Raw genomic sequence first — 115343 nt, 5'->3', positions numbered from 1 at the left:
AAACAAAGCCGATAACGCTGCCGGGAAGTATCAAGTTGTGAAACTTACAACCACGGAACCTTTCCCGCAAGTATTGAACTATCTGGCTCACCAATCTGCTGGCATTGTGTCCAAAAAACAGGTCGAAAGCATCAATACGTATGATGTAGCTTCGTTTGACGTGAATAAAGACATTCCTTACGGCGATCAGAATACCGTGACTGAAGGTGCTGCGTACAACAACACCCTGTATGCCAGCGGCCCATATATCTTGGCATATAAAAATGATTACGAAGGTGTATTCTATCAGAATCCCGGATACCGCAAAGGCTCTGAGTATGCACCCAAAATCTCTCAGGTGAATGTTCGATTCATCTCTGATGCCGACAGTGCGTTGTCTGCTCTTCGCAGCAGTGAAATCCACCTGTACTACGGAGTATCCGAAACAAAGTATGACATCATCAAAAATGACAGCAAGTTGCAATTGCAGAGCATTCCGAGCAATGCGGTTTCCTATCTGCTGTTCAACACAGCCAATCGGGAAGTTGCCAAGAGCAGTGATCTGAGAAAATCCGTGCTCTACTCCATCAATCAGGATGACATTTTGCAGTTCTACAAAAACAATAAACTTAAGGCATACTCTACAGTAAGTCCACTCGTGCAGACCGGGAATGAATTGAAGTCCGATCCGGCAAAAGTAAAAGAATTCTTGAGCGCCTACCAGGCTTCCAAGTAACAATTAAGATAAACGGCTGTCACCCGGATCACTCCAAGATCCGGATGACAGCCGTATTATTTTATAGAAAGAATATATTATGATGAGCAGTCTGCCTGATACCTTCGCTGTACGTCAGGAAGCAGAGTGACGATCTGGATTCCCACTCCCCAGGAAAAATAGACCAGATGGATAACAGATATATGCTGGATCCAGTATACCTGCACCATAATCCAGATGATCAGAGCAAATCCTGTATATAACGAGAACGTCCATCCCCAGTATTGATTCGAGTAGAGATTCAGTTTCTCACCTATTTCCCAGTGAGTGCGACGAAGGAGTGAAATGGCAATGATCATCGGCATAACACCAAGAACCAACAATAGTATAATTCCCGGGATCAGAAAACTGTCAAAAGGGGAATGCTCCAATAATGAATCCGGCATATGGACGAGATTTCCCGAAGGATCGATAATGAGTGCTCCCCCTCCAACCATCGCACCAATGCCCAGTAACCCCTGCATCATAATGAGCGCCCACGATCTTTCAGGTACACATTCACGCTTTATTCCATCATCACTAGTCCTCATCCCTCACCCTCCAGACATTGTTATACAGATATACTGAACGTTCTATTCCATTTTCACATATGGAAAGGGCTGAATCCTGTGCTCTTTCTCACTAAAATCGTCCCCAAAAATTCGATTATGGTAAAACTTGATAAAAGAACGTACGTTCGGTATAATAGAGATATACTTAATGAGCGAGAGGCAGATATGGACGACAAATTTATTAAGGAACTACGCGAGATTAGTCGGGATGACAGACGAAGATCCGAATTTATGATCCAAGGCATGAAGGAAACACTGCAGGGAAGAAAAGAAGAAAGTATATTCAAGCGCTGGGTTCGGCGTAAGAAGACAGAGAAAAAAATTTCACAACGATTCAATCAGGATCCCTCTTCGGATCAAAAGTAACCACATAAAAAGGAGGCGTACTACGCCTCCTTTATTATTTATATGAGCAGTTTGCACACAAATGCCGTTGGTGAATCATTCGGAAAGAACTGTGTGTGAGTCCTTTGCATTATACCTATGTTCAACTTTGTTTTAAGGTAAAATGGCAAACGAGCGTACTGGAAAGCCGGACGCCTTTTCGGCCTTAGGTACGATATTGAAGATCACCGCACCTTTGGCTGGTACCTGATCCAGATTCGTTAACAGCTCTACCTGATATGTATCCTGAGCAAGTACATAATACTCTGCCAGAAGTGCTCCGTTCTTTTGATAGTCTACAGCTGAATCGGTGTCGAAGGTCTCATGGCCAATCGCCTGTATTTTTCTTTCCTCGAATAAAAACATTAGCGCACTGACTGACCATCCGGGTGCATGACTGTTTCCCTCTGCATCCTTGTTGTCGAATGCTTCGTGACTGGGCCAGCGTTTGCTCCAATCAGTACGTAGTGCTACAAAGCTGCCAGCTTCAATAACGCCATGCTCTTTTTCAAACTCAAGAATATGATCGACATCCAGCGTGAAATCCGGATTGCTCTCTACAGCCACAGATTGATCAATGACAACAAGCGGTAGCACAAGCTCCTTCAACCCCAATTCATCGAGATAACGGGTATCACGCACAAAATGGATCGGTGCATCGAGATGCGTACCATATTGACCGGGAAACCTGAAACTTTGGGCAAAGAAACCTTGGTCGTGATTAAACAACGTATCGAATTGTGCCGCATCAAAAGCCGAGAAATGTGGAGATTCCGGTCCAAACGTATGGGTCAGATCCACCCACTTCTTTTCTTTTAATAATTGAATCGCTTGAATGAGCTCATTGGACATCCGAATCACCTCATACATAGAATGGAATAAATTGTTACTATTATATCTTATTCCACTCCATGCGAAAATATCGAAATGTTAGCTATTTGATAGAATTCATTAACTCGAAGAAGTATTTTGGTTCATGAGTCTGATATAGATTGAACCACGAATCTAAAGTCTCCGGTGTAAATACATCTAGTACCTTCAATACAAGCATCGCAAATTCCAAAGGAGCTATGCCCGATGCAGTAACTAAATTGCCATCCGTTACGGCCGGTACCATTTCATAGTATTTTTCTCCAATGTAATGAGGACAAATCATTTTCAAATATTCCAGATCGTTGCTTGTATGCCTTCTGGAGTCTAGCAATCCCACCCTCGCAAGTCCAACGGTTGCACCACATATTGCCGCAACAACATGACCTTTTTCCAAAGATGTCGAAGCTTTTTTTAATATGGGCTCGTGAATGGATTCCATCCAAGTATTTCCGCCTGGAAGAATCAATACATCCGTACTTTCCAACATACACTCATCAACTGAAATGCGAGGTAATATTTCCAATCCCCCCATGGTAGTCACGGGACTTTTATCAACGCCAACAGCAACCACCTCTATCGGCTCCAGCTCTTTCTTAAAATACCTTCCCGAGTTTAGTTCAGCAATTAAATAACCTACCTCCCAGTCTGACATCGTTTCAAATACATAAAGATATGCTTTTTTTGTATGCATAGTGCACTTCCCTTCTAGTAGATAAGCCTAGTATAAAAAAACTTTACTGACATCTTCCGTCAGTAAAGTTTTTAAATTTGAAACCTTCAAAGATAACCCTCATCTATTCTACTCGAATGACCAGTTTTCCGCGTGTATGATAGGTTTCGCTTTTTTCGTGCGCTTCACGCAGTCCTTGTTCACTCAAGGGGTATGTCTCATCAATGATGGGTCTCAGCTTGCCCTCAGCAGCGAGCTCGGCCAACTGATCGAGTTGGTCCCCTTTGGGTTCCATCATGAACACGTTGGCCGTTACACCTGTTTCCTTAGCCATCGTTTCATCCGGTTGTTCCACAAGCGATACCAGATGTCCACCGGCCTTCAATACCTTGAAGCTATCACGCTGAATATCGCCACCCATCGTGTCCAGCACGACATCGTACCCGGAGAGAATCTCTGAGAAGTCTTCTTTTTTATAATTGATAAAATGGTCCACTCCCAGCGAACGAAGCAATTCCTCATTCGATTCACTCGCCGTGGAAGCCACTTCAGCGCCAAGATATTTGGCAATCTGAATAGCAAAGGTTCCTACACCACCTGCTCCGGCGTGAATGAGAACCTTCTGCCCTTTGGCAAGCCGTCCATGGTCAACAAGTGCCTGCCAGGCCGTCATGGCTGCTAGCGGTATGGCAGCTGCTTCCTCGAAGCTTAGATTTTCCGGGATACGGGCAATGATGTCCGCATCCACAGCCACATATTCTGCATAGGTCCCGAAATGACGAGGACGGGCAAATACGCGATCGCCCGCTCTGAACCTAGTGACATTGGAACCCGCTTCAGTCACTGTCCCGGCCACATCCCCGCCCAATATTAGTGGGAAAGAATCTGCTGCCTCTTTCATATGGCCTTGTCTGACTTTAAAATCCACCGGGTTTACAGAAGTAGCATGAATGCGGATTAGCACCTGGTTCACTCCACATGCCGGCTTCGGCATTTCCTTTTCCTTCAATTGTTCCGCTCCACCGAACTTTTCAATCACAATTGCTTTCATTAGAGATCCCAGCCTTTCCATAGCATTATCGTTATGCTCTCCTTCTTCATTACCCTTCCCGAACGTTCACTTGACCTATATTCATGAATTCGCAGCAGGTTTGGGTTCACAATCCCGATTAGGAACCGTGATATAATGAAGAACTGTTGAACTTAAATAACTGAACAAGCGAGGTAGAGATGTGGAAATTGAAGTAAGTACGTTACATGCATTTTCGGATAAGCCTCTAGGCGGAAACCCCGCAGGAGTTGTTTTACAAGCAGGACACTTGTCCGACTCCCAGATGCAGGAGATTGCCAGACAAGTTGGATTCTCAGAGACCGCGTTTGTTATGCCATCGGACCAGGCTGATTTCAAAGTGCGTTACTTCACCCCTAGTGATGAAGTTGATCTATGCGGACATGCAACGATTGCCTTATTTTATTTAATGAAAGCACAGCATATCGTTGATGTAGGTGTATACACGCTGGAGACGTTAGCCGGAATACTTGAAGTAGTTGTCCAGAACAATGGTGAAGTCTATCTGTCTCAGGCGCTTCCGGAGTTTGGAGAGATCGTTGACCGACAAGGCATTGCAGATTCTCTGGGTATTTCCACACATGATTTACACGCTGAATTACCTGTACAGATCGTATCTACCGGATTGCGCGATATCTTGATTACGGTTAACCATGTTGATGTTCTGTCAAAAATCATTCCTGATTTTCAGCTTATCGCTGAAATTAGCAAAGCTAACCATGTCGTAGGTTATCACGTGTTTGCAGTCGAACCAGATAAAGAGAGTACTCTGGCAGAATGCCGGAACTTTGCTCCCCTTTACGATATCCCGGAAGAGAGCGCAACTGGTACTTCTAACGGTGCTTTACTCTGTTATTTACATAAATACAACCAACTTTCAGATCCCCACGATACAATCTATACGATTAGACAAGGGTATACTATGAACCGTCCCTCGGAGATCCAAGCCAGATTAACACTGGGCATGTCCAATGAAATTACAAAGATTCAAGTGGGCGGGGTCGCGGTTCATATAGAGAACATTCGAATTCAACTTTCATAAATGTTGAGCTTCAATCTTATGTAAAAATCGTAACACGGCTTCTTCCAATTGATTCAGCCCTGGCTGTTCTATAGGGAAGTGGCCCGCTCCTTCCAACACTACGCATTCCTTTTCCACCTTTAATCGATCAAAAAAAGATTGGCTGAACCGTAGTGGTGTCATCGGGTCCAGTTCGGGGTGAACCAGCAGTACGGGACATTGGCCAAACTGTTCCGGATTTACCTCCGGCTTCTTATTCAGGAATGTTCTTAACAGTTCTAATGGGACACGTGTCGATGCCGCCTGTGGATCATTCATAATAAGTCGGGTTAACTCCGAATTATTGGTAATCAGCTGCATACGCGATACTTGCTTCACAGAGATACGTATATGATCCAGTAAAGCCGGAAACCGATCCATCATACGTTTGCCCCATCGGCTCACCAAACGGTTTGGTGCAAGCTGGTCACGCATATCCGCATCACTCGTGTCCACAAATGTCGTTACAATCAAGCCTTGTACGTGCTCACTGCGTGCACTCATGTGATAAGCCAGCATACCTCCGATGCTGCTTCCCAATGCCACGATCGGCTTGCCGTCTTTCCTAAATTCGCAATCAGCGAGTGAAACAAGCAGCTTGATCCATAGTTCATAATTGAGACGTGTCCCAGGCAACGGATAGCTCAGTCCATACGGTGGAAGATCTGGCGATACTACCTCATAGCCTCGGAGCTGCAACATTCGAGCATAAGGCGCGAGCAACCTGCCATTGCCTCCAGCTCCGTGAATGAACAGAATTTTGATCGGCGAATCGGGCGCGGGCAGACGATCGATGTGCAGATGAACCCCGTTCGATTCCCACCACTCCTCTTCAGGATTCGCATGGTCCCCTAGCCTGAATTCTTCCGGGAAAAAGGCTTGATACTGTTTCCAATAATGATGTGATGAATGATATGAAGGCAGATTATCCATGCTGTTCATTCTCCTCTTGTCATAGATCAGTCTGATTCAGATTGAATGAGACTGATCCTATATAGCCAAAAAAGGCCGTGCATTGCACGACCTTACATTAAGCCTACTTCCATAAGTATACTTCTTTGTATAACAGCCTTCATACATCTGTCAATAAAGGGATGGTACATTCCCCGATACAATAAACGCCACACCAAGGAGAGAATATACTCCAAGTAGTGTGGCGTGTACGGTTTAGCAGTGGATTAGATTCAAAGCGTGTTTGCATTTGTGTATTAACCTACGCTGTAAAGACGTGGCAAACAGATGCACAATTCATCCCGTCTCTTTCCCCCTCATTCTTTTCCTCAAGCGAGCGTATTGACTGTAGATCCAAGGTGATTCTTTCGTCAGGATCGGGCCAAGCACTGCCAGAATCAACACATATAACACGGCAAAAGACTGAATGGATGCCATCAGGCCTCCTGCCTTGCCGATATTCGCCATAATGATAGAGAACTCTCCACGGGACACCAGCGTGAATCCCACATTAAGAGAAGCGCGTGGAGACATCCCGGAGAGTCTGCCAGCGATCATGCCCGCACCATAGTTGCTGGCAATGGTCAGAATAACGGCAAGCACGGTCATTCCAACGGCTCCGCCAAGGGTCGAAGGTTCAATGGTCAGGCCAAAGCTGAAAAAGAAGATCGCCCCAAAGAAATCTTTGAACGGCATAATCTGATGCTCAATTCGGCTGGCATGTCTGGACTCCCCCAGAACCAGCCCCATCATCAGAGCTCCAATCGCTTCGGCTACATGCAGCGTTTCCGAGAAACCCGCCACCAGAAAGAGCAACGTCATAACGGTAAGCAGAAACAACTCCGATGACTTGATGTTGAGTGCCTTATCAATATACTTGATGCATTTCCTGCCTATGATTAGAAATAGCACAATAAAGAGCAGCGCAGACAAGGATACGAGCAAGACGCTGAGGAATGAGGTAGCCCCACTAAGTACAAGCCCCGTCAGAATCGAGATATGGATGGCAATAAACAGATCATCAAACATGATCATGCCCATAATAATCTCCGTCTCCGGGTTCGCCGTGCGCTTCAGATCCACGAGTACTTTAGCCACAATAGCTGTGGAAGAACTCGTCATAATACCACAGACAACTAACGTTTCTTTGAGTGGCAGTTCCATGAACCATCCTAGCAGCAGACCGGAAGCAAAATTTAGTCCAACGTAGAACATACCTCCGGTCAGAATGGCTTTGCCCGACTTCATCAGGCGGGAGACCGAAAATTCCAATCCCAGATAAAAGAGCAAAAACAGAATACCCAGCCTGCCCATAAATTCAATAAATTCCGAGCTTTCGATAAAACGCAAATCCACAATGCCGATCTGTGGTGCATGCGGTCCAACAGCCATACCAATCAGAATATAGAAAGGAATGACCGAAAATCGTAATTTTGCAGATATTAGCCCCGTAAGTGTAATCAGCGCAACGGCAATTCCCACTTCGAATATGAGCATATCCATAGGCTAGAGCCGTCCATTGGATAACAACTGTTTTAACAGTTTGATCTGATCCCGTTCACCAGCGACAACAACCGTTGCCCCCGCGGTAAAGGTATAGTCAGGACCTGGATTAAACTGTTTCATCCTGTTCTTCTCCACCACAGCAAGAATAACTGCTCCTGTTGCCTGGCGAATATTCAGTTCTCCGATCGATCTTCCTATGCTCTCTGAATGCGGCTCAATACGGAGCCACTCAATTAACAGTCCCTCCAGCATAACTTCACGCTCATCCTGAAAGGTTGGTTTGTACGTCATGCCACCGACAATAGCCGCAACCGCACGTGCCTCATCATCATCCAGTGTGACCAGTGACACCATATCTCCCAATTCTTCAGGCGAATCGCCTGATTCCATGTGAAACAGGTCACGTCGCTCATCATTATGGATAACGATGACCAGATGCTCACCGCTGCGTGTGTGCAACCAATATTTGCGTCCAATTCCCGGCAAATCCGTCTCTTTAAAGTGCATGATCTGCACCCCCAGTGGACATCCGATTCAAGGACTCATTGTTTAACGTAATATCCGTAATGCGTACTCGCATGGAGCCAGCCGGTATATTAATCGACCTCACTTCTCCCTTGAGCCCAAGCAATAATTGCCGCCCCACAGGGGAGAGGAAGGAAATATGCCCCGCATCCGGGTCCGCGTCATCCGGCATAACAATGGTGAATGAATCAGATGTATGGAAGTCAACGTACTCAAAACGGATTAAACTACCGATAAGTACCACCGATTCCAGAGCTTCATCCGAACCAAGGAGCAGCTTCTCCACACACGTGGTATAGTTTGCGAGCAGCCGTTCCATCTGCGAACGTTCCGGATCACGCACGTCAAAATAGGCGTCGAGAAATGTTCTTTTCTCTTCACCGAATATAATGAGCTGGTTCACCAGCATTTCTCTGCAATTTTGAAAGGAGGTCCTATGGTTCATAATAAATCTCACCTCCTATACAAGCCCTGTTCTCCATGTTGATTCGCATGTTTTTCTTCATCATGTTGTTCTCCTCCTTCATATAGATAAAAAAACCACGGATACCGCGGTCTTACTACCATCTTACCAAAACAAATTTTTTAATCCAGCTATTCTGTTAACTTTGCGTTGTATAATGATAAAAAGGGCGTCAATCCGGCTTCCAAACTTAACCTTTACATCATATGACAGATCCATAGAAGATTTTAATAACGTCATAAAAAACATTTTATGGGTTTTCATCTCGTATTTTTATTTTGTTTCCTGTATATTTAACTACAAACTTTTATGCAATTTATACAAATAGCCATCCCAAGACTTTAACACAATAAAGGAGTGCATTGAAAAAGTGTCGACTATAACTAAGGATTCAACTCAAGTAACTGCCGCAGAGTATGTTCATTCCGTTTACGAATCGGTTATCGCCAGAAATCCACAGGAAAGTGAATTCCATCAGGCTGTCAAAGAGATCCTGGACTCGCTTATTCCTGTCATTGCAGCTCACCCGAAATATCGGGAAAATGGCTTGCTTGAACAGCTTGTTGAGCCAGAACGTGTCATTACGTTCCGCGTGCCTTGGGTAGATGATCAAGGCAAGGTACAAGTAAACCGTGGATTCCGTGTTCAGTTCAACAGCGCAATTGGTCCTTACAAAGGTGGACTTCGTTTCCATCCTTCCGTTTACTCGGGAATCGTTAAATTCCTGGGATTTGAACAAATTTTCAAGAATGCCCTGACTGGCCTGCCAATCGGCGGTGGTAAAGGTGGTTCCGACTTCGATCCAAAAGGAAAATCAGATCTGGAAGTCATGCGTTTCACTCAAAGCTTCATGACTGAGCTGTACAAATATATCGGTTCCGATGCGGACGTACCTGCCGGGGACATCGGTGTAGGTGCACGGGAAATCGGTTATATGTTCGGACAGTACAAACGCATCAGCGGTGGACACGAAGCTGGCGTTCTTACAGGTAAAGGGCTCCTATACGGAGGAAGTCTTGCACGTAAGGAAGCTACCGGATTCGGATGCGTGTACTTTGTGAAGGAAATGTTGGCATCTAAAGGACTGAGCTTCAAGGACAGCACCGTGGTTGTCTCCGGTTCGGGTAATGTATCCATCTATGCCATTCAGAAGGCTCAAGAGCTTGGAGCTAATGTTGTCGCGTGTAGTGACTCTGGTGGTTATATCTATGACGCTCAAGGAATCAATCTGGATACCGTAAAAAGATTAAAAGAGGTTGATCGTCTGCGGATCAGCGAATATGTCAAAGAGCATCCACATGCCGTGTATACCGAAGGCTGTGAAGGCATCTGGTCTATCCCTTGTGATATCGCGCTGCCTTGTGCAACGCAAAATGAAATCGACGAACAGGCTGCTGCATTGCTCGTGCAAGGCGGAGTTAAAGCGATCGGTGAAGGAGCAAACATGCCTTCCACTCTGGCTGCGATTGACGTTTTCCATAAAGAAGGCGTTCTGTTTGGACCAGCCAAAGCGGCTAATGCTGGCGGGGTTGCCGTGTCCGCACTTGAAATGTCGCAGAACAGCATGCGGTTGTCCTGGTCATTTGAAGAAGTGGACGCCAAGCTGCATGACATTATGTCTAACATCTACACTAGCTGTGTTCAGGCAGCGGATGAGTACGGCTGTGCAGGTAACCTGCTTGCCGGAGCGAACATCGCTGGCTTCCTGAAGGTTGCAGACGCCATGCTTGCGCAAGGTATCGTCTAATTCTAATTGTGTTATAGTTGCTAACTAACTAAATAAACCGCCTTCCATCACGGGAGGCGGTTATTTTACATTTCTAATGTCATTTATGGAGTTTAATCCGGTATCAGAATCGCCATATGATCCATATCGGAATTGATCGAAATCCAGTGTAATGGTAAAGTTGTACTGACCTTAAAATAGCATTTTTTTTAATTAAAGGAAGTGTATAAATGACTAATCAAGCATTCAGTAGCAATCAGGCTACTCTGCATTTAAGCGCAGACTGTGAGCAATGTTTTGGTCTATGCTGTGTCGCCTTGCCGTATGGCAAATCCTCAGACTTTGCTTTTGATAAATCCAGCGGTACTCCCTGTTCCAATCTTCGTACCGATAACCGCTGTGGCATCCATACACAGCTGCGACAGAAAGGGTTCAAGGGCTGCACAGTCTACGATTGTTTCGGAGCTGGTCAGAAACTATCACAAATTACATATGCGGGCAAGGATTGGCGTAATCATCCGGAATCAGCTGCTGAAATGTTCGATTGCTTGCCTGTCATGAAGCAGCTTCATGAGATGATGAGCTACATCAATGAAATGCTAATGCTGCCGGAAACATCATCCATCCATGCCGCGTTGAAGGACGTATATCGGGAAACGGAACGACTGACCGATCTGGAGCCATCTGCCATATTACGTCTCGATATTCCTGCACATCGGGCGGTGGTGAACGAACTGCTTGTACAGGCCAGCGAGATGGTGCGGGCAAAGGTCCCAGCTTCGGGTAAGGAGCCTTCCAAATCGAAGACCAAAAAGCGTATCGGAAGAGACTTTCTGGGTGCCAATCTAAAAGGAGCTGACCTTCGGGGAGCGAGCTTCAGAGGTGCATTAATGATAGCGGCTGACCTACGAAACGCAGATATGAGAAAGACCGATCTAATTGGGGCTGACTTGCGGGATGCGAATCTGGGTGGAGCGGATCTGAGAGGCAGCATCTTTCTGACGCAATCCCAGCTCAACTCGGCAAAAGGCAGTGCAGATACCAAGTTGCCGGATCATTTAAACATTCCCTCACACTGGCTGTAGGGAAGACTGTCCCAAGATGAAGTATGAATTATGAATGAATATGAATAAACCATGAATATGCACTGATTCGTATGTATAACACAAACAGCTCGTCCCTCTGTTTAGAAGGACGAGCTGTTTGTGTTGTATTACATTTTAGATATGAATTAATCAGGTCTTACAACTGCGGTAATGAATTAACGGACTACAGCAAGTCGCGGCGAAGGTCCTCAGCCGATTTAGGAGACAGGTGACCGAGTGGGATATCAAATACTGTCTTAGCCCCTTTGTGTCCTTCCAGACTCAAACGTTGTGCGGCTCTTGCATAAGCCACCAGTACACTTGCGGTAAATTCAGGATTGCTGTCGAGCTTCAGACCAAACTCAATAATTTGTTTCTGGCCTGCACCTGTAACTCCACTACGAATGACAAATCCACCGTGCGGCATGCCTTCATGCTCAGCCTTCAATTGCTCTTCAGTAATAAACGTTACCGTTGTATCGTAATCCGAGAAATAGTTAGGCATAGATACAATCGTTTCACGAATCTCGTCCTGATTTGCACCAGCTTCTGCAACTACATAGCATTGACGCAGATGCTTCTCACGTGTGGTCAATTCTGGGGTCTCCCCAGCACGAATGCTGTTGATTACTTCTTCAACAGGTACAGTGTATTGCACACCAGCCTTAACGCCAGGAACACGACGGATGGCATCGGAGTGACCTTGGCTTACTCCTTTACCCCAGAACGTGTACTCTTTTCCTTCTGGCAGGATCGATTGAGCAAGCAGTCGGTTCATTGAGAACAAGCCTGGGTCCCAACCTGTGGAAATGACGCTCACGTGGCCACCTTGCTCTGCCGCAGCGTTAACTTCTTTATAGAATTCAGGGATTTTGGCATGTGTATCGAAGCTATCCACCGTATTGAACAATTTTGCAATTGCAGGTGTCTGCTCCGGAAGATCGGTTGCCGAACCTCCACACAGAATCATCACATCAATTTTGCCTATGTATTGCTCAGCAGCAGAGATATGTTCGAAACGAACCTCTGTACCTTCTGCAACCATCTGCTCCGGGTTACGACGTGTAAATACAGCAACAAGCTCCATATCCGGGTTTTGAGTAATAGCTTTCTCTACACCTTTGCCCAGATTTCCGTAACCTACGATACCAACTTTGACCATGTTCAATCCTCTCCTGTCTTCATCTATAGTTGCCTACTTTATCTAGTATAATGATATAACATAACATGTAAATTGTCAGGTTTCCAGTTTGAAATAAAAATACCTTGCATGCAGAGCAGCAAGGCCTGATATATTCCTTTTATTCTAATCACGTCCAACCGAATGGATAAAAGGTATGGCACCCACGGAAGAAGTAGCAAACAAGACGGAAACGGACAATACCGTTAGAGACAACAGACAACTTGCCAGGAGTAAGGAAAGGAATCTTAAAGCGGTTCTGATCTTTTTCATCCATCCTACCTCCTCATCTTGTTTGCTATATTTTGGCTGGATTATGTTCTTCATAGTTCACCGGACCGCCTCACCAACTCCAAAATTTCATTGGCGACAATATCCGGCTGACTGTTATGAATATCGTGTTTGGCGTGTGCCACAGTGACCTGTGTTCCTTGACTGGACCATGAAGCAAAATCGGCTTGATCTGCCTGCCATGCCCGGCTGCCTTCGCTCGGTTTCTCTGAACCGGCCGTCAGAATGGTTAGCGGGAAGGAGAATTCCTTTTTATGCTCCAGGATATGGGCAGCGTTCTTCTTGGAATTGCGCATCTCTCCAATCACGTTGTCATTGTAAGCATGCTTGAGTGTGGATATGGTGGCTGCCTTTCTCATTGACTCCGTAACGAGATCCGGGTTAACGACCAAAGATTCGGTTAACCGATCCGAATGCAGCAATGTCCGCACAATTCCTGTTTTCACCAGAAGACGGGCTGAATCGAAATACCAATCCGATTGCTCCATAGCCACAGTGCTGTAATATTCGGGACTTCCTCCATCAATCATGACCATGCCAGCTACCTCATCGGGGTACATTTGTGCGAATCGCACGGTCTCCAGAGATCCGAGAGAATGACCTACCATGATATACGGCGGACGTTGGCCGGATACTCGCAGCAATTGATGGATTTCCTCTGTAATGGTATCGATATCACGTGGCCGATCCGTATAATCGCTATACCCGTAACCGAACCGATCATACACCGCAATTTTCACCTGGGATTTCAACTTGTTATATAGCGGGCTGAAATCAACATACGGATTGGGCGTACCCCAGCCTGAAGCGAGAACAACTGTCGCATTTCCTCTTCCCGTTGTATAGAGATGCATGTTACATCCGCTCACCTCATACATCTTGCCTGGTGCAGTATAAGATTTCATGTCCTGTGTCGACTGATACGCCTCGTACGCGGTTCCTGCCAGCAGCAGAAGCCCTGTTGCCAGCAGCAGGCCCCCCAGCCCCTTCAAACCTCTCCGTAACCCCTTCTTCATCGTTCTCTACCCCTTACCCGAATCATCTTCTATATGTATTCTTCAATCTTACCCAAGTACGGATGGAAACGGAACGATCCCGGGTCCAGTTCTTTCCCCAACCTAAGTCTAGTTCCACCCCCTACCCGCATACCATTGAGACCTGCACCAAAGGGAAGATAATCATATAGACAACGTAAAATAACCGCAAATTCCCGATAACGGAAACCTGCGGTTTGGATGATATTCATTTTGTAAAAGGTAAATACACCCTCTGCAATCTACAATTGCAACGTGAGACCCACCGGGCAATGATCACTGCCCATGACATGGCAATCAATATGTGCATCCGACACCTTCGGAGCCACCTGATTGGAGACAAGGAAATAATCGATCCGCCATCCAACATTACGCTCTCTTACCTTGGGCATGTACGACCACCAACTGTACACATCCGTGCGATCCGGGTACAAATGGCGGAAGCTATCCACATATCCGGCAGCCAGCAGATCGGTCATCTTGCCTCGCTCTTCCAGCGTGAATCCCGAGTTGCCCAGATTGGGTTTCGGATTCTTCAGGTCGATCTCCTGATGGGCTACATTCAGGTCACCACATACGATAACAGGTTTGGTCTGCTCCAATTGCAGCACGTACCCTCTGAACCGATCCTCCCATTCCAAACGATAAGGAAGTCTGGTCAGATCCCGCTTCGCGTTGGGGGTATATACGTTTATTAAATAAAAATGATCAAACTCCAGCGTAATCATTCGGCCTTCCGGTTCGCTATCTTCCTCGATCCCGTACCAGACAGATAGCGGCTTGATCCGGGTAAATACGGCTGTGCCGGAGTATCCTTTTTTGACAGCATAATTCCAGTATTGATATACGTCTTCTCCCAGATCCATCTCGATCTGTCCTGCCTGCAGCTTGGTCTCCTGCACACAGAAAATATCGGCCTGACTCTCGTTATAATAATCCATGAATCCTTTGGTAACACATGCCCGCAATCCATTCACATTCCAGGACACCAGCTTCATATCCTCATCTCCTCACATCTCCCCAATATAGCATGGGCGAATTCGGAAGGACAAGCTGAGGTGTGACGATATCCAAACAGAATGAGGGCTTCCTAAGCTATATGCTCACTGATACAACCAGGATAATGCTTCGGGCAGATGCTTGGCAAAAAACAAAAGATCATGCGTCCCGCCCTCTTCCTCCACGTAATTCAGCCGCTCGGCAGGATAACCCTGGGCCAAAATCATGCGACACGCAGAACGTGTATTTCCCAACATTTGTGCTTGGGCATTAACCTTGTACACACCTTCCAGACTCCCAACGTACATATACAACTTCAAACCGCGGCGTTCAGCCCAGGAATAGTCACTCATATAATCGAGGAAACCTTCATACCACATTGAGGCTGATAACGTCCCAACCTTTCCAAAGATATGAGGGAATTCCATCGCCGCAAACAGAGAGATCAGCCCACCGAGCGAACAACCAAGTATACCTGTATTCTCTGAATCTGCAAGAGTACGGTAAGACGAGTCCACATACGGTTTCAGCTGCTCAGTGATCGCCTTCAGATATATGCTTCCCTGACCGCCAAAGGCCGAAAAGGATGCATGCAGCGCTGGTACAGGCCATGGCGTGTAGTCATCGTTGCGATTGTGAGGTTCAATACCGACCAAAATCAATTCAGGCAGTTTTCCGGAGCGAAAAGAATGATCCAGCAGATTGCTGCAGGCTTTGGCTACCGCACCTCCATCCTGAATATAAACGACCGGGTAATGACGATCTCCCTCTGTGTAAGATGGCGGAAGCAGCAGATGGAGCGTCCAGCCATTAACCGACTCCTGTACCCATTTACTCATGTATGGAACCCTTCCCTCCTGTTTCAAATCTGGCTTGTTACATCCGGTTCTTGAGCAGTAAAAAGATGAAATAAGGAACGCCAATAATGGAGATGACGATGCCCACAGGCAGTTCTGCCGGGGCAAACACCGTTTTGCCAATCAAATCCCCTACAACAACCATCGCCATGCCAACCAACCCGGATATCGGAATGACCCGTTTATGGTGAAGCCCCACCAGCCGCCGTGCAATATGAGGAGCGATTAACCCAACAAATCCGATACTCCCGGATACGGCAACACAGGCACTGACGAGCCCAACACTGCCCAGCAACAATATTTTTCTCTCCCGATGAACATCCACGCCGAGTCCCATGCTGCTGGCCTCCTGCAGCTGCATGACATCCAGCACACGGGATTTAGCCCAAAGCAATGGAATCAGCAGAACCAGCCATGGAATCATCGCCGATATGTATCGCCAATTGGCATTATAAATGCTGCCTGTCAGCCAGACGGTAGCCATCTCAAAATCGGACGGGTTCATCTTTAGGGAAAGATAAAGCGTAATTGCACTAAAACCTGAACCGATGGCAATCCCGACCAGAATAAGCCTTTGGGAATCCAACTGACCACGCTCCTGTGCAAACCACAAGATGAGAATAACTGCCGTTAATCCACCCACCAGGCCAAACAGTGGCATCGCCATAATGGACAACCATCCTGTACCTGCTATGGACCCATGGAACAGAAGCATAAAGAGCACCATTGCTGTTCCGGCACCTGCGTTAATCCCAAGCATGCCGGGGTCAGCCAGCGGATTGCGGGCGATGCCCTGAATAACAGCTCCGGCAATCCCGAGTCCCAGGCCAAGCAGTAATGCAATGACAATACGCGGCAGCCTGAAATCAAAAATGACCAGATCATGCTCATGGACAGGGTCCAGCCGTAATAACGTTTTGACCACATCCATCACCGATATGTCAAACGCACCATTAGTCAAACTGATATAAACGGCTGCTGCAATGATTATTGAACTTATGAAAATGACGGCCCATAATCTTCCCCGCTGCGGTTCAGGCATGTTTTCCCCCTCCTTTGGTTTTGATCAGATAAAGGAAGAAGGGAACGCCAAATAATGCGGTGACGACTCCAATTGGTGTTTCAAACGGAGAGTTAATGAAACGACTCAAGATGTCACACCAGGCCAAAAAGAATCCGCCCAGCAGAGCGGAACACGGAATAATCCAGCGGTAATCTACCCCGAAGAGAAATCGGGTAATATGCGGAACCAACAAACCGACAAAAGCGATTTTGCCCGCCAAAGCCACAGATATTCCAGTCAGGATAACCACACTCAGTATCGATAAAGCCTTAACCCATCCGGTACGCTGCCCCAGGCTTGTTGCCACATCATCGCCCATCGACAGAATGGTAATAGACTTGGAAAGAATGATGGCTAACGCCAGTCCCACCACAGCAAATGGAATAATCAGCTTGATCATGCCTGGGTCCATCTGATGCAATCTGGCGTTATACCAGAAACTGATCGTTTGAGACACCTGATAATAGGTAGCCACGGCCTGAGATACACCACCGAGGAATGTACCAATAATCGTGCCCAGAATGGCAAGCCGAACAGGCGACATGCCGCCCGGCAGTAACCAGGCTATGAAAAATACCAGTCCTGCTCCAAGTGCCGATCCCGCCAAAGAGTAAAATATCAGACCAAGAGATGACGTGTTCGGCATAAATACCATACATAAGGTGATGACCACTACCGATCCATCGGATACCCCCATAATGGAAGGGGATGCAAGATAGTTTCTTGTCATCCCCTGCATAAGTGCACCTGACACCGCCAGAAAAGCCCCGATCAATAGAGCACCAATAACACGCGGGAGCCGGGATGACACGATGATCTGGTGATCGATGCTGTCTGTATCAAAATGGAAAATGGCTGCCGTTATGGTCGAAACGTCAATGCTCTTGGCTCCGTACATCACGGACGCCAGAATGGTAACTGCAATGAACAGAGGTGCTGCTGCGAACAGCACCACCGGATTCAATCTTCTTTTTTGCATAGGAGTATACACGCCTTGCTCTAATTATTTGGATAACTGCTCAACTGCTGCTTTCAGGAATTCAATACGACTCCAGGCCGGACCACCTTCAGCCAATGGATCAATGACATTGACAAAAGCATGATTTTCCTTCAGCGCGGTTGTCTTCTGGATAATCGGGTTGTTTTGCAGATCTGTCAGGGCATTCGGGGTGTCGGAGTTCTCGGATGTCTCAAATTGTACAAACACATAATCCGGGTTCATCTCTGCAAACTTCTCTACCGAAAGTGCTTCCTGTGCTTTGGCTGCCTGAATCTCGGCCGGAACCTGGAATCCAAGGTCTCCATACAGAATCGGATTCACAAAGACAGACTCAGGATACACATACATTTGTCCGTTACGAATACGTACTGCCAACACCTTTTTGTTTTCCAGTTTGTCCCCAAGTTCAGCCTGGGCAGTAGTCAAAGCAGCCTTATACTGTTCAATTTCCTGTTTGGCCTGTTCCTGTTTGCCTGTCAGCTCAGCCAGTAGATTAAGGTTCGACTCCCAATCCGTAGCAATATGAGACACCTGAATAAATGGCGCAATTTTGCTTAACTGCTCGGCCACTTCAGGTTTAAACTTCGTAGAACCCAGGATAATATCCGGTTTCAGGGACAGAATGGTCTCAAAGTTAGGCTCAATCTTCTGCCCAATGGACTCAGCTTGATCCGTGATAGAAGCATACATCTCCGGGAATTCGCCGCCAAAAGTAATAGCCCCTACCGGATGTACATCAAGAACCAGTGCATCCTCCATGGCTTCCATGGAACCGGTAATTACAATACGGTTAACCTCTGTCGGAACCGTGTACTCCTGATCTAAGTATTTAATAGTTCTTGTGCCTTCAGCTGCCTCAGCTGTATCCGTTTCATTGGTCGTCGCCGTTGTTCCAGTCGAAGCCGAATTCTCCGCAGTCCCTGACGCGTCCTCTTTATTGCCGCACGCTCCCAATACAGCGAGCATACATATCATTACCAAACATAACCCCAATTTCTTTTTCATCTCTGGTGATCCCCCTTCAATTTCGATTATTCTAATTGAGAATAATAATCATTATTGAATGATAAACAAGATTGACCGACAGAACCATGGACTCTGTCCTGAATCTCTATGGATTTTTCACCGATAGCGATCCATCAGATCGTCCAGGATGCGTTCGTTGGCGAGGGGCGAGTTCTCAAGCCAGGGATCAGCCGGGATGATGAACAACCGGTTATTCTGAACAGATTTTATATTTTGCCACAAGGAGGTTTTCTGCACATCCTCCCAGAAGGATAACGTCTTACTCTCTTGACATACCATCAGAAATATCCAATCGGTCTGCATTTCATCCAGCTGTTCCAACGTAATCGGCTCGTTATATATCTCCCCTTCTTCACTGATATGGGCTGGTTTGACTGCCAAATCTCCATATAACACTTCCAACATGGAAGGTGAACAATAACGTGTGAACTGGTGTTTTAACAAACGGACAACGACTACCTTCTCGTTGCCAAGCTTTTGATGCATCATCGTTTTGACCTGGTCCGCCTTATGATCATAAGTTTCCAGCCAACTCTTGGCATCCTGCTGTGCCCCCAGTTGTTCAGCCAGAATCTGAAGCTGTGAACGCCAGTTGTGATCTGAGACCGTGAGGTAATGAACCGGCGCAATACTTTCAAGCTGTGCTTTCTCCTCAGGTCGCAAGTGGTCGTAACTGATAATCAGGTCCGGCTGATGCTCCTGCAGAGCCCGAATTTTGGATTGCCATTCCATGTCAATCCGATAGGCACTCAGATGTACAGGAATGTCCTTGCCATACATTCGATAATAATACGATGTCCATTTCGGGTGCAGCGGTGCCGCATAGGGAATCATGTTCAGGGCCAGCAAATGTCCTGTAATCGCAATGTGATAGGCGGCAATTTTACGGCGGCGGCTGTTCATATATACCGAAGGGGATATTCCCATGGCTTTTTTAAATTTGCGACTGAAGTAAAATTCGTCCTGATATCCAACCTGATGAGCAATATCCCGCAGACGCATTTCAGTACCGGCCATCAATTGTTTTGCCCGGTTAATGCGGAGTGAAGAAATATAATCAGTTGTACTCATTCCATTTCTTCGCTTGAACAGGTCCACATAATATTTCGGACTCAGCCCGGCCATGCCTGCCAGATATTCCACGGTTAGATTCTCATTGGAATGCTCATCGATATAATCTTTGGTACGCTGGATCATCATCTGGGAATCTTCCTTGAGCGGAGGTGATGCTTCCGTAAGGCTTGCAAGCAATTGGAGAAACTGCACATGTGCCTGAAATTGCCCCATGGCCCTGCCACTATGCCACAGATTGTGTATTTCTTCGCACATAAATGAGAGCTGAACAGTGGGTGACACTGCCAGCTCCTTGCCAGATCTGAACATCGGGGTATCTTTAACCACATGCAAGGTGTCAGGATCATCATGCAGCTCTTGATAAAGGTCAAACCGCATGATCGTTACTTCGGCTCCTTCATCTCCGAAAGAAGTCAGTCCAAAAGTGGATTCGGGTACACAGGAATATACGCCTTGTGCATGGATATGGATAGACCCCCGATCCAGTGTCAGTAATGCTTCACCACCTGTGACCATGACAAGCACATATGACGAGGTATGCTGCTGGGGAATGTTCCAGTCCGAAGTGGATTTCATTTTCTCCATGTCACGCAATTTTATAGTCAATCTGTCGAGCAGATACGTGGAATCCACCTCTTGATTAGGGTATAAGTTAGGGGAAATCATCTATTTATAGGCCTCCATTTGATAACCATTCTCAATAACTATCATCAGTATATCAAATTTTCGGAGACCCCCGCATCTACTAGTTCTTTCATGATGGTACTCAACCCGTTCAATCTCTGGATGCAAATCGCAGTGCCCTGTTGATCAACACAGGCAATACCGAGATATGACCTTCATCTTCAAAACAGATAAAATCAGCGCGGACTCCCCTAGCATCGGCATGGTTCAACCATTCGGTAAACACTCGGGAACGTTCAATCACCCCGCTGGGATGACTCCCCTCCAGTTCTCCTACTGCAAGTAAAACGTGAATTTTCATACGATTATCCAGCATACGGGAAGCAAACGTCTCTTGCTGCCGGGCGATCCAGGCCGAGTTCCAATGAAGAGACGGACTACCTGCAATGTAATTTCGGTATGTTCCCGGACGTTCCAGTAACAACTGCAAAACAAATAAGCCGCCCAGCGAGTGCCCCACAACGGATTGTCTGCTCCTATCAATGGCATAGCGTCGTTTAATATCCGGCTTCAATTGTTCCTCGATAAATTGGGTGAATGCTTCAGCGCCGCCATGCTCCGGCCAAGTTGCTCCATCCGGTCTCCGGGGTAATTCCTCTTCGGGAACCAACATCATAAAGTCATAGTGCCTGTCCGGTGGAAAGGCTTCCCGGGCTGTATACCCCACGCCAACAATAACTGCCGGAACAACCCCGGTCTTCTCCGGGCGTAAAGATTGTACACGCATGGCCTCAACCATCGTACCAAACACCGCATTGGCATCCAGTAGATAGATCACGGGATATCCGGAAGCTGGCGGGGCGCTCTCCGGCACCCAAACTCTGATCTCGTACTCTCTTTTGGTCTGTTCTGCACGCATGCGGTAAAAGGTGGTTCCCGGCAAAGTTACCTCCGGTTCTGTTCCGTCATGTCTCATCACTTGTTTCAATGAAGTATTCCTCCTGGTTGCTACGGCTTTAGTCTCCGATTATATCCAAGGTAGGTCCGGCCTTCCATGGACGAATCACCCATTTCCATATGGAAAATGCACCGCTTCATTGCACGCATGGCTTTTCCATTTCCATGAAAGAACAAAGCCGGCCCCCTTGACGGGGTAACCGGCTCTGTTTTGTTTTGCTTTGTATTGTATTGTAGGGTTCTGTTTTTCTATAAAACATGTCCGTCGCTTTAATGCTATTTTAGACCTGTTGTAGCAATACCACGAATGATCTGCTTCTGAAAACACAGAAAGAGAATGATCAATGGCAGAACCGAAAGTGTTGCTCCAGTCATAATCTGCACCCAATTGCTGCTGTCCTTAGCCTCGCTGGAGAAGAAAGCCATCCCGACCGGAATCGTAAACATCTCCTCACTCTGTGTAATAATGAGCGGCCAGATGAACGAATTCCAACTGCCCAGGAATGTCAGAATGCAGAGGGTAGCGAACGCTGGCCTTACCAGCGGAACAGCGATCCGAAGGAAAATGCCCCATTCTCCCATGCCATCAATTCGTGCCGCGTCCAGTAATTCCGAAGGAAGAGATTCCATGAATTGCTTCATTAGAAAAATGCCAAACCCGGATATTAAACCTGGAAACAGAATTCCCCAGTACGTATCCATGCCGTTAAAACTGCTGGATACAAGATACCATGGAATAATCAGCATTTCAGTCGGCACCATCAATGTACTTAGAATGAGTACAAAGATAACCTGTTTCCCCCAAAACGTAAATTTGGCCAGAATGTATCCCGTAATGGAATCAAATACGCAGACGCTCACGGTGGCAATGACGGCTACATATAAACTGTTCAACATCCAGCGGGGAAATGGAGTTCCCTGAAAAATAGCCGCATAATTATCCCATGTGACTCTGGAAGGGATGAGGCTTAGAGAGTAGATTTCATCCAGCGTCTTGAACGACGTCGATATCATCCATAGAAACGGAAACACCATCAACCCAAGTCCAAGCGTAAGTAAACCATAACTGATCAGTGACCCGGAACGTTTCCAGCGGAGTGTTGTTCGGGTATCGGCCCATGCGGCAGATCTGCTCATGCTTATAAAGCACCCTCCTTCCTTTTACTCCTGTTGAAAACGACTGCCAAGCACTTTAAGCTGAACCAGAGTCAGCATGAATATGATGACAAACAGAATGACGGTGGCTGCCGAGGCCAGGCCCATATCAAAACTCTTGAAAGCCAAATTGTATATATGAAGCACGACAGATATGGTGGAGTCCAACGGCCCGCCTCCAGTCATATTCAGCACCTGAGTGAAGGATTGCAGAAACCCAATGCTTGCCATGACGACAGATAGAAGCATGACCGGGTTCAACAGAGGGATCGTAATATGCACAAAGCGCTGCCAACCCGTGGCTCCGTCTATGGCAGCCGCCTCATAATACAATTTGGGGATGTTTTGCAGACCCGCCAGGAAAATGAGCATCTGAAATCCGATATTTTGCCATACCATCACCGCAATAATCCAGAAGATGGCCTGTGTGGGCGAATACAGGAAAGATTGCGGCCCAAGGCCCAACTCTATAAATAGAGCATTTACAATCCCGTTCTTCATCAGCAGCCACCGGAATATCCAGCTTACCGCCACTACACTGGTTACATACGGGATAAAGTAGGCCGTCCTGAACAATCCGCGCAGCTTCACCACTTGCTGGAGAAAAAGAGCCACGATTAATCCGGCAATTAACTGTGCAGGCACTCCAACAACGACGTAGATTCCTGTGTTCACCAGCGACTTGAGGAATAGAGGGTCACTTAGCAATGTCGCATAATTATCAAAACCCACAAAGGGTTTATCCGGTGACAGCATGCCCCATTCGCGAAAGCTTACGTTAAAGGAATACAGAATCGGTAAGATGCGGATGACTACAAAATAGATCAGCGGAATCAACAAACCGCCATAAATGAATAACCGCTGTTTATGTCTGTAATTGAGTCTTCCAATTCCCGATCCGAACCATAAACGCCGTTTCGGCCGCGAAGGGATCACCCCGGTAGTCCTCATAGCTGCGCAGCCTCCTTGAATGAGAACTTATTTTTTCTTATCCTGTTTCGTCCAGTAGTCGTCATAGAGCTTCTGGGTTTTGGTCACCAGATCATTGAAAGCCTGCTCTTCCGGCACATGATTAAGCAGCACCTCATCCACAGCGTTCACAAACAACGTACGCTCCTGCGTCTCATCAATGAAGAAGTGGGCGTTGGCATCGTTCAGTTGGGAGATAAAAGGGCCAAGCAGCGGGTCATTCACATACTTATCCTGAAGAGCAACTTCTTTCTGTGCGGGAAGTTCACCGACCTTCTCCACCCATTGTTCCTGAACGCCCTTGCTGATCAAAAACTGTAAAAAGGCCGTAGCTGCTTCCAACTTCTCTCCGGTAACATTGGCTGGAATCGCATTAGCCCAGAATGAAGCCTGTGTGGATTTTCCTTTATAACCCGGCAACGGTGCGACAGCAAAATTCAAATCGGGAGCGTCTTTTTTGATAGATCCCAATCGATATGAACCATCGACGTTAATTGCGGCATGGCCCGTTTTGAATGCATTGGCATCATCAGTGTAAAAGCCGTTAATTCCTACCTTATGCACGGTTGCAAAATCAACCAGATACTTGAATGCTTCAAGCCCTGCAAAGGTATCATTCCACAGGATTTTCCGACGATCCTCGCTCGTATCTTTGCCTCCCGCTTGATATAACAATCCGTCTCGGAACCAGTGATGAAGCTGGGAACCTGGTTCCCATGCGAAACCCTCTGTCACCAACTGCCCATTTTTGTCCGTTTCCGTTAATGCCTTGGCATCCGAGACAAGCTCTTCCCAAGTCGTAGGCGGTTTGTCCGGATCAAGTCCAGCCTTGGTGAACAAGTCCTTGTTATAAAACAACCCCAGCGTTCTCACGCCTGTAGGCAGAGCATAATAGCTTCCGTTTAATTTGGCTGTATCTACAAAAGGGAAAAATGCCTCGGCGATGCCCGGAAAGCTGCTTTCCGGCAACGGCTGTAAATAACCGGATTGCACATATTTGGGCAACCAGCCGTAATACAGATTGATGACATCCGGTCCTTTTCCAGCGGGAACCAGTGTAGCTACCTTTTGATTGTACTGGTCGTACGGAAAATTGGTTTGTTTGACTTTGATGTTGGGATGTTCCGTCTCGAATTCCTGGATTAAGGTATTGATCAGTTCAACCTTGGCTGGAAATTCATACTGCCAGTACTCAATCGTGATGGGCTCCGTCTGATCACCCGAAGCTGTAACACCTGCTGAACCAGACTCTTCGGATGGCTTGGATGAACAGGCTGTAATGCTCAATAAGAGTAAACCTGCAATCAATAATTGCAGGGTCTTGCTTGGCCTGAATGAAAAATAACCGGATTCCGTCAAGTGAAGCCACTCTCCCCTCTTTTGCAACAAAAGTGTTATAACGTTCTTTATTTCCTTGGCTTACGCGTTGGTGGAACCGACGGCTTTGCCAACAGGCAGCTTCAACAGACGTCTTGCGTTATTTCCGAAGATGAGTTCAATGTCCGCTTCAGGGAAGCGAAGTTCACGACATACCCGGACCTGATCCTGTAAATAACGATAGGGATAACCACGCGGAAATCCGCTCGCATCCGTTCCAAAGATGATTCGCTCTGGACCCAGCAGCTCGTATGTTTTGCGGAATAACGTCTCCAGGTTCAGCTCGTAGGGCATCCAACGTACCCACTGATTGGAACCCGAGGTGTCGATGTATACATTAGGGCAACTCCAACTTAGATGCAGAAGCTCCTGGAAATACCCTGCGCCAAAATGAGGGATGATGAACGGAATATCCGGATAGGCACGGGCCGTATTAAAGATGGCAAGCGGATTGATGTTGGGATGATGAACGATGCCTCCGGCATGACCAAGCATGCCAAAATGAATTAGGACAGGCAGGCGGCGCTCTGCAAGAAATGCCCACACCGGGTCGAGCGAAGGAGAGTCAAAGGCAATCTGGGTGAGGGGACCAAACAACTTATATCCTCGCAATCCGAGCTCATCAACTGCCCTACGCAGCTCAATGGATGCATCTTCATTCTCAATGGGATGATAGGCGAATCCGGTAAACCGATCCGGGTATATGGATATTTGTTCAGCCAAGTTGTCATTATCCAGAGCCGTCAGAAAGTTAAGTCCAGCAATATTGTATTTGTCCAATTCATCTACCCACCGTTCGATTAACGGCCGCGCAGCTTCCTCTCCCTGCTCCTCCACCGCCGGGAAGTCCCAGGTTAGTCTCATTCGCTCACTGCGTTCCTTGCCATATCGCGTCACCAACTCATGGTTTTTATATGAGGAAAGCAAAAGTTTATAAGGCAGATGGGCATGGATGTCAAAAACTCGAAAGTCGGGATTGGAGAACATTGATTTTGCTCCTTCCATTTAGATTCTGTTAAGCCAGCCGTTTAGAATTAAATCCAGTTTTGCATCTACAGAACGGAGTTTATTAGTGGTATCAAGACTCCATTGTTCCTGTGTGTCAAGACGGAGCGCTTGGGCCTCCAATGCTCTTGCCACTTCTTCCGGATTGGGTCCACCACGCACATGCCGAATGTGTACAAAATGCTCGGGAGATATTGCTTCCTCTAATTGCTCATAGGTTAGGGCAAGCGGCTTGGCGGCAATTTCCTGTACCGCTGTGTTCACAACCTCCCAGTTCAATCCCGAAATAGAAATACCAGATTCCGTCAGCTGTGTTACAATCCGGCTTACGATGGAATGAGCTTGTCGAAACGATAATCCTTCTGTGCGGACCAGCGTATCTGCAAGTTCGGTAACCATGGCAAAACTACGCTCTGCCCGTTCACGCAGCAATGACACATTGACCTTAAGGGTATCCATCACTTCGGACAGCAAGCGATATACGGATTCAAGTGTATTCAGACTTCTCCATACATAGGGCTGCATATCATCTTCGGTATCTACAATGTCACCAAAGGGTGTGTTATGCATCATGTTAAGAGCAGTTGCTGCATCCCCTTTGGCACTTGAAAGGAGTGAACGGGCGTGTTCAATCGATACCGGATTCCGTTTTTGCGGCATAATTGAACTAATCTGAACGTAAGGGGCAGCTACAATTAATGCACCATATTCCTGTGTGCACCATAACAGCAGATCCTGAACGAAACGTCCCAGATTGATAGCTGCCAGTTGGGCTACAGAGGCGGCTTCACCTGCATAATCTGCACCGCTGACGGCATCATAGGCATTCTCAATAATGCCATCAAAGCCGAGCAATTCTGCGGTTCGGTCTCGACAGACCGGAAATCCAGAAGTGGTGAGAGCAGCCGCACCAAGACTGCTGCGATTGCAGCCTGTATAGGCGGATTTCAACCGATCGAGATCCCGTTCAAGGGAATCGCTAACGGCACAGATGTAATGGGCAAGTGTGGTCGGCTGGGCTTGTTGGGTGTGCGTGTGAGCAATCATGAGGGTATCGATATGACGTAATGCAAATTCTCTTAGGCTTCGGTGTAATGACAGCCCTGAGGAAATCGCTGAGTTCAGCTTCTCCCTCAGCACCATACGATACATGGCGATTCCCATATCGTTTCGGCTTCTGGCTAAGTGCAGATTCCCGACAGAGGGTCCGCCAAGCTTCTCTAGTTCAACTTCGACTTGGTAGAACAAATCTTCAACGTGGGAGGAATACTCGCTCGTTCGGAGCCCATCCACATCCAGACTCTGTACAGCCGAAGCGATGTGGCACGCTTCTTGCTCCGGAATGATGTGTTGTTCACGGAGCATAATTAGATGTGCTTTGTTTACGGCCATCATGGGGTTCAGCAGATGCTGTGTGGCCTGGTTATAGGCGGGTTCAAGTACAATTTCGGCATAGGTTTGACTGGGAAAACCAGACACTTGTGTTGGATTCGTTGACGTTGACTTCACCTTCCTTGTTCTTCATCTGAATATACAGAGATCTGAAATGCCGACTAATCAGGTCGGAATGTTTAGTTCAAAACTCTACCACTATTTTGGTATACATACAACTTTATCCTTAATCAAAATTTTCTATTGTTGTATCGGCTTTCTCTATAACCTGTTCTATTGACTGCCGTAGATTTGAAGACTAGATTATCCTGTATAAGATTGGTCTCTGAAAAATAAGCGGAAGGAGGGATGGTTATATCACATTCCTATGATGTCATTATCGTTGGAGCCGGATCGATGGGCATGAGTGCAGGTTATTATCTTGCGCGCAGTGGATTAAAAACATTACTGATTGATGCCTTTGATCCTCCGCATACGGAGGGCAGCCATCACGGAGAACCACGGCTTATCCGCCACGTGTACAGCGGGGGACCTGACTATATAGCGATGGCACTTCTGGCGCAGGAACTGTGGGAAGAACTGGAGGATACTACCGGGGCCAAATTGCTTGTACCTTCGGGCGTCTTGAATATGGTTGACCCGGACATCCATTCTTTTCATAATCGTTTAACCCATGCTGACGATGCGGGGATTCGATATGAAACCTTGCGCGCAGCCGAAATCATGAAACGCTGGCCAGGCATTGAAGTCCCTGAACATTACGAGGGAATGTATGAGCCTGATGCAGGTTATTTATTCAGTGAACGCTGCGTGCTCGCCTTCCGTCAGGCAGCCGAAGCATCGGGTGCCACTCTCTTAACGCACTCACGTGTGGAACATATCGAGTGCAGCGCAGATTCTGTTGGAGTCATCACATCTGCTGGCGAGACGTATTATGCGAACCAGGTCATTCTCAGTGCCGGAGCATGGTTTCAGACGCTGAAACCGTTCGTGAACCTTCCCATTCGAGCTGTACGCAAAACCGTGGGATGGTTCGATGCACCGGAGGCATTGTTCGCCGAGGATCACTTTCCCGGTTTCACGCTGGCTGGAAAAGAAGGCGGATATTATGGATTTCCGAGCATTGGCGGGTCGGGTCTGAAGATTGGACGTCACGATACGGGGCAGGAGTGGACACCAGGCGGTACACTGGCTCCATTTGGCTCTGATGAAACGGATGAGGGTGATCTGCGGAGATTGCTTGAACTTCGGATGCCTCTGGCAGCGGGAAAGCTGAAGCGTGGTGCGGTATGCAAATACGAGTTCACACCGGATGAAGATTTTATTATCGACCGTCACCCTGCCCATAACCATGTATGGCTGGCAGGTGGATTTTCCGGTCATGGCTTCAAATTCGCAAGTGCAGTGGGCAAAACATTGTCTGACTTGGTGCAAACAGGGCATACGGATCAGGATATTGGACGATTTGCCCTTTCCCGATTTCAATAGAGCACTAGCCCGGAGAAGGCTGAACTAGTACTGAACGTAAGCTAACTCGATTTGGTGTATCAGGATGAACTCCTTTCTTGAGCCGTGCCGTGTGGCATAGCGCGCCCTACTTCAAGAAAGGAGTATCCTTACCTTAGCAACGTTTAAATCATTCTAAAGCGAGAGCAGTCCGCGCAATGAATACTCTCCTTTTTAATTCACTTTAACCAAACTCCAGTGCTGATTGGCTCCACCATTGTCTGCCCATTGAATGGTCGAGGCACCAGCGGTTGTGGAGCTCTGGTTGATATCAACGGTCAAGCCGCTATTGCGGTTCACGAGCACAAGATATCCTCCGACATCCACCGGTAACCATTGTTGATTGTTGCCCCCGTTATCCTGCCACTGAATCAAGGCTGCTCCTCCTTGAGTAGAGCTCTGATTCACATCCAGCAGCAGACCACTGCCTACGTTACGGATCTTATAATAACTGTTGCCCGCAGACTCCAACTTCCATTGTTGGTTTGCTGCGCCATTGTCGTTCCACTGGATGATCGTTGCACCCCCGGCAGTAGAAGCCCCATTCACATCCAAAGCGAGACCACTGTTCCGATTGATCAGCTTATAGATTGCCCCGGATTCATATCCTGTGCTGCCATTATACGTCGCGCCAGATATGACATAGGTCGTAACCGAGCCCGCTTTGGCGGTCGCTGTAAACTTTTTATTCTGAATGTTGATGTTGGACAACTGCTGCAACTTCTCCGTAGAGGAGGTCCGGTGTACTTGAGCGGATGTTCCCAGGCTTGTAAATCGGCTCAGATCATACGTCACCGTTGTATCGGTGGCTTCCGAGTTGGTGGTAACCAGCACCACTTTGCCAGAAGCCGCATCATAGGCAGCAAGTGTATTGGCATCACTCATGCCAATGATCTTGGTTCCGGGACGAATAAACTTGCTGTAGTTGCCCATGACATAATATTTCTGATTCACGGTGTAGCTGGTCGTTTGCGTGTTATTCAGTACATTTTTGAAAAATCCCCAGCCATCCGCACTATCTACGGCCTGCCAGTACACCCACGCACTCGCCCCCATGTTGCGTATATCCTTAAGGATCGTACGTGACATCGTTAGTCCGCTGGCATCCCCGTCTCCATATTCTGAGGTCCAGAGATGTTTTCCCGCTGAAGTCGCTGTATTCCGCAACGATGCACGGTTGCTTCCCCCATAGGTATGTGTGTTAATCTGACTGATCGCAGACTTCACTTCACTGCTGTAACTGTTGAAGGAAATGGTTGTGTCATCCAGACTGTATTCTTCTGGCGCGCTCAGCTTCGTGGACAATCCCTTTGCTGTAAGTGAAGATTGCACCTGGCTCAGAATCGTGTTCTGATCTGCCCGATCAAAGTGCATACCCTCCTGATTATTGCCCAGCTTCCACCAAGTGGAGATCGGTTCATTAAGCGGGGTAACTGTGTCAAACGTGATGCCCCAGTTATCTCTGAAATGCTTCACGACCTCTGTGAGATAATCAGCAAAATCATCATAATAATCCGGCTTGAGATTATTGCCACCATTCGCGGCCCCGGACACACTTCCGCTAATGGTCATCCAATAGGGTGCCGAGTTCGCAAAGGCTTCAAAGACGTTGACTCCATATGATTTGGCGGCTTGGAGCATATACCTCTGATTGGCATCTGCATTCCAGTCATACACGCCCGGGGAAGGCTGATATCCCGGCACGGCTTTGCGATATTCCAGCACATTTGATGAAGGATTATCGCCACCTCCAATGTTGTAACGCAGAACGTTCATACCTAGTCCGGTTGTTGGGCTAAACATCTTTTCCACATACTCATCCCGGTTGGAGTACTCTCCGACCACTTTGCCCCACCAGGCAAGGGATGTTCCCCAACCTTCGATGGTCTGATATTGCTTCGAGGGATCAGCCGTGGCTGTATAAGAACCCGCGGCGGATGCTTCCGTACCCAAGCTCCCAGTTATAAAACTTCCTGCTATTAGCAGGGTGCCCAACCGTTTCAACCATTTCATTCGATTCACTCCTTCTAAAGTAAAATGAGTTCAATTTCAATGGAAGAATCCAGAAGATTACTGTGCAACCTCTCGGAAGGTCGCGTCTGACTTATCGAGTGCGGTAACGACAGCTTCCAATTTCAGCACATTATTGTAATGCCTCAGATACAGGTTCGGGTTACTAAACGAGGCGTACGATGTCCAAGCGGCATTAGCAAGTCCATTTACACGTTTGAACGTGGCATCATTTCGAAACGTAGCACTGCCGTCATTTTTCACCAGTGTGATGTTGCCATTATTATTGCGCAGGAAATAGCCTGGATAATTCATAGACTCAAATGAAATGCCTGTTGCATTCGCCAGCCCGGGAACGATGCGAAACTGTGCGTCCTCTGCGGGACTGACACTGGCATCGATTCGGGCCTGATAGTTATAATGGCGAATGAAGCTGCCTGGCACATTATAGGACTCCAGCTTGCGGATATCGCCAGGTTGCCCGGTTTCTTTCAACACGGTCATGTGCCGAACCAATCCGGTCAGACCGGCAAGCTCCTGCTTTGCACTCCAGGTCTGAAACCCGTCAGCAGAGTCGCTGTAATAATATTTTTGTGTAGAGTATCCGTCAAAATAGATTCGCCAAGAACCGTTATCCAGCTGGACAAGCGCAGGTCCCTCTACCCAGGAGCCCCAGCCTGCCCAATCCCCTGTCCCTTTGAATGTGTAAGGTCCGGTGAGGGAAGTAGCTGTAGCATATTCGATATACTTGGTGGTCTCATTCTTGGTGAATGCATGGTAGGTTGATCCTGTCTTGACGATGAAGGTATCGATGTAATTGGGTGCAATGCCTGCAAGCTCTGTGGCAGCAGACCATGTTGTGGAAGACAGCGTTGCATTGGTCGCTGTGATAACATAAGGTTTGAAGTTCTCATAATTGCCTGGGGAGATGGACACGATGATGTTCAGACTGCCGTTGCTGTCTTTGAACCATTCCGGTGCCCAGGTATGTGCAATCGTGGTGGGTGCAGATAGGGTAATATTGCGGACAAACGTCCAATTCACCTTATCTGTGCTGGATGCGATGCCTATCGTATTACCTGACCAGTTCGTGGTATAAACGACATAATACAGCCCATCCGTATGCTTCATGATGCTGGGATCACGGATCAGATTGGCCGGGGGTGTATAGGCAGGCCCTTTAAGCAAACCGTAATTAGTCGCATTGTAGGATTCATAGATATACAGATTGGATTCGCTCGTATTGGTAAAAGCCGAAATCGTGTAAACACTTGTTGCTGCTCTGGCTGTATTCGGGAATAACGTGATGAATAAAAGCAATGCTCCAAGCAGCATGATCATGCCGGACTTACAAGTTTTGAATAATCTTGTACTCCATCTTTTCCTTGTGAACATGGGTCATCTCCTTATCGAAAATGTGGGACAGGCATACCATTTGCCAAACATCACCCCCTTCACAGAACACGTAGCCCACAACGCCCTCAATATGTAAACGGTTTCAATAAAAGATACTAGCTATTCTCGTCGTCCATTCACCGTGCAAGAGCTGCCCGGAGATTCAGAATCTATAGATCCAAACATCCGAGCAGTCTCCGCAAAGAGAATAAATACGACGAGCTAGAACAGGACACGACTGATCAGAACAGACCCGATTCCCTTGCACGTACAATGAAAAGAAGATCTATTCGACCACAACCCATGGATACTGGGACAAGTTATCAAACAAGAAACGCACCCGTTCTGGCGTTCGGCCTTCCTCATCAAATAACAGCAATTCATTCTCATCCTGCAGCCAGGATAAAGGAATTTTGTAATCCTCTTGCGGACCGATCTGCCAATAACGTCCCAGATGGTGCCCGTTCAGATGAAGTGTTCCCTTGCTCATCCCGGTAAGACGAAGCATCAGGTTCATTCGGAAATGTTCGGGCACGGCTGATTTGGAGAAACGCCAGCGGTACCAGACAGGTTGACCGTACGAACCATTCTCCACCGACATGGCATTCCAATTGCCACTATGATCCGCATCCTGCCGATAGGTTTCGAGATGACCTGAGACGTTCGGTGGCTCATATAATTCCCATTGTCGTGGAAGCAAGGCATCCGTACCTGCCATGCGCCAATCCTTCAACTCATCTTCACTCCGGTACAGGATCAGTTCCAGCCGATTCAGCGGCGTTCTGCTATAAGGCATCTCCAGCGTATTGACCTCTCCGGGCCGCAAATAAAGGGAAAGATCCAACGTGTTAAACGAAAACCAGTCCTGATACCCTTCCATTGGCACATCCATGCCATTAAGCCGCAATCCTTGGCTCACCGCTCCAACGAGAATCGCACGGTCCATACCATCCAACGTAAAGCTTCTGCTCAGAAGCGGGGCATCCTCAAGATAATTCACTTCATCGAGATGCACCGCCCCATGCTCCGCATGCCAATTCCGGCGGATGTCCTGAGCGGAACCACCGATGTACACCGATCCTGCTAGACCTTTGCTTTCACTCAAATATGGAGAAAAATTTAGCCTGCCCATATGCTGTACCAGCACCTGTAGTGTATTCTTTCCTTTCGTCGTCTGCACCTGAACACCCGCTGCACCAACTTGACGAACCAGTGCCTGCTCTACACGATTGACATATATTCTGGCCGTATCCTGAAGGTCCGGCAGAATAAGGGTGGTGATTCCATCCACCGAACGGTCGAAATCGCACTCGTATAATAGATACCCGAAATCTTGTCCGTACTGGGAAAAATGCTCTGGTTGACCACTCGAAGCACGCTGTTCCGCTGTTAATGACACACGAGACAACTCGGGGGAATCCGACAGTTTCGGTGGCATAGGCAGCGTGGTGAAAAGATCATGCTGAATAGCTGCGGATGACTCCTGAACATGTTCATCCTGCATGCCGCTCTGTGAATCGTTTGCTTCTCCGTATAAGAACTCATGTCCAGTCAACGTCCGTTCACCATCTGCCCAACTGCCGAGAAGCAACATATTCCGATTCGGATCAGAGATCATACCTGTGACCTGCCCGGATAGGGAGACATCTACATCATCGAATCCGATTGCGTAACGCAGCTGATTTGTCTCTCCCCCTCCTTTGATTCTCCACGTGCGATCCATCGTTTCCTTGTCCAGAACCACGAACCGAATGGGGATACCACTTGCCTCCAGATGAATGATGCCTGGCTCACGGAAATGTACCAGTTCGAAGCGATAGGCTCCATTTAACGGATCACGTTCAACCAGTACCTGCATGCTACTGCCCTGTACATTCAAGACGTTCGTCTCCAGTTCCACAACTGAACGCTGTCCCGCCTCCGCAACGATGAACAGGGTCAATTCTCCATTCACCACTTCATTGCCCGTAATCATCGCGCCACCTGTCAGGTATACATTCTTGGCAATCTCTACCCTGTCAAGTATCGGGATAATCTGCCCTGGGTTCAGGGCAACGGGAAGTGTCCGGCCTTCCTCCAGCGTGACGTGAAACGTCTCACGCTCATCCTTGTGACTCTCCAAGAACCATATCTTCTCGCTGCCTTTAGACCTGCCTCGTACAGAAACGCCTTGCGGATGACGTACCTTGATCTGCTCTGCTGGTACTTCCTCCGTCTCTATCAGCAATGCGCCAAACGCATGGACAAAATAGGATAACTTCTTCGCTACAGCATACTTGGCCGTTACCCGCCCGTACTCGTTCAGCGGCGCATCATAATCGTAGGAGGTAATCATGAAAATATCGCTGCTGCCCACGGTTCTGCCACCATATCCGCCAAAGTTGGTGCCGCCGTAGAACATGTAATGACTGATTCCGGTATAGCCGGTGCGAAGAATTTCCATCATGCGTTTCTCAAACAGTGGCGCCGTCTTCTGAATGGCAGAAGGCCCACCCCAATTCTCGAACCATCCCGTCCAAAATTCCGTAACGATCTTCGGTGTATCCGGCTGTTTCTCCCGCAGCTTCGCATAATGACCGTCAGCACCTGACCAGAAGTTGGCCCCTTCAATCGTGCCCTCCGCGCCACCTACACAGGTGATAAGCGGAACGTCAATCCCTCGCTGAAGCAGCCCGTCCCGAAGGTGGTTCATATGATTACTTGCTGCTGCATCATCCATCAGATACCCGTATTCGTTCTCGACCTGTACAAGAATAACAGTGCCTCCAGCAGATAGCTGGCGCTCACGAATGATTGGAATGATTCGGTCAAAATACAGATCTACATAATGCAGATAGGCTTCATTATTTTGTCGGAACTTGATTCCCTGCTTCGTTTCCAGCCAATAGGGGAAGCCGCCGAAATCCCACTCTGCGCAAATAAACGGACCCGGCCTCGTGATTACATACATGCCCAACTCTGCACACAGGTCCAGAAAGGCTCCACAATCATTGTCTCCTTCGAACGACCATTGTCCTTCCTCCGGCTCATGCACGTTCCAGGCAAAATAGGTATCAATGCAGTTCATGCCAGCCAGCTTCGCCTTCATCAGAACCTCCCGCCATTCCTGCCTCGGCATGCGGAAATAATGAATGGTAGCACTGTTCAGAAATACTCGTTCTCCATTCATCATGAAGCTGCGCTGATCATAAGTCAGTTCAGATCGAACGCCGTGCTCAGCCCTCGTCTTTGTATTCTTCTCCTGCTCCTGAAGCAAAAGGGATGTTTTCTCTGTCAAAGATAAGCCCTCCTTCTCTGTGTTTGAGTTCATCACTGCGATGACAGAAAATGATAAATTGCTTAACCTTCAGTTCGCCTGCAACGTTACGCCTTCTAATACAACGGTGGTGATGGAATTGTCCGCAGTCGAGACTTCCAGTCCATTGGTGTACACCGGAACATTTTCAAGCTGCTCCATGTTCCGATCCGGTGACGTCTGATAAACCTGTGCTGTAGAAGTACTGCTGTAGTCAAATGCCCCCAGTTCAAATGCTGTGGTTCCGGCAGATAACTCATTGCGAATCACCAGTACCAATCTCTTCTGCCCTGCATCATAGGCAGCCAGTGTTCGCCCTTCATCTGTTGGAATAATCGTTGCACCTGGACGGATGAATTTCGTAAACTGGGCCATGCCATAATACTGTTTTGTCATCTCGTACTGCTCTTCTCCATTAAAGTTCGCATGAATAAAGCCCCAGTTATTGTTGGCACCTTCATCTTCAACCGCCTGCCAATACACCCAGGCAGAAGGCTGCATGATTTTCAGATCGAACATGATGCGCTCCGCGAGCTCCTGCACGGAAGTCATGTCCTCGTGACTATGGGGTTCACTGCCACCCGTCCCATACTCGGACATCCACAGTTTCTTGCCATGTCGCTCGGTCAACGTGCGAAGCTCTTCCATTTTGCTACCATTATAGGAGTGCGTGTTAATCTGGTCGATCACATCAAGCGTATCCTGATCATAGAGGCTGAAATTGTGCACCGTCTCGTCAATGCTATTATCGTCCGCAGCACTGATGAGCGTACCGTCCAGCCCTTTACTTTTGAGCGATGCCGCAACCCTCTTGATAATTTCGGCTTGTTTCTCATTGGTAAAATGACTGCCTTCCTGCATGTTGCCTTTCTTCCACCAATCAGAGGAAGGTTCATTGAGGGGGTCAAGTGTACGGAACGTAATGTCCCACTCATCGCGATAATGCTTCACTACTTCGGTCAGATAATCGGCAAACGCGTCGTACTGATCCTCTCGTAGATTGTTGCTGCCATCCACGGCACCCGTAACCGAGCCGCTAATCGTCATCCAGTAAGGGGGTGAATTGGAGAACGCTTCAGCGATGTTGACCCCACGTTCCAAAGAACCTTGTAATACGGCACGTTGTCCTGCATCTGCCTCCCAATTCCACACGCCGGGTTCAGGCTGGAAGCCGGGAATATCTCCCCCGGGCCGAAGCGCCTTCATGTCGGGATTCTCCTCGCCGCCAATGTTGTAGCGAACAATGTTCAGACCTAGCCCTTTCTCTGCATCAAACACCAGATCCATGACTTCACTGACCTTTGCTTGATCTTTCCATCCTCCAAGATCGTTGGCCCACCACGCAAGCGACGTACCCCAGCCTTCAAAATGATCATAGGATTGCTCCAGCTTCAGACGTATCGGCTCACCTTGGAATGCAAGTGTTTTGGATGATTCATTGGCAAAATGATTGATGATAATCCCTCCTCCTGCAAGGAGCGCGATCAGGGCCACACCCATCAGGATGTAACTCCGGCTACGCCACCTGCGCTGCTTGTGATGATTATGGTTGTCATTGTTGAAAGGGTCCTTGTTGTTATTCATGATTCATGCAGCCCTTTATCCATGTGCGATGTAGACGGTTCTTGCTTTTCAACATTGGCTTCAACACTGCGTTCACCTCCCGTTACTTGATCCCGCTGCTGCCACCACTGATATTCGCTTCGTAGACATAACGCTGTCCTAATAGATACACCAGCACCATCGGAATGGTCAGAAACAGGGAAGCAATCATAACGAGGTTCCATGGCGGCATCTGTCCTCCACCGACCGTGGTCAGAAGCTGAACACCGAGCGCCAGTGGCATTTTCTCCGGATCATTGATGTAAATGAGCGGCCCCATGAAGTTCCCCCAGTTATAGGAAAACGAGAAAATGGCGATGGCGGCAAGTATCGGATAGGTGAGTGGCATAATGATTTTCCAGTAGATTCCTGGATGTCCCATGCCGTCGATCATGGCAGCTTCATCAAGCGACTTCGGAATGCTCATGACGAACTGCCGAATGAGAAATACGTTGAATGCTCCGGCGAAAAAACTAGGCACAATCAGTGGATAGAATGTATTGATCCAATCCAGATGACGGAAGATGATGAACTGCGGCACCATCGTCACCTCGCCCGGAATCATCATCGTGCTAAGCAGTACAATGAAGAGGAACCGACTGCCTCTCGCCTTGATCCGAGCGAAGCCGTAAGATACGACCGATGCTGACAACACCGATCCGATAATGGTAATGACGGTAATAATGACTGAATTTTTCAGATAAGTACCCAGATTGTTATTCGTGAAGATCGTATAGAAATTGGACCATTGGAATTCGAGCGGTATGAAGGTAAAGGCTGATTTTACGGTTGTAGCGTCACTCGCCAGTGCGATGGAGATCATGTACAGGAAAGGGGAAGCAAGCAGCACCCCGACCAGAATCAGAAAAATGTAAGATATCGTTTTCTCTACAGTGGATGGATTACTCATTTGCTTTGCCCTCCTCGTAATGCACCCATAGCGCCGACGAACGGAACACAACCAGGGTCAACGCCATGATGATGATGAACAGCACCCAGGCAATGGCCGATGCATATCCCATTTTGTAGAACTGGAACGCATTCTGGAACAGGTAAGGAACAACCATCTGACTGGCATTATCCGGTCCACCTGCTGTAACGATGAATACCTGTGCGAACGTCTGGAGCGCCCCGATCATCCCGGTGACGAGATTGAAGAAGATGACGGGAGTCAGCATTGGAAATGTAATGTGGAAGAACGATTGCGAGCTCTTCGCCCCATCAATGGCGGCGGCCTCGTACAGCTCCTGAGGAATACCTTTCATACCCGCCAGCAGCAGTACCACGCCGCCCCCGACGCCCCATAGCGACATGAGGATCAAAGCTGGTTTAACCCAGTTTGGATCAAGCAGCCAAGCAGGGCCTTGAATGCCGAAGATGGCAAGTGCCTGGTTGATCAACCCTTCCGTTGGAGCGAGCAAATGGATGAAGAGTAGTGAGCTTGCAACCACCGGAACGACAGATGGCAGATAGAACAGGATGCGGAAGAAGGTAATACCTTTGATTTTTTTGTTGAGGTAATACGCGATCCAGAGCGAGATGGACATGCCTAGCGGAATCGATATTAATGCGTAGAAGAAGGTATTGCCTACGGATTTCCAAAAGATCGGGTCATCGGTCAACAGGTTTTTGTAATTGTCTATACCGATGAATTCAGGAGACTGGAACAGATCCCAATTGGTGAAGCTCATGTAGATGGAAAACAGGATCGGACCCAGGGTTAGTCCAAGGAATCCAATCAGCCAAGGCGAGATGAATATATAAAACCATTTCCCGTCCTTTTTTCTCACGTTAAGCCCTCCCATAACGAAGCGAGCAGACGAAACCCGGATTCATTCATGCCGAATTCCGTCTGTCCCCTGTCGATGCTATTTGTAGATTCTTTCCAGTCCGCTCTGAATTTCAGTCACGGTATCATCCAGTGAGGCTTTATTGTTGAAGTAGACACCCAGCTTGTCGTTAATGAGCTTCATCATTTCATTCCATTGCGGATTGAACGGCTCGGCGTAAATGGTGGACTCGCTGAAAGCAGCCATGTTGATTTTCTTGCCGCCATATTCGGCATTCAGGAACTCATCGCTGGATAGGCCTGCCTTCGTTGCCGGAGCATCCTGGCCCGCTTTGATCATTGGTAATTGAGCTTCTGGTGTAGTCAGCGCCTCTATGATTTTGAATGCCTCTTCCTTATGTTTGGACGCGTTCGTAATCGTAAAGCCATTGAAGAAAGCGTTGGTCTCTCCCCATATCGGAGAAATGTCCCAATTGATGCCTTCCACCTTGGCAAGTGAACCGATATTCCAGAATCCCGTCGTCTCCATAGCAATCTTGCCTTGGGCGAACAATGGGTCAGCACCGATATTTCCCATGTCGGCAATCTCCGTTGGCGTTGGTCCCACACCATGGGTGAAGGTCAGATCATTCATGAATTGCAGTGCTTTACGTACAGGTTCGGTATTGAAGGTAGGTTTGCCGCTCTCATCGAACAGGGAGCCACCGTTTTGGTAGATCAATTGCATCCATTGCGGCCACCAGCTGCCTGGGTAGTACCCCCATTGAACCGTTTTGCCATTCTCCTTCACTGTCAGCTTCTGAGCAGCGGCGAGCAGGTCTTCCTGCGTCCATTCCTTGGTCGGGTATTCCACCCCGGCCTTGTCGAACAGGTCTTTGTTGTAAAAGAGTACCATCGCGCCTGCGCGGTCCGGCATTCCGAACTGTTTACCATCGAATTTCATCAGGTTGGCGATGTCGTCAGAATAACGCTCTGACATGTTCACATTGTTGGCCTGGATCATATCATCCAGCGAAACAATTTGGTTTTTGGAGGCGTACGCCTGATAGTTCTCGGCAATCATCATGATGTCTGGTGCGGTTCCTCCGGCGATCATCGTCTGAACCTTTTGATCATAGTCCCCGGCAACGACGTTCAGTTTCACATTAATATCGGGATAGGTCTGCTTCACAATGTCGAGTCTCTCCTGATAAATCTTCTTCTCGTCCTCCGAGCCCCAGATCGTCATGCTCAGATCGACCTTTCCCCCAGCTGCACCGCTGTCACCCTTGCTACAGGCTGTCAGACCCATTACCATGACCAACATCAATAACGAAATGACCTTTAAACTTTTTCTCATACCGTGCGCCCCCTTGAAATATGAATGGAAGATCAGACAACTGAAACCCGTTTCATGAAATGGGTTTCATAAAGTTTAAAATTAAAACCCGTTCCAGTTTATGAAAGGGGTTTCATTCACGACCTCATTATATTTCACCCTCCGAAGAAATGTCAACGCTTTCTTTTCCAAACATTTCCCATTTATCGTGGTGCGGGTCCAGTACTTTGGCGGACAACAAGCTCTGGTTGCAGAATGGTCTGTTTCTTCGGATTACCCTGATTAATCAGTTCATGCAGCTTGTCCACGGCCAGCTTGCCCAGCTGATACGTATTCTGAGAAACAGTCGTCAGTTCCGGTATAACCGCACTTGCGAGCGGCGTATCATCAAAACCGACAATGGAAATATCCTTCGGAATCGATAAGCCATGCTCAATGGTCGCCTTAATCGCACCAATCGCCGTGTAGTCGTTCACACAGATCACCGCTGTTGGAGGGTTTCCACGGTCCAGCAGCTTAGACATCTCCCGTTTGCCATCTTCAATGGAGAAGCTTCCAAGCAGTTGACGATCTTTCGGTATTTCGAGTCCATGCTCACGCAGTTTTTTCTGAATGGCCTTGACCTTAACCATCGTGGTGGACAACTCCTTCAAACCGCCCACAAAAGCAATATCCCGATGTCCCAGTTCGAGCAAATGTTCTGCAGCCAAAACAGCTCCTGCTCCTTCATCCGTGTACACCCGATGGAATCCGCCTTTGGCAATGTTGCCATTGACCAGCACGATCGGCATACGTTTGCCCATATCAATCAATTCCTGAGCCATCTCATCCGGACAGACCTGCATGTTGATTCGTCCACCGAGAAAAATAATGCCATCTACCCGCTTCTCGCGCAAAATAGACAGATACTCGGACTCCCGGCTGTAATCCCCGGCCGTATTGCACAGGAAGAATGTATATCCCAATCCACGTGCCTCGTTCTCAGCCCCCCAGAACACTTCTGGGAAGAACGGATTCGTAATGTCCGGCAGGATGATCGCAATGGTTCCCGTCTCTTTCTTGATCAGACTGCGCGCCTGCGCGTTGGGTTGGAACTGGTGTTTTTCAATGATAGACATGATCTTCTCCCTTGTGCTAGCACGCACAGGTGCCGTATCATTCAGCACACGGGAGACCGTGGATACGGATACGTTCGCTTCTTTGGCGATGTCATATATGGTAATCGGTGTCATATGTGGAACCATCCTTTTTCTCTAATATTCCTGCTTATCATACCAGATAAGGAATCGGGATGAAATGGGTTTCATTCCGAGGCTCCATCACAGCATCTCCACCGATGATATTCAAGTAATTGAACCATTCGATTGGATGATCCACCAAAGTTGTAATTTTCATCGGATTCAGCCTGCTTTCCCTTCTATTTCACACCATTGTTCCATATATTAGATTGTAAGCGAATTCATAAGGTGATTAGAGGAGTGTGAACGACGTTATGATCATTCAGGTCAGTCCGCTGGCAGAATCAAGACTTAACGCGATGCTGGGAGATCGGCCGGGCTATTTCAAGCTGTTTTATGACACCGATGGATGCGGATGTGATGGTACTGCTGTGCTTCTGATCGTTAACGAGCCAGACAGTGATGACATTCGGATTGAATCCGATTCGCTTCCTTTCCTTATCAACAAACAGCAACAGATCTATTTCGAACCTTGCCTTCGCCTGCAATCAGAGAACAGTTTCCCTTCCTACCGATTGAGCAGTGATTCCATGATCTACGGTAATCATGTCAAAGCCCATGATCTTCGGGATACCGCAGACACTTCGCAGCAGCCGCTCAGTTGGTTCGTACGATAAAAGTTGGAAAATATGGACCTACGAAAACACCTCCCAACCCTTGAAAATTAACGGGCTGGGAGGTTTCTTCTTTGTTTGTTTTTGTATGACCTGCATCAGTTGTGTGACTGGAAAGTTATCTCTTGGACCAATCGCAGCATACCTGATCTTGTCAAATGACATCATGCGCTTATTTACTTTGTTTTGAACCGGGATGATGCTTCGGCAAGCTGTTTGGTCAATCCATCGATGGTCTGTACCATCTCTGACAGATGCTCGGTCATGCCTGACTGTTCCTCCATCGTCGCGGTCACTTCCTCCACGGATGCAGACACTTCTTCACCTGAAGCAGACAAGTTCTGTGCAGCTCCAATGACGTCATCCTTATCGCGTTCAATGGATTCAATCTCGGAGGCAATCGCCTGAACCTGGTCCATCATTTCATTCATATTTTGGGTGACAAAATTGAACGTTTCCTTGGTCTGGCCTACACTGCTCTTATGCTGTTCAGCAATCGCCTCAATGGCTTGTACGCTCCGGTTATTCTGCTCGACATGATCAATCGTCTGCATCACAATCCGGCTGATATCCTCCGATTGGGCTGTGGTCTGCTCCGCCAATTTGCGGATCTCCGATGCAACGACGGCGAAGCCACGCCCATGCTCGCCTGCCCTAGCGGCTTCAATGGAGGCATTGAGTGCAAGCAGCTTCGTCTGATTCGCAATCTCGGTTATCGTACCTGTAATTTGGTGAATGCCAGAGGAGCTTTCAGCGAGCTGCACTGTAATCTTGGAAATATTGTTCACTTCGGCCTCGTTCTGTTCGTTCACCGCAATCAACACATCAATGACCTTATGGTTGTTTTTGAATGCATCCGTAATCTCGTCTGCCTTGAGCTTCACTGACTGCGACATCTCATTAACGTTCTCAATTTTATTGCCCACGTTCATGAACTTATCCACGATCGCTTCCGTATCATTGGCCTGAGATTCCATCGCTCGTGAAATTTCAAACGCCGTTGTCGTTGTTTCGGCAATGGAGGTCGAAGTCTGCTGGGTGGACAGATCCAGTTCGGTTGTACTTGTTTTCAGTACGCTGATGGAATGATTCATGCTGGAAATCAGCTGTTGGTTGCCCGCCGCCATCGTGTTAAAGCTGTCCACCAGTTGTTTGAATTCTCCGCTATATTTGCCCTTAGCCTGCACCGTCAGATCCCCGTCTGCAAGTTGTCTGAACAATGCTGTTAGCCTTGTAATGGGTTTGGTAACCAGTAAGGAGATCAGTATTCCTGCGATGATAGACACCGCAATTGCGCTGAACAGGACGATATACATCTGTTTCGCCATTTTCCCTAATGGCTTCTGCACATCACTTAGTTTATCTTCAACAATGATGGTCCAATCCGATCTTGGAATTTTGGAATAAAAGATTACTTTGTCCTTTGTGCTAACATCGCCTTGTTGCAACTGCTCGTTAGAAGGCAGATCAATCAGTGACTGATATTCACCAGACTCAAGCTTCTGCCCCGCCATCTTTTCATCCGCCGAATTGAACATTACTGTACCTACGCGGTCCAGAATAATGACTTTTCCCTCTTCATTAATGTTGATGTTCTGAAGCTGGTCAACGAAGAACGAGGTTGATGCGGTAGATACAAGTACGCCCTCCACTTGTTTGTTTTCATCGTAGATCGGCATTGCAAAAGCAGTACCCAGCGTACCCAGTGACTTGGAGATAACCCCTTCACTAATTACATTCTGGCCTTGAACCGCCTGTTGAAAATACGCACGATCTGCACGTTCTCCCCCGAGGGCTTCAGGATCGTTCGCTGCAACAACGATGCCTTTCCGGTCCAGCAATATGATATTGCTGTTGCCTTCCATCCCCGCGAGGCTGTCTGCCAATATACCATTGGACTTATCCACGAGTTCACTATTTTCCGAGAAAAAGACATCATCATTCTGTCCTTCGCTATTTCGAATCTCCAGCAATTCCTGAAATGTGCCATGTGTTGTAATCAGGAACGTGGATTGTTCTTCCAACGTTAGTGAAGTGAACAAGCCCGCACCAATCCGGTCAGAGGTTGCTTTAATCTCATCCTTGCTTTTGTCGAGGGTAATCACTGCTGCTACAGTGTAAGATAAAACCGCAGTTACCGCCAATACGAGGGTTACCAGTAAACCGATCATTAGCGGCAATTTGACTCTGAACGACATGTTGATTACGCGTTCTCTCGCCTTCGCGAATACCAAATGAATCCACCTTCCATTTCATCCTTGATTGTGTCCAATATTGTATGGGTTAACTTTATATCGGTAGATATCAATCAATTGTTCAGCAGGAAAAACGTTTGACACTGAAAATGTTTTTTTAAAACTCATATTCATCTATATAAAAATAGAACTATATGTAACTAGTCTAATTTTTTTTCATTTACTCCATTTGTAAAATAAAGGTATAATTCACTTTGAATTCATCAATCGTTTCTTTTAGTGAAAAGGGTGTAAAGATAATGAAAAGAACGATCTTACCCAACCAATTTATTGCAGTCGTAATAACTTTACTTCTCTTCATTGCAGGGTGTGGTCCAGAAGAAGAAGCACATGAATATCTCTCAATTACAAACACGGAATATGTTAATGGAACTGATACCGATGATGGTATGATCATGAGAGTATACACATACGACATCCAAACGAAGGCTCTAACTAAACTATCTGATTTACCTTATACCTCACAATATCCCTTAACTGTAGCTTCCTTAGCAAATGACACCATCTATTATTCAGGAGTTGGAAAAGATAAGGGTGACGAGTTGTTTTCCTATGATATTCAGGCACAAAAGACTCAACAATTAAGCACAGGCTTATTTGCAATTAATTCAATTATTCCAGATACCGTTGATCATACTTTGGTTATGGCTGCTGTTAAAAAGGGAGAGCGTCCTGTCAAAGTCATTTTCTTTGATCAGAAAACACAAGAGATGAACATCTTGAATGACTATGATTCGGATACAACTACATGGGATATTTCGTATAACCCGGAAACGAGAAAAACCTATGCCATCCAATATTCCGAAGAAGAGCAATACATTCATATGGAGCAGTCCAATAAGGCGCAAACACCGTTGGTTCCTCCAAACCATACCATCATTGAAATAGATCCTATTTCCATGCAGACCCGTAAGGTCATTGAACTGCATGAGGAACAAATCTTAACTCTGTCCGCACGTGCAGATCAGATCATGATTGCCACAGCAAAACACATCAATAAATATCCTATTGAATACAGTATGGTGAATATCAGAACAGGCGAAAGAACGAAAATGTCCTTTCCTATCAAGGCCAGCAGCGAATTGCGCTTATCCAAAGATGGACGAGGTTTTTATTTCCTTGGGGAATATGTAGATGCAAACATCAAACATGAACGGGGAATCTATTACTATGATTTGAAAACGCAAGAATTCGAAGAGGTATTTCTTCAAAAAGAGGGATTCATTAATAATTTCACAAAAACAATAGCAAAATAGGGACGTTGCTGAGAAACACAGGAATGCTCTTGTAGAGTGGGCTCACCAATAAGGTGCTTGTTTCACTTGTAACTACAGCGAAGCTTGGTAAGCTACTTAACTAATAAGCAGGAAGGAGCAATCAGATGAGTAAGGAATCTATCACAGTACAAGCATTAATAGAACAAACCATCCATCAGTATGTATCCTCGGATGCTCACATCCTAAGCATGGAAAGTAACCCTATCCAATTGGGACTTCAGGCCGTGGAATTGCTTCGACATCATATTGAATTCCTAGTCAATGGAGTGCAAAAGGACATTTCTGTCATTACGAAGAAAGCCACGTTCATAGAACGCTCTGCATTGACCAGATTATTTTCACAAGGCGCGAATGTGCCATTTAGTCTAACAAGTGAGCCTCATACTGAAGATCGCTGCTTGATCTGCATTCAGGATGTGGACTACCAAACCGATTATAGCCATCTGGATATGGATCTGCTTCAGAATAAAGAATTACGAGCGCTGGCTTACATACATGGAACGAATATGGGGTTACAAAAAGAAATGCCCTGGATACCCACTGTGGATCGGAATCATATCATCGGCATGATGGAAAATCGTTGGAAACCTTCGTGGAACGCCGCCATAGAAAACCCAGCATTCATTGCGGAATTTGGATTACCAATCATATCGGAAATTGAAGCTCTAGCCAGTACCATCGTAGATGATCTTGAAGTTCTGATCAGAGATGAACATATGCATACGATGATCCATAATGATCTGAATCCCGGAAACGTACTGGTACATAACAATGAGGATGTCTATTTTATTGATTGGGAGGAAGCAAGGTACGGCTCCTTGTTCTTCGATATTCCTCTACGCTGTAGCCATATGAGACAAGTAGACATCTATCGGGAGGCCCTAAGTTCCCACGGATACGATATTCCACAAGATCAATTCGAAAAATATTTCTCCCTGGCATCCCGATACCTTGGCATCCGCTATATGAGTTGGAACCTTGGGGTATGGGAACAACACTCATATGCAAAAGACGACTTAAAAAAGTATATGAAGATGGTAACTCAACCTTTGTTCTCCTAATCCCCTCCTTATTCCAGGTTAAGCATAAGATGAATTCACTGTTTTGCCGAAAAAAAAGCTCCTGCCACCAGAGGTGACAGGAGCTTACATGATATAGATTCAGCATGAACATCGTATGCTTCCACGACCTACATGGCTTACATTTTTCACAAACAATTATGAACTGGTGCTTAACCCAAATCTGCAATTCGCTGTTTAATGCGCGGAAATAAACCAAAAGCATTCTCATAGAATACCTTCTCATGATGCTGCTCCGGCACAAGTCGGCGGACGAATTCTGCATACAGATCGATCGGCGCAAGCGGCCAGTCGGTTCCGAACAGCATTTTCTCGTAATGATCCGAATACACCAGCGCCCGGCGGAAATGATCCATGAATAAGGGCTCGTTCATAAATCGTTCAAAATGGGGCCGATCACCGACAACGAGGCCGGACAGATCTGCGTAAACGTTAGGGTTCTTCGCCACAACTTCAGCGGCATCCATCACCCAAGGATCACCCAAATGACAGATCATAAAATTCACGCCGCGCTGTTGAAAGGCTAATTCGTCCACGGTCAGCGGATGTGCATACTTGAGCAATCCATTCATGGAGTATGTATCCCCCGTATGAATGACCACCGGCACGTTATACTTTGCTGCGAGTTCATAGACTGGTGTGTAGATTTTGTCATACACGTAGTGATGATAGTACCCCGCATATAGTTTAATTCCGGCTACCTCAGGAGCTTGCAATCGTGCTTCAATCCGGTCCAGCTCGTCCTGAGCGTTTTCACCACCTAGGTGGTTTGGATTAATGCCGACGCATTCCATCAGGAATGAAGGAACCGTTTCTTCCAAATCAAGTCCCATCGGGTTGGGAGAACTGGAATCCGGGAATGCTCCCTTTGTCTGCTCCGTAACCCCCATTCCGATGCCAAGAATAACGTCGTTCTTATCAAACTCCGCCTTGAGGCCAGCGGCAGAGTAATCCACTTTCGATAAATCTATTGCCGTTCGATGAAAGCTGTCGATATCCGACAGATGAATGTGAATGTCAATAATCGGCATGTTAAGCCTCCTTTTCACCTTTTGAAGTTGCAAAGTCTAGCTGCAGAAGGCCACGTACATCCTCTGGATTCAGAGGAATTTGCCCCAAGATCAGATAGGTCGGCTCTGTCCAGACCGTTTCCCCGTTCAGCAGTGGCAGATTGTGATACACATTGTGACCAAGCACCACATTGTTCACAAACCCCGCAGCATTCTGATTAGGGTAACGATTCACTGCATGCAGCATGTCTTTACGCGAAACTGAACCCATTCGCAAGAAACCTTTGGACTGAAGATATCCATCTAGCTTTCCAAGAGGGTACCGCCCTTGCTCGGGGTGTTCCAGCCAACCATCAGCAAAGACAGGCGAGGGTTTGAAGAAATGTTCCTCGGCTAGCGAGTAATCCAGCGCCAATCCGCTTTCGTTCGTAACCGAGTGCAACTCACAGAGAATAGGAACGCCGGGCAGCATGAGGTAATGCTGCTGTACCGTGATTCCCCGATTCGCTTCATGCTTCTCGATGCGGGTTGTGATCTGAATTCCTTTCCAGACGTTACCGAATTCATCCTTCTGCTCCGTCCAAGCTGCGCTTCTTTGTTCCAACTGACGGCTGAAACCGTTCATACCAGGGATACCTACACCAAGTCCACCGTACCATGGATTCCACCAGGAACGTGGTGCTGCTTCCGGATACGTGCTGTCCAGCCATTCTTCACCCTGGTACTTCAAGGAATGCACGACACTTCCGAAACCAGGGGCAGCTGCCATCGAAAGAACTCCGTTGCTCACCGTGTACACAGGACCTGCTGGACCTTCCTCAATCACGCAATCAACGGCTGTTCCTGTCTGCGGATACCAGAGGGCGGTACGTTCATGAATCCGATCCTCGCCTCGATATACGGCCCGAGCCTTCCAGCCAAATTCACGTTCTTCTGTCGCATCCTTTTCCTCAGGGGAGAACTGCAATTTAGCAGAGCGCAGATCCTGCTCTCGATTTAATTCCATATCAGCAGCTAAATGCTCTGGTGTGCCACCATTCTGCACGTACAGTTCCAGGTTTCCAGCGAGCGGAACCATCTTCCGTTCGATCAGCTCTGCAGTCAGCACATCCTGGGCAAACGGATTGCCACCACCCAATGCCAGCTCAAGATGGTTGTCCAGCTTCGGTACAACCGGGTTATGCCGTTTTTGAGCGAAAGACCGGAAATCCTGCCATTTGGCAAAGGTATTCAGAGCAAATACGGTCGCCTTTGTTTGCACAACGGCTCCTGCTGGAATCCGGCCTAGCTCATGCTGTAACCCCAGTGTGTGTTCCGGACGAAGCAGCTTCAGCGAAGGGTCCCAATAGATACCGCAAGCACCATACTCCTCCTTGCAGAACAGCCAGTTCTCTGTAATTTGGGCGCTGTCCCAGTGGCTCGGATCGCCAGAGTACGCATCGCCCATATCTACATAACGGCCTTGGTACGGGAGAATAAGCCGGTTGCCGAAGAAACCAAAGTTCGTCATCAAGAACATATTCTCTTCCAGCTCTGCGCTGCGCGTATTCCCAATTTCGTGGTAAAACTCCGCAATTCCGTTGGCAGACAGCTTGACCACGGACTTGATCTCTATACCAGGGAAATCTTCCGATTCATACAGTGCTTCGAGAACCTGGTTTTCTCCCTCCGGATAGATGTTCACTTCCTTGGCTTGTTTCTTGGAGAACTCTTCTGCAAATGGCTTACCGAGCTTCGGATAGGTCCACCAGAACGTGTGAACCGAGCCAGGATATTCAATCCACATGTTGTTCTCTTGCTTGCTCATATGGAGGGAGAATGCACCGTTCACGGCCACCCACTGTTCCCCATTTTCCCCACCGTAACGTCCTTGTGTTCCCTTCATTAGAACAGACAGCTTGGTTGTAAAAGATACCTCTTGTCTATCCGTCGGAACAGCTGTTACCTCTACTTCTCGCGAATAGAGACCATACGAACGCAAGGTGAACGCTACGGGAACAGATGCTTTGCCTTTTGCAGGGACCGTGAGGCGCACCGAGCGTTCTGCCCACTCCAGGAATTCTTCTTCTGGCAAGTCAAAAGTGAACACTGCTTCGGAATCAAAATTATTCTCCACGTTCAGGTATAGCTCAGCAGGAACGCTTGTATAGAGCTCTTTCACGGGCAACGCCGTGTTGATCTTGGCCGGGAATTTCGGGGCAACGCCCATACGAAACTCGGCTTTCCTGCCACCGATCAGCCATGTGCTCGTCACAACGGGATGGGTCTTATTCTGACTTTGCTCCTCTTGAACCGAATCAAGGTGGAATTCGCCCTCCACGATTACCGTTTCTCCCGGAGCAACTGCTCTTGCAACGTCCAGCGCAAAACGAATATTTTTGTTGTCTTGGCCCTTGATCTCAAACTTCAGCTCGGATGCTGAGCGGTTCGTGATCCGGTAGCGAACCTTGTATGTGGAACCAAATACGAGATCATGATCGTCGATCTCTGTGGTAATTTCGTAATCCGGTGTTTCAAGAGCTGTCAGCCCGCGACCCGATTTCTCGAATTCGGCTCGTAAAGAGATATCTCCCTTTTTCCAGGAATAATCAAAGAAATCGAAACCACGCTCCCGTCGGCCATCCGGCTCGATGACGAGTTCGCGGGTGCTGTCTGCGTACCAATCCAGCTCCTCAAAATAAGGAGCAAGTGCTTCCGTCTGCAAAATGGTCGGGATGAAGTTCATCAGATGCACATTTTCATCCTTTTTTTCCCAGAAGAACCCGCATTTCTTATACATCGGTACAGCCTTGGTGTTACCTGCCCAAGTGAACAGATCCAGGCGAGGCCATCCCGCTTCCACAGTCTTGCGAACGGCGTTCAGGATCAGATTACGTCCGACCTTGTAGCCGTGATAATCGGGGCGCACATTCAACAGCGGTACATACAGGGCATTCTCGTCATAGCGGTAGTGGGCGAAACTGCAGAAGCCAACAACCTCTTTCTCATGAACGGCGAGAAATACATGAAGATTGGACGAAGTCTCCATCTCCCGGCGAACGGTATCCTCCGTTCTCTGGTTGGTGCCACCTCCCCAACTTTCATTGCTGCGGTTCCACATATCAGCGATTGCAGCGGCGTAGGAGGGATCGTATTCGATAATGCGGATTTGTTCCATGATCGAAGTTACTGTCATATTTGGATCTCCTTATCTTTATCTATAGGATGGTCTTCGTGATCATTCGATATGGCCTTTGCCCGATAGCCGCAGAGATAATACAGGCCATGTTTGAAGAAGCTAGCGATAGTCTTATCATACTATAAATGGAAGCTTTTTCAGAGGATTAAAAATCTTTCTTTCCAACTTATAAGTGCCTTTCGGCTCTTGTTCGAAGCGTCAGTGATGGACGAATCTATTTAGGTATGAAAGAAAAAATCCACGTCTCTGAGTTAGACGTGGATTTAGGTATACGAACAGCTAATAATCTTCAATTATGCCAATATAGAACGGACATTGCGTAGAACTGATTTCATTGGGATTGTCTCATTAAGCGACATACAACAGCAAAACCCGTTACTTCATTAAATTCATGTTAGTACAGTTGTCTGGTCGTATGGCTGGGAATGATCAAAGTAGCTCGTTCCCTTCTGTGCCAAAGTCTATTTCTTCATGTCTTGTATCCTGTTTCACTTTAGAGAGCAACGTCTTTAGATGGTTACGTAGTTCCTCATTGGACTCTACAGGCTTGGTTTTTGGACGCAACAACAATTCATTATCTTCTGTCACCAAAATCTCAATTTCCGAGCCTTCTTCCAGATTAAGACGCTTAAGCAATTGGTTAGGAATGCGAATTGCACTGCTATTTCCCCATTTGCTAAGTGTGGCTGTAGTCATGGCAATCCCACGCCTTTCGTTTGATTGATGCTCCAGGGTTTTCCACTTCATCCCTACCGGGGTACTATGCCATCAACTCGCCTTCGCGAGTTTCGCGCCGCGAATCGATGCTGTAGCGTATACCACGAGCGCTGTCCAGATGAGAGCAAAGCCAACGAGCAAAACCGGCGAGACCGATTCCTTGAATACGAATATACTCAGTAACAGCATGATCGTCGGCCCGATGTATTGAACGAAGCCGAGCGTTGACAGCGACATCCGGGCGGCTGCTCGCGCAAAAAAGAGCAGCGGTAGCGCCGTGACCACGCCGGAAAGAAGCAATTCAATGAACGTCGGTGCAGGCAGCGTCCATGCCGTCGTTTTCCCCACAACGGCCAAATAGATCCAGTAGCCGAGCGCGACAGGCAGGACTACAGCCGTCTCCGAGAATAAGCCTATAGAAGCGTCTTGCTTGATCTTCTTCTTCGCCAGGCCGTACAAGCCAAATGACGCGGCCAGCGAGATCGCGACCCACGGAAACCGTCCATAGTCAATCGCGATGATAAGCACCGCTGCTCCAGCGATGGCAATCGCGAGCCATTGGCCGCGGTTTGGCTTCTCACGAAGGAAGAGAACCGCTAACAAGACGTTCAGCAACGGATTCAAATAATAGCCAAGGCTTGTCTCGACGACATGGCCGTTGTTGACCGCCCAGATGAAGATAAGCCAATTAACTGCAATCAGCATTCCGCTGGCGGTGAGGGACAGAAGAAGCGAGCGGTTAGTTGCAATCCGCTTTATGTCACCCCAGCGACGCTGGGCGGCGACCAGAATACCCATAAAAACGAAAGACCAAACAACCCGATGCGACAGAATCTCGCCTGCCGGAACTTCGCTAAACAACTTCCAATAAAGCGGGAGAACCCCCCACATGATATACGCAATAATAGCGTTGACTAACCCGTTATTCATAATCATTTTTCCCCTCTTCTTGCTCTGATGTCTGAACGGATTATACGTCTCAATCCCCTCTCAAGTAAAGGAAATAATTGATGAATTTGATTTAATTATTATTAATTAGTCAAGGTTAATAATCTTATCAAAGCAGTATGAATCTTTGTCATAGCCATTATGCTCATAGAAAGCATGGGCATCAGTTCGCTTGAATCCGCTACATAAAATAATACTAGATATTCCGAGTTCTTTAGCATAATTTTCAGTATGTCTTAATAGTTGTGTACCTACCCCACGATGCTGGAATTCTTTTTTAACGGCAAGAGCTTGTATATGTAAATAACCAATCGAAGCCCCTATGGACAATGCCTGAACTATAGTTACAAAACCAACCACATCATTTTCAAATAATGCAACAAATGTTTTGTAATTCCCGTCCTCATTCATTTTTTCTGTAGTATCTCGAAAATTTTCATCATTAACATTGCGAATCTCAAGCACATCGTTCCATAAAAAAACAACTTCAGTATAATCATTCGCTGCAATTTCTCGTATCTTAATTTCCATGCCTATTCTCCCTTTTCATACAACTGGATTTTAAAGGAAACATTTTCCTGTCTTGTAGCGTTTATGTTACGTGAATAACAATACTTAAGGAGGAATCAAGATGAAGCGATTAGTTTCTCTATTTTTGATGTCAACTTTAGTTGTGGGTGTAGTGTCGGTTGCATCTGCTACGGACCAACCTTTAAAGGATCTACCTTTTAAGGAACGTGCAGCGTATACATATAATCCTTCATTAAAAAAGATAGAACTAAATATCACAAAGGACCACAAGTTGACTACAACGACGTATAACTCCACTTATGTTCCAGTGAAGGATGTCTTTAAAGCATCCGGAGCAACAATTAAATGGGATGGAAAGAACAAAGTGACTACGATTAAAAATCAAGGACAGGAATTGATTCTTAATTTCTCTGGTAAGAGCATCGAAGTGGGTAAGAACCAAGTAGTTCTTCCGCAAGAGTGGGTACAATTGAAAAACGGAGTCTCCAGTATCGATGCATTTGTTCTAGCATATATTTTTGAAGTAGCTGATGATGAGTCCGACCAAGAAAGAGTGGACTGGGAAGAAAAACTTAAATTTTTGGATATCAAAGAAACGACTGGTCTTCCAGGATTAGATAAGTATATGCATGTGTTTGTTGAGTTTAATGATTAATTAAAACCTATATTTTCTAATTCTCTTTCGGTTATCCCCAGGATAGGTTTCTTTTCCTCTTATTAAGAAACCTATCTATGAATATCCAGTCCTCTATATGCCACGCTATCTTGCCCGTTAGAGCCTCGCGAACGTGATGTAATCGACTTGGGCAGGCTCTGCCGATTCGATCCGAAGTGCCCGATTGATCTGTCCTCGGTGATATTGCCCATGTAAGAGAGCCTGCAAGAGGATGTCCCGGACGGATGTTTGGAATGGAACCCCACTCTGATTCGCGTAGTCGATCATTTCATCCAACTCAGATTCCTCAAGCCCTTCGATATAGACGCGATATTGCTCAGCGTTTTCTTCGAATATCGTCCGGATCGCCGTCAGGTCTTCCGATTCCTCCCACAACGAATATTGCGCACTGCCCTTGCCCTGCAAACGAGACAGCCAGACTCGTTCCGCGACCGCGACATGCCGAACGAGTTTCAGAAGGTCCTTGTTCTTCGTCCCACTCTCTTCGAGCGCTTCCAAGATACGTCGGTCCGCCCAGTACAGGTGGTCCATCATACACTTGATCGTCTTCATTTCGATTTCCCCCTCTTCATCTCATTGATTAATTTAACCTGCTACCATCCGATAGTTTCATCAAAGAAGCTTTTCATTTGATTTAACTGATATCTGAACAAATTCCGTAGTGTCTTGGTTGAACGCCAACGTTTAACGTAAATCCGTAAGAACTTGTTTTGCATAAGCATCCCAGTCTGCTTCATCTGTGTTAATCACTAAAGTTGGAATCACTGATTGTTTCGTAGCCATTCGAAGATTTTCTTGATTATCTAAAAACGTTTCACATACTTGGGGAGTAGTAGAATTTCCCATCACATATGACTTCCACGCTTCACCGCGACTTTCAATAAACCTAGACTCAACAGCATCCGGGGTCAAGGTTAAGAGTACACAATGTGCATTCATCCTGGATAGACGTTTCTCAAGCAGCTCAATCTCAGGAGAGGCTTTAAATGCAGCTCTATGATTTACATGAAACCTCTCTAAAAGAAAAAATATACCTTTGGATGGTTTGGAATGACCAAGAGAGCTAATCCAATCGTATTGTTGTTCAAGATAATCAACATGTCGACTTAGAAGTGAAATATGCTCATCCTTATCCATGGATCTTAAAACACCTTGGTATGAATGCAATACTTGTGAATAGTGTTCACTTATTGAAATTATAGTTTTTTCACTATTCGGTGTTTGACTATGTAATCTCTTTATAGCAGAAAATAATGATGTTTTTCCTACAGTAGACATCCCTTCAATAATTACACCCCGTATCATCTTCCTGTTCCCTCCTAAGCTTCTTGGTATTCTGCCCTTTAGTATATTTGTACCGTGAACTAGCCTGCTCGTTCCTGCTCGTTAGTTGATAATTTAGTTAGTTCATCAATGGGAATTGAACCATCATGATAACGATAAGAGAAGAAATACAGCTTAGTATTGCAATCAAAATATGAAGACAACTGAATGAAATTTTTTCTATAAAAATTCTTTCTTTTCTTTGAATGAAACACGAGTAAATTAACACAGTGATCACAATGGGCAGATAATGATAAAAATCCGGTCCATCCTTACTGGGTAATACTTTATTAATATAGCCACCTATAGTTTCATCAATGATCATAAAAGTATATATAACTCCGATTAACGCTGAAATAAAAAACTGAAATGCTAACTGAACTAGATTTTTCTTTAAAAATAAGAGACCAATTTTTCGGTATAGGTCATTGACCATTATGTATTTGTTGCCTCCTCACTTTTTGAATAGTACTCCTCCTATATTTTACCACATAGATCGTTCTATTGATTCCATGCAGCGATACCTCAAATTAAAACTAACCTGCCCGTTAGTTCAATAAGATAGAGGAGCAGTATCGTCCGGGTCTGAAACAGCTGCTCCCCATACTTCCCCATCAACGTTATAACCGCCACCGCTCCATTGAAGCAAGTAGCCTCCAGTACGTATGCCTTGCGTGAAACCTTGATTAATATTTATCCAATCCAGAGATTCCCCAGCAGCAATCGTTCTAGCGAAATACACTTCACTAGTATCTAAGTGTGTTAAACTAACATTGACTTCATGGCTACTATTGTTCTTCATTAGAAGTTTTATATGTACAAATTCCGGATTTATTGAAAAGGGTTGCTGTATCGTTGCGCCCCCAGAAGCAATATAGTGCGAGGGTTTATCCTCTTCTTCACTTAAAGAATTAGTAAGGGTTGTACTTGTTGACTTGCTTGATAATACACCAGACTTTGGAGTAGTGGTATTCTCTTGCGTTGAACTTGTTGAATCACAGGCAGTTACGGTCACTGTTGTTAAAGATAATAATAAAACAGCAACAACTTTATCCCTCGTATTCTTTTATTAGTTATTCTAAAATCTATAAGTCGTTCCTCGTTATTAATAACGCTATCAATTCAATGAAAGTTACATCTGTAATTCACAAAATGGCATTGAGTTAACCTGCCCGTTAGTTGAATTCAACTAAGATTATTTAACAAGAATTTCAATTGGATTCATTGTTAATGAGATATCCCCATCAATATTTACAAGAAGATTTTGTTTCCCTTTTTTTGTTACTATAAATTCATCTTCAACCTCGACTAGTTGACCTGACTTAAACTCAGTTAAATATGCCATATCCTTATAATTACGCTCCTCGTTACTACCCGAAAAGTAAAAACGAATGATTGGTTCTCCATGGGAAACTTCAACAGGTTTAATACCCGTATATTTAAGAGTCCCTTTTACTTTTATTGCTTCACCAGTAACTATAATAGTTGGCGTTGTTACTTCGAGAACAAAATCAGATGCTACTACACTTTGAGTCACAGTTTCTTCATTTTTTTCTGTTGAAGAACACCCAGCAAATATCGTGGATACCACTAATACCAACATTAAGATCCAACTACTCATTTTTGTCACATCATATCACCTCTCTCATACTACAACGGATTTATATCGAATTCGTTGCTTAATTTCAAGGATAAAAGCCATTCCGCTTTCGTAGTTTACTTAAAGTCAAATAAAATAGGCTCCCATGTAAGCTGGCAGCCTTAATTACTTTCGTTTTCCGTTAGTTTGAATTACTGAATCATCTCATTGATTTTGCTAACGCGATCATTTCCTCTTTAGTTAATTCTCCGCTGTCCATTTCAATGAAAGTATCATTTTGTACCCATCGTAGATATCCTCCTGGTATATGGTTAGCCCATGGTTCAAATCGCCCTTCGATTCCATTAATGTTCATTTTCTCTCCATGTTCATTAAATTTAAAATCCTCGACTATAGTTATTGTTGTACTTGATCGTTTACGAACATCGACGTTAGTGACAACTCGGTTTACTTTATATCCACCCGCCTTATGTTCTTCAATTCCAAACAAATATTTCTGTCCTGATTCATCAAAAAAATGAAGTCTAACTTTTGAAACGGGTGGACTAATAACAAACGGGTATGGCTCCTTAATTTCTAATTTATAGTTTTCAACCAAGTAAGACGGCGTAAAGAGTTTGAAATCCGCAACAGTTTGCAGCTTGTCCAAATCCATATTTGAAAAAGCTTGCGTAGGTTTAGCTGATGCGATGAGTAGGTCATTGTTGATTCCAACAGAAAGCATAAAGATAAAAACTAATAAAACAATCCGTTTAGACAAGGGCATTTCCTCCATTTTTTTAGTAATATTATGCCATTGTTTAATTCAACTATTCTTCCCTTTAGTTTAAACACAAAAAATCCCAGAGTCGGTTACTCTGAGATTTCCGCCATTATTCAAGTGGTCTAACTCTCTCCTGCGTCATCATCTACTCTGAGGTATACTGATCCAAACATAGGAATCATCAATTGTTTAGTCTTATCGTTAATTTGATTTAATTGGCGGGCTATTTCAGATTCGTTAAAAACCGTCTGTTTCTCTGCCCATGCAAAAGTTCCGTGTTCTGTAGATATCTGACCTATAAATCTGAATTTATCCGGATCTAAGTGTATATAAGAATTCAGAATTCAGTAAGGTAGAGTTGTCCATATCGGGCTTCACAACCTATGTCCTTTACAGAACATGATAGATTATTGTAATTCGATTCCATATAAATGGTAAATTGTACAAATAGATCTATTCCCTTTTTTTGTGGTAGTATCGCTAATGTTGTGTACATAACAAAAATATTATAGAGGTATACTAAATTGCAGAAAATACCACACGTTGAATTAATGATGAAGAAAAAATATTCTAAAATCATCATCGTTGTTGTCGTTCTCTTGATCATTGCTTCAACTTTTATTTTAATTGAAAGCTTATACACTAAGAAAGAAGTTGAGGTTAATTCGAATTATTATACTGGTTTTGTTGCGAGAGTACAGAAATTGGATGATACACTTTCTAAAACCAGTGAGATAGAGACTGATAATGAAGTTGAGCAAATGTTTGATGTCTATACTTCCATTATTTTAGTGAATGACCAATTAACTCTCTTAAAAGAAAATACTAAAACTTTTCCTGAACTAAATGTTCTCATCAATGACTTTTTAATATTTAGGGGGGAATATGGTTATCTTGTAAGAGATCAATTAAAAGGTAATCGTGCAGATTCTGAAGTACGCATGAAAGTGATCAAACAGGTCAAATTATTCCTGAATAACTTGCCAAAAGAATACGAAAATTCGAAGGAATTTGCGGATAAGTTTAATGCGGCAGCTGAGCATATTAAACCGTTACTACATCTTAATTTCTAACTATATTAAATTACGGTGTAATTTTATCGATTACTTATTTGAGCTGCAGTTGCGGCTCTTTTTCTGTATTTCAAGAAATAACTAACCTGCACTTAGCTTAATAAAAAGAGCAGGATACCGAAGTATCTGCTCATTAATGTGTATTATTCCACTATCGTTCCCATAGTTTAAAGAAGCATCGTTAATTCACACTTTATTCGCTTTCTACATAAAGCATCGATTTCTGTTTTAAAATCAATAAATGATAGCTAAATCAGTTCCTGCTTCCGCTTCAAATACCCGTACAACACTATTCCAGATGCCGCACAGATTACAGCGCATAGGCCGATGAATCCGTACCCTGCTTGAAGTCCGCGCAATAACCCCAGCTGAGTGGTTGGGCCATATGCATTCTTCACGCCTTCAATTACCCAACCAATTACATAGTTACCGATGACACTACCAATCCCCATCAAGGTAACTGTGAACGTAATCGCAGTGTCACTGCCGTTCGGATATCTGCGTGCGATAAATGCCATGACTGTTGGATAGATCATCGCAATACCCGCTCCCGATACGGCAAAGAAGAATGCCAGCCCCTCTCCGCCTGCAATGGCGACAAACGTACATACCGCCGAGAAAGCAGAGAACAGAATCAACGACAATACGAATCCGATCCGGTCCGTAAGCGGCCCTAGCAGCAGGCGTCCCAACGAGAAGCTGAGGAAGAACGCAGATAGCAGCCCAGATGCTTTTACCGTGTCCCACGTGTAGGCTTTCTCCAGAAAGTTAACAAGCCAACCCCCAACCGCCAGTTCAGATACCACGCCAAAAGAAAGAATGAGCACCATCAGCCAGATGGCTGGATCACGTGTTAACGTCTTCAGTGAAGTCCGATCTTCATGAGGAAGATCATCCCCCGGAAATTTGCTGCGCAGCGCCGCAATAATCGGCAGCAGACAGAGCGACAACATCACCAGATACATACCGCGCCAGTCTAGTTCGTGACCAAACACGTGCAACGACATCACACCTGTCGCCAGCAAAGGTGCTACCGTTGAACTCAACCCATAGAAGAAATGGGAAAGGTTCATCATCGTCCCTGTGTTTTTCACAAAAATCCGCGCCCCCAGAATCGCCAGCGCAATCTCCAGCATGCCGTTTCCGATGTACATGAAGAAGTATGATGAAGCAAAGAGTGGATATGTATGAGATACGTAAATGAACACACCCGAGAGTATCATTGATGCAAACGAAATGATGCTAACTGCCTTAATGCCCCATTTGCGAACTAGGATGGCGGTGAAGGAGCAGGCGATCAGGTACCCCAGTGCATTCAGGGACAATAACGTCCCGAGCTGTTTCTCATCCAGATTGAAGTCGAATTGAATTCGCGGAATGGCTGGTCCCTTAATATTTTCAGATATACCAAATACGATAAATCCCAGAAAAATCGTTGCCAGTTGCATGGCGTAAAGCTTGTTGAACTTTTTCTTGTTTCCTTCTGTACCTGCTTGCTGATTCAAAATAAGTTCCTCCATTGTGTCTATATAAGTTGAACCTAAAGGTGATTAACACGGACACTACGATGACAGAGCAACCTTCCAACCGCTGTTATCCCCAGATTTTTTCGATTTCTTTTTCTCAAAGTGAAAATCCGGGGATAAGCGTATGCTTCCGATGTAGCTTTCCTTCAGAAAGCCTTTAGGCGACCGCTTCGCTTTTTCAGGTTTTTTCTGTCCTCTCCGTTACCTGTTTAATGAAATAGTCCATTTTATATAAAAGGGTTACTACAATTTATTCGATCAGATGAGAGATCATCCTTCGATCAATGTTCAGTTCCTCTACCACTGCTTCTCAATGACCTGAATGCGGTAGGTCAGGCTCTCCAGCGTCACCGCGACCAGCCCCGTAACATATTCGCGCCGTGTGTCTCTTTGGATGATTAACTCCGGCATATGCTCCAATGGAATCATTCGATCCAGACAACCTTTCGTCAGTCCATCCCTCATAGCCGGGTCCATCGTATCGCCTGTAACCACAATCGTAGCCGGGTTAATGATCGCGATGATGGATACAAGCGTTTGTACGACGAGTTCCTGCAAACCCTCTGTCGTTTTCAACATTCGCAATTGCTCTTCCCGTGACACGCCAAACGGTAGAAAAGATACCTCGCCCCCAAATTGCGTGTTCCCGGTAAGCGGACGACCGTCAATGATAAAACCTGCACCCGGAAAATGATTCTCCGGAAACGTAACTACCGCGAAATTCTTCTCTTCTTCAAATTGTTGCTGGTTGTACAGTCCGTACACCGTGAGATTCATGTCGTTGCCAATGACCACTTCCACATCATCATACTGCTCTTTGAGCCTTGGCCCAAGCGGTTGACCCGCCAGCTCCGGTACATCGCAAATCCCAATCACGCCGTTGTGTGCCACCCCAGGTATGCCGATACCAATCGCCTGCACATTGTGATGTTGTTCAATCAGGTTTGCAATTAGATCCTCTACCACCGTTACATTAATCTCTTCCAAAATGAGCGTCTGTTCGTCCGCCATCTCTCCGTTCAGATTGGCATATGTATGTGTGATTGAGTGAATGCCGCCCTCTGTTCGAATAATCAGGCAAAGTACGCTGGCGTAGTCCGCATTGAATTGATACCGACTGGCAGGTCTCCCCCCACTCGATTCATCCACACCAAGATCGATAATCTCACCAGTTTGGAGTAATTCGTTCAGAATTGTGCCGCATGTCGCTACGCTGAGCTTGGTTAGGTTCGCAATCGAAGCCTTCGTGCCTACGCCCATTGATCGCAGTGTATTCTTCACCAGTTCAACGTTAATGCGCTTCACCTGCTGGGTGTTGTGTGATGTGGGTAACATGGTAAGTTATATGCCTCCTTTCGTTCATTTCGAACCATTCAATGAATGTTTTTAAAAGTATTTTAATAATTGAAGTGTAGGGGGATTTGGGAGGAAAGTCAATGCTTAATTGGGAACGAAAAACGTTTGGATGGAAAGACAAAAAGACAGTTCAAGATCATCTTATATGATCCTGCGCTGTCCTTTTAGTTAAGGTGACTTTATGTAGACTGGCTCATTTGATTTGCCAAGATGCTCTTCTCCAGTCGGACTTTAAATAACTTTCGATTCAAATCCTGTTCCATGGAATGAAGGTGATACGCAGCCTGTTTCACGGTATCCATCTCAAGCACACCTGCTTGCTTTGCGATGATGTCCATGGCGTCTAGGATGAGTTTGTTGCATGTGACCAGTTGGTTAACGTAATCGTCTTCCTGTTCGATGAGTTGTGCGTACTGCGAAGCGAGATTTTCACTGTCGGTACTTGTCATGTCACCACTCCTTTGTTAAGGAGAGGGTAACATAAAAATGAACTTGAGTCGGTACGCTAAGACGTACCATTCACAAATCAAGTTAAGAGCAGCTTTAGAGAGTCGTAATCGAGGAGTTAAACAGTACTAACGCAATTGTGTATTGCAGTATCTGAACTTTAATCCTTGCATCTTCTAGTTCCTTTACTGCTATCTCATTTTGAAAATTCGCTCCATGTGCGATAGAATGTCGTTTTCTTAATAACTCATCTATAAATACTATCCACAATGAATCATCTCTTAAAAGTTGTCCATTTTTAATCAAGATTTGATAATCCAATAAATTAATTTTATATGGATAGCTTACAACTGCTTGCTTTATATAATCTTTTAAATCTGTTAAAAGCTCTTTCGTTTCAGAAATATTGTTTTCAAACACAACATCTAATTTTGAATTATGCAGTAACTTAAAAAAATCCTTGATACCAAAATTATTAAGAATAAGTTCAATTACACTCGGTGATGGATTTTTATTTCTGTCAAATAGAAAAGGTTCGACAGTAAGACGAGCATTTAATTTGGAAAACTCCTCAAGTAACTTACCCTGAATCCTATTATCGATGCCTCCACTATCATTTATAGTCGACAAGAACAAACTGCAGTAGGTTTTTTGAATTCGTTTTGGAAAGTCCGAGAAAGTACAATACTGGTTTAAGTCTCTTATTAATGTTGATGCCGCTTCTTTCATAAAACCTTCAAGATGAGCAACTAACAGAACTACCGCCGATCTACAAAGAACATTTTTTACATCAACATTACTTTGTAATTTAATTTGTTCTATTAATATATCTATTTCAGACCATCGTTCCTCTAATTCTTCAATAAAAAGGGAAGCGAAAGTACTAACCTCCGCTCCATCATTAATTGTGGTATGTTCCGCGGAAGTCATTTTAGTAACTCCTTAACTGCAGAGCGATTTAATCAACTAAATAGCATGTTGTATCTTAATATAAATAAGATCTACCTTCGTATAATAACAAAAAAACGACAAAATAATACATTTTTTAGACTTTTTGACCTATTTAAGTTTTTACGTATCAAGGTTAAGATTAACATCGGCAAATGCGCATTTGCAATTATTGTAAATATAGGAGGGAATATGTTGAAGAAAATAATATCTATACTTTTAGGATGTTCTTTACTTATGTCAGTAGCTCCTGTTACTAACGCTACAGAATTAAATTCCACCAGTACAAAGCTCAATGAATTAATTACCGAGGGTTTAACTGAGTCTGAGGCCTCTAAAGTATTACAATATGAAAAAATTAAAAGTCAACTTGCTGAAACTGGACAAGTCCTGGATCTGAATGGAAATGATCAAATTATTGTTACAACAGATCCTAGTATCAGAAGCCTGACTTCAACTAAAGCAGAAGCAGTTGGACTTCAAGAAGAAGATATTTCTTTCTTACAAGAAGATTACGAAGAAAAGAAAGAATTAAACGTTCTGACTCATGAAGAACGTATGAAAGAGTTTGAAGAGTATAGAGAAAAGAATCCAACAGTTACCAATGATAGACTGGAATTTGAAGATGGCTCTTGGATTGAATTCACAGTAACTCAAGAGAGAATTGACGAGATTACTGAGGATAATGTAAACGTATATACTTTGCCTAACCAAAAAGAGATGACAAGTAAAAACTGGCCTTCGGATGGTAATTTCAGTGCCACAGCTGAATTGAAGCAATTTGATGGTACAACTTTTTCAAAGATCTATGTTACTCAGATCACTAAAGTCAGTAACGGACAAAAACACGTTGAATTCACTGGAGAAGCATGCGGAAGAGCAGCAGTTGGTATTTCTGAAGTAGGTGATTGCACTTTACAGGGACAAATTACTGAAACCGATTACTATAAAAAACCAGAGATTTGGACCCAAAATGAGGCTAAAGCTTCCTTTAAGCTGACAGCTTCGCATAGTGTATCTTTGGCTGGAGTATACTCCTTCACAGTCAATCAGAACAGTACTTGGGAACAATATGCAAGCATTCGTTGTTCTTTGATTGGTTCGCACTATTATGCTGGTATTTATGGAGTAGGTATTTAAATAATCAATAATAAGTTATACGACAACGAATATTGTCGTATAACTTATTACTTTGTAAGTGGGGTTACTTATGATCAAATCTAAACATATTTTTTACAGTTGTATTATCCTATCTATTATTATATGTTTTGCTATTCTAATTTTGAAACCTCATAATAAAATAGAGGTAATTTTGGCGACAGATAGTATTAAAGAGTGGCCATACAGTAACCTAAATTACTATCCAGTAAAAGATGAAATTGCAATGAAACCTTTATCCATTGCAATTATTGACACTGGTACTGATAAAACGAGTCCTTGTTTGAAGAATATGGATATAGAAGAAATTAAAATAACTGGATCAGAAGATAATGATAGTAAACATGGTACGTTGATTACCTCAGCATTTTGCACAAGTAAATTTTTAGACACCCCATCATTAGATGGAAAATTGCTAAGAGACCATTTGAAAATGTATTCAATTGATGTTGGAACAGACAAAAAAATAGAAATTGAATCTTTAAATAAGGGAATATCCGTTGCACTAGAAAACAACGTTGATATCATTAATCTGAGTATAGGTACCTATAAGAACAATGCAAAACTAAATAATTTAATTAATGAAGCCCTTAATAGAGGCATATTGGTTATCACATCCGCAGGTAACGATATGACACGCCAAAAATTATATCCATCGGCATATGAAGGAGTTATCACAGTTGCGGCGATTGACCAAAAAAATAACTATGTACAAACAAATAATTTTAATAGTGACATAACTTTGAGTGCCCCAGGGATTGATATTCCCACATCTTTAATGGACGAACATGGTAAAAATCAGATTATATCTGGTACATCCGCCTCAAGTATTTTAGTATCAAGCTTGGTAGTACTCCTGAAAACAATTGATCCTAAAATAGATGAAAAAAAGCTTAACGAAATTTTCAAACAAACTTCAATCGATTTAGGCACAAAAGGAAGAGATGATCACTATGGATTTGGACTCATCGATTTTCAAAGTATAATTAAATATGTCAATCAAGCCAACTAACTGTTATATTTTTTAAAATAATAAATAAAATAAAAATGCTTCTTAACATTAAAGTCTAGGGAGGATGAAGAATGACCAAGTTACGTTTTACTATAATCATAAGCCTAATAGCTCTGGTCTCTGTATTGCTTATTTCGTGTAATGAGAAAAAAGAAGTATCTCTCGATGACTTGATTGAGACTATGAAAGAATCAAGCCTAAACATTGAAACAGATGAAACTGAAGTCGCTTCAACCCACTATGCATACAATCCGGAAAAAAAGATGTTTTATTTAGGCTTAGAATTCAACAATAACGAAATTCCTTCCAATGAGCAACAAAAGGCTATTTATGAAAAATTTCTTTCTAAAGCTTCTGAGGTTACAAATACAGGCGATTGGAAAAAAGCCTTAGAACTATATAACGTAACATTTGAGCAACTATTACCGAACAATGAGAAAAAAACACTCGCCATAAAGAAAGAAAATTCTGACATAATTGAACTTTTAAATTCGAAATAAGACTATCTAATTTTAAAACAAGGAGCACATGTTTAAGTGCTCCTTGTTCATTACCTCTATATCTTCCCATATACAACATAATTCATCACGCCACTCTCGCATAGAGCTTCAAATTCCTTCACTAATTATTGATTGAATCTAATAATGTCACTTTTGCCCAAATGAATAGTATGTATTTCAATGTCTTCATCCATATTGATCCTGTCCTAGTGGATTATTTTAAATAAACATACGAAATAAGCACTAGATCTTCTATAAGCCGAGATCTAGTTTACCCTCTCCTCATTTGACACACCACTCAAAAAGGCTTATCCTAATAACGAACCGCCCATTCACTATTAAGGAGTCGTTCCCGATGGTGCAAGCCAAGAAAGACGAAGTCAGGAAAGAGATTGAATACGCGGCGCTCAAGGTCTTTTTTGAAAAAGGCTATGTGGATGCCAAGATGAGCGATATCGCGGATGAAATTAATATTTCCGTGGGCAATATCTATACTTATTTTAAGAATAAGAAAGAACTATTCTACGCCGTCGTGCCACCGGATCTGGTGGATTATCTGAAGAATGTGCTGGTGGAGACGATTCACTTTGATAACCAGACTCTTTTCGAGGAAACGGATAGCGAGCGAAAGTCGGCACTGTTACAGGAACAGGTTGATGTGTTACGGAAATATCGGAATCAAATCGTGATCATCTTTGAAAAGAATAAAGGCACCATCTACACCAACGCCAAGAATGAACTTGTTGAGCTAATGATCGAAACCAAGAAGGCCTATCTCAAGAATCAATATAAACGGTATGAGATTGGCACCGAGGAGAATTTGATCTTACTGAACATCCTCGCGCACAACGTGATCGACATGAACCTGGATCTATTGAAGCGGGATATGAGTGAGGACAGCCGGAAGCAAATATTCGAAGCCTTGTATGTATACAGACTGTACGGTATGAAAAGTCTCAACGAATAACGCTATATCTCATCACTTATGTCAGATAGACAAAGCGTGCAGATCAGATCAACTTCACTTGGTTTGCACGCAAAAAAACTTCATCATATATCAGCCAATTTTTTTAACCTAAAAATGAATTATTTATTCATTATTGAAACAGGTATCTTCGTTACCCTAACTACTCGCTTCACCTACATCCAAAGGAGGAACACATATGAACACCGCTTACGCATTGAAAAACGTCAATCTGATCCACGGCGACTCAAGCCGCAATCTGCAAAGAAACATGACCATTCTTGTCAATGAACAAGGACTTATTCAGAATATAAGCCAAGATAACGAACTGCTTATCCCTAGTCACTACACAACAATCGACCTCTCAGGAAAATACGTAATGCCTGGACTGATCAACGCCCACGTGCACCTCTTTGCAGACGGTAAACCGTTCAGTCTCTCGGTTAGTGAAGGCATGTTGCAGTTTGCCTATGATCGAATATTGAACACCAAGTTTGGCAGAAACGTTTTGAAAAAACGCATGAAACGCAACGCGCTGACCGCACTCCATGCGGGTGTGACGACGATGCGCAGTGTGGGGGAATTCTTTTACACGGACGTCCAGCTGCGGGATGAGATTAACAACGGTGACTTTGTCGGCCCCAATCTGCTAGTCTCCGGGTTTTTCCTAAGTGTAACGGGCGGACACGGTGCTCCATTCCTGGCTCTGGTTGGCGACTCCCCGTGGGAAGCACGAAGAAATGTACGGATCAATGTGAAACACGGTGTGGATCTGATCAAAATCTGTGTGACTGGTGGCGTGACGGATGCGAAGATGGTGGGCGAAGCTGGACGTTTACAGATGACGGTGGACGAAGTTGCGGCGATCTGCGATGAAGCGCATAAGATTGGCTTGCGGGTGGCAGCGCATGTGGAAAGCACCGAAGGCGTACGGGTTGCGTTACAAGGTGGGGTCGATACCATTGAGCACGGTTCGGAGATGGACGACGAAATCATTCGTTTGTACAAAAATAATCCCAATGCCCTGAATGGCTGCACCGCACTCATCCCCACCCTGCAAGCCGCTTATCCCTCCGCTTCACTTGATACCAGCGTAACGAAGGTAAGTGCAACGGTAAAAGAGAACTCCAGACTCGTCTATGATTCCATGCTCAAAGGTGTAAAACAAGCGATCGAAAACGACATCACCATCGGGATAGGCACCGATGCCGCCATGCCTTACGTGACTCACTATGATATGTGGAGAGAGTTGGACCATTACATGAGACAGGCCAACCTGAACATCAAACAGGTCATCGACATGGTGACTCGAACCAATGCGAAGATCCTCGGTGTTGACGATATTACAGGGACGATGGATATCGGAAAACATGCCGATCTGATTATTATGGAGCAAAATCCCCTGGAACATATCGAGGCCTTGTCAGACATCTCTATTGTCATGGTTAAAGGAAATCTAATTCAAACACCATCTGTCACAAGAATCAAAGAAGTCGACGATGTTCTAAACTCAGTTTGGTGAATTCAGGAGTGAAATCTTGCTTGATAAATTGATTAATTGTTTATCCATCTTCATGACGTTGAATATCATGAACGAAATTGCTCTGATTGGCGGTATTCTGACGCTTTATACGGGGTTAAACATCTTGTAGATTACGAAGATCAAAGTGTTGAACCTGCTCCCTGCCTTATTTATCCCGATCTTTTTACTGTAGCTTCAGGATACTGAGATCTTTCCGTAAACATAACAAACAGGCTGCTCCATCCTTTAGAGGAATTGTGGGACAGCCTGTTCAATAACTTGCGTATGACAGAAAGCTTCTATCGATTTTAAATCGACGATACCAAGTACAACCTAGGTTGCTGCAGATTCGGACTCTCTCTTTTTGGTAAAGGAAAGAAACAATACTGCGGAGACCACAATCCATATCCCAAAAAAGATATAAATGGAACCGAATACTTGAGTGCTTGCCCCTTTTGCATCCAATGTGGTTCCAAGAATCGACGTTCCAATCGCACCAGCGATAAAGCTGCACATCATATAGACACCCATACCAACACCCGCCTCATGCCTCGGCAAAGTTCTGGATACGGTATTCGCAAGAGCAATCTGGGCAAATGTCAGCCCTGTATTCGCAGCGATAAGAACAAACAGCACTACACCATACGAACCACCTGTAAAAAGGTACAATAGCGTATAGGCAATGAATTGCAGTCCAAAAGCCCACGAAAACAGATAACGATTCCCTTTTTTATCCGTAATGCGCCCGCCCAAGAGTCCAAATAATGCGGCAAACAAGGCTCCAGGCGACATCACCAACCCGATCTGTAATGCAGACAACTGATTGAGACTGGTTAACATCTGGGGGATCAGATAAGGCACACACAAATTCAAAGTCAACACCATGGATCCAATGAGAAGTCCGCGAGAGTAGCGTTTGTTTTTAAACAAATCAAGAGATATAAACGGTGCTGACGATCTTCTCATCCTTATCCAGAACAGTACGAGCGTCACTAACATCAGCAGCAACAAGAGCAAGCTTTGTCTTGTAATCGCAAGCATTAACAGTGTAATAACGCCAGCCAGCAATAGCCCCCCTGGAAGATCTGCCTGTCCTCTTACACCCTTGTCATTACCCAGATATTTTCGAAAGAACGGTAATGTAACAAGTACCAAAATGGAAATCGCGAAGAGAAAACGCCAGCTTGCCATACTAAGAACGAACCCGGCAATGATTGGACCAATCGCTGTCCCAAGAGCCATACCAGCCGAAGTAATCCCCAATGCTCTGCCACGATTCTCTTCAGCCACATAACGAATTGGAATCAACATGGAAGAGGCCGGGATAACGGACGCTCCTATCGATTGTAGAATTCGAGCCACAATGATGAACAAATAACTGTCCGCCAGTACTCCGATTAATGACCCCATTGCAAAGCAGCATAATCCAAATGTAATCAAATTTTTCAGCTTGAACATATCAGCCAGCTTGCCATACGTTACCGACCCTATGGCGTATATAATGATATATGCGGTTACCACCCAGCTAACCTGGGAAGAGGTCAATCCGAATTCTGTTCTAAGATCAGGCAGTGCCACATTAAACATCGTGGAATTCATCACGGAAATAACCATCGCAAAGGCTAAAATCCAAATTAATTTATACGATTGTGATTGTTGTGTAAGGTTTGTTTTTTTATCCATCATGTACTTAATTGCGATGCAACGGTGATTGGGCAACCACTTTCAGATCCAGTGTATTCATATTAGCCATAACACGGTCCATCCGTAGCGGGCCAGGTTCATTCGGGAAAATAAAATGTTCATAAGGCTCTCCCAATATGCGGAAGAATGGCTCAAACAAACCGCACTCCAGCATTCCAACAAAGCGGGTATACGGTGCATCGAGACGATAGGCATGGGTAGTACCTTCCGGCACGTGGAGGAAGTCTCCTTCATGAAGCTGAATTTCTTCTCCATTCGCCCACATGGTCATCTGGCCTTGTACACAATAAAAAGTTTCCACATGATTCTCGTGATAATGCTCTACAATAGGTTCACCCTTCGGTCCTTCTGTAGATACAAAAATGTAGGCGCCATCTGTATTTTTCTGAGACGCAAGAATGCGATGCAATTGATCTCCCGTTAAGAGACGATCCCCTTCCCCACTCTCCAATACATAAGGAACGACTCCGCCGTGCACTACTCCTGTCTCAACAAGCTGGGAAGCACCCCACTGTAACTCTCCATCCTCAAAACAAATATCAGCTACCTCGGAGGCTCGGATCAAATCCTCTTGCGTCCATTCGTGTAGGGGCTGCGGTGGGTAATCCTTGAAAGAATAGGCCAAACCGATGACAGGAAAGATAGACGTGATATTCCCAGGTAATGAATAGGAAACCATACGATTTCGATGACCTGCAAACCGATAGGCATGCCTTGTCCCTGGCGGTATATGTGCATAGTCTCCAGAAGTTAGAAGATGATATTGCCCGTCGATTACCAACTCAACTCTTCCCTCCAGAACCATTAAAGATTCGTAGCTACTGTTATGAAAATGGAGGGGAAACACCTCTCCCTTACTCCCGGCGATGGTGAACATTTCGAACTGTCCTCCTGTACTGTCAGCATCTGCCATGACCGTAACTACCTGTTTACCGAACGTATAACTCGTGCCCTCTCCTTTACGAAGTAAATAAGGCTTTCTTGTCTGAGGCAATGTACTCAATAATGTTGATGTCACTTGATTCTCTCCTCCATTCCTTTATTCATGTTCATTTTAAGGACTTCACCCTATATAAAAAATGGTCTAGGGCGACCAGCCTATGGGCAAATGCGACATCTGATTGATTGAAGTCACTCGCTTAATCCATTAAAATTAAATAATAAAAAATTGAAGAGGGAGGGGCCTCCTGTTTATGAATTTTAACGATTCAACCTATTACATGGAGCACCCTTTCCATGACACTCCCATTTCCATGCATCCGGTAGAAATACGAAATAACCAATGTCAGAAGCATGCGCATTCATTTTATGAATTGTCTTATGTGACGTCAGGTCAAGGAACACTCTCGATCGATGACAGCTGTATCCCAATCACTCGTGGAGACCTGTTGTTCATTCCTACAGATACGAGACATGTGTTCCAGACCACATTGAATCAGTCTGTCACGCTCATGAATTGCCTTGTGGAGAAGCACATATTATCGGGGCCTCAAGCCATCGGTGACCGCATGATCTATGATGATATTGATGAGCTCACTCAACCATTTCGTACTCTGGGGAACGGCTTCAAAGTAACGGAGAACAAGAAAGAATTCGGGAAGATCATGTACTCTTTACACCTTGAACTTCAATGTAAGGAATCCGGTTATCGTTACCGACTGTATCTTCATCTGATGGACTTGCTAACTCGCATACGGCATGCCGAGCCAAGTGATCTTCAGTCTGCACAAGGAGATCTGATCGACCACATTCAACTTGCAGTGAACTATATATCCAGTCATTATAATGAATCCGCCATTCTTACTCGTTTGTGTGAACGATTTGCCATAAGCCCTCGCCATTTCCAAAGAACATTCAAGCAGGTTACCGGGCTCACCCTGACACAGATGATACAAAATAAACGTATACAACGAAGTTGTGAACTGTTATCCGAAACCGATTGGAGTGTGCAAACCATTGCCAGAGAGGTTGGAATACAGGATATGAAGTACTTTTATCGGATATTTAAAGAAAAATGCGGAATGACCCCTAAAGAGTTCAGGCAGCCTCAAGGGTCGTGATTCACATGCGATGTGTGATAGTGTGCATATATTTTCTATTCAAATAAGAAGGCCACAAAAACCGTTACAGAAATGATGTACGGGTTTTGTGGTTATTTTTATTTTATCAAGCGATGAAGAAACGACTTTATATAAAGCTGTACATGCCCAACCTGAGACTGAGAACAAATTCAATCTGGCGTTCGATTTGAATCAATAACGAGTCAAGTAAGATAGAGTTATGAGTTCATGAACAATAATCACTTCAAAACATTGAACCAGAGGGGACATATCCTATGAACAAAATCAAAAAAACAGGTTTGTGGCTCGGCATTACGACTCTAACGCTATCACTCGTAGTTCTTTATTTTCCAACATGGACACCAAAAATAAAAGGTTTAAACCCTATTCATGTATTGGAACAGGTTAAAATCAATGGTACGAGACATGAAATCATGATCAGAGGGGAGGATCTGGAAAACCCAGTTATCCTTTATTTACATGGTGGACCGGGTGCATCTGAACTTCCGTACGCCAAAAAGTACCAGGATTTATTAGAATCTCAGTTTACGATTGTGAACTATGATCAGAGAGCAAGCGGAAAATCCTATCATTTTTTCGAGGACTATTCCAATCTCTCAACTGACTTGTTGGTAGAGGATGCATTGGCCGTCACGGATTATATTACTCAACGCCTGGGGAAGAAAGTGATATTAATTGGCCATTCATACGGAACCTACATAGGAACACTTGCTGCACAGCGAGCACCCGAAAAATATGAAGCTTACATTGGGATCGGGCAGATGGCAGATACACAACAGAGCGAGATGGACGGATGGAATTACGTTATGGAGCAAGCCCAGTTGGCTGGTAATCATGAAGACGTAGACCAGTTGGAGCAGGTCTATGAACCGATCAAACAAGGACAGGCGTTTACACCGCGAGATATTGTTGAACGGTACGGAGGCGCTTCAAGGTTGATGGACAGCCCTGACACCAGCTTCCTGGGAATGACGTTCAGCAATGAATACAATATGCTTGATACCATTCGCTATAATAAAGGAATCATGTATTCGCAAGAAATATTAATAAGTGAGGCTATGAGCCGTCCTTTGCCATCATTGATTACAAAGCTTGATCTACCCTTTTATTTTGTCATGGGAGATTACGACTTTATGACTTCATCCCATGCCGCCAAGGTGTTTTTTGACCAGATTGAAGGAAATCAAAAGGAATTCATTGCCTATAAGAACTCGGCTCACTACCCACATTATGAAGAGAAGCAAAGATTCTTTGATTGGATGGTAGATACCTTTATCAAGCAGATGCAAAATTACTAAAATGCGAATCGAGGCTGACTTCAACGAAGTTAATATAGGTGATAAAATTGAAAGTTGGACGAGACAAGTACATAATCATTTATTTGAAATATATGAGTTAACTATAAAATAAACAAAGGCCATCCCTTTCAGGATGACCTTTGCTTTATTTCATTAAATATTGTGTTTTTACACGTGAAGCGCCAACAGCAGCTTATAGATCATTGCTGCGGCTTCCGCACGGGTCGTCATATTCCCTGCACGAACCGTATTGTCCGTATATCCGTTCACAATTTTGGCCTGAACGGCTGTATTGAGTGCATCTTGTGCCCAAGCCGGAGTTTGCAACTCGTCAGTGAAGCTTGGTTTTACAGCATCATTGCTCGTTCCCGACTGTGCATCTGCACTTAACTTCAATGCATTCGCCATCATCACAGCCATCTCGGCACGAGTGATCGTCTGATTAGGTTTGAACGTATTGTCTCCATAGCCCTTCACGATTCCGGCTTGCACGGCTGCGGCAATATCGCTCTTCGCCCAGTCTGGCAGACTGCCTTGATCTGCAAACGTCGTATCCGACTGCACGGACTTCAAAGCCAGTGCCTTACTGATTAACGTAACAAACTCTGCCCGTGTAATCTTCTTGGATGGTTGGAATGTACCATCTGTGTAACCCTGGATAACGTCCATGCCAATCAAACGATCTGCATAGTCGGATGCCCAGTGTCCGTTCAGATCGGACAGATTAGCAGCTGTGTAACTGGACACAACAAAGGTACCCAGATGATTCACATTAGCCGATATTGTTCCTGCTGCATTCGTCTTACCACCGATGAATACCCAGCTCTGACGGGCTTCATTATAATAGTAGATCGCTGGCTGTGTTCCTTGTGGCAGCTTGGAAGCATCATATTGCAGACTCAATGCTGCCTGATCGTTCAATGTCCGTCCTCCACTGCGAGTAATCTGTACTGCTTGGCCCAGTACGTTCAGCGAAGCTGCATTTTGCAATTGGTCCTGGGATACAACGGACAGCTGCAACGTATCTTTTTCCCCAATGGCTCCAGCCGGAGCGTTGAATTGCACGATGTCTTTCAGACCCGTTTGTACTGGCTGATTCGCTTCGACCTCTACCTTCACTTCAGTAGTAGAATCTGATCCCGTATCCGGGTTGGTTGGTGTGGTTGGAACTGTAGGCGTTGTTGGCACGCTTGGTGTGCTTCCACCGGAATTCCCTCCAGCGTTGCCTCCATCACTACCTGAACCCCCGCCGCCATTACCCGAACGGGCTTGTACGATAACCGTACGTGTGACTTCCTGTGCAGCATTGCCGGCAATATCTTTCACGTTATAACGAAGGGTATAGATCCCCGCCGCTTGTGTGTTCACTGTGCCGTCAATCTGCACGGAACCATTGATGCCCACATTATCGGTAGCCTGTGCTCCAGGCTCGTTATACATATCTCCCACGGTTAATGACATTTGGCTGTTGCCTTGCAGGGTGATGACAGGAATTTCGCGATCTATTTTGACCACCAATGGTAAAGTATAGGTTTCGTTCAAATCGTCTGTCGCTCTGAATAGCAGCTTATTTTCTCCCGACTCCGTTATCTCCAAAGGCGTATTCTCTGTATACGGTTCGTACGTCTGCCCTCCATCACGAGACAACTCAATGATTGCGGAAGTAGCAGGGGCGTATACTGCGCTGGTTACACTCACCGTTACGGACTGGTTTGTCCATGTATCCGTATGATACGGCTGGCCGTCAGCGGTGGTCATGTTACCTTTTAACACCAATGCCTGATTATTTGTTCCCTCCACAATGACAGTGAACGTTCTAGTATCCATTTCGCTGCCACGTTGTACCGTTGCCGTCAATTCCAGTCGCTCATTGTTCTCAGGCTGTGTAATAAGTTTCCCCTGTGCATCCATCAATTCCGGGTTGGAGCTGGACCAGCTAATCGTTGCTCCATGTTTTCCTTCAACAGGAAGGGTAAGGTCGGAAGTGACCGCGTTCAGATCGCCCAGATCAATCGCTTGAAGCGTATCCGTTACCGCCTGTGCATCACTGTAAGGTGTGGCATTCACGAAGATCGGGTTAGAGTAGAACCACAGGTCGCGATAGTTCTGATCATTGATCTCGTTGAACCGAGTCTCTGCATCCGCTGTTGTGATCTTCGGGTCAAGTTGCGGTTCACCATTTACGGTCTCACCAGAAACGTTCATGCCCAGATTTGTACCGCGCAGGCGATAATATTTATCCTGGTCCGTTGCTTTGATCTTGTACGTGATGACATTGTAACCTTCCGAATCTGTTGTCCAATCGTTGGACGTAAAGGTTGCCAGTACTTTGGTGGAGTCGTTCGTGTCTTTGGAATATGCGGGTGTGCCCTTCTCAGCCTTGCCCATCACATCTCCAGCGATGAGATCTACGTGATCTACCACCGGTACTTGTCCAGCGGACGTGCCGCTGTTGATTGGTTTTTCATAGTTGTTGCTCGTGGTTGGACTCTTGAAACGGATTTTCAGTTCCACTTCGTCACCTTGGGTCACACCCAGGTCTCCGCCCATTTCAGCCTGAGTACCCGCGCCGGAAGCCGTGAAGTCCAGTGCGTTGATCAGATCACCGAATACGGAAAATGATTTCCCCGAACGCAGTCCTTCCAGCACGGCTTGCATCCCAGTACCATCAACCCACGAATAGGTCTTGGCATATTCGCCCGGAAAATAACCGCTGGAATTCGTGCCAATTGTCTTGAAATGGTAATCCGAATTACCATAGTTCCAGAAGTGACGCCCTTCTCCCAACAATGCATCCCACAAACCGCCCACCTTGGCGACCATATAGTCCACACCGCCGTATGTACGGTATTTGTATCCATCATCTGCGGTCGGATTGGCTACGTTGTAGCTCGTGTTATACCCGCCGCGATCCGGTTCCATCTGGTTGCCCAGCATACCTTCGATACCAAAAACAATTTGTGGAGCCAGATCGTTGAACTCACGGAAGTCCGCGATGGTATATTTGTTTTTGCCCCGTGAAGGGTGATTGATCATCGCATAACTCGTCGTTGGATACTTGGTTGCCAGCCAATTGATAGCAGCTAGTGCATCCTGATGGGTCGTATAGGCACGTCCTCCCGTCTGATTCCAATCCGCTACGTCAGCCGCATCAAATAGACTCGCATCCCGATTGGTAAAACGATACTCAAATTCGTTTGCAGCTTCCAGCGCTTCGGTCGAATTCGGCTCATCTGTGAGAATACCTACACCAACGTGTTCATGTGTCGGCATGTCCCATTCGAAACCGGAGAAGATCGTTTTGCCTGCATATTTGCCTGCTTCCTGAAATGCTTTGATCTGTGGCACCTGGTATTCATTCATCCCTTTGGACATCGGAATCGATCCACCTGGAATGTCTACTCCGTTCTGATCCCGCTTGGATAACCGCAAATGATCCGTAAGTGCGATCCAGTCCAGACCATACTTCGTCAGTCCTGCGTCGAGTACATTTTCTAGCGAAATTTTGCGCATCATCGGACTCAAACGTATGTACGTGCAAATCCCCCGTTTGCCATGAACCTGTTGCCGAGCTGTTGGTTGGTGTGTTATCTCCCGCATCCGCATAGGTTACCGCAGCAGGGAAAGCTCCCATGACAAGGCCCGTAGCCAGTGGTATAAGCGTAAGCATAGCGAGCATTTTCTTTCCTTTATTGTTGAACAAAATCATCCCACCACCGTTCTGAGTTGTTGTGTCGGGAGTAAATATAAGAAACTTTGAGGGCAGGGTCAACGCAATGAAAGCGCCTATTAAAAATTTGACATATCCCTGCATCACTTTATATTTCGTTAACGATTTCTTTTGCTGTATCTACGAAGATTATGCTCTATCATCCTCCATATTGAGGTGCTGGAATGGACTAGAGAGAGGTTGCAAGAGGGTGAAGAAAAATTCAGATTTTGTTCACCATTCAGGAAAGTTCCACCACAGCTAGTGGAGCATTAGGAAGAGAATTAGCAGAACAGAGGTGCTGAAGAGGTATAAATGAAGGACTTTGTAAATATTTGAGGACGGAGCATCTGCCTAATATAAAAAAAGAACCCACGAATGCACAGACGCAATGCGCCCTGAATCCGTAGGTACTCTGGGTTTGACTGGGTTTTGATTTAGCTTTTACATGTTTACTTTTGTGAAGGGTAAGTTAACGGGTTGTGAAATGTGGTCACGAGTCGGCTGGCCCTTACTCTATTAGATCATTTTACATTTTTTTCGTACCCACAGTTGCATAACGAGCACTTGCTATCTAATTCTTATCATCTCGGCTTGTTATATGTTTTGCTGCCTCCGGCCTCCAGAGACCAACTCACCTCGAACCGCTTGCTTTTGATAACTGCTCTCATACTCTTGCGAGAAGCCTCTGACATTCCCCTCTCAGAGATTTTTACGTCCTCCAGTTTTGGGAACTGAGTCAGCAAAAAGCTCCAATCCTCTGTATGTACCCCTTCGATTATTAAACTTCGAAGCTCCGGCAACTCCAATAAGTGAATATTCCTAATTGGGTTATGGTCCAATATAAGCTTCCTCAACTCCCTGATTTGATTGAGGGGAAGAATGTCTTCGATCTGGTTATGATCTGCCCTGATCCACTGTAAATGTTGGAAGATTTTTAACGGAGATAAATCAACCAGTTTGTTATTTTCTATGTGAATGGAATCCAATTTTGATAGATGCTTAAGTTCATTCAATTTAGAAATGCTAGTCAATCCATTATCGTTGATACATAATGTTTCTACATTCTCTGGAAGGTACTTCAGCTCGTCTAGATCAAAATCCGGAGTATCACGAATGCTAAAGCTTTTCAGATTTTTGGCATACTGGATTCCGTCCAGATAGTAAACGCTTCCTTTTTCATGATAACGAAATATATTCCTTAATTGAAGAAGATTAATATCCGTCAGATCCTCCTTGAAAATTTGAAGCTCTGCCCGAATACTGCGTTCCAGAATTTCATCCTCGAAGAGAACTTTCGTTCCTTTTAGCCCGTTTACTTTGTGGGATACCTCTGCGAAATACTCTTGTCTAGCACTCTCACGTTCGGAATACTCATACATGTACCATTGCCATTCAAAATATATGGGTGGGATATAAGTGGGCCTTATCCATTGAATAGTCTCGTTATCAAGTATTTTCCCAATCAGAAATTGGTCATCTTCCTGAAGTAATATGTGATCATCATGACGAAAAACATTTCCTAATTCGACCATGCTTCTTGCGCTTTCATATGGAACCTGCTGTCGGTCCGCAAGGGCAGCATAGTATTGATCATATGCTTTCAGACGTTCTTTTCTCATCTCCTCTGTGTTTTCCGTATCCCATACCTCAATGAATTGAAAGGTCTTCAACTTATTCTCTTCCACCACTTTTTTAAATGTGTCTGTCGCAAAAAATCTTAGATGGTGGTGTTGGGGTAAACAGAACAAATGCGCATCCACTTCAATTCTCTCTGGTAGGATGTGTATGTATTCCGAGAAAAAACCATAACCCATTCTTCGTTCAACTGGATTGGTCATATCGATGAAATCCTGTATCCGATTCACCTTTACGGCGAACATGTCGTGCTCCTCATGAATCAGAGGCAGGAACTCGACGTCCTTGCCGATCAAAGGAGTCAACACTTCTTTTGCTTTTTTCGAAAACACTAAAAAAGTAATAGAATATTTAATACAATCACTCTTGTTACCTTTTCGTTTAGTCACGAATACCGGTGGCTCCCAATGTTTGCTATTTCCCTCAAAATAAGCATCCATTCGTTCATCATCTTGCTCAAACGACTCCAGTTCAATACGCATAGACTTTTCTGCTGGAACAAGCATCCAAATTTTAATAATCATCCACTCCGAAAGTAAATTGTAGTATTCCCATCTTCTATATCGGTCCCTCCTCGTTTAATCCATAGCTCGATCACTTTACTTACAACAACTCAAGTCCATTGAACTGACGAAGCATAGTGGTGAAACGTTCCAGTTCCTCTTCATTCCATCCCGATATGCGTTCATAAAAAGTTGACTCCTTCTCCTTGAGCGCACTCACCGTCGATTGTTGACCAAGCTCCGTCAAAGACAACAAAACGCCGCGTCGATCTTCGGGGTCCGGCTCCTTGCTTACATACCCTGCCTTCTCAAGTTGTTTAATCAAACGACTTACCGAACTGCGGTCCATAGCCGTCGCTTCTGCCAAAGCTGCGGCGCTTGTAGGACCGTAAGAGTACAACCACCGCACCAGATGAAAAGCAGCAGGCTGCAAGGTCGCATCGAAACGCTCGGCAGATCGAACATTGAGCGCATGCGAAGCACTAATTAGCGCATGGATCTGCTCACCTAGTGCCAGTTCCAGAGTTTCTCTATCTTTGGTTTTAACCGGATTTTTACTCATTATTGTTGTTTCCCTCTCCTCGATACATCAAAGTAGGCTTATGAATATATAGTTGACAAATATCAATTAAATTATATAGTTGATTTATGTCCATTATATAATTCGATCCTATTCGTGTCAAAAGGAGACCTCATTATGAGAACAACACAACCCATTATTGTAATTACCGGAGCAACAAGTGGACTGGGGCAGCTTGCCGCCATTGAACTTGCCAAACGCGGTGCACATCTTGTACTCACAGCCAGAAGCGAAGAACGCGCCGAGACCACCAGAAACAAAATCAGGGAAATTGAGCCATCCGCCAAGATCAATTTTTTCTTTGGAGATTTGTCCTTACTGAGCGATGTAAAACGTATAGGGCTTGAAATCGCAGCCGCTTATCCGCGTATCGATGTACTTTTGAATAATGCGGGTCTTCATGCTTTTGAACAAAGAGTCACTTCCGAAGGGTTTGCCGAGATGATCGCCGTGAACTATTTGGCACCTTGGCTGCTAACGCACACATTGCATTCTTCCCTGATTCGGGCAGGCCACGCTCGAGTCGTCAATGTTGCATCTGAAGCCTCGCGGAATCATGGCACACTGGTGCTGCCCGATGACTTAACGGATACCGATCCCTTTACTGCACGCGGCTCCTCCGCCATCTATGGCAAAACCAAACTGCTGAATATTATGTTTACTAGCGAACTTGCCCGTCACTGGGATGGAACTGGAATCCGAGTGAATGCTTTGAATCCAGGTTTTAATGTTACGGGTCTCGGACGAGAGTTGTGGTTTGCGAGTGTGCTTGAGCACATTCTAACGTTTTTGCATATCGGCGACCCACGGCGGGGTGCGAACATCATGACTCGTTTGGCAGTGGAATCGGAATATAGTGAGGTTTCGGGAGGATATTTCAATGTTGGAAGCGGGGCATCCATTACTCCTGTGTATCCGGGCGGAGATGCTGGAATGCAAAACAAGCTGTGGAAGGTTACGACACAATTACTGGAGCAACGTGGTCTGTTGAACTAATCAAAAACAGAAAAAAGCCTTCCAGATAACTATCTGAAAGACTTCCACCTCTTGCCGATTCAAAATCAACCAAACCGACCACTAATATAGTCCTGTGTACGCGAATCAACGGGCTCGGCGAACATATCTTGGGTCGCAGAGTATTCCACGACCTCGCCATTCAGGAAGAACACCGTCTGCTGGGAGACCCGAGCTGCTTGCTGCATATTGTGTGTGACCATCACGATGGTATAACGTTCCTTCAACTCATGAGCCAACTCCTCGATCTTGAAGGTCGAGACGGGATCAAGCGATGCCGTAGCCTCATCCATAAGAAGAATGTCCGGCTCCACTGCCAATGCACGTGCGATGCAGAGGCGCTGCTGTTGTCCTCCGGATAAACTTAACGCGGAACGCTTCAAGTTGTCCTTTACTTCATCCCACAGGACAGCAGAGCGCAGGCTCTGTTCCACGATTTCGTCCAGCTTCTTTTTGCTGTGAATGCCGTGTTGTCGTGGACCGAAGGCCACATTATCGTAGATGGATTTCGGAAAGGGATTCGGTTGCTGAAAAACCATACCGATCTTCTTTCGAATAGTTTCCACATGAACTTCACCACTGTAGATGTCGGTTCCCCCTACGGCCACTTTACCTTCAATCCGTGTGCCAGGTATCCGGTCATTCATGCGGTTGAGGGTTCGCAGCAGCGTCGATTTGCCACAACCGGACGGTCCGATAAAAGCGGTAATGGCCCGTTCCGGAATTTCAATGGAAACATCCTTTAGCGCCTGAAACTGACCGTAATATAAATTCAATTTGTTGATCTCAATGATTGACCGCACAATAGTTCCTCCCGGTGTTGAATTTGAATGTATTGCTGGAAGTTGAACTAAACATATTTACACTTGCCACTCCGATGACAGAACAACCTTCCGATCGCTGTTATCCCCAGATTTTTTTCATTCCCTTTTAATTAGGTGAAAATCCGGGTATAAAGGCGAACGCTCCGCTTCTCCAGCTTATTTCTTTCCTCTACGTTCTCGTGTAAATGCATAGTTCAACTAATTGCCATCATTCTGATCTATCAGGCTTGATTTTTGCGTGCATTCAGCCAAATTGGCACACGGAACAGAATATTAATGAGCAAGGCCACAAAGATCAGTACGGCCGTTGTCTTTTGCGCAATTTCCTCGGCATCGGGCACAATCGCTTCGGATTGAATGTACCACAGATGTACAGCAAGGGTTCCTCCTGGCGATAGCAAATTGAAGTCCCACATTTCCCCGGATGTAGATACCCCTGCGGTCAGAATAATGACGGCACTCTCACCGAATGCCCGACCTGCCGTGAGGCAAATGCCTGTCATGATTCCGTTTATAGCCACCGGCAGCAATACATTACGGATCGTCTGCAAATGGGTAGAGCCAAGTGCAAAGGACGCATTACGAAGTTCAACCGGAACTGCTCGGACCGATTCCTCGGTTACCCTGGTGAGCACAGGCAGATTCAGAAAGGCAAGGCTGACGGCGGCGCCCAGAATGGTAAGACCAATTTCGAAGAACTCCACAAACAGGGCAATACCAAACAATCCAAAGATGATGGATGGAACAGAAGACAGTCCCTCCACGCAAATCCGCACGATCTCCATAAGTTTGTTGTTTGGAGCAAATTCCGCCAGGTAAATCCCGGCCGCCATGCCGATGGGAATCGAGATCAGGAGGGATAGAATCAGCACATAGAACGAGTTGAACAGCGCCGGCCCAATCCCTCCTCCTTCTTCAATCTCGCTTGGAACACCGTATAGAAAGTCCCAGCTCAGCAAAGGCAGCCCTTTTTCCAGAAGAAGAAATAACAGTCCAACAATGAATAAAATGGCGATAATCCCTACACCCCATACCATGCCCGTAAAAATCCGGTCCATCAGCGTGGATGCACCTCTGCGTTTGCCGAACGAATAGGCGGGGACAGCGTTCGCCTGTTTCTTCATACTCATGAGTAGCGTCCCCCTTTCTTCTGAAGCATTCTTACGGCTACAATCATCAAGATGGAAATGGCAAGCAGGATAAAGCCCATCATATACAGCCCGTGATTCCAGGTGGAATCGAATTCGACGCTTGAGATTTGCATGACAATATTACTTGTCAGCACCGCTGTTGGTGTAAACAGACTGTTAGCGAGCTGCGCCGTATTGCCGATGACCATCACCACCGCCATCGTTTCTCCAATGGCACGAGTCATCCCGAGAATGACGGCGTACATGATTCCGCCTCTTGCAGCAGGCAAGACCACACGAGTTATGGTTTGGAATCGGTTCGTACCAAGTGCATAAGCTGCATCCCGGTATTTGTTCGGTACAGCAGATATGGCATCATCACTGATCCGGCTAATGGTAGGCAGCACCATAATCGTCAGAACGATGGACGCTGCGAGCAAACCGTCCGCCAGATCATGTCCACTGATATCCCTAAGCCAGGGGATGAGAATCGTCAGTCCCAAGAAACCGTATACCACAGAAGGAATACCCACCAACAGATCCAATACGGGTCGCAGAATATGGCGAAGCCATTTTGGCGTCATTTCCGCGAGAAACACGGCAATGATGACGGAGATTGGAATGGCAAACAGCATCGTGAGCCCCGTCAGTGCCAGCGTTCCCAGAATAAAGGTCAGCGCACCGTAATGCTCATTTTCCGGGTCCCAGTTGGTAGAGAAAAAGAATTCGCTGAGCGAAACATCCGCAAAGGTCAGAACGCCCGTACGAAGCATAAGGACCAGAATGCATAACAGAACCAGACAAACGAACAATGTACTGCCAATACAGACCATGCGAAACAGTTTATTGGACCATCTTAAACGCGCCTTACGGTCAAACCGGGTTCCCGATCCGGGAGCCTTGCCGATGCTTGAACCAAGCTCACTCGGAGCAGGGCTGTTCGTGGATGGATTTAAATCGATCATGAAGGGCTCTTCCTTTCACATAGAGAAGCCAGCTTGGCGACCGTGCGCAGAAGCTGGCTATCCCTTTCCTTATGAAATGCGAGAATGATGGACGTTCGCAGCTTTCGTTATTTAACGGCAGCAAGCGGAATGAATTTCAGTTTTTTCAGGGAACCGTTCTGGAACTTGCTGCTTTGGATATACTCGATGAACGCTTTGGTTGCTCCCGTAGGTTGACCTTTGGTCATGTAATATCCAATACCCCATACTTTGTATGTTTTGTTCAGGACGTTTTTCTCTGTTGGTGCCACGCCATTGATGGATACAGCCTTCATTTTGCTAGTCACATACGGAAGGTCAATATAACCGATTGCATTTGGTGTCGTTTCAATTGTTGTTTTCATATCGCCGCTGGAGCCAACCTCTTTGTAGTTGTCCCCTTTGCTCATGAAGTCCTTGCCATCCAAAGCTTTTTGTTGGAAGTTAACCCGTGTACCGGAACCAAATTTACGGTTAACTACAACGATGTTGGCATCCGATCCGCCGACTTCCTTCCAGTTTGTCACTTTGCCGGAGAAGATGTCCTGCAGTTGTTTTGTTGTCAGATTGCTTACACCCACATTGGTATTAACGACAGCCGTGAACACTGTTACAGCTACCGGATTGGCTACCAAGCCATCAAATTTCTTGAAGCCAGGTACATCTTTGGATGCATCCCAGTCTACAGCGCCAATATCCGCGATCCCTTTACGAACGGATTGAGGACCTGTGATGGAACCTGCTGCGGAAGCCGAGATTTTAACTTTTGGATTATCTTTTTTGAATTCGCTGGCAGCTTGAAGTGTCAGCGGAAGCAATGCGGAGGAACCGTTAATGACTATTTTACCTTTCTCTGTGCTCTTGGCAGCTGATGCTGTCGTTGCGCCACCCAGTCCACCAATCAGAGATACAGCCATAAGCATTGCTGTGAAGGGTTTGATCCATTTTTTCATGTTAATTAAACTCCTCTCGAATTAAAAAGCTTGTGATCATATTTGATATAAAACATTACTTCGTAACGGCTCTCCAGCTTCCGCCAGCTTGTACCAGAACTCGGCCGTTCTCAACCACAGAGATTTGTGTTCCGGCAACCGCGATGGAGGATACATCGGAAGATACGGTGTACAGCTTGGTTTGTTTTCCAGTTACCGGGTCGATCGAAAGGATCACGCTGTTGCTGTCATCCTGGGCCGCAAGTACATACAAGATGCCACCCGACAGAATAGCTTGTTCTACATCGTACTCGGAATACACCGGCGTAGACTTTTGAGATGAATCCACAGACAGCAATGATGCTTTACCGTCTTCGGAAGGCACACTCACATAGTAGGCTTTTTGTCCGTCAGCAGACCATACAAATACCTTGTCGTCAGTTGATGTTGTGAGCTTCACAGCCTCCGGTTTTGAATCTGCTGTGTTATACGAAAATATTTGCTGTTGATTGGATGAGAAATCAATGGAGACATTGTCTTCATCCACATTGGTTGTATCCGAAGTTACGGTACCAAGTGTTGTTACGGTATAGATGAATTTCTTGCCGTCAGCAGATACATTCAGGTTTTCCTTATAGTCCACCTTGTCTTCGACCACTTTCGTAATCGCCCCATCCGCCAGATTCACCTTGGCAATCACGGACCCTTTATCCCCTTGCAGGAAGTAGATTGCATTCCCGTCAGCAGACCATACCAACTCAGGCTTGATGCTGTTGTCGCTGGTGATTAGTTTGGAAGCCTTGGTCTTCAGATCAATAACATAAACGGCTCCTTCGGCATTCGTATACGCCGCTTGATCACCACTTGGCGAAATAACGAGATCCGATCCACCGTCTGTCGTTAACAACAGATCATATTTGCCGCTTGTTGTATTGACGAGATAATCGTTTCTGCCATTGTTATCGCTCTTGGAAACAATCAGCTTATCTGCTCCGGCAAAACGAGGATTCTCGACTTCATCGATCAAGGATACTGTACTGATCTCAAGCAGTCCGTTTCGCTTGACAATCGTACCGCCAACGCCCGACACCAGTGGACGAAGAGCGATGTAACTTGTACCACCGATGATAGTAACGGGTTGATTCAGATTCACTTTGACGTCATCTACCACGATTTGTTTGCTATTGTTTTGGAGCGTCACGCTGTGATCATTCAGCTTGATCACCGTCGTTCCGCTATGTACTTCGGCTTGTGCGCCGATGGCTTTGATCACATCACGAAGTGACACAAGTGTCTCCCCATTTTTAACGATGGAACGAACGACGACGCTGTTACCGTTTATTGTAAGCGTGGAATTTTGCACCTGAGCTGCATTAGCCACAGGTTTCACTGCAGGAGCAGCCGATACTGCACTAACCACAGAAGTACCTAACACTGTTGCTACCATGGACACCACTAACACCTTTTTCATTGACATTGGCTCTTGTCACCCTTCTCTATTCCATTTAATTTGCCTTGTTTTGTCATGCCCTGCTGTCTGGTATTCTGCATGTATCGTCTTTATGAGAGCTTGTCCGGCTCATCCCCCCAACTTCCACGTTCATAGTAAAAATGACCTATCACGATTGTAATTATAGGAGAGATTTGTAAACGGGAAATCCTGGAATTGTTAACGAATTGTCAATGTTTTCATAAATACAAAAAAAGAGTCGATGGAATATGACCCACGACCCGTTTTTTGTCTTATTTTCCTAGATAAATAGTTTCATCAATGTATTAAAAATCGGATTCACGATATAACCTGTCGGATGGATCGAATACCTCTTACCCGAGTTTAGACGGTTGATCTTTTCCATTTCCTCAGCGGACAGCTCAAAATCAAAGATTTCACTATTTTCTCTGATCCGCTTTGGATTGGATGATTTGGGAATCAGGATGACGCCCCGTTCCAGATGCCAACGCAAAATCACTTGAGCCACCGTCTTATGGTGATGATCAGCGATTTCCTTCAATACCGGATGCTGTAATAACACTTTATTCCCCTGTCCCAGTGGACCCCATGCCTCATGTAAAATTTGATGTTTGTCCATATAGGCACGCAGTTCGTTCTGTGGAAATTCCGGGTGCGTCTCGATCTGGTTGATCATCGGCAAGATTTTCGTGTGCTTCCTTAATTCTTCCAGATGCTGAATCTCAAAGTTCGCGACCCCAATGACCCTGATCTTGCCTTCCTCGTATAATTCCTCCATGGCTTTCCACGTTTCGATATACTTTGGCGAGGCAAAATGGATTAAATACATGTCAAGGTAATCGACACCCAGCTTGTTTATCGTTTCCTGGAAAGCTTTCTTGGTCGCTTCATAGCCATGATCCGTATTCCAGACTTTCGACGTGATGAAGAATTGCTCGCGCGGAATTGGACTATGCCGGATCTCTGCTCCCAGCGCTTTCTCATTCCCATAGATCCGGGCAGTATCAAAATGTCGGTACCCGACCTGAATGGCCTCGCGAGTCGCTGTTGTAAATTCTGCTTCTTTCGTTATTTTGTAAACCCCAAAACCCAGTTGGGGAATAGGAACCCCGTTTCTGGCTTCAACCACTTTTGTATGCAAATTCATTTTAGCTGCTCCTCTCAAAACGTAATATACTTGATATATATTATATCTAGTTAAAGCCAAAAAAAGAGGTTAACCCTTTTTTTCTTCATGAAACAGATCGGTTAACCGTATGTCTTTTAAATAATTCTGCATTGCGATCTCCGCACCTTCAAGATGATGAATGACCTTTTCTTTCACGTCATCCACGTCTTGTCCCTGGAGTGTTACATCGGTATGAATTTTAAACAAATCTTTGCCGGGTTCAACCGCCAGGAATACATCCAACATCGTGATTTCCGATAAAGGCTGAGCAAGCAATATGCCGCCCTTGGCACCTTCTTTTGCCACTGTCAGTTTGGCGTTATTCAGGTTGCGAATGACTTTTACCGTCGTAGGAACCGGAATATTTAGCTGCTCCGATATCACTTTGGTCGATAGATAGTTAAGACAGTTCTTCTCGGTGTACGCGTGAACGTAGAGCAGAATGGAGATTCCCTGTGATAAGGCTGTAGAGTATGCCATTGCATTCATCCTAACTATTTCTTTTCTAAATATACTATATATCTTTTATGTTTAGTTAGCAACTATCAGCCTATTCCCACTCCACCCTCGATTTCATCGCTGCATATTTACTGGGAGTGATACCTACAGCAGCCTTGAAAGACCGACTGAACAGATGAATACTCGAAAAGCCAACTTCCTCGGCAATCCGGGTTAAATTATGTGTGCCTTCAATAATTCTTTTCTGGGACTGCTCTATTCGGATATGTGTCACATATTTATGAAGGGTAATCCCCAGCTTGCTTTTGAACAAATGCGATAAATGGTTCGTCGATACACCGACATGTCTACTGATAGCAACATTATTTAATTGAGGGTCGGCGTAGCATTCATGAATATAACGAATCGACTTTTCAATGAATGCCCACCCCTTGGTCATGTTCCCCTCTTGGTCCTGATCTTCGGATTGATTTTTGAAAAACAGATGCAGCAACTCCAAACATATGGATTTCGTGATTAACGAAGATCCTCCCCGCTGCTCCTGAAACTCCTTATGCATGAGCGCAAATCTCTTTTTCCATTCAATTCGATCGGCTAGCTGCAAATGAGAGATTGGCCGTATGGAAGCCAGCTTCATTTCCCTATCCGCCAGATCAGGTCGTTCACTATGAGCTGCACTCGTATTCTTCAATAAACTACGCTCTTCCTCATAGTACAGATCAAAATGAAAAATATACTGAATCAATGGCTGCGTGGAGGTGGACCGAATGATATGAGACATGAATGGATGCATCAGCACAATGTCGCCTTCTTTGACCAGGTATTTCACACCACTCAAGAAGAACTCCGCTTCCCCTTGTTCGATGTATGTATACACATGATCGTGGTCTATCCATTCCCCTGCCAAAGAAAATGATTCCGTCATTCTTGCCGCTCTTACGAATGGCGAAATGCTATTCATCCATGGCTCATACACATGTATTCCTCCCAACTGCCTTCTCACTGATCCGGTTATATTTTCGCAAACACTTTATCGAAGCCTGCTTTGGACTTGGCAAACAATTCACTTGAATCGACGGTTGGCGTTGGTGCCAGTACCTCTTGAGATACGACGCCAGTGTATCCAATCGCTTTTAGATTCTTCAAGAATCCCTGCAGATCAATTACTCCCTCACCAGGGTATAAACGCTCATGATCCAGCAATTCTTCAATGGGCAGATCATAAGCATCATTGATATGAACATGGACAATCTGTTCCTTCTTAAGATCCAACACCTCTTCAATCTTTAATCCATTCGTATGCCAATGATAGGAATCCACCAATAAACCTACATTGGGAGCATGAATTGTTTCGATCCAGTCAAGCGTATCCTCCACACTCCAAATAAATGGATTCTTCCATTGAGTACGCAGATGATGGCAACCCACAAACTCCAGGCCCAGTCGAATTCCATATGCGTCCAGGATATCTGCACACAATCTCAATCGTTTGGTAGCTGCCGCCATAAATGATGCTGCTGGCTGATCTATGGAAGGTAAAATATAGGTGCAACAGCTGTAACAGTTCAACGAAGCGGAGGCTTCTGCCAATTGAACCAGCGATTGAAGTCCTTCACGAAACTGTTCATCTGTGGTTCTCCAGTCCACGGTCAGATCGGATGAACCGATGATCACCTGATTGCTTTCCAACAGGTGTTTGGCCTGTTCTTTGCCAACCTCTTCAATTAATGAGAGCGGATTCAAATCTACAGACTGAAATCCGTATTTTGCAGCATTCGTAATATATTGTTCATTGGACTCGATGTTCCCTAAGCCTGCTCTTGTTAACCCTCTAATCATCCCAATCTCCTCCTAGGACCAGTCAAACAGTACACCGTTATACTGGTCTTTATTCAATCTCAGTCCCTCATATGCTTCTTGCGCTTGATCCGGCTTCATCACATGACTGATCAATGGTTCGATATGCAGCTTGTTCTTTAACATCAGTTCAAACACAATGTTCGAATTTCTCACCAGGGAATGCTTAACGAATTCGTTCGGCTCAACTGGGAAGCGCCATTCATGTGCCCCCTTAAACGTAATACAGCCTCGTCCATACAGGTGGCAGTAGTTCAATATATCGGTGACATCCGTGTTATATTCGCCTCGTGGACTGCCCAGGAAAATAATCTCTCCCAGCTTCCCGATCCACTCCAGACTTTGAACACCTACACTGGGTACACCCGTCGCCTCAATATGAGTGGATACACCTGCTCCATTCGTTAGGGCATGTATCTTTTCTTTTACTTTATCTTCTCCGCCATGAAGCGTATAGTCAACCCCACATGTCTGGGCAGTTCGAATTCGTTCTGGTGACAGGTCCACGCCAATCACAGTTGCACCTTGAAGGCGAGCCAATTGAGCCGCCAAATTCCCTACCAATCCAAGCCCCGTCACGCCAACAACGTCCCCAAGTTCAATATTGGATACACGAACGGAGGTGAATGCCACGGTTGCCATACGGGTGAAGGGAACCCACTTCAAATCCAAGTGCTCAGGTACCTTGATGAAAACATGATCTGTGGATACCACTTGATATTCAGCATGTTGACCATAATGGAACACAACGTCCCCAGGCTGAACATGGTGTACACCCTGTCCCACCTCGATCACTTCACTTACACTTGCATACCCCGGACATACGGGAAGCTTGGCCCACTCTTCTTTTCCCGATAACATGGCCAGCTCCGTTCCCGGACTGATGAGGGAATAGATCAATTTTACCAATACTTCCTTCTCCCCTAGAGCTGGCAAAATAAAATCCTCTTCTACCGTTTCCACTTGCAGCGGACGAGCAAACATGATCTTTCTATTCTTCATCACCTTCACTCCTTTCTTATCTTTTTAACTACAATATAAGACTTTTCATTCGCATTGTCTTTGATTGCAAAACCGATTTTTTATCTAAAACAACGATTTTAAAACCTTTGTAAGCGAATACAGCATAAACGTAAAAAGACTCACAAGATCCAATGATCTGTGAGCCTCAAATTCATTCTTATTCAGTCGTAGTCTGATACAATGCGGTCCCCCCATTAGAAGACGGGATATTTCAGGGATATCCAGCCGTCATTGAAACCGGATTGGCCGCATGGTTCCTTTTTTGCTAATTTCACAGCTACACTTGTCACTTCTCAACCGCAAACTACGGCTGCAACCCCCGAACCTCAAACTCATAGATTCGTACTGCCGTATCGCCACCCTGCGTAGGTTTCAGCACATTCAGCTTCACATAACGAGCCTTGACCAGTGCAATTGCATCCGAGGTTTCGGCTGCGGTATTCCCCTGTACATGAACTACATCTGACCAATTCACGCCATCAGCACTGACCTGAATCGAATAGTCGCTCGTATTAAAACCAGACCACTCCCCACCACTCTCCGCATGTTTGATGACAAAACCACTGATTTGATGTTCTTTGCCAAGATCAATTTGCAGCCAATGCGGTTGGTTACCCAGTGCGCACCACTTGCTGTTGCCCGTCACCTTGCCGTCAATTGCCTTTCCTGCACCCTCAGCAGGTCCGCAGGCATGGTCGGCAGAGGCCGTTTTGCCAAGTGCGACATTTTTGATCCCGGAAGCACCCTTACTTACGGTGATCAAAGCTTGCTTCGTTACTGTATCCTGCCCCGAACTGTTGGTAGCTGTAAGCGTCACATTGTACGTGCCTTCCTTGTCATACGTTACCATTGGATTTTGCTCCGTGCTGACAGCCGGACTGCCATTATCAAAAGTCCACGACCAGCCTTCCGTCACCTCGGAAGAGAGATCAGTGAAATGCACCTGCTGACCTGGTGTGATAAGTGTTGTATCCGCCTTGAATTTTGCTTCCGGCTTCGGATACGCTGGCCACTGAATGGTCACGCTGGCAGCCTGGCCGCGCTCATATTTTGCATTCACTGCCACGACTTTCAGTATAGTCGCCTGTTCCGCGTTGATTCTCTTCATCTCAGGCACATAGAACACGTTATTGGCGGTCGCACCCACCCAAGTCTCTTTGCCGTCGGGCAGTACACGGTAAATCTCATATTGTTGAACTTCCTCGTTCAACGCGTTCCATTGCAACCTTGCATCACCGTAAATACCGCCGCGGAAATCGGATTGGGTGACATTCAATGCTTGAACGGCCTCAAGAGGGTTCGATGGATTACTGTTCTTGTTCTTGTGGATAGATAGCTGCCCAATATGGATGTTATAATCCGATACGGTTTCCGTACTGTCAAAATACAAAGACAATGCCGCAATCTGCTTTCCTTGGTAAGGCGTCAGATTGATCGTGTCCGTCGCCCAGTCGGTTGCCTTCTCGTTCTTCACATCCAGAAAGACGAACTGGTCCGGTTGGTTTGCAAAAGCGAGGCCAACCTTCATGCCCGGCTTGCTCTGCGTCTTGTACGTAATTGATAGCTCAGTACCCGACTCGATCTTGAGATCTGTTTTATACAGCTTCAGATGGGTAGCATTCGTTGGACTTAATGCACCGGCTACCTTCAGGGAACTGCCACCATAATAGGCATCCGACCAATCGAGAGAAGGTTTCAGCGCCGTGCCTTTACTTTCTGCTAACCAGCGCCATGTCGGAAGTACGTCCTGCAAACTGCGATTATTCCATCCAGTCTCCCGCACTTGTGTGCCATCAACATAGAATTTCTCGCCACTGCCCGTGTTGAAATTGGTCGTGAAGGGCAGCTGGTCCACCGGCGATGATTCAACCACATTGTTCGCAATCCCTTTCCAGGCCTGGCTTGTCGACGTATTGGCCGGGTTGCCGTTCTGCCCTACCCAGAACTTATTTTCACGGGCAAAGAAATCGGTCATGCTGTCCGCGCTGTTGTACGACCAATCCGGCCGATAAATGCCGAGGGAAGTCACAGCCGATTTCCCTTCAGGAAACAGCAAATTCCATTTCAGACTGGTATCGAATCCTTTAGCTTCCACATCGATACCTGCGAACAGTTCAAATGGTGATCTGCCCAGACTTTTGGCTTTGGCCGCAGAACTGCCAAGATCATTCCACCAGAAATTCAGGAACATGCTGTCTGATACCTTGTTCCCGTTATCCTGAAGGAACATTGCATTCCGGTCCGTCAGCGCATTTTGCCATGAAATATTGCCTTCCTTCGTCATGGAATCATACCAGATGATCTCCATACCCGCAGGCTTATGATCCTGAAGATAACGGAGGAATGTCTTCATTAACTGTGCGTCAGTGGCTGTTCCACCTTCAGTCTCCTGGTTGATAAACCAGCCGTCAAAACCGTAGTACTCTGCTACCTCAATTAATTTATCCGCGGCGGGGAAGGAGCCGTCGCTGTTCTGCTGAAGCATTTGCTTCACCCACTCATATTTGCCACCGTAAACCGATGGCGGGAAGAACACTGTGCCCATGATTGGCACTCCGTTCCGGTGTGCCGCATCAATCGTGTCGGCGCTTGGTGGCACAATAATGCCTTCTCCCGCCGAGCCACCCCAATATACGAGCTTGTCGACATACTGCCAGTAAGAGAACGTATTTGCAGAGAATTTATCCGATCCCTGCGATGGAACGCCACTGGTTCCCTGATTCAGCGCAGACAAGGCCATTACTTTGGGATCATTCGTTGCGTTCGGGTTAACTGCCTCGCCTGTGAATCGGCTCTGGAGCGGAATGGTGCTCCGGTTGAAGGCCGCATCCGGGTCGGAAGCTGGATTCCAGTTAAGCAATTGTTCAGGCAGCCAATAGGATGAATAAGGTTGCTTCGCCAAGGCCGCTGAGGAAAGAACAGCGCATACCAATATTACAAATAGGAGACTCGAACCAAGCTTTTTCATGCCATATCCTCCAATCCAATTTTGGCAATCCACTCAGGGTAAAAAAAGAAACGCCCGTCAAACCGGACAGACGTTTCCATGTCTACTTTATCATTCAGGCTTATTTTGGATTTGCAGCTTTCCATTCGTCGTATTGCTTTTGTGCTTCTGCAATCACTTTATCCAGACCTGCCGCTTTCAACTTCTCGATCGCTTTCGGCAGATGCTCATCCGGGTCAACAGCTCCCGTCATGATGGATGGGTAGAATTCCTTCACGATGGCGGAGATGGAAGCCACTTCCGTCTTCACCGGGTCAGGATTGAAGTTGAAGCCAAAGCTCGGAGCAACTTTCGCGGAATTGTTGAATTCCTTGAACGCTTCCCACTTATCTGCTGGATCTTCCTTGTGCATGTAGGTCAGGAACAAGTTACCCAGGGCAAAGCCAGGCATCTGGAATCCGTCCTTCATCGCTGGCAGATCCTCAATGACATTATCCGAAATCTTTTTGTAATGTGTTCCTTCAATGCCGTAGTTGATCAGGTTACGCAGATATGGATCGGTATTCAGCAAGTTCAGGAACATCATAGCCCGTTCAGGGTTCTTGGAGTTCGCCGAGATTGCATGCATAGCGCCTGTTGCCGAACCAGTGAAAATAACCGGATCCTGCATCGGTGTAGTCACGATATCATAGCCCGCACTTCTGGACCATCCCAGTTCGGCGTACGGCTGTGTCTGTTCACGGTCAACAAACCATTTGCCTGTTTTGATGTTGTCGATGCCTTCCAGTGTCGCTACATCCTTGCGCAGATAACCTGCCTGATAGTATTTACGGATGGTTTTCAACGAGCTTTTCAGCTCTTCGGATTCCAACACATTAACGTATTTACCAGTGTCACCATTCATGTTGATACCAACCGGGAATTCGTCACCCAACAGGAAGTCGAACGCCAGATAAGGCTTAAAGCCCTTCGGAACAGCCAGCGGAGTAATGTCGGCTGGTTCATTATCCTTAATTTGCTGCAGGTAAGGCTCCAGATCCTCTAATGTGCGAATCTTGGTGATGTCCATGTTGTATTTATCAACGTACTGCTTGTTGAAGCGCCATACCCATTGCGAAGCCAACTCTTTGTTCACTGGCACGGCATAGTTTTGGCCACCGATCTGCGATCCCGTAAGGAACCGTGGATCAAGTTGCTCTTTAATGCCCTGACCATACTTATCCAACAGATCATTGATTGGCAGGAATGCTCCTCTGGTGGCATTTGGCAGATAATCATAAGCCCAGGAAGAAGTGAAAGCGATATCATAATTTTCGCCCGAAGCGGTAATGACTGGCATACGTTTGGAATAATCACCCCAGTCAATCATCGTGATGTCGACGGTTGTATTTATTTTCTCCATTAAGTATTTGTTCATTTCTTCCTGTACCATTGGCAGATCGCGCTGTGGACCACCAATCAGATATACCTTGAGCTTCACCGTGTCCTTATCGCCGGATTCTCCCCCGGATGCCGCATTCCCGCTTGTATCATTGGTATTACTGCCACCGCAGCCTGCTAGAACAGTAGAAAATGCAAGCAGTAAAGTAACCATGAGCAGAACCATTTTTTTGGTCTTTTTGTTCTTCATGTGTATCCCCCTTATCAATGTTATTGTTACTGCCCTTTGAGGGCAGGCACAACCAGACTTATTCTTTGACCGAACCGATGGTCAGACCTTGTATAAAATATTTTTGGAAAAACGGATACGCCAGCGCAACCGGCAGTGTAGCCAAGACAACCATCGCCATGCGGACGGTCTCCGTTGGCAGTGTCGAGGCAATGTCATAAGACACGACCCGGCTGCTGTTTTGCACAACAAAATCCATATTGTTCTGTATTCGAATCAGCAATGTCTGGAGTGGAATCAAATTCGCATTGTCGATATAGAGCAACGCATTGAACCAGTCATTCCAGAATCCTAACGTACTGAACAATCCAATAGTCGCAATGCCCGGCAACGAAATCGGCAGCACGATGCGCGTATAGATACCGAATTCAGAAGCTCCGTCGATTTTGGCCGACTCAATAACCGCATCCGGCACGGTGGTCGTGAAAAATGTACGCATAACGATAATGTAAAAAGCGTTCATGATTGACGGCAGGATCAGCGCCCAGATCGAATCCCGCAAGTGCAGCACCTGCGTAACCACAATGTAACTGGGAACGAGACCGCCGGAAAATAGCATGGTGAAGAAGGCCAAAAAGCTGAAAAACCGACGCTGTGCAAAATTTTTGCGCGAGATGGCATATGCATACGTGGTGACCAAATACAGTGTGAGCGCGGTTCCGACAACCGTCACCGTTAAGGTAACCCCAAACGATTGGGCCATCTGCTGCCCGGATTCCATAAGGAATCGGTAGGCATCCAGCGTCCAGACTTCAGGGAATAACTTAAATCCATTGATCGCCAGCGTCTTCTCATCGGTAAATGAGATGATAACGATGAACAGAAACGGAAAGATACAAGATAAGGCAAACAGACCGATAGCTATATTAAAAATCACATTGGATAAAGGCGAAATGGCATTCAAATCTTTCGATTTCTTTCCGGTCCTCCTCGTATGGGCAGATGCCCGCTTTACCGGTTCGCTTAAATTACTCATGGAAGCACCCCCTTGCCGCAGCCTAGAATACGGCATAATCCTTTTCAATTTTACGCACAGCATAGTTTGCCAGCAGGACAAGAATCAAACCGACAACCGATTGATACAATCCTGTAGCTGTACTCATTCCTGTATCACCCATAATGGTCAAGCCGCGGTATACAAACGTGTCGATGACATTGGTGACGGGATACAGCGCACCAGAGTCCCGCGGAACCTGATAGAACAGTCCAAAGTCGGAACGGAAGATCCCGCCGATCGCCAGAATGGTGAGGATGATCATTAGCGGTCTGAGCAGCGGTAGCGTTATGTACCTGATCTGTTTCCACTTCGTAGCGCCGTCGATCATCGCTGCCTCATAATAAGAACGATCGATACCTGCGATTGCTGCCAGATACACTACACTGCCATAACCTGCACCTTTCCACAGGCCGAGCAGAATGAGAAAATACGGCCAATACCCTGTCTCACTGTACCAACTAACCGGATCTCCACCAAAATAGGTAATGATCTGGTTGAACACACCCTTTTCCACACTCAGAAACGAGAAGACGAAATAACTGATAATAACCCAAGACAGGAAATAAGGCATAAACATCGCGGTCTGGTAAATCTTCGCCAGCCGTTTGTTCAACAGTTCGTTCATGATGATCGCAAGCGTCACCGCGAGCACCAACCCGAGAAAGATCAGCCCCAGGTTATACAGAATCGTATTACGTGTGATGATATAGGCGTCACTGGTGGAGAACAGAAACTCAAAGTTCTTGAACCCAACCCATTCGCTTTTTAGAACGCTTTCAAGAAATCCGCCCGGATGTATCCGGAAGTCCTTAAAAGCAATAATCGTTCCGAACATTGGCAAATAGGCAAAAATGATAAACCAAGCTGCTCCCGGCAGTACCAGCAGAAGAAACGCCTTGTTCTTCATCAGACTTTTGAAGATGCCCTGCACGGCTGTCCCTCCTTATAATCTCGTTCATTATCGCTTTAGCTGCATCCAGCATTAATCCCCTATAATCAACACTGGATCTAAGCTCTTTTGGTGCTTTGGATTTCCTCGTTCACTCCTACCTCCATTATGCAAGCGCTACCAATTTTGAGATAGTTGAAAAACCCAATAAATTGATGGATTAATTAAAGATCGTACATTCATTCCATAACAAAAAAGACACCCCCACATGGGGAGTATCTTCATTCAGCTTACTTTTTCATGTAGATTGAGCGCAGCTCCGTAGGAGAAACGCCAGCATATTTCTTAAACTGTCTGTAAAAGTATGTGGAGTCCCAATAACCCACCTCGCCCGCTATTTCTGCCGTCTTTTTGTCCGAATATAACAGCAAATGAGTGGCACGCTCGATTCGGTACTGGTTCACATAATCAGAAAAGGTGGTACCGACCTCTTGCTGGAACAATTGGCCGAGGTAGTTAGGATGAAGCTCCAGCCTCTGACTGAGCGTCTTAAGTGAAAGCTCATCCTGATAGTGATTTTTCACCACCTCCAGCACAGACATGATATGCGGGCTGTACGTTTTCTCGGCGGTATGATATGTATCTAGCGTGCGATGAACAACCTTTCTGACCAATTGTTTCAGTTTGCTGAGCGTATGAATTCTGGACAGGGGCCCGAAGATGTCCCCATAGTCAGGCGTTTTCTCCAGTTCCTTGGCGGCCAGCATAAGCTGGATTGCAGAATTGAAGAACGGTGTTCTCGGGAGGCAGGGTTCCTTACCTTCAGCAATGAAGAATTCGTCGATGAACCGGTCCACCTCAGTACCTTCACCATCCCGCAGCAGCTTGTGAAACTGCTCCATCGCAGGCCCTGGCTTCTCTTGATGCTGATTGGTAGCTTCTTCGTCCTCCACTTGCATGATGAAGGTATTACAATCCATAAACAAATGATTCTGAAGCCACAGCTTTACGGACTTGCAACTCTTTGGAAAACCCAGATAGGTCGACTCGGATTGACCGATGATCCCCCATACACGTGCACCTGTGTCCTCAGCAACCGCTTGCTTCATTTTGGTGAGTGCCTGAAGCTGCCATTCATCACTACCTTCCGTACCGGCTGAAACGAACAGCAGCATGATGTCTCCGTCCTGATCAGGAAAACAGATGATACCGCAGCCATCCGGGAGGCCTTTGTTCCCGATCTGCTCACACTGCTCAGCAATTCCCGGCAGATACATCTGGGGATCATCCCCCTTGTCATCTCCTACAATCCTTAGAGAAGCCGCACAATATGTGGATTTGTTCATGGGAATCTCAAGCATCTGCGCACGCTCACGGAATTCTTTGGCGTCAATGGTCTCGTTCGCCCACCGCTGCAAAATATTGTTGCGCAGAATCCTCCAGCTCTGATCCATTTGAATCTGGCGCATCTCTTCGTGCTCCCAATCCCGCTGCATATGCTTGATGGTCGCTTCCAGTTCATCCATATTGACTGGCTTGAGCAGGTAGTTCTCAACCCCCAGTGAGATGCCCTCCCGCACATATTTGAATTCTTCGTAACCACTTAAAATAATGAATTTGGTATATGGATTGCGCGCTTTAGTCTCCCGGATTAGTTCAAGTCCGGTCATTTGCGGCATCATGATATCCGTAATAATCAGATCGACAGGAACCTCGTCCATCATTGCTAGCGCTTCCAACCCATTGTATGCCGTTCCGGCAATCTGCATGTTATTCTGATCCCAATCAATGATCGCTTGCATTCCTTTGACAATAAGCGGCTCATCATCGACCAACATTACACTTCTCATCCCGTTTCCTCCCTTGTAACTGGAATGCTGATGGTCACCTCACATCCTTCGCCTTCCGCACTGTTCAGGTGCAGACCATAATCACTGCCATAATTCAGACGTATGCGGTCGTGCACGTTCTTAAGACCCAAAGATCGGTCAGATGTCTCAGCAGCTTCATCGCCCTTATGCAACCCATGTTGCAGTTCAAGCAGTCTCTCCGCGGAAATCCCCTTTCCGTTATCCTTTACACGGATGTGAATCACGCCGTTCTCTTCTTCGGCTGTGATGGAGATCCTGTTATCATCATCATTCGTACGAAAACCATGCACAATGTAATTCTCAATAATCGGCTGGACCAGCAACTTGACGACCATGCTTCCCGCCGCTGCATTCTCGATATGGGTCTCCACGTGCAGCTTGTCCTCATACCGATATTGGACCAAAGCCAGGTACATGCCGCACAGCTCTATTTCCTCCGCCAAGGTTACATGGGTCTGCTTTTTGATCAAATGACGGAACATCGTGGCGAGAATATAAATCATCTGCCCAACATCCCTGGCTCCCAAACTGATGGCTTTCATGCGGATGCTTTCCAACGTATTGTACAGAAAATGGGGATTAATCTGGGCTTGCAAAGCCACAAGCTGCGCGTTCTTTTGTTTGATCTCCGACACATATACCGTTTCTATGTAAGACTCCAGCCGATCACACATATGATTAAATCTCTGCGAAATCTGCTGCAACTCATCTTCCCCCTCCATCTCGATACGTTTACTCAGATCACCCTCCTGCCAGCGCCGCATGTAAAGCACGAGTCTGTGAATTTTTTTGGAATAACGGCGGATGATGGTGAACGTCACCGCAATGCTAATCATGATGCACAGAATCACAATCCCAATGAGGCTGAAACGAATCGCCTGAAGGCTCTGTTTGATGTGCGACTCCGGAATAATAGAAGCCACGACCATTCCCGTATTCCCGATATTCAGCAGCTGCACCTTGGAGCGCTCCTCCAGATCCACCCAATCCTCCGGTAAATTCATCTTCCCCCAGTACGGGTAGACGGTGTTGTCATACTTGCCCTTTGAATCGAAAATCACCTGACCTTCCCCTGTCATCAACATGATCCGACTGTTCTTGCCGCCCGGTCTGTCTCGAAGCAGCCCTTTGATGCGGTCTGTATTCAGCTCAAACATAATTGCACCGTACTGCTTCAATGTCACAGAGTCTTTGAGCACATTCGCGTAGCTGTACGGGGTAGGCTCATCAGCCATTTTCCCTTCGAAAAGCGGTTCGCTGCCCATGTACTGCCAAGGTGCACTCCTCAGCCGCTGGAACCAGTCCTGATGCCCTGCAGACAGCTTGGGATGATAGTAAAAGTGCTGGGTCTCCCGATTAAGAACATAGAAAAAATCCTGATCCGTGCTGTATAACACGACATTTGCAATCGAGGCCTCATCCTTTAACAGCAGACGTAATTGATAATCGAAGTTCCCTCGCTCTGTACGGTAGCTGTAAGCATATTGATTCAGACGCCAATTGAGAAAATCCTCGTATTCATGAGTCAAAAAATATTTCAGATCATCGCCGATCATGGCGTCGGTATAAATCTGCTGCACGGCATTATACAGCCGTTCGTACTGCTGATTCAGGTTGATACTGACAATATCCAGCTCCTGCAAACTGGCATCCATTTGTTCCTGTACCACTCGCTGTTCATAGTAGCGGTAGGCCAACACCGAGATGCTGATGAACAACAGGACCATAACCATGGAATAAAACAGTAGGATTTTGTTGAACATTTTTTTCTTCAAGTAGTTCTTATACATGGTTCGTATCCTGGACATTCGCGCCTGAACACCTCCTCCAGACCAATTTCCAACTCAGTGTATCACCGTTTGGTTAAATTCGACAATCACCAGCGCTCAGAATCAGTAATCCATATTTTGATTTGTCAAAAGCGAATGGAAGCGCTATAATGGGCGCATTCCCCTATAATAGTTATGTAATACATAATCGCTTTGGATGCTCTCTATATATGAATCACTCCCCGATAAAATGAACTGGGGGTTTTTAACGATGTTTCTTACTGAAAACAAACTACAAGTACGTATTCATGAATTATCCGAGCTGCGTTACCGGGATCGTTTGCCTTTAAATCATTTTCTTGCCTGCGAAGACCGCAGGGAAGAAATTAACCCTGCCCTGCCGGGAGACGATAGCCATTGGAAGCCTATGCATACAGGAGAAAGTTGGTCCGGTCGAGATCTCTATTTGTGGCTGCGTACAAAAGTCGAGTTCCCTGCCTCCTGGGAAGATAAACGGATTGTCGGACTGTTTGATTTCGGCGATACCGGGGGTGGTAACAATTCCGGCTTTGAATCACTGTTCTACTGGGATGGAAAGCCGTTTCAAGGCGTAGATTCCAACCACAAGGAAGTGTTCTTTCCAGCCTCTGCCGCAGGCAGCACCAACGAGTTGGTCTTCCGCTTATGGTCCGGTCTGGAAGGTGGCGGTCAGCCCCGCAACCAGACGCATACGTTCAGACAAGCAGAACTGTGTTGGCTGGATGAAGCTGTTGATGATCTTGTATTTACAGGGTCAGCAATTCTGGAAACGGTCAACATTCTGGATGCCCATGCACCTGAACGCACAAAGCTGCTTCATGCACTCCAGCAGTCCTTCCGCCTGATTGATTGGTCGCAGCCTAAGTCCGATGTCTTCTATACCTCTGTGCATGAGGCAAGGGATGACCTGAGCGCCCGATTGAGTGCGATGGACAAAGCCTCTGATGTGACCGTCACTTGTATCGGCCATACTCATATTGACGTTGCCTGGCTGTGGCGGTTGAAGCATACGCGCGAGAAATGCGCCCGTTCCTTCTCTACGGTCATGCGCCTGATGGAGATGTTCCCGGAGTATGTTTTCCTTCAGACACAGCCCCAATTGTACGAATATGTGAAAGAGGACTACCCGGAACTGTACGAATCCATCAAGGAGCGTGTCGCTGAAGGACGCTGGGAAGCGGGCGGCGGCATGTGGCTGGAGGCTGACTGTAACCTGACCTCGGGCGAATCCCTGGTCCGACAATTGCTGATTGGCACTCGTTTTCTCAAAGAAGAATTCGGGACGGATTGCCGATATCTATGGTTGCCCGATGTATTCGGCTACAGCTGGTCTCTGCCGCAAATTCTGAAAAAATCCGGCATTCATACGTTCATGACGACCAAAATCAGCTGGAACCAATACAACCGCATGCCATTCGATACATTTCACTGGCGCGGAATTGACGGCTCAGAAGTACTGACCCACTTCATTACCACACCCGAGCCGTGGTCCGAACCAGGTTCCTGGTTCTATACCTATAACGGAAAAATCATTCCGAAGACGGTCAAGGGCATCTGGGATGCCTACCGCGATAAGGAGATGAACCAGGATCTACTGCTGTCATACGGATATGGCGATGGCGGAGGCGGAGTTAACCGCGAAATGCTGGAGATGAGACGGCGGCTGGATCAACTGCCCGGATTGCCCAAGGTCAAGACAGGACGCGCAGATGATTATTTTGAAAAGCTGCAGGAGACGGTGGAGAAGACCGATTCGTACATCCATACATGGGATGGCGAGCTGTATCTGGAATATCACCGCGGAACGTATACCAGCCAGGCGTACAACAAACGGATGAACCGCAAGCTTGAGCTGGCTTACCGTGAAGCGGAATGGCTGAATTCATTGCAAAGTATTGTGCACAATGACTGGGATCTGTATCAAGCGAAGTCCTTGACCGAGGGATGGAAAATCATTTTGCGCAACCAGTTCCATGACATCATTCCCGGTTCCTCCATCACAGAGGTGTATGAGGATAGTAGAATTGAATATGCAGAAGCCGAACAGATTGGCCGTCACGTGGACACGCAGGCTCGGACCGCTATCGCTGGCAGCGGAGAATCTCCTTATACGTACACCATCTGGAATGCTTCCCCATGGGTCGTTACAGAGATCGTGAGCATTCCTGCGGCTTCAGGCGAATTGGCAACGGGGACCTGGCTGAGCGATTCCGGCGTAATCCTGAACGCTCAATACCAGGATGGAGATTGGTCCGTTGAGGTGAAGGATATCCCTTCGCTGGGGTATACCACAATTCACTTCCAGAGCAGTACGGTAAACGACAGCCTCGTGCATTCTTCATTCACCCATACAACGAATGGAATCGAGACACCGTTCTATCAGCTCGAGTGGAACGAGGATGGACAGTTGACCCGCCTTTACGATAAAGAGTCACAACGTGAGGTGCTTGCCAAAGGGGCAAGAGGCAATGTGCTTCAGGTGTTCGAGGATAAACCGCTGGCCCATGAGGCCTGGGATATTGATATCTTCTATCAGGAAGATATGCGAGAGATTACGAAATGCACCAGCATTGAAGTCATAGAGACCGGGCCGCTTCAGGCCGTGATCCGTTTCGCTTGGGAATACCTTGGCTCTACCATTACGCAGAACATGACTTTATATGCCGGGCATCGCCGGATCGATTATGACACTGAGGTGGATTGGCATGAACAACAGCAACTGCTGAAGGTTGCCTTCCCTGTCGGTATCCGCTCTACCGAAGCCACCTATGACATTCAGTTCGGCAACGTTAAACGGCCGACGCACTGGAACACAAGTTGGGACTGGGCACGTTTCGAATCCGTTGGCCATCAATGGGCCGATCTGTCCGACAGAGGTTATGGCGTCAGCTTGCTGAATGATTCCAAATACGGTTATGACATTAAAGATAACGTGATGCGGTTAACCCTGATCAAGAGCGCGACTCATCCTGATCCACATGCCGATCAAGGACTGCACCACTTCACCTATGCTCTTCTTCCGCACCAAGGGGATTGGCTGGTGGGTGGAACTGTGCAGCAGGCCTGGCTTCTGAATGCTCCACTTCGATATACACAAGGTCAAGCAGAGCAGCCAAGTCGCTCCATGTTCACCTTGTCCGGCAGCACAGCTATGATCTCGGCGGTCAAGAAGGCTGAGAATTCCAATTGTGTCATCGTACGCGTGCATGATTATTCCGGCAGCATGAATACGCTGGAATTGACAAGTGATCTGCGGATTCATGCGTGGAGAGAATGCAATCTAATGGAAGTGCCGGATGGTGAACTCCTGCATGATACGCCGGTAACTTTTACACTTGAGCCGTATGAAATCAAGACGTTTGAGATTGATCTGAGAGTATAATCGTATAACTGCAACAGCTTAACGAAAGAAACCAGCAAGTCCCCGATGATGGGCGACTTGCTGGTTTCTTCGTGCTGTCGTTATTCGGCCGTTATTCAGGCAGTAACGGAGATCGCAACCTGTGCTTCTTAATGACGTATTATAGAACTAAATGGAAAGGATGGCGTTTATATGGGAGAGTCACTCAAAAAAATGAAGTCCCCCACCTTCATTTTCTTTTCATGCGTTCTGGTCCTGTCCGTAATCATCGCGATCCTGTCCAGACCTTATTTCACAGAGCCGATTTTCCATGTTGAGAACAACAAGTACACATTGGATATTGATCAAGGTAATCTAATGACTTATCGCAGCGGAACGGCAGATCCTATTCAAGTACGCCTTGATCATCAGGAACGGACTGTTTACATCAATCATCAGCAATATATCATCACGAAAATTGATTCTGCGTTTAGTACAACGTATAAGTTGATATATCCTAACGGGAACAAGTATGAAGTCCAAGATCATTCCGGACAATTAATAAGTTTTGATGCAAAAGGCAATAGCGTTTCCGAGGTCTTCTTGTACGTTGGCAGCCAAAGAGTACTTCAGGATGGGGAAGAACAATTCTCTCCTGCAACGCTTGTAACAGCCGCTTACCCAGAATATCATTACACTCGTGGTGCTCCAGGTTATCTGTTTCTCGCATTAGCCGCAGTGATTTTCGAATGGTGCAGCTTCCGTTATCAAAAATTTCAAGACTTCCTTTTCTACCTCTCACTTCGTTCGTTCTGGGCGAACGATGTCGAGCCTAGCGACTTTGATTACTTTTTGAGCAAGGTATGTGGGATTGTCGTTATGATAGGGGCTGTTTGGATCGCTTTTAAAGCATTCTGAACTGGAAACAAGTTCGATGTGCGATAATTGATTTATTTTACCGTCTCCAATGTATATCGATTGCGTGGAATCTCAAGCCCCAGATTACCGCGCAGTGTCTCATGCTCATACTCGGTACGGAACAGGCCGCGCTCTTGTAAGACAGGTACGACCAGGTCCACGAAGTCCGCGAGTCCGTTCGGCACAACTGTGCGAATATTGAAACCGTCCGCAGCTTCGCCTTCGAACCACTCCTGAATCTGGTCAGCGATCTGATCCGGTGTACCGATGAAAGATGTGCGAGGCGTCGATGCAAGCAATGCCACTTGGCGGAGGGTCAGTCCCTGTTCTCGTGCCTGCTGCTTGATCTTGTCTGTTGTACTGCGGAAGCTATTACTTCCCAAATCACCAATCTCGGGGAAGGGCTCATCCAATGGGAATTGGGCGAAGTCATAATGATCGAAGTATCGGCCCAAATAGTTCAGTGCCTGGTCAATACTAACCAACTCCGCAATCTCCTGATACTTGCGCTCGGCTTCTTCCTCCGTTCTGCCCACAATGGGACCAATGCCAGGGAAGATCAGAATATCTTCTGCCTTACGACCATAAGCCACCGCTCTTGCCTTCACATCCGAATAGAACTCCTGAGCTTCCTCTAACGTCTCATGCCCCGTGTATACAGCATCGGCCGATCGGGCCGCCAGATCCTTGCCGGATTCGGAAGAACCTGCCTGGAAAACGACCGGATGTCCCTGCTCCGAGCGCGCCACATTGAGTGGACCCTGAACGGAGAAGTGATCTCCCTTGTGGTTCAGCGTATGCAGTTTGGATGGGTCGAAGAAAACACCGTTCTCTTTATCCCCGATAAACGCGTCATCCTCCCATGAATCCCACAGCCCTTTGACCACATTCAGATGTTCTTCTGCAATTTCGTAGCGCAGCGCGTGGTTCGGATGTTCACCTTTGCCAAAATTCAGCGCCGAGCCTTCCAGTGGCGAAGTGACTACATTCCATCCGGCTCGTCCTCCACTAATATGGTCCAGGGAGGCAAATTGTCTTGCCACTGTGAATGGTTCACTATATGAGGTGGACAACGTCGCAACCAGCCCGATGTGTGAGGTCGCTCCCGCGAGAACAGAGAGCAGGGTTAACGGTTCAAAACGATTCAGGAAATGCGGGTTGGATTTCTCGTTAATAAAGAGGCCGTCGGCAATAAAGAGAAGATCGAATTTCCCTTCCTCCGCCTTAATCGCCTGTTTCTTGTAGAAATCCAGATTTACGCTGGCATTGATCGGAATATCCGGGTGTCGCCAAAAAGAGATGCTATTTCCCACTCCATTCAAGTTTGCTCCCAATCTCAATCGTCGTTGTGACATATTGATTCCTCCCTATGTTGTAGTGATGACCATTTAATTCAGTCCAAGTACCTTTTTTTCTCTGAGGATCATTTCATCATTTCTTTATGCTGTTTCCGCCTGCTTCTGCTGCTGCCATGCCCAATCCCGGTTTATTCGCCTCGTTCCTTTCGCTTACCCGGACTGTCCAGGCTGCTCCCAGAAGGACAATGCCCGTTAGGAGAAAAATAAAAGGAATCCCCGTCCATCCGCCCAGAAAACCGCCGAGTAACGGGCCGAGTACAATACCGAATTGATTTGCAGTCTGACTCAGACTGACAGCCCTTCCCCGGAAATCACGGTCAGCATATTTGATGATTAACGCATTCAAGGCCGGATACACGGCAGCAAAGAACAGACCGTAAACAAATCGCAGACTTCCAAAATAAATGAGGTTATACGCCGTCAGTTGCAGTAAACTACCAATGCCGCCGCCCAGCAGGCCGATAAACAGCGTTTTCTCGTATCCGATTTTCCCACCAATCCGTCCCCAGCGCGGCCCCATTATTACCGTTGCCACGCCGATGGCTGAGAAGACGATTCCTGCACTAAGTGTTGCACTACTAACGTCTCCACCAATCTGGACCACATAAAGCGTCAATACAGGTTCAATAATGAGCACGGAAGTTGAAACGAGTAAAATCAAACCATAGATCCGCATTAATCCCGGAGTGGAGGCAGCTTTTTTCAGATCACCCAGAATACTTGTGCGAACCACAGTGCGGGGGCCGCGGGCTTCTTTTACCCATATCACCATCACAGCCGAGAGCAGCGTAATGATTCCCGAGGCGATAAAGCATCCGCGCAGCCCGATCCAATGGCTTAGTACTCCACCCACAAGCGGTCCCAGAATTCCTCCGGCAGCCGTGGATGTAGAGATGACACCAAGCGCATAACCTACATGCTTCTCTGGTGTATTGGTGCCGACCAACGTAATAGATGCAGGATTGAAGCCGGCCATGAGTCCTTGAAATATCCGCACAGCGATAAACGTGTAAGGATCATAAACGAAATAGTTAGCCAGATGAGCAATGGCGAGGCCAACGCCCGAACGAATCAGCATCAGTTTGCTTCCATATCTGTCAGCCAGCGAGCCCCAGAAAGGAGCACATAGTCCGCTGATCAGAAAGCTGATCGAGATCGAAATGCCGGACCAGACTTCCAATCCGCTCTGAATACCGAGATCATTTTGCAGAAACAGCGGAAAGAACGGCACAGACAAGGTGTAAGCCATATGATTAAAAAATAGGCCAAACCACAGAATATACAGATTTCGCTTCCAATGCGGCATCTTGGTATTCTCCATACTATATAATTCCTATATAAAAAGTAGGTTATTATCCATATTAGGATACCGTCACTGGAAAGTATAATAGAAAAGTTCAATAGACCCATTCAAGAATTAAATGAATGGGTCTGTTAGATGCTGCTATTTTGACCGTAACAATTAGTGCACTTGAACGGACATGAACACATCCACCTCATCTTCACTGTCCAAAACAAACCCAAAGCGCTCATACAAACGCCGAGCCGGACTGCCCTGCAATACATTTAAAGTAACACGTTTGCCCCGGACCTCATCCCGTTTCAGCAGCATATTCAGCACTTGAGTTCCTATTTGTTGACCCTGATAATCGGGATGAATATAGAAATGCTCAAGTAGCATCTCCTCTGACTTGGGCTTCATCGCTACACACCCCACCAGTGCACCCTCGACCTCAATAATCCACGAGTGGACAGGGTCAAATGTACTACGGAAACGTTCACGAACCTTCACATCGTCATACCTTCCCAGCCTGTTTAGATCATCATATAGAACCAAAGCTCGCAACTCAGCAAGGTGCTCCTGATCTGCCTGCTTGGATTGACGCATGGTGATTTGGATCATTGGAAAGACTCCTTTTTCTTCGATTATTTTATTCTGTATTCTAGCTATTCAGATTGTCTATATTGGATTCGGTGGATCATTGGTCTATGGGGATTTAATAAATTCATTCGACCCCAATTATACAGGAAAAAGCAAGCTATTTTTATGTTCTGAGCGTTTTCCAAGGCGAAAAACCTGACAACCTATGTTGACAATATATGCAAACCACTTTAATATACCTAGTATTCTTATCAGCTTTTAATAGTTTCTCGCATTCTACATCGAATGTGTGCATTTCTGTGCGATTATTAATTGAACAGTAGTAGATTAAATGGGAAGAGTGCTTAGAGAAACAGAACAGGAGATTTGCATCATGTATATTGTTAAACGCTTTTTCACCATGCTTTTGACGCTCTGGATCATTGTGACGCTGACCTTTCTAATCATGCACATGATCCCTGGAGACCCTTTTTCTAACGATTCCAAAACGATACCTGAAGCTGTCCTGCAAAATATGCGTGCAAGATACCATCTGGATGAACCGCTTGCTGTCCAGTATGCACTGTATTTGAAAAATTTGCTGGTGCTGGATCTGGGACCCTCCATCCAGTCCAAAACGACCGATGTCAACACATTGATCGCACGAGGGTTTCCGCCCTCCGCCCTTCTTGGCATCCAGTCCATTGTCATTGCACTGATTGCAGGCATTGCACTGGGCACGGTTGCCGCCCTGTTCCACAAAAGGCCGCTGGACTACATATCCATGTTCATTGCCATCATCGGGATATCCGTCCCGAGCTTCATTCTTGCACCGCTGCTCATTAAATATGCGGCTGTCCAATGGAGGCTCTTCCCCGTTGCATCCTGGGGAACCTGGCAGCATACGATACTGCCCTCGCTGGCTTTGTCGGTAACACCACTGGCTGTCATCGCTCGCTTCATGCGGACCAGCATGCTGGATGTGCTGCAGCAGGAATACATAAGAACAGCAGAAGCCAAAGGATTATCTACCTGGTCAGTCGTCATCCGGCACGGAATGCGAAACGCGCTCATTCCGGTATTATCTTTTATCGGGCCGCTCTTCGCCTCCGTAATCACCGGCACCTTCGTAATTGAGAAGATATTTGCCATTCCGGGAATCGGCAAATATTTTGTGGACAGCATCTTCAACCGTGATTACCCGGTCATCATGGGAACGACGATCTTTTACAGTGTCATTCTGGTCGTAACCCTCTTCCTGATCGACCTTTCGTACCGGATCGTCGATCCGAGAATCAAGCTTTCCAGCAAAGGAGATTAGCATGAAAGCTACAACTACAGACCCCATTACATCGGACCCTCGCTTCACACCGGCAGATCGAAGCCGATTGAGTGCGAACCGCATATCCAGCCCGGGTCTTCCCTTATGGAAGCAACGTACATACAGTATTTTTCGTCATCGATTATCCTTGCTTGGTTTGTTGTTGCTCGTTGTCATTATTGCGCTGGCTCTGGTAGGTCCGTTACTGGTTCCCTACTCGCCAAGCTCACAGTCCCTGCTCAAGACCAATTTGCCACCCTCCGCTGATCACTGGTTTGGCACGGATGATCTCGGACGGGATATGTGGGCCCGTACCTGGTCAGGAGCTCGTATATCCCTGCTGATTGGCTTTACTGCCGCAGCCATAGACCTCGTGCTTGGCGTCCTAATTGGCGGAATCGCCGGTTACTGCGCCGGACAGGGACGGACAGGAGATCGAATCGACAGCCTTTTGATGCGAATCATTGAAATTTTGTACAGTATCCCGTATTTGCTGGTTATCATTCTACTTCTTGTCGTTATGAAACCGGGATTATTAACGATGATTATTGCCCTGTCCATTACTGGTTGGGTTGGGATGGCCCGCGTCGTCCGAGGTCAGATCCTGCAATTGAAACAACAGGAATACGTGCTTGCAGCGCAGAAGCTCGGCACATCCCATGCCAAGATCATTTTCAGGCACCTGCTGCCCAACGCGGCTGGAATCATTATCGTCAACCTGACCTTCACGATTCCATCGGCTATTTTCTCCGAATCCTTTCTGAGCTTTTTAGGACTCGGTATCCAGTCACCCATCGCTAGCTTGGGGACGATGGCCAACGATTCGCTTGGGGTCATTCTGAGTGGACAATGGTGGAGACTGTTATTTCCCGGTCTAATGATCTCGCTCACCATGTTTGCATTTAACGCTTTCGGTGATGGGCTGCAGGATGCTTTTGATCCGCGCTCCAACCGTTAAGGAGGTTCACACCATGAGTCATTTACTGGAGGTCAATCATTTGAAGGTCTCCTTTGCCACACGTGATAAAGAACTTGAAGCTGTAAGAGATGTTTCTTTTCACGTCGATGAAGGAGAGACACTTGCCATCGTCGGTGAAAGTGGGAGTGGAAAAAGCGTAACCGCCCGTTCCCTGATGGGGATGTTCTCGTCACCAAACGGCCGTATTCGCAGCGGCGTAATCCGCTTTGAGGGGCGGGTTATCAGCGGATTATCCGCTAAAGCCATGCGCCGAATCCGAGGCTCCGAGATCAGCATGGTGTTCCAGGACCCCATGTCTTCTCTGAATCCAACGATGAAGGTCGGTATTCAGATCGGCGAGGGACTTCGCAAGCACCGCAAACTATCGCCAAAAGATGCCCGGGCCAGATCTGTAGAACTGCTAAACCTCGTGGGTATTCCTGATGCACCAAGCCGCTATCATCAATATCCTCATGAATTTAGCGGCGGAATGCGTCAGCGGGTTGCCATTGCGATGGCACTTGCCTGTGATCCCAAGCTTCTGATCGCCGATGAGCCAACGACCGCTCTCGACGTTACCATTCAGGCGCAGATTCTGGATATTCTAAGCAGCCTACAGCAGCAAACGGGCAGTTCAATTTTGCTGATTACCCATGACCTGGGCGTTGTCGCCGAAGTGGCTCACCGCGTTGCTGTCATGTATGCAGGCACCATTGTGGAGACCGGCACGGTGGAGGATATCTTTGATCGGCCACGCCATCCATATACGTGGGGACTGCTCCAGTCCACCCCGCGACTGGATGATACAGAACATGACAGGCTAATTCCTATTGAGGGCTCGCCCCCGGATATTGCTGCGCTCCCGCCTGGCTGTCCGTTCGCAGACCGATGTCCGCACACGATGGATATCTGTTTGACGGAAATGCCTGATGCAACCATATTTTCATCAAAACACAGTGCCAGATGCTGGCTAAACGATCCTCGAGCTCCTCGAGTGGATGACCGTATCCCGGCAGAAAGGAATGAGCATGACCGAATCTATAATTGAAATTCGCAATGTGAAGAAGCATTTTCACGGCCCGTCCAATCTGACCGTCAAATCGGTTGACGGCATCAGCCTGAACATCCGTCGGGGAGAGACACTCGGGCTTGTCGGCGAGAGCGGCAGCGGCAAATCTACACTAGGTCGAACCATCGTGGGGCTGCTGAAAGCTACGGAAGGACAGATTTTGTTTAACGGACAAGATACCGGACAGGCCAAACCGCGTGAGAAGCGGGAGTTGAACCGCCATCTGCAGATGATCTTTCAGGACCCGCACGCTTCGCTTAACCCGCGGCTTCGCATCGGAGATATTATCGCTGAGGGGCTGGATGCTTACAAGCTGGCTCGAGGAAAAGCGCGAAAAGACATCATCGCAGACTTGTTGCTGCGCGTCGGGCTTCACCCGGATCATGCCCACCGCTTCCCCCATGAATTCAGTGGAGGACAGCGCCAGCGCATCGGGATTGCCCGGGCACTTGCCGTCAAGCCACGTTTCATCGTAGCCGATGAACCCATTTCCGCGCTGGATGTGTCCATTCAGGCACAGATCGTCAATTTGCTGAAGGACCTGCAGCGCGAAGAGGAACTGACGTATCTATTTATCGCGCATGATCTGGCTATGGTGAAGCATATCAGCGACCGGATCGGAGTCATGTACCTGGGTAAAATGATGGAACTGTCCGGACGGGACGATCTGTTTGCTAATCCGCTCCACCCCTACACTCAGGCGCTGCTGTCGGCCATTCCCGCCGCACATCCCCGTTTAAAAGGGCAAAGGGAGCGTATTCGGCTTCAAGGGAATCCGCCCAGTCCCATTCATCCCCCGGCGGGCTGTCCGTTTCATCAACGATGTTTTGCCGCGATGGATGTTTGCGCAAACCGCATGCCTGCCGGAAGGGAGGTCGAAAAAGGACACTGGGTAGCATGTCATCTTTACGAATAACACGAATTAATCATTAATGGAGGAATGAACAAATGAACAAAACAAAAACGAACTGGACCGTCTCTCTCTTGCTCGCAGCATCCGTTGCCTTGAGCGCATGCTCCAGTTCGACAACTGACAATGGTGCCACTGCTTCAAAACCGGACAATCAGGCAGCAGCGGCAAACGTTGAGCAAGTACTGAACACAAATCTGGCCGGTGGAGAACCATACACACTGGACCCTGCACTGGCATCTGACACAACATCCTACTGGGTGATTGATAATCTGTATGAGGGACTGTATACATACGACAAATCAGGCAAAATCGTTGAAGGGGCAGCAAGCAAAGTCGATGTATCACCGGACGGTAAAACTTACACGTTCACTATCCGCGACGATGCAAAATGGTCGAATAACGAACCTGTAACTGCCAAGGATTTTGAATACTCTTGGAAACGTGTATTGAACCCTGCCACTGCCGCTTACGACCCCTCTTCTCTGTATTACATTAAGGGTGCAGAAGCTTATAACACGGGAAAAGGAAAAGCTGAGGATGTCGGTGTGACAGCCAAAGATGACCATACACTGGTGGTTGAGCTGAAATCTCCGCTGGCCTTCTTCCCAACCATTGTCGTTGGCCATGCTTATCTGCCGGTTCAAGCTTCCGTTGTGGACAACAATGAGAAGTGGGCAGCAGAAGCCGATACGATTGTAGGTAACGGTCCTTACATTGCTAAGGAATGGAAACACAATGAACAAATTACACTGGCCAAAAATGATCAATACTGGGATAAATCCAACATCACAATGGATACCATCCATTTCAAAATGGTTCAGGACTCCAACACGTACTATCAACTGTTCAAAACGGGTGAGCTTGACCTGATCCTCTCCCTACCAGTGGATACGCTTGATCAGGAGCGGAACAATGCCGAGTTCCTGTCCCATCCTTCGTTCAGCGTATATACCTACTCCTTCAATGTGGAGGAAAAACCTTTCACGAACAAAAAGATCAGACAGGCCCTAGCTTATGCACTTGATCGTGAAGCGTTGACGACAAGTGTAACCAAGGGCGGTGAAACACCAGCTTTCGGATATGTCCCTTACGGCGTAACAGCACCATCCGGCAAAGATTTCCGGGAAGAGGCGCCAACCCAATATTATGCGTACGATCCGGCAAAAGCCAAAGAATTGCTGGCGGAAGGATTGAAGGAAGAAGGCTTGTCTGCACTCCCGACAGTTACCTTCAAATACAATACGTCCGACAAACATAAAAAAGTAGCCGAAGCCATTCAGGAAATGCTCAAAACTAATCTGGGTATTGAAGTCAACTTGGAGAATCAAGAATGGAAAACTTACATCGATACCTTCAAGCAAAAGAATTTCCAAGTCGCACGTATGGGCTGGGAAGGAAACTTCCTCGATCCGCTGGGTGTGCTGGAACACTACACATCGAAGAACTCCAACAACTTCACCAACTGGAGCAATCCTGAATACGACAAGCTGATCAGTGAATCCACGTTTGAGCTTGATCCAGTTAAACGGTTTGAAGAGCTGCATCAAGCCGAGGCCATTCTAATGGACGAACTGCCAATTATACCGATCCTCTTCTCTGCCGACACTGCATTGATTAGTCCTAGTATTGAGGGCGTTATCTTTGACACTCGTTCCAACCCGGATCTCCGCTTCACCAAGCGGGTAGCCGAGTAATGTTTATCCGTTACGCTCTGGCCGGTCTGATAACGGCTCTGGCCGCCTATCTGCTGGACTTCTGCGGAATACTAGGCGGCTCCGGTGGCCTACATGAAGGTTCAGACCAGCTGTTTGTCGCCGGTCTGATATGTCTCTTGGCCGGAACAGCAATCCATGTGCTGCAGACTGGGTTCATGAACCCCTTTCTGCAAGGATTCGGTGATCTCAAGCGCATGTTTGTCAGAGAATCGAACGCCCTGCAACGGGAAAATGAACGGATTCGCACCCAGACAGCTCTGCCGTTCTGGAAAAAGTCCTTACTCCGCCAGCTCACGGTCTATACCTTGGGCGGCGGTTCAGGTCTGATTCTATGTTCACTGCTGTTGCTCTGGCCCGTATCCTACTAAATCCAACATAAAAGAATCGCTCTCTGGTGCGGCTTGATGCCTGCACTCCAGGGAGCGATTTATTTTTCTGCGCCACTATTTTGCACGGAAATTTCTTTCTTCTGCCTAATGATTAAGCGGAATCGTTCGATTCGTCCTCTGCTATACATTTCCGAATAAAATCAAATAATCCCTTAGCCTCAACCGACCGATGTCCCCAATCATGCCAAAAGTACAATACCTGTCCCACGGTTCCAGAACTTGATGGGTCTGTGTCCAGACATAGATAATCCCCACCGCCATTTTCTGCAATCGGAATCCATTTGCAGTTCCACAGTACTGGCTTAATGGCATCATCCTCAATCTCGGGCTCCATCTCGTCCGAATCGAATTCTTCCTGCAAAAAGGCCCAGTTCTCCTTCACCTGATCCAGAGGTGACAATGTCAGGGTACGAACAAAGGAATCTACGCCAACATTCCAGGCTTGTCCGTTATGCACACGATACAGAGCCTTCATCTCTTCAGGCAAGGTCACGCCAAGTTCGTTTTCTACGGATCGAAAATCTTCATCGCTCGCACCAGGTTGAAGATTCAGTGCTACCTCAAAATCTGCATTTGCTACCGTCCCTTTTGCAATAATACGTTGCCACAGCAGTTCTGCTTGCTTGATCATTCTACATCCTCCTTCTTGTGCGCTTTATAGATTGTCTAGTCTAATGATATAGAAAATCTAACTGT

At 46.2% G+C, this 115343-nt stretch carries 100 protein-coding genes (1 of these 100 cut by a window edge); 27 read left to right on the top strand and 73 right to left on the bottom strand.

From position 1 onward, the window contains the following. Nucleotides 1–715 carry the final stretch of an ABC transporter substrate-binding protein gene (locus BLV50_RS20510; protein ID WP_090809719.1) on the top strand. It extends 1112 nt beyond the left edge of the window, so the window shows 715 of its 1827 coding nt (coding positions 1113–1827); the start codon falls outside the window, past its left edge; its stop codon occupies nucleotides 713–715. A 77-nt stretch (nucleotides 716–792) separates the two neighbouring features. Here BLV50_RS20510 and BLV50_RS20505 read toward each other — a convergent pair whose 3' ends face one another. Further along, a complete protein-coding gene (locus tag BLV50_RS20505) occupies nucleotides 793–1284 on the bottom strand; it encodes a hypothetical protein (protein WP_090809717.1) in 492 nt (163 codons plus the stop codon). Nucleotides 1285–1470: 186 nt separating this feature from the next. Between BLV50_RS20505 and BLV50_RS20500 the strand changes: the two genes are divergently transcribed. Then, complete coding sequence (locus BLV50_RS20500; RefSeq protein WP_063565515.1) at nucleotides 1471–1671, top strand: hypothetical protein; 201 nt, start codon at nucleotides 1471–1473, stop codon at nucleotides 1669–1671. 132 nt (nucleotides 1672–1803) lie between these two features. On the opposite strand, the gene BLV50_RS20495 is transcribed toward BLV50_RS20500, so the two are convergent. From BLV50_RS20495 to BLV50_RS20485, 3 genes are all read right to left on the bottom strand, one after another. Then, entirely contained in the window at nucleotides 1804–2541 is a 738-nt protein-coding gene (locus BLV50_RS20495) for a cyclase family protein (protein ID WP_079696317.1), read from the bottom strand. An 82-nt stretch (nucleotides 2542–2623) separates the two neighbouring features. After that, nucleotides 2624–3253, bottom strand: a complete 630-nt coding sequence (locus BLV50_RS20490; RefSeq protein WP_090809715.1) for a type 1 glutamine amidotransferase family protein — start codon at nucleotides 3251–3253, stop codon at nucleotides 2624–2626. Between the two features lie 103 nt (nucleotides 3254–3356). Then, nucleotides 3357–4283 carry an NADP-dependent oxidoreductase gene (locus BLV50_RS20485; RefSeq protein ID WP_090810019.1) on the bottom strand — a complete coding sequence of 309 codons (927 nt, stop codon included), beginning with the start codon at nucleotides 4281–4283 and terminating at the stop codon, nucleotides 3357–3359. Between the two features lie 181 nt (nucleotides 4284–4464). Between BLV50_RS20485 and BLV50_RS20480 the strand changes: the two genes are divergently transcribed. Next, entirely contained in the window at nucleotides 4465–5343 is an 879-nt protein-coding gene (locus BLV50_RS20480; RefSeq protein ID WP_090809713.1) for a PhzF family phenazine biosynthesis protein, read from the top strand. Here BLV50_RS20480 and BLV50_RS20475 read toward each other — a convergent pair. The 4 genes from BLV50_RS20475 to BLV50_RS20460 all read right to left on the bottom strand — a co-directional run bounded on the left by BLV50_RS20475 (nucleotide 5338) and on the right by BLV50_RS20460 (nucleotide 8788). Beyond that, on the bottom strand, nucleotides 5338–6294 hold the full coding sequence (locus BLV50_RS20475; RefSeq protein ID WP_090809711.1) for an alpha/beta hydrolase: 957 nt from the start codon (nucleotides 6292–6294) through the stop codon (nucleotides 5338–5340). The two genes, BLV50_RS20480 and BLV50_RS20475, sit on opposite strands and share 6 nt — an antisense overlap. Nucleotides 6295–6609: 315 nt before the next feature. Next, on the bottom strand, nucleotides 6610–7815 hold the full coding sequence (locus BLV50_RS20470) for a cation:proton antiporter (RefSeq protein WP_090809709.1): 1206 nt from the start codon (nucleotides 7813–7815) through the stop codon (nucleotides 6610–6612). A 3-nt stretch (nucleotides 7816–7818) separates the two neighbouring features. Next, a complete protein-coding gene (locus tag BLV50_RS20465) occupies nucleotides 7819–8325 on the bottom strand; it encodes a cation:proton antiporter regulatory subunit (RefSeq protein ID WP_063565368.1) in 507 nt (168 codons plus the stop codon). After that, nucleotides 8315–8788 (bottom strand): GreA/GreB family elongation factor, encoded by a 474-nt coding sequence (locus BLV50_RS20460; RefSeq protein ID WP_063565367.1) that lies wholly within the window; start codon nucleotides 8786–8788, stop codon nucleotides 8315–8317. The genes BLV50_RS20465 and BLV50_RS20460 overlap by 11 nt, the downstream gene beginning before the upstream one ends. A 388-nt stretch (nucleotides 8789–9176) precedes the next feature. Between BLV50_RS20460 and gdhA the strand changes: the two genes are divergently transcribed. Together gdhA and BLV50_RS20450 are read left to right on the top strand one after the other, a co-directional pair. Then, complete coding sequence (gdhA, locus tag BLV50_RS20455; RefSeq protein WP_063565366.1) at nucleotides 9177–10553, top strand: NADP-specific glutamate dehydrogenase; 1377 nt, start codon at nucleotides 9177–9179, stop codon at nucleotides 10551–10553. Between the two features lie 209 nt (nucleotides 10554–10762). After that, complete coding sequence (locus BLV50_RS20450) at nucleotides 10763–11617, top strand: pentapeptide repeat-containing protein (protein WP_090809707.1); 855 nt, start codon at nucleotides 10763–10765, stop codon at nucleotides 11615–11617. Between the two features lie 184 nt (nucleotides 11618–11801). On the opposite strand, the gene BLV50_RS20445 is transcribed toward BLV50_RS20450, so the two are convergent. The 16 genes from BLV50_RS20445 to argH form a co-directional block, all read right to left on the bottom strand. Further along, complete coding sequence (locus BLV50_RS20445; protein WP_371121655.1) at nucleotides 11802–12779, bottom strand: diaminopimelate dehydrogenase; 978 nt, start codon at nucleotides 12777–12779, stop codon at nucleotides 11802–11804. 144 nt (nucleotides 12780–12923) lie between these two features. Further along, complete coding sequence (locus BLV50_RS32850) at nucleotides 12924–13070, bottom strand: hypothetical protein (protein WP_177031231.1); 147 nt, start codon at nucleotides 13068–13070, stop codon at nucleotides 12924–12926. Nucleotides 13071–13120: 50 nt separating this feature from the next. Then, nucleotides 13121–14104, bottom strand: coding sequence for an alpha/beta fold hydrolase (locus tag BLV50_RS20435; protein ID WP_090809703.1), 984 nt, complete (start codon nucleotides 14102–14104; stop codon nucleotides 13121–13123). Nucleotides 14105–14133: 29 nt separating this feature from the next. Then, complete coding sequence (locus BLV50_RS33135; protein WP_218135418.1) at nucleotides 14134–14334, bottom strand: hypothetical protein; 201 nt, start codon at nucleotides 14332–14334, stop codon at nucleotides 14134–14136. 30 nt (nucleotides 14335–14364) lie between these two features. After that, complete coding sequence (locus BLV50_RS20430) at nucleotides 14365–15120, bottom strand: exodeoxyribonuclease III (RefSeq protein ID WP_090809701.1); 756 nt, start codon at nucleotides 15118–15120, stop codon at nucleotides 14365–14367. Nucleotides 15121–15225: 105 nt separating this feature from the next. Further along, nucleotides 15226–15960: an alpha/beta hydrolase gene (locus BLV50_RS20425; protein ID WP_090809699.1), complete on the bottom strand. Its 735-nt coding sequence runs from the start codon at nucleotides 15958–15960 to the stop codon at nucleotides 15226–15228. A gap of 37 nt (nucleotides 15961–15997) precedes the next feature. Beyond that, nucleotides 15998–17020, bottom strand: a complete 1023-nt coding sequence (locus tag BLV50_RS20420; RefSeq protein ID WP_090809697.1) for a FecCD family ABC transporter permease — start codon at nucleotides 17018–17020, stop codon at nucleotides 15998–16000. Beyond that, nucleotides 17013–18020, bottom strand: coding sequence for a FecCD family ABC transporter permease (locus BLV50_RS20415; protein ID WP_064636053.1), 1008 nt, complete (start codon nucleotides 18018–18020; stop codon nucleotides 17013–17015). Before BLV50_RS20415 ends, BLV50_RS20420 begins: the two co-directional genes overlap by 8 nt. Before the next feature lie 24 nt (nucleotides 18021–18044). Continuing rightward, the gene (locus tag BLV50_RS20410; RefSeq protein ID WP_090809695.1) at nucleotides 18045–19046 is read right to left on the bottom strand and encodes an ABC transporter substrate-binding protein; all 1002 of its coding nucleotides are present in this window, start codon (nucleotides 19044–19046) and stop codon (nucleotides 18045–18047) included. Nucleotides 19047–19163: 117 nt separating this feature from the next. Then, nucleotides 19164–20807 (bottom strand): AraC family transcriptional regulator, encoded by a 1644-nt coding sequence (locus BLV50_RS20405; RefSeq protein ID WP_090809693.1) that lies wholly within the window; start codon nucleotides 20805–20807, stop codon nucleotides 19164–19166. Between the two features lie 109 nt (nucleotides 20808–20916). Next, nucleotides 20917–21741 carry an alpha/beta hydrolase gene (locus BLV50_RS20400; protein ID WP_090810017.1) on the bottom strand — a complete coding sequence of 275 codons (825 nt, stop codon included), beginning with the start codon at nucleotides 21739–21741 and terminating at the stop codon, nucleotides 20917–20919. A gap of 257 nt (nucleotides 21742–21998) precedes the next feature. After that, nucleotides 21999–22859: a carbohydrate ABC transporter permease gene (locus BLV50_RS20395; RefSeq protein ID WP_064636047.1), complete on the bottom strand. Its 861-nt coding sequence runs from the start codon at nucleotides 22857–22859 to the stop codon at nucleotides 21999–22001. A 24-nt stretch (nucleotides 22860–22883) separates the two neighbouring features. Next, the gene (locus BLV50_RS20390; protein WP_090809691.1) at nucleotides 22884–23828 is read right to left on the bottom strand and encodes a carbohydrate ABC transporter permease; all 945 of its coding nucleotides are present in this window, start codon (nucleotides 23826–23828) and stop codon (nucleotides 22884–22886) included. Between the two features lie 27 nt (nucleotides 23829–23855). Beyond that, complete coding sequence (locus BLV50_RS20385) at nucleotides 23856–25232, bottom strand: extracellular solute-binding protein (RefSeq protein ID WP_256338004.1); 1377 nt, start codon at nucleotides 25230–25232, stop codon at nucleotides 23856–23858. Nucleotides 25233–25265: 33 nt separating this feature from the next. Beyond that, nucleotides 25266–26210 (bottom strand): amidohydrolase family protein, encoded by a 945-nt coding sequence (locus tag BLV50_RS20380; RefSeq protein WP_090809687.1) that lies wholly within the window; start codon nucleotides 26208–26210, stop codon nucleotides 25266–25268. 18 nt (nucleotides 26211–26228) lie between these two features. Beyond that, nucleotides 26229–27737, bottom strand: a complete 1509-nt coding sequence (gene argH, locus BLV50_RS20375; protein WP_256338003.1) for an argininosuccinate lyase — start codon at nucleotides 27735–27737, stop codon at nucleotides 26229–26231. A 231-nt stretch (nucleotides 27738–27968) separates the two neighbouring features. Between argH and solA the strand changes: the two genes are divergently transcribed. Next, complete coding sequence (gene solA / locus BLV50_RS20370) at nucleotides 27969–29108, top strand: N-methyl-L-tryptophan oxidase (protein WP_090809685.1); 1140 nt, start codon at nucleotides 27969–27971, stop codon at nucleotides 29106–29108. Between the two features lie 192 nt (nucleotides 29109–29300). On the opposite strand, the gene BLV50_RS20365 is transcribed toward solA, so the two are convergent. The 9 genes from BLV50_RS20365 to BLV50_RS33560 all read right to left on the bottom strand — a co-directional run bounded on the left by BLV50_RS20365 (nucleotide 29301) and on the right by BLV50_RS33560 (nucleotide 41930). Beyond that, nucleotides 29301–31139: an RICIN domain-containing protein gene (locus tag BLV50_RS20365; RefSeq protein ID WP_090809683.1), complete on the bottom strand. Its 1839-nt coding sequence runs from the start codon at nucleotides 31137–31139 to the stop codon at nucleotides 29301–29303. 57 nt (nucleotides 31140–31196) lie between these two features. Next, nucleotides 31197–32531: a glycoside hydrolase family 43 protein gene (locus BLV50_RS20360; protein WP_090809680.1), complete on the bottom strand. Its 1335-nt coding sequence runs from the start codon at nucleotides 32529–32531 to the stop codon at nucleotides 31197–31199. 286 nt (nucleotides 32532–32817) lie between these two features. Further along, on the bottom strand, nucleotides 32818–35808 hold the full coding sequence (locus BLV50_RS20355; RefSeq protein ID WP_090809678.1) for a beta-galactosidase: 2991 nt from the start codon (nucleotides 35806–35808) through the stop codon (nucleotides 32818–32820). A gap of 69 nt (nucleotides 35809–35877) precedes the next feature. After that, nucleotides 35878–37410, bottom strand: a complete 1533-nt coding sequence (locus tag BLV50_RS20350; protein WP_256338002.1) for a glycoside hydrolase family 30 protein — start codon at nucleotides 37408–37410, stop codon at nucleotides 35878–35880. Between the two features lie 82 nt (nucleotides 37411–37492). Then, a complete protein-coding gene (locus BLV50_RS20345; RefSeq protein WP_063565349.1) occupies nucleotides 37493–38338 on the bottom strand; it encodes a carbohydrate ABC transporter permease in 846 nt (281 codons plus the stop codon). Beyond that, a complete protein-coding gene (locus tag BLV50_RS20340; RefSeq protein ID WP_063565348.1) occupies nucleotides 38331–39218 on the bottom strand; it encodes a carbohydrate ABC transporter permease in 888 nt (295 codons plus the stop codon). Before BLV50_RS20340 ends, BLV50_RS20345 begins: the two co-directional genes overlap by 8 nt. A gap of 78 nt (nucleotides 39219–39296) precedes the next feature. Next, nucleotides 39297–40556, bottom strand: coding sequence for an ABC transporter substrate-binding protein (locus BLV50_RS20335; RefSeq protein ID WP_063565347.1), 1260 nt, complete (start codon nucleotides 40554–40556; stop codon nucleotides 39297–39299). Nucleotides 40557–40738: 182 nt separating this feature from the next. Continuing rightward, nucleotides 40739–41767, bottom strand: coding sequence for a LacI family DNA-binding transcriptional regulator (locus BLV50_RS20330; protein WP_064636034.1), 1029 nt, complete (start codon nucleotides 41765–41767; stop codon nucleotides 40739–40741). A 37-nt stretch (nucleotides 41768–41804) separates the two neighbouring features. Continuing rightward, nucleotides 41805–41930 (bottom strand): hypothetical protein, encoded by a 126-nt coding sequence (locus BLV50_RS33560; RefSeq protein WP_256336611.1) that lies wholly within the window; start codon nucleotides 41928–41930, stop codon nucleotides 41805–41807. Nucleotides 41931–42015: 85 nt separating this feature from the next. Between BLV50_RS33560 and BLV50_RS20325 the strand changes: the two genes are divergently transcribed. Further along, a complete protein-coding gene (locus BLV50_RS20325) occupies nucleotides 42016–42390 on the top strand; it encodes an iron-sulfur cluster biosynthesis family protein (RefSeq protein WP_231952416.1) in 375 nt (124 codons plus the stop codon). Nucleotides 42391–42563: 173 nt separating this feature from the next. Here BLV50_RS20325 and BLV50_RS20320 read toward each other — a convergent pair whose 3' ends face one another. Then, nucleotides 42564–44621 (bottom strand): methyl-accepting chemotaxis protein, encoded by a 2058-nt coding sequence (locus BLV50_RS20320; protein WP_090809676.1) that lies wholly within the window; start codon nucleotides 44619–44621, stop codon nucleotides 42564–42566. Nucleotides 44622–44881: 260 nt separating this feature from the next. Here BLV50_RS20320 and BLV50_RS20315 point away from each other — a divergent pair, with 260 nt between their 5' ends. Beyond that, a complete protein-coding gene (locus tag BLV50_RS20315; RefSeq protein ID WP_090809674.1) occupies nucleotides 44882–45898 on the top strand; it encodes a hypothetical protein in 1017 nt (338 codons plus the stop codon). 125 nt (nucleotides 45899–46023) lie between these two features. After that, the gene (locus BLV50_RS20310; RefSeq protein WP_072734637.1) at nucleotides 46024–46980 is read left to right on the top strand and encodes a phosphotransferase family protein; all 957 of its coding nucleotides are present in this window, start codon (nucleotides 46024–46026) and stop codon (nucleotides 46978–46980) included. 170 nt (nucleotides 46981–47150) lie between these two features. Here BLV50_RS20310 and BLV50_RS20305 read toward each other — a convergent pair whose 3' ends face one another. From BLV50_RS20305 to BLV50_RS20285, 5 genes are all read right to left on the bottom strand, one after another. Further along, nucleotides 47151–48029 carry an amidohydrolase family protein gene (locus BLV50_RS20305; RefSeq protein ID WP_064636030.1) on the bottom strand — a complete coding sequence of 293 codons (879 nt, stop codon included), beginning with the start codon at nucleotides 48027–48029 and terminating at the stop codon, nucleotides 47151–47153. A 1-nt stretch (nucleotide 48030) separates the two neighbouring features. Continuing rightward, the gene (locus BLV50_RS20300; RefSeq protein ID WP_090809672.1) at nucleotides 48031–51183 is read right to left on the bottom strand and encodes a GNAT family N-acetyltransferase; all 3153 of its coding nucleotides are present in this window, start codon (nucleotides 51181–51183) and stop codon (nucleotides 48031–48033) included. Between the two features lie 432 nt (nucleotides 51184–51615). Then, nucleotides 51616–51933 (bottom strand): AbrB/MazE/SpoVT family DNA-binding domain-containing protein, encoded by a 318-nt coding sequence (locus BLV50_RS20295; protein ID WP_063565341.1) that lies wholly within the window; start codon nucleotides 51931–51933, stop codon nucleotides 51616–51618. Nucleotides 51934–51954: 21 nt separating this feature from the next. Further along, nucleotides 51955–52833, bottom strand: a complete 879-nt coding sequence (gene rarD, locus BLV50_RS20290) for an EamA family transporter RarD (RefSeq protein ID WP_072734803.1) — start codon at nucleotides 52831–52833, stop codon at nucleotides 51955–51957. 105 nt (nucleotides 52834–52938) lie between these two features. Then, a complete protein-coding gene (locus tag BLV50_RS20285; protein ID WP_072734640.1) occupies nucleotides 52939–53382 on the bottom strand; it encodes a GNAT family N-acetyltransferase in 444 nt (147 codons plus the stop codon). Between the two features lie 100 nt (nucleotides 53383–53482). Here BLV50_RS20285 and BLV50_RS20280 point away from each other — a divergent pair, with 100 nt between their 5' ends. Further along, nucleotides 53483–54037, top strand: coding sequence for a stalk domain-containing protein (locus BLV50_RS20280; RefSeq protein WP_072734641.1), 555 nt, complete (start codon nucleotides 53483–53485; stop codon nucleotides 54035–54037). A gap of 117 nt (nucleotides 54038–54154) precedes the next feature. Here BLV50_RS20280 and BLV50_RS20275 read toward each other — a convergent pair whose 3' ends face one another. From BLV50_RS20275 to BLV50_RS20255, 5 genes are all read right to left on the bottom strand, one after another. Continuing rightward, nucleotides 54155–54610, bottom strand: a complete 456-nt coding sequence (locus BLV50_RS20275) for a DinB family protein (RefSeq protein WP_090809670.1) — start codon at nucleotides 54608–54610, stop codon at nucleotides 54155–54157. Between the two features lie 132 nt (nucleotides 54611–54742). Next, nucleotides 54743–55336, bottom strand: a complete 594-nt coding sequence (locus BLV50_RS20270) for a hypothetical protein (RefSeq protein WP_218135417.1) — start codon at nucleotides 55334–55336, stop codon at nucleotides 54743–54745. A gap of 598 nt (nucleotides 55337–55934) precedes the next feature. Beyond that, nucleotides 55935–56396, bottom strand: a complete 462-nt coding sequence (locus BLV50_RS33130; RefSeq protein WP_218135416.1) for a pilus assembly protein — start codon at nucleotides 56394–56396, stop codon at nucleotides 55935–55937. Nucleotides 56397–56576: 180 nt separating this feature from the next. Further along, the gene (locus BLV50_RS20260; RefSeq protein ID WP_090809664.1) at nucleotides 56577–57011 is read right to left on the bottom strand and encodes a hypothetical protein; all 435 of its coding nucleotides are present in this window, start codon (nucleotides 57009–57011) and stop codon (nucleotides 56577–56579) included. Between the two features lie 169 nt (nucleotides 57012–57180). After that, entirely contained in the window at nucleotides 57181–57741 is a 561-nt protein-coding gene (locus BLV50_RS20255) for a DUF4367 domain-containing protein (protein WP_177031229.1), read from the bottom strand. A gap of 557 nt (nucleotides 57742–58298) precedes the next feature. Between BLV50_RS20255 and BLV50_RS20250 the strand changes: the two genes are divergently transcribed. Then, nucleotides 58299–58817, top strand: a complete 519-nt coding sequence (locus tag BLV50_RS20250) for a hypothetical protein (RefSeq protein WP_218135415.1) — start codon at nucleotides 58299–58301, stop codon at nucleotides 58815–58817. 248 nt (nucleotides 58818–59065) lie between these two features. Here BLV50_RS20250 and BLV50_RS20245 read toward each other — a convergent pair whose 3' ends face one another. From BLV50_RS20245 to BLV50_RS20230, 4 genes are all read right to left on the bottom strand, one after another. Beyond that, a complete protein-coding gene (locus tag BLV50_RS20245) occupies nucleotides 59066–60265 on the bottom strand; it encodes an MFS transporter (RefSeq protein ID WP_090810011.1) in 1200 nt (399 codons plus the stop codon). 375 nt (nucleotides 60266–60640) lie between these two features. Next, the gene (locus tag BLV50_RS20240; protein WP_090809659.1) at nucleotides 60641–61678 is read right to left on the bottom strand and encodes an ROK family protein; all 1038 of its coding nucleotides are present in this window, start codon (nucleotides 61676–61678) and stop codon (nucleotides 60641–60643) included. A 200-nt stretch (nucleotides 61679–61878) separates the two neighbouring features. Next, nucleotides 61879–62148, bottom strand: coding sequence for a hypothetical protein (locus BLV50_RS20235; RefSeq protein ID WP_090809657.1), 270 nt, complete (start codon nucleotides 62146–62148; stop codon nucleotides 61879–61881). 94 nt (nucleotides 62149–62242) lie between these two features. Continuing rightward, the gene (locus BLV50_RS20230; protein WP_090809655.1) at nucleotides 62243–63076 is read right to left on the bottom strand and encodes an MAE_28990/MAE_18760 family HEPN-like nuclease; all 834 of its coding nucleotides are present in this window, start codon (nucleotides 63074–63076) and stop codon (nucleotides 62243–62245) included. A 213-nt stretch (nucleotides 63077–63289) separates the two neighbouring features. On the opposite strand from BLV50_RS20230, the gene BLV50_RS20225 reads away from it, so the two are divergent. The 5 genes from BLV50_RS20225 to BLV50_RS20205 all read left to right on the top strand — a co-directional run bounded on the left by BLV50_RS20225 (nucleotide 63290) and on the right by BLV50_RS20205 (nucleotide 68250). Next, complete coding sequence (locus BLV50_RS20225) at nucleotides 63290–64234, top strand: hypothetical protein (RefSeq protein ID WP_218135414.1); 945 nt, start codon at nucleotides 63290–63292, stop codon at nucleotides 64232–64234. A gap of 70 nt (nucleotides 64235–64304) precedes the next feature. Continuing rightward, nucleotides 64305–65264, top strand: coding sequence for a S8 family peptidase (locus BLV50_RS20220; protein ID WP_090809651.1), 960 nt, complete (start codon nucleotides 64305–64307; stop codon nucleotides 65262–65264). 71 nt (nucleotides 65265–65335) lie between these two features. Next, a complete protein-coding gene (locus BLV50_RS20215; RefSeq protein WP_090809649.1) occupies nucleotides 65336–65764 on the top strand; it encodes a hypothetical protein in 429 nt (142 codons plus the stop codon). A gap of 355 nt (nucleotides 65765–66119) precedes the next feature. After that, nucleotides 66120–66731 carry a TetR/AcrR family transcriptional regulator gene (locus BLV50_RS20210; RefSeq protein ID WP_090809647.1) on the top strand — a complete coding sequence of 204 codons (612 nt, stop codon included), beginning with the start codon at nucleotides 66120–66122 and terminating at the stop codon, nucleotides 66729–66731. 196 nt (nucleotides 66732–66927) lie between these two features. Continuing rightward, nucleotides 66928–68250, top strand: a complete 1323-nt coding sequence (locus BLV50_RS20205) for an amidohydrolase family protein (protein ID WP_090809644.1) — start codon at nucleotides 66928–66930, stop codon at nucleotides 68248–68250. 333 nt (nucleotides 68251–68583) lie between these two features. Here the strand turns inward: BLV50_RS20205 and BLV50_RS20200 are convergent, their stop codons facing one another. Both BLV50_RS20200 and BLV50_RS20195 read right to left on the bottom strand, forming a co-directional pair. Continuing rightward, nucleotides 68584–69933, bottom strand: a complete 1350-nt coding sequence (locus BLV50_RS20200; protein WP_090810007.1) for an MFS transporter — start codon at nucleotides 69931–69933, stop codon at nucleotides 68584–68586. Nucleotides 69934–69940: 7 nt separating this feature from the next. Continuing rightward, nucleotides 69941–70972 (bottom strand): quercetin 2,3-dioxygenase, encoded by a 1032-nt coding sequence (locus BLV50_RS20195; protein WP_090809641.1) that lies wholly within the window; start codon nucleotides 70970–70972, stop codon nucleotides 69941–69943. A gap of 175 nt (nucleotides 70973–71147) precedes the next feature. Between BLV50_RS20195 and BLV50_RS20190 the strand changes: the two genes are divergently transcribed. Next, nucleotides 71148–72014, top strand: coding sequence for a helix-turn-helix domain-containing protein (locus BLV50_RS20190; RefSeq protein ID WP_090809639.1), 867 nt, complete (start codon nucleotides 71148–71150; stop codon nucleotides 72012–72014). Nucleotides 72015–72289: 275 nt separating this feature from the next. Then, entirely contained in the window at nucleotides 72290–73333 is a 1044-nt protein-coding gene (locus tag BLV50_RS20185; protein WP_090809637.1) for an alpha/beta fold hydrolase, read from the top strand. Nucleotides 73334–73501: 168 nt separating this feature from the next. On the opposite strand, the gene BLV50_RS32515 is transcribed toward BLV50_RS20185, so the two are convergent. From BLV50_RS32515 to BLV50_RS20160, 3 genes are all read right to left on the bottom strand, one after another. Then, nucleotides 73502–76933, bottom strand: a complete 3432-nt coding sequence (locus tag BLV50_RS32515) for an S-layer homology domain-containing protein (RefSeq protein ID WP_143038137.1) — start codon at nucleotides 76931–76933, stop codon at nucleotides 73502–73504. A 693-nt stretch (nucleotides 76934–77626) separates the two neighbouring features. Beyond that, nucleotides 77627–79204 (bottom strand): leucine-rich repeat domain-containing protein, encoded by a 1578-nt coding sequence (locus BLV50_RS20165; RefSeq protein ID WP_090809635.1) that lies wholly within the window; start codon nucleotides 79202–79204, stop codon nucleotides 77627–77629. Nucleotides 79205–79283: 79 nt separating this feature from the next. Then, nucleotides 79284–79745: a MarR family winged helix-turn-helix transcriptional regulator gene (locus BLV50_RS20160; RefSeq protein WP_090809633.1), complete on the bottom strand. Its 462-nt coding sequence runs from the start codon at nucleotides 79743–79745 to the stop codon at nucleotides 79284–79286. A 135-nt stretch (nucleotides 79746–79880) separates the two neighbouring features. Between BLV50_RS20160 and BLV50_RS20155 the strand changes: the two genes are divergently transcribed. After that, a complete protein-coding gene (locus BLV50_RS20155) occupies nucleotides 79881–80759 on the top strand; it encodes an SDR family NAD(P)-dependent oxidoreductase (RefSeq protein ID WP_079697346.1) in 879 nt (292 codons plus the stop codon). A 65-nt stretch (nucleotides 80760–80824) separates the two neighbouring features. Here BLV50_RS20155 and pstB read toward each other — a convergent pair whose 3' ends face one another. The 16 genes from pstB to BLV50_RS20075 form a co-directional block, all read right to left on the bottom strand. After that, entirely contained in the window at nucleotides 80825–81580 is a 756-nt protein-coding gene (gene pstB / locus BLV50_RS20150; RefSeq protein WP_090809631.1) for a phosphate ABC transporter ATP-binding protein PstB, read from the bottom strand. Nucleotides 81581–81822: 242 nt separating this feature from the next. Next, on the bottom strand, nucleotides 81823–82731 hold the full coding sequence (pstA, locus tag BLV50_RS20145) for a phosphate ABC transporter permease PstA (RefSeq protein WP_090809628.1): 909 nt from the start codon (nucleotides 82729–82731) through the stop codon (nucleotides 81823–81825). Further along, complete coding sequence (pstC, locus tag BLV50_RS20140; protein WP_063565319.1) at nucleotides 82728–83696, bottom strand: phosphate ABC transporter permease subunit PstC; 969 nt, start codon at nucleotides 83694–83696, stop codon at nucleotides 82728–82730. Before pstC ends, pstA begins: the two co-directional genes overlap by 4 nt. A 107-nt stretch (nucleotides 83697–83803) precedes the next feature. Then, a complete protein-coding gene (locus tag BLV50_RS20135) occupies nucleotides 83804–84667 on the bottom strand; it encodes a phosphate ABC transporter substrate-binding protein (protein WP_063565318.1) in 864 nt (287 codons plus the stop codon). 55 nt (nucleotides 84668–84722) lie between these two features. Further along, complete coding sequence (locus BLV50_RS20130) at nucleotides 84723–86117, bottom strand: stalk domain-containing protein (RefSeq protein WP_256336614.1); 1395 nt, start codon at nucleotides 86115–86117, stop codon at nucleotides 84723–84725. A gap of 280 nt (nucleotides 86118–86397) precedes the next feature. Then, nucleotides 86398–87264 (bottom strand): aldo/keto reductase, encoded by an 867-nt coding sequence (locus tag BLV50_RS20125; RefSeq protein WP_090809626.1) that lies wholly within the window; start codon nucleotides 87262–87264, stop codon nucleotides 86398–86400. Nucleotides 87265–87333: 69 nt separating this feature from the next. After that, on the bottom strand, nucleotides 87334–87765 hold the full coding sequence (locus BLV50_RS20120) for an RrF2 family transcriptional regulator (RefSeq protein ID WP_072734667.1): 432 nt from the start codon (nucleotides 87763–87765) through the stop codon (nucleotides 87334–87336). A 70-nt stretch (nucleotides 87766–87835) separates the two neighbouring features. Beyond that, the gene (locus BLV50_RS20115; RefSeq protein ID WP_218135413.1) at nucleotides 87836–88705 is read right to left on the bottom strand and encodes an AraC family transcriptional regulator; all 870 of its coding nucleotides are present in this window, start codon (nucleotides 88703–88705) and stop codon (nucleotides 87836–87838) included. A gap of 50 nt (nucleotides 88706–88755) precedes the next feature. Beyond that, nucleotides 88756–89583, bottom strand: coding sequence for a sugar phosphate isomerase/epimerase family protein (locus BLV50_RS20110; protein ID WP_090809622.1), 828 nt, complete (start codon nucleotides 89581–89583; stop codon nucleotides 88756–88758). Between the two features lie 12 nt (nucleotides 89584–89595). After that, complete coding sequence (locus tag BLV50_RS20105) at nucleotides 89596–90603, bottom strand: zinc-dependent alcohol dehydrogenase (protein WP_090809620.1); 1008 nt, start codon at nucleotides 90601–90603, stop codon at nucleotides 89596–89598. Between the two features lie 325 nt (nucleotides 90604–90928). Continuing rightward, nucleotides 90929–93592, bottom strand: coding sequence for an endo-beta-N-acetylglucosaminidase (locus tag BLV50_RS20100; RefSeq protein WP_090809618.1), 2664 nt, complete (start codon nucleotides 93590–93592; stop codon nucleotides 90929–90931). A 100-nt stretch (nucleotides 93593–93692) separates the two neighbouring features. Further along, nucleotides 93693–95201 carry an ABC transporter substrate-binding protein gene (locus BLV50_RS20095; protein WP_090809616.1) on the bottom strand — a complete coding sequence of 503 codons (1509 nt, stop codon included), beginning with the start codon at nucleotides 95199–95201 and terminating at the stop codon, nucleotides 93693–93695. 58 nt (nucleotides 95202–95259) lie between these two features. Further along, the gene (locus BLV50_RS20090) at nucleotides 95260–96216 is read right to left on the bottom strand and encodes a carbohydrate ABC transporter permease (RefSeq protein ID WP_090809614.1); all 957 of its coding nucleotides are present in this window, start codon (nucleotides 96214–96216) and stop codon (nucleotides 95260–95262) included. A 22-nt stretch (nucleotides 96217–96238) separates the two neighbouring features. Beyond that, nucleotides 96239–97144: an ABC transporter permease gene (locus BLV50_RS20085; protein WP_205524889.1), complete on the bottom strand. Its 906-nt coding sequence runs from the start codon at nucleotides 97142–97144 to the stop codon at nucleotides 96239–96241. Nucleotides 97145–97416: 272 nt separating this feature from the next. Continuing rightward, entirely contained in the window at nucleotides 97417–98976 is a 1560-nt protein-coding gene (locus tag BLV50_RS20080; RefSeq protein ID WP_090809612.1) for a response regulator transcription factor, read from the bottom strand. Then, nucleotides 98973–100805, bottom strand: coding sequence for a cache domain-containing sensor histidine kinase (locus BLV50_RS20075; RefSeq protein WP_090809610.1), 1833 nt, complete (start codon nucleotides 100803–100805; stop codon nucleotides 98973–98975). Before BLV50_RS20075 ends, BLV50_RS20080 begins: the two co-directional genes overlap by 4 nt. Before the next feature lie 232 nt (nucleotides 100806–101037). On the opposite strand from BLV50_RS20075, the gene BLV50_RS20070 reads away from it, so the two are divergent. Beyond that, nucleotides 101038–104187 carry an alpha-mannosidase gene (locus BLV50_RS20070; RefSeq protein WP_090809608.1) on the top strand — a complete coding sequence of 1050 codons (3150 nt, stop codon included), beginning with the start codon at nucleotides 101038–101040 and terminating at the stop codon, nucleotides 104185–104187. 192 nt (nucleotides 104188–104379) lie between these two features. Further along, nucleotides 104380–105063, top strand: a complete 684-nt coding sequence (locus BLV50_RS20065; protein WP_218135412.1) for a DUF6199 family natural product biosynthesis protein — start codon at nucleotides 104380–104382, stop codon at nucleotides 105061–105063. Nucleotides 105064–105095: 32 nt separating this feature from the next. Here BLV50_RS20065 and BLV50_RS20060 read toward each other — a convergent pair whose 3' ends face one another. The 3 genes from BLV50_RS20060 to BLV50_RS20050 form a co-directional block, all read right to left on the bottom strand. Next, nucleotides 105096–106418: an LLM class flavin-dependent oxidoreductase gene (locus tag BLV50_RS20060; protein ID WP_090809604.1), complete on the bottom strand. Its 1323-nt coding sequence runs from the start codon at nucleotides 106416–106418 to the stop codon at nucleotides 105096–105098. 76 nt (nucleotides 106419–106494) lie between these two features. Then, nucleotides 106495–107742 carry an MFS transporter gene (locus tag BLV50_RS20055; protein WP_063565303.1) on the bottom strand — a complete coding sequence of 416 codons (1248 nt, stop codon included), beginning with the start codon at nucleotides 107740–107742 and terminating at the stop codon, nucleotides 106495–106497. 141 nt (nucleotides 107743–107883) lie between these two features. Further along, the gene (locus BLV50_RS20050; protein WP_090809602.1) at nucleotides 107884–108324 is read right to left on the bottom strand and encodes a GNAT family N-acetyltransferase; all 441 of its coding nucleotides are present in this window, start codon (nucleotides 108322–108324) and stop codon (nucleotides 107884–107886) included. Nucleotides 108325–108676: 352 nt separating this feature from the next. Between BLV50_RS20050 and BLV50_RS20045 the strand changes: the two genes are divergently transcribed. Genes BLV50_RS20045 through BLV50_RS20020 form a run of 6 tightly spaced genes read left to right on the top strand, consistent with a single transcriptional unit; the run spans nucleotide 108677 to nucleotide 114626 of the window. Next, nucleotides 108677–109603, top strand: coding sequence for an ABC transporter permease (locus BLV50_RS20045; RefSeq protein WP_063565301.1), 927 nt, complete (start codon nucleotides 108677–108679; stop codon nucleotides 109601–109603). 1 nt (nucleotide 109604) lies between these two features. Beyond that, on the top strand, nucleotides 109605–110561 hold the full coding sequence (locus BLV50_RS20040) for an ABC transporter permease (protein ID WP_063565300.1): 957 nt from the start codon (nucleotides 109605–109607) through the stop codon (nucleotides 110559–110561). 13 nt (nucleotides 110562–110574) lie between these two features. Next, nucleotides 110575–111609, top strand: a complete 1035-nt coding sequence (locus BLV50_RS20035; RefSeq protein ID WP_090809600.1) for an ABC transporter ATP-binding protein — start codon at nucleotides 110575–110577, stop codon at nucleotides 111607–111609. After that, on the top strand, nucleotides 111590–112546 hold the full coding sequence (locus BLV50_RS20030; protein ID WP_063565298.1) for an ABC transporter ATP-binding protein: 957 nt from the start codon (nucleotides 111590–111592) through the stop codon (nucleotides 112544–112546). Before BLV50_RS20035 ends, BLV50_RS20030 begins: the two co-directional genes overlap by 20 nt. Nucleotides 112547–112578: 32 nt before the next feature. Continuing rightward, complete coding sequence (locus tag BLV50_RS20025; protein WP_063565297.1) at nucleotides 112579–114237, top strand: peptide ABC transporter substrate-binding protein; 1659 nt, start codon at nucleotides 112579–112581, stop codon at nucleotides 114235–114237. Further along, nucleotides 114237–114626 carry a DUF3899 domain-containing protein gene (locus BLV50_RS20020; RefSeq protein WP_090809598.1) on the top strand — a complete coding sequence of 130 codons (390 nt, stop codon included), beginning with the start codon at nucleotides 114237–114239 and terminating at the stop codon, nucleotides 114624–114626. Before BLV50_RS20025 ends, BLV50_RS20020 begins: the two co-directional genes overlap by 1 nt. Before the next feature lie 112 nt (nucleotides 114627–114738). Here BLV50_RS20020 and BLV50_RS20015 read toward each other — a convergent pair whose 3' ends face one another. Further along, nucleotides 114739–115278, bottom strand: a complete 540-nt coding sequence (locus BLV50_RS20015) for an SMI1/KNR4 family protein (RefSeq protein WP_063565295.1) — start codon at nucleotides 115276–115278, stop codon at nucleotides 114739–114741. Nucleotides 115279–115343: the final 65 nt, after the last annotated feature.

The organism is Paenibacillus sp. 276b (assembly GCF_900107875.1).
GTDB classification, from domain to species: domain Bacteria; phylum Bacillota; class Bacilli; order Paenibacillales; family Paenibacillaceae; genus Paenibacillus; species Paenibacillus marchantiae.
This window is presented reverse-complemented; position numbering and strand designations above follow the sequence as displayed.

Bases quoted from the DNA above. Each gene is read 5' to 3' on its own strand.
- BLV50_RS20505 (WP_090809717.1), bottom strand. From the start codon at position 1,284: ATGAGGACTAGTGATGATGGAATAAAGCGTGAATGTGTACCTGAAAGA.
- BLV50_RS20500 (WP_063565515.1), top strand. From the start codon at position 1,471: ATGGACGACAAATTTATTAAGGAACTACGCGAGATTAGTCGGGATGAC.
- BLV50_RS20495 (WP_079696317.1), bottom strand. From the start codon at position 2,541: ATGTCCAATGAGCTCATTCAAGCGATTCAATTATTAAAAGAAAAGAAG.
- BLV50_RS20490 (WP_090809715.1), bottom strand. From the start codon at position 3,253: ATGCATACAAAAAAAGCATATCTTTATGTATTTGAAACGATGTCAGAC.
- BLV50_RS20485 (WP_090810019.1), bottom strand. From the start codon at position 4,283: ATGAAAGCAATTGTGATTGAAAAGTTCGGTGGAGCGGAACAATTGAAG.
- BLV50_RS20475 (WP_090809711.1), bottom strand. From the start codon at position 6,294: ATGGATAATCTGCCTTCATATCATTCATCACATCATTATTGGAAACAG.
- BLV50_RS20470 (WP_090809709.1), bottom strand. From the start codon at position 7,815: ATGGATATGCTCATATTCGAAGTGGGAATTGCCGTTGCGCTGATTACA.
- BLV50_RS20465 (WP_063565368.1), bottom strand. From the start codon at position 8,325: ATGCACTTTAAAGAGACGGATTTGCCGGGAATTGGACGCAAATATTGG.
- BLV50_RS20460 (WP_063565367.1), bottom strand. From the start codon at position 8,788: ATGAACCATAGGACCTCCTTTCAAAATTGCAGAGAAATGCTGGTGAAC.
- BLV50_RS20450 (WP_090809707.1), top strand. From the start codon at position 10,763: ATGACTAATCAAGCATTCAGTAGCAATCAGGCTACTCTGCATTTAAGC.
- BLV50_RS20445 (WP_371121655.1), bottom strand. From the start codon at position 12,779: ATGGTCAAAGTTGGTATCGTAGGTTACGGAAATCTGGGCAAAGGTGTA.
- BLV50_RS32850 (WP_177031231.1), bottom strand. From the start codon at position 13,070: ATGAAAAAGATCAGAACCGCTTTAAGATTCCTTTCCTTACTCCTGGCA.
- BLV50_RS20435 (WP_090809703.1), bottom strand. From the start codon at position 14,104: ATGAAGAAGGGGTTACGGAGAGGTTTGAAGGGGCTGGGGGGCCTGCTG.
- BLV50_RS33135 (WP_218135418.1), bottom strand. From the start codon at position 14,334: ATGAATATCATCCAAACCGCAGGTTTCCGTTATCGGGAATTTGCGGTT.
- BLV50_RS20430 (WP_090809701.1), bottom strand. From the start codon at position 15,120: ATGAAGCTGGTGTCCTGGAATGTGAATGGATTGCGGGCATGTGTTACC.
- BLV50_RS20425 (WP_090809699.1), bottom strand. From the start codon at position 15,960: ATGAGTAAATGGGTACAGGAGTCGGTTAATGGCTGGACGCTCCATCTG.
- BLV50_RS20420 (WP_090809697.1), bottom strand. From the start codon at position 17,020: ATGCCTGAACCGCAGCGGGGAAGATTATGGGCCGTCATTTTCATAAGT.
- BLV50_RS20415 (WP_064636053.1), bottom strand. From the start codon at position 18,020: ATGCAAAAAAGAAGATTGAATCCGGTGGTGCTGTTCGCAGCAGCACCT.
- BLV50_RS20410 (WP_090809695.1), bottom strand. From the start codon at position 19,046: ATGAAAAAGAAATTGGGGTTATGTTTGGTAATGATATGTATGCTCGCT.
- BLV50_RS20405 (WP_090809693.1), bottom strand. From the start codon at position 20,807: ATGATTTCCCCTAACTTATACCCTAATCAAGAGGTGGATTCCACGTAT.
- BLV50_RS20400 (WP_090810017.1), bottom strand. From the start codon at position 21,741: ATGAGACATGACGGAACAGAACCGGAGGTAACTTTGCCGGGAACCACC.
- BLV50_RS20395 (WP_064636047.1), bottom strand. From the start codon at position 22,859: ATGAGCAGATCTGCCGCATGGGCCGATACCCGAACAACACTCCGCTGG.
- BLV50_RS20390 (WP_090809691.1), bottom strand. From the start codon at position 23,828: ATGAGGACTACCGGGGTGATCCCTTCGCGGCCGAAACGGCGTTTATGG.
- BLV50_RS20380 (WP_090809687.1), bottom strand. From the start codon at position 26,210: ATGTTCTCCAATCCCGACTTTCGAGTTTTTGACATCCATGCCCATCTG.
- solA (WP_090809685.1), top strand. From the start codon at position 27,969: ATGGTTATATCACATTCCTATGATGTCATTATCGTTGGAGCCGGATCG.
- BLV50_RS20365 (WP_090809683.1), bottom strand. From the start codon at position 31,139: ATGAAATGGTTGAAACGGTTGGGCACCCTGCTAATAGCAGGAAGTTTT.
- BLV50_RS20360 (WP_090809680.1), bottom strand. From the start codon at position 32,531: ATGTTCACAAGGAAAAGATGGAGTACAAGATTATTCAAAACTTGTAAG.
- BLV50_RS20350 (WP_256338002.1), bottom strand. From the start codon at position 37,410: ATGAATAACAACAAGGACCCTTTCAACAATGACAACCATAATCATCAC.
- BLV50_RS20345 (WP_063565349.1), bottom strand. From the start codon at position 38,338: ATGAGTAATCCATCCACTGTAGAGAAAACGATATCTTACATTTTTCTG.
- BLV50_RS20335 (WP_063565347.1), bottom strand. From the start codon at position 40,556: ATGAGAAAAAGTTTAAAGGTCATTTCGTTATTGATGTTGGTCATGGTA.
- BLV50_RS20330 (WP_064636034.1), bottom strand. From the start codon at position 41,767: ATGACACCGATTACCATATATGACATCGCCAAAGAAGCGAACGTATCC.
- BLV50_RS33560 (WP_256336611.1), bottom strand. From the start codon at position 41,930: ATGAAAATTACAACTTTGGTGGATCATCCAATCGAATGGTTCAATTAC.
- BLV50_RS20315 (WP_090809674.1), top strand. From the start codon at position 44,882: ATGAAAAGAACGATCTTACCCAACCAATTTATTGCAGTCGTAATAACT.
- BLV50_RS20310 (WP_072734637.1), top strand. From the start codon at position 46,024: ATGAGTAAGGAATCTATCACAGTACAAGCATTAATAGAACAAACCATC.
- BLV50_RS20305 (WP_064636030.1), bottom strand. From the start codon at position 48,029: ATGCCGATTATTGACATTCACATTCATCTGTCGGATATCGACAGCTTT.
- BLV50_RS20300 (WP_090809672.1), bottom strand. From the start codon at position 51,183: ATGACAGTAACTTCGATCATGGAACAAATCCGCATTATCGAATACGAT.
- BLV50_RS20295 (WP_063565341.1), bottom strand. From the start codon at position 51,933: ATGAAGTGGAAAACCCTGGAGCATCAATCAAACGAAAGGCGTGGGATT.
- rarD (WP_072734803.1), bottom strand. From the start codon at position 52,833: ATGAATAACGGGTTAGTCAACGCTATTATTGCGTATATCATGTGGGGG.
- BLV50_RS20285 (WP_072734640.1), bottom strand. From the start codon at position 53,382: ATGGAAATTAAGATACGAGAAATTGCAGCGAATGATTATACTGAAGTT.
- BLV50_RS20280 (WP_072734641.1), top strand. From the start codon at position 53,483: ATGAAGCGATTAGTTTCTCTATTTTTGATGTCAACTTTAGTTGTGGGT.
- BLV50_RS20275 (WP_090809670.1), bottom strand. From the start codon at position 54,610: ATGAAGACGATCAAGTGTATGATGGACCACCTGTACTGGGCGGACCGA.
- BLV50_RS20270 (WP_218135417.1), bottom strand. From the start codon at position 55,336: ATGTCTACTGTAGGAAAAACATCATTATTTTCTGCTATAAAGAGATTA.
- BLV50_RS20250 (WP_218135415.1), top strand. From the start codon at position 58,299: ATGAAGAAAAAATATTCTAAAATCATCATCGTTGTTGTCGTTCTCTTG.
- BLV50_RS20245 (WP_090810011.1), bottom strand. From the start codon at position 60,265: ATGCAACTGGCAACGATTTTTCTGGGATTTATCGTATTTGGTATATCT.
- BLV50_RS20240 (WP_090809659.1), bottom strand. From the start codon at position 61,678: ATGTTACCCACATCACACAACACCCAGCAGGTGAAGCGCATTAACGTT.
- BLV50_RS20235 (WP_090809657.1), bottom strand. From the start codon at position 62,148: ATGACAAGTACCGACAGTGAAAATCTCGCTTCGCAGTACGCACAACTC.
- BLV50_RS20230 (WP_090809655.1), bottom strand. From the start codon at position 63,076: ATGACTTCCGCGGAACATACCACAATTAATGATGGAGCGGAGGTTAGT.
- BLV50_RS20220 (WP_090809651.1), top strand. From the start codon at position 64,305: ATGATCAAATCTAAACATATTTTTTACAGTTGTATTATCCTATCTATT.
- BLV50_RS20215 (WP_090809649.1), top strand. From the start codon at position 65,336: ATGACCAAGTTACGTTTTACTATAATCATAAGCCTAATAGCTCTGGTC.
- BLV50_RS20210 (WP_090809647.1), top strand. From the start codon at position 66,120: ATGGTGCAAGCCAAGAAAGACGAAGTCAGGAAAGAGATTGAATACGCG.
- BLV50_RS20205 (WP_090809644.1), top strand. From the start codon at position 66,928: ATGAACACCGCTTACGCATTGAAAAACGTCAATCTGATCCACGGCGAC.
- BLV50_RS20200 (WP_090810007.1), bottom strand. From the start codon at position 69,933: ATGGATAAAAAAACAAACCTTACACAACAATCACAATCGTATAAATTA.
- BLV50_RS20190 (WP_090809639.1), top strand. From the start codon at position 71,148: ATGAATTTTAACGATTCAACCTATTACATGGAGCACCCTTTCCATGAC.
- BLV50_RS20185 (WP_090809637.1), top strand. From the start codon at position 72,290: ATGAACAAAATCAAAAAAACAGGTTTGTGGCTCGGCATTACGACTCTA.
- BLV50_RS32515 (WP_143038137.1), bottom strand. From the start codon at position 76,933: ATGCGGGAGATAACACACCAACCAACAGCTCGGCAACAGGTTCATGGC.
- BLV50_RS20165 (WP_090809635.1), bottom strand. From the start codon at position 79,204: ATGATTATTAAAATTTGGATGCTTGTTCCAGCAGAAAAGTCTATGCGT.
- BLV50_RS20160 (WP_090809633.1), bottom strand. From the start codon at position 79,745: ATGAGTAAAAATCCGGTTAAAACCAAAGATAGAGAAACTCTGGAACTG.
- BLV50_RS20155 (WP_079697346.1), top strand. From the start codon at position 79,881: ATGAGAACAACACAACCCATTATTGTAATTACCGGAGCAACAAGTGGA.
- pstA (WP_090809628.1), bottom strand. From the start codon at position 82,731: ATGAGTATGAAGAAACAGGCGAACGCTGTCCCCGCCTATTCGTTCGGC.
- pstC (WP_063565319.1), bottom strand. From the start codon at position 83,696: ATGATCGATTTAAATCCATCCACGAACAGCCCTGCTCCGAGTGAGCTT.
- BLV50_RS20135 (WP_063565318.1), bottom strand. From the start codon at position 84,667: ATGAAAAAATGGATCAAACCCTTCACAGCAATGCTTATGGCTGTATCT.
- BLV50_RS20130 (WP_256336614.1), bottom strand. From the start codon at position 86,117: ATGAAAAAGGTGTTAGTGGTGTCCATGGTAGCAACAGTGTTAGGTACT.
- BLV50_RS20125 (WP_090809626.1), bottom strand. From the start codon at position 87,264: ATGAATTTGCATACAAAAGTGGTTGAAGCCAGAAACGGGGTTCCTATT.
- BLV50_RS20120 (WP_072734667.1), bottom strand. From the start codon at position 87,765: ATGGCATACTCTACAGCCTTATCACAGGGAATCTCCATTCTGCTCTAC.
- BLV50_RS20115 (WP_218135413.1), bottom strand. From the start codon at position 88,705: ATGAATAGCATTTCGCCATTCGTAAGAGCGGCAAGAATGACGGAATCA.
- BLV50_RS20110 (WP_090809622.1), bottom strand. From the start codon at position 89,583: ATGATTAGAGGGTTAACAAGAGCAGGCTTAGGGAACATCGAGTCCAAT.
- BLV50_RS20105 (WP_090809620.1), bottom strand. From the start codon at position 90,603: ATGAAGAATAGAAAGATCATGTTTGCTCGTCCGCTGCAAGTGGAAACG.
- BLV50_RS20100 (WP_090809618.1), bottom strand. From the start codon at position 93,592: ATGAAAAAGCTTGGTTCGAGTCTCCTATTTGTAATATTGGTATGCGCT.
- BLV50_RS20095 (WP_090809616.1), bottom strand. From the start codon at position 95,201: ATGAAGAACAAAAAGACCAAAAAAATGGTTCTGCTCATGGTTACTTTA.
- BLV50_RS20090 (WP_090809614.1), bottom strand. From the start codon at position 96,216: ATGAGTAATTTAAGCGAACCGGTAAAGCGGGCATCTGCCCATACGAGG.
- BLV50_RS20085 (WP_205524889.1), bottom strand. From the start codon at position 97,144: ATGAAGAACAAGGCGTTTCTTCTGCTGGTACTGCCGGGAGCAGCTTGG.
- BLV50_RS20080 (WP_090809612.1), bottom strand. From the start codon at position 98,976: ATGAGAAGTGTAATGTTGGTCGATGATGAGCCGCTTATTGTCAAAGGA.
- BLV50_RS20075 (WP_090809610.1), bottom strand. From the start codon at position 100,805: ATGTCCAGGATACGAACCATGTATAAGAACTACTTGAAGAAAAAAATG.
- BLV50_RS20070 (WP_090809608.1), top strand. From the start codon at position 101,038: ATGTTTCTTACTGAAAACAAACTACAAGTACGTATTCATGAATTATCC.
- BLV50_RS20065 (WP_218135412.1), top strand. From the start codon at position 104,380: ATGAAGTCCCCCACCTTCATTTTCTTTTCATGCGTTCTGGTCCTGTCC.
- BLV50_RS20060 (WP_090809604.1), bottom strand. From the start codon at position 106,418: ATGTCACAACGACGATTGAGATTGGGAGCAAACTTGAATGGAGTGGGA.
- BLV50_RS20055 (WP_063565303.1), bottom strand. From the start codon at position 107,742: ATGGAGAATACCAAGATGCCGCATTGGAAGCGAAATCTGTATATTCTG.
- BLV50_RS20050 (WP_090809602.1), bottom strand. From the start codon at position 108,324: ATGATCCAAATCACCATGCGTCAATCCAAGCAGGCAGATCAGGAGCAC.
- BLV50_RS20045 (WP_063565301.1), top strand. From the start codon at position 108,677: ATGTATATTGTTAAACGCTTTTTCACCATGCTTTTGACGCTCTGGATC.
- BLV50_RS20040 (WP_063565300.1), top strand. From the start codon at position 109,605: ATGAAAGCTACAACTACAGACCCCATTACATCGGACCCTCGCTTCACA.
- BLV50_RS20035 (WP_090809600.1), top strand. From the start codon at position 110,575: ATGAGTCATTTACTGGAGGTCAATCATTTGAAGGTCTCCTTTGCCACA.
- BLV50_RS20030 (WP_063565298.1), top strand. From the start codon at position 111,590: ATGACCGAATCTATAATTGAAATTCGCAATGTGAAGAAGCATTTTCAC.
- BLV50_RS20025 (WP_063565297.1), top strand. From the start codon at position 112,579: ATGAACAAAACAAAAACGAACTGGACCGTCTCTCTCTTGCTCGCAGCA.
- BLV50_RS20020 (WP_090809598.1), top strand. From the start codon at position 114,237: ATGTTTATCCGTTACGCTCTGGCCGGTCTGATAACGGCTCTGGCCGCC.
- BLV50_RS20015 (WP_063565295.1), bottom strand. From the start codon at position 115,278: ATGATCAAGCAAGCAGAACTGCTGTGGCAACGTATTATTGCAAAAGGG.